Source organism: Mycobacterium sp. 852013-50091_SCH5140682 (assembly GCF_001665685.1).
In the GTDB taxonomy this organism is placed as follows: Bacteria; Actinomycetota; Actinomycetes; order Mycobacteriales; family Mycobacteriaceae; genus Mycobacterium.
On the sequence record NZ_LZTB01000011.1, the window covers coordinates 57,672 to 173,014 of the forward strand.

The following is a 115,343-nucleotide window of genomic DNA, read 5'->3' on the forward strand; positions in this document are numbered from 1 at the left end:
TGTCTCGGGCGCGGTTCTCCTTGAGCTTGCTCAGCAGTTCGATGTCGGTGTGGTCGAGCCGCGACGGCACCACGACGTCGATATGCGCGTGCAGGTCGCCACGCACACCCGAGCGCAGATGCGGCATGCCGTGTCCGCGCAGCGTGGTGACCGACCCCGGCTGGGTGCCTGCGGCGACGGTGATCTCGGTGTCGCCGTCGAGGATGTCCGAGACGGTCACGGTCGTGCCCAACGCGGCGTCGACCATCGGCACGGACACCGTGCAGTGCAGGTCGTCGCCGTCGCGGACGAAGGTGGGGTGTTGCTTTTCGTGGACCTCGACGTAGAGGTCGCCCGCCGGGCCACCACCCGGGCCGACCTCGCCCTGGGCCGCCAGCCGCACCCGCATGCCGTCGCCGACACCGGCCGGGATCTTGACGCTGATCTCGCGCCGCGACCGCACCCGGCCGTCGCCGCCGCAGCGGGTGCACGGATCCGGGATCACTTCGCCGACCCCGCCGCACACGGGACACGGACGCGCCGTCATCACCTGACCCAGCAGGGACCGCTGCACGGTCTGGATCTCGCCGCGCCCGCCGCAGGTGTCGCACGTCACGGGGGTGGACTTGCCGTTGGTGCCCTTGCCCTGGCACAGGTCGCACAGCACCGCGGTGTCGACGGTGACCTGCTTGGTCACGCCGGTGGCGCATTCCTCCAGGTCCAGACGCATCCGCAGGAGGGAATCCGCACCGGGCCGAACCCGGCCGATCGGCCCGCGTGACGTGGTGCCGCCGCCGAAGAACGCCTCGAAGACGTCGCCGAGCCCGCCGAAGCCGCTGAACCCGCCGTTGGCCGCGCCGCCGACGGACTCCATGGGATCCCCGCCCATGTCGACGATGCGGCGCTTCTCGGGATCGCTGAGCACCTCGTAGGCGACCTGGATCTCGGTGAACCGAGCCTGGGCCTGCTCGTCGGGGTTGACGTCGGGATGCAGTTCGCGAGCAAGCCGCCGATAAGCGCGCTTGATCTCCGAATCACTCGCACCGCTGCTCACTCCGAGCAAGCCGTAATAATCGCGTGCCACGCCAGACCTTTCAGATGCCGCTCAGCGGCTGCCTAAGACTTCACCTATGTACAGAGCAACCGCAGCGACATTAGCGATAGTTCCCGGATAGTCCATTCGAGTGGGTCCCACCACACCCATGCCGCCGTACACCTTGCCCGAGCTGCCGTAGGCGGTACTCACCACCGACGTCCCCACCATCTGCTCGGCTTCGGTCTCGTGACCGATCCGCACGGTCACCTTGCCGGCCTCCTGCTGCGCGGCCAGCAGCCGCAACACCACGACCTGCTCTTCGAGCGCTTCGAGCACCGACCGCAGCGAACCGCCGAAGTCGGCGGTATTGCGGGTCAGGTTGGCCGTACCGCCGAGCAGCAGCCGTTCCTCGACGTGTTCGACCAACGTCTCGACCAGCACGGTGGCCGAACGGCCGACCGCGTCGGCCAGGCCGCCGCTGCCGTTGAGCTGACTGGCGAGGTCCGACACCGCGACCGACGCCGCGGTCAGCGGTTTGCCCTCGAGTGCCTGCCCGAGCATCTCCCGCAGCTTGGACAGCTGGTGATCGTCGATGGCGTCGCCGAGCTCGACGATCCGCTGATCCACCCGGCCTGTGTCGGTGATGACCACCAGCAGCAGCCGCGCCGGGGTCAGGGCCACCACCTCGAGGTGGCGCACCGTCGACGTGGACAGTGTCGGGTACTGGACGATGGCCACCTGCCGGGTCAGCTGCGCCAGCAGACGCACGGCCCGGCGCAGCACGTCGTCGAGGTCGACGCCGGACTCCAGGAAGTTCAGGATCGCGCGACGCTCCGACGACGACAGCGGTTTGACGTTGTCGATGCGGTCAACGAACTCCCGGTACCCCTTCTCGGTGGGCACCCGGCCCGAGCTGGTGTGCGGTTGGGTGATGTAACCCTCGGCCTCCAACACCGCCATGTCGTTGCGCACGGTCGCGCTGGACACCCCGAGATTGTGGCGTTCGACGAGGGTCTTCGAACCGATGGGTTCCTTGGTGGCAACGAAGTCGGCAACGATGGCACGCAGCACCTCGAAACGACGGTCGTCGGCACTCCCCACCTCTTCACCTGCCCTTCGAGTCGTCGTAAAGCTCATACCGCTTGATCTATTTTACTGACCAGCTGGACCTTTACCGACTCTGTAGTTGGTGCGCATGGGCGGGTGCGGGTACTAGCCTTGGCAACCATGCCGTTGCCAAGCCCGCGTACAGGTAACCCGGAGGCAGGTCGGCGATGATCTTCAAGGGTGTCATCGAAGGCAAGCCGTACCCCGAACACGGGTTGACCTACCGCGATTGGTCACGGATCCCGCCCAGGCAGCTGCGGCTCGACGAGATTGTCACCACCACGACCGTGCTGGCCCTCGATCGGTTGCTGTCGGAGGATTCGACCTTTTACGGCGATCTGTTCCCGCACGCAGTGAGGTGGCGGGGCGACATCTATCTCGAGGACGGTCTGCACCGCGCGGTCCGCGCGGCGCTGCGAAACCGCACCATCCTGCACGCCCGGCTGTATGACATGGACTCGCCGCTGCCCCAGATGTGACGACGCGCGGCCTACCCGGCCATGGCCTCGCGCAGGCTCCGGGGTCGCAGATCGGTCCACGTCTGCTCGACGTAGGTCACGCAGTCCGACCGGCTGCCCTCACCGAAGACCACCCGCCAACCCTCGGGCAGGTCGGCGAACGCCGGCCACAGGCTGAATTGCTCCTCGTCGTTCACCAGAACGAAGAAGGTGCCGCTCTCGTCATCGAACGGGTTGGTGCTCATCGGTGCTGGTCTCCTCTTCGCGCAAGCGCTCATCGGTACTCCTGATCGGTCGGTCGGTGATGCCTGAGCCGGCGCCCAGATCGGCGGCCAGCACGCGGTCGGACAGCAATCCGAGGCAGCTGAGGTTGGGGAAGCCGGGTCCCTGGTTCAAGCCCGCCAGCCCCGGCAGGAACAGCTTCGGGGTCACGCCACGCACCGCAAGGTCGTCGCCGATGGACTCCTGCAGGCTGTCCCCGGTCAGCGGACGCCCCAGGCCGAGTTCGAGCATGTCGAGGGCATCCTGGGCCAGCAGCGGGACAAACCACAGGGCGTCCGCGCCGGACCCGTCGATCACCAGGTCGAATCCGTGCACGGTCTCCGAGCGTTCCGCGCCGGTGTCACTGAGCAGCGTCAACCGGATGCGTTCGTCGCGCGCGACGGCATGTGCGACCCGACCACGAAGATGGCGGATGCGGTCGTCAGCCAACAGCGCCTCCTGAACCCGCGCGGAGAACACTCCACGGTCGGTGCGGTTCATGGCGTCGCGGCGTTCGGCCAGGGTCAGACCCGCCCAGTGGGTGGGGTCCGAATACAGGGTGTTCTCGAAGAATCCTTCGCCCCGGGTAAACAGGGTGACCTGTGGCGAGATCACCGTGATCGTCGAAACCCGGTGGCGGAACAGCTCATTGAGCATGGTCGCGGCGGTTTCCCCGCCACCGATGACCGCCACCCGCTCGGCGGCGATCAGCTCCCGCGCGGCGGCGCGATGCCAGAACTGCGCGATGGAGAGCACCCTCGGATTGCCTGGCAGGATGGACTTTTCGGCCTGCCCGGGTCCGGTGATCATGACCGCGTCGGCGCGCACGGTGTCGTCGTCGGTCTTCAACACCCAGGAGGTCTGGCCGTGGTCGACGCCGATCTCGGTCACCTCACCGGACACCACGGCCATCCCGATGTTGTCGGCCACCCAGTTCAGGTACTGACTCCACCGGCGATGGGTCGGAGCCGGCCGGCCCCGGTCGATCCACTCCGCGAAGTGGCCGATGTCGATCAGGAACGACTGCCAGCTGTGCCGCATCATCCGATCGTCGAGCTCGGCGTTGCGGCGCGGCACCAACGAGGACCGGTACGGGAAGCCGACGTCCTTTTCGGGGCTGGTGCCGAGCCGGTGCTGCCCGTCGGTCCAACCTCCGACGGCTTGCCAGTTGGCCGCGACACCGGCACGTTCGACGACGACGATGTCAGGTGTGGGCAGCCCCATGGACCGCAGTTCGGCGGCCTTGGCTGCCACGGCGATCGCCTTGGGTCCGGCGCCGATCACGGCCAGGGTGGGTGTGCTCATGCGGTCACCTCTCGCAGGGCGTCGAGCCAGATCGCTTGCAGGGCAGCGATGTCGGTGTCGGACAGGATGTCGGGAAGGGTGCGCCACTGCGTGCCGAGGATCGCGCCGCCGTCGCCGTCGATCACCGCGGCCATGATGGTCAACTCGTGGCGCACCGCCACCTGTGGTTCGGGCACCGGCGACACCGCGGCGGTCAGGGACCGGTCCTGCTGCAGGGCGTTGTTCGCCGACTTGAGTTCGATGCGGCCGAGGTAGTTCAGCAGGATCTGCGGATCCCGATGGGCGCCAAGCCGTTCGGCGGTGTCCAGGCGCAGATGCCGCAGCAGCCCGTAGTCGATCGGGTCACCCGGGATGGCGGCCACTTCGGCTGCCACACCGTGCGCATCGTCGGCGGTCAGCCGCAACGGATAGATCATGCTGAGCAGCCCCGCGGTGTCCCCGGTGTCGACGTCGCCGCCTTCGTCCCCGAGGCCTGCCGAGAGCACGCCGTCCGAGCGCCCATAGGTTTCCAACGCGAGCAACGGCGCGGGCGTGGATTGGCCACGGCGCCTGCGCCATTCGGTCAGAGCGCGGGCCGTCGTCGCCGCGAGCACTTCGGTCACCGGAACCGGTCCGGCCAGCAGCCGCGCCGTGACATCGGGTTCGGCGTACGCCATCTCGACCACGACATCGCCCATCCGGTCGCGCGCCGGATCGATGCGTCGCATGCCGAGATCGGGATCGCCCCCGTCGAATTGACGCTCCCAGAAGTCGCACGTGTCGAGCTTGAGCGCACGGTCGGACAACAACCGCGACCACTGCCGCAACGAGGTGTGTTCGCGCACCGGCGTGGGGGTGCGTCCGGACGCCAACGCATGCCACGCGGTTTCGAGTTCGCCGACCATGATCCGCCACGACGCCGGATCCAGCGCCAGCACATGGGCGGTGAGGATCAGCACCCCCGCGCCCGCATCGGGATGGTGCAGCCATACCGCATCGAGCATCGAGCCCTGTTGTGGATCAATACGTTCCACCGACAGTTTGGCGTGTTCGGCGACCGCGGCGACCAGGTCACCGGACGCGGTCGCCTCGGAGAGCACGCTGCCGGCCGCGTGGGCGACGAGCGTCATGGTGGCGCGGTCCAAGCGCGTTCGCAGGACCTCGTGTCCGTCGACCACGGTGCGCAGCACGGCGTCGAGGTGCTCGCGGGTGGCGCCCTCCGGCAGCCGGAACGCCTCGGTCTGCGCGAGCCGGCGTGGGTCACCGTATTGGTAGAGCCAGCGACCGTTGGGGAGCAACGGGATCGGACCCGACTCCTCATCCGCGTCGTCGACCCGGATCTCGTCGTTGTCGATGGCGGCGGCGAGCTCACGCACCGTCGCGCAGTCCAGCATCAGCCGGGCGCGCATCGCGATGCCGCGGCGGCGCACGGCCTGCACCACCGACAGCGCCACGATGCTGTCCAGTCCCAGTTCGAGGAAGTCGGCCGTGACGTCGACGTGACCGATGTCGAGCATGTCCGCGAGCACCTCGGCAAGCACCTTCTCGGTGTCCGTCGTCGGAGCGTCGGATCCGTCGGCTCGGCCCGTGGCGTCGAGCGCGGCCAGCGCCGCGTCGTCGACCTTGCCGTTGGTGGTCAACGGGATCTCGTCCACCGCGATGATGTGGTGCGGCACCAGGTATTTCGGCAACGTCGCCGACAACGAGCGGCGCAGCTCGGCGGTGGGCACGGCACCGCACACGTACGCCGTCAGCCGCGGTCCGCTGCGGTGCCTGCGTACCGCGACGTGGGCGTGCCGCACCCCGGGTTGTCTGCGCAGTACGGCGGCAACCTCACCCGGCTCCACCCGGAACCCGCGGATCTTGACCTGATCGTCCACCCGCCCCAGGAATTCGATGGCACGTGAGCCGGGACGCCGACGCGCCACGTCGCCCGTCCGGTACATCCGCGCACCGGGAGTGAACGGATCGGCGACGAATCGGCTCGCGGTCTCCCCCGGCCTGCCGACATAACCGCGGGTGAGTTGTCCACCGGCCAGGTACAACTCGCCGGCCACCCCATCGGGAACCGGGCGCAGCCAGTGATCCAGGAGGTAGGCGGCCGTCGAATCGGTGGGATCGCCGATACATGGAGACGGATGCCCGGGGATCGTGGCGACGACCGCCTCAACCGTGGTCTCGGTCGGCCCATAGCAGTTGTACGCCGACATCCCCGTGCGCTCGCACTCGTCCCGGATCCCTTGCCACGCAGCGGGATCGATCGCTTCACCACCCAGGGCCAGCACAGCTAGCGGAACCCGGGAGAGCAACCCGGCCGCCCGCAGCTGGCTGAACATCGACGGCGTGGTGTCGATGATGTCGATCGCGTATCGGCCGATGGTGTCGACGAGAGCCTCAGCATCCCGCTGGATCTCGTCGCCGACGATATGCACGGTGTGCCCGTCGAGCAGGGCGACCAGCGGCTGCCAGGCCGCATCGAAGGTGAACGACCAGGCGTGCGCGATGCGCAGCGGTCGACCGATCCGGTCTGCGGCAGGCCGCAGGATTCGGCGGGCATGATCGGCGCCGTAGGCCAGCAGGGCGCGGTGGGTTCCGATGACGCCCTTGGGTTTACCCGTGGTGCCCGACGTGAAGACGACGTAGGCGCCTTGCCCGCCGTGAACCTGCGCCGAACTCTGATCGGCGTCAGGCTCGCCGGCGATGGCGGCGAGCAGGGCCTCGTCGACGACGAGGGTCGCGCCGGTTTGGCGGAGGATCTCGGCGACGCGTTCGTCGGGCATGGTGGGATCCAGCGGCACGATGAGCCCACCGGCCTTGAGTACTGCCAGCATGGCGACGACGTATTCGGGGCTGCGGCGCAACCGGATCGGGACCGGCGTCTCGTCGCGCACGCCGCGGCGGTGCAGCCCGGCGGCCAGCCGGTCGGCGGCCTCCTCGAGCTGGCGGTAGCTGAGTTCGCCGCCATCCCAGCTCAGGGCGATCGCCTCGGGGCGCTGCGCCGCGGCGGTCGTCAACGCGGTGTGAAAACCGCCGGGTCGTTCGATGGTCTCCGCCGCAGCGGCGGGCAGTTGCTCGTCGACCTGGGTGACGGTCACCTCACGCAACGAGCGGTCCCACAGCTGCAGGAGACGCTGCACGACGGCGAGCACCCGCTGCCCGAGTGCCCGCGGGTCGAGCAATCCCAGTGCGCCGTCCAGCGTTTCGACCAGGACGGTGAGTCTGCCGTGGGTGGGGTGCGCGGCAATGGTGACCGGGAAGTGCGAGAGGCTTTCCAGTGCAGCAGGTTTGAGTACCGCTCCGGCGAGGGGGACGTCGCCGGAGCCGACCAATCCGCCGGGTGGGAAGTTCTCGTACACCAGCAGGGTGTCGTAGAGTTCGCCGATCTCACCGAGCGACCGCAGCTCGGTGTGGCTCAGATAGCCGTGGTCACGCAGGTCTGCGGCCTCACGTTGCAGTGCCAGGCACTGCTCCCCCACCGGCCGCGACGGGTCGAGGCGAACCCGCAGCGGCACGGTGTTGATGAACAGCCCGACCATCGCCTCCACGCCGGACAGCTCATCCGGACGGCCCGATACGGTCACGCCGAACACCACGTCGGTGCGATCGGTGAACGCGGACAGGATGACGGCCCAAGCCATTTGGAACAGCGTGTTGACGGTGATGCCACGCGAACGGGCGCCGTTGACGATCTCGGTGGTCTGCTGCTCGTCGAGGGTGACCTCGGTGCGTTCGGGCAGCCCGGGCCGCGTCTCCCGGCCCGACAGTGCCGGAGACAGCATGGTCGGGGCGTCCAGACCGGCGAGATGTGCGCGCCAGCGGGTGCGGCTGGCATGCTGGTCCAGACCGGCGAGCCAGCCGATGTAGTCGCGGTACGGCCGGGGCGATGCGGGCAATGCTGCGTCATCGCCCTTGGCCGCGTACAGCGAGAGGAACTCGCCGACGAACACCGGCAGAGACCAGCCGTCGATCGTGATGTGGTGGGCGACAATGACGAGTCGCCAACGCAGTTCAGGCTTTTCGATGAGCAAGAACCGGATCAACGGGCCGCGACCCAGATCGAAAGGCCTCGCGCGCTCATCGGCCTCGACGGTGACGGCCTCTGCCTCGGTCGCGCTGACATGGCGCCACGGCACCGCGACCGTCGACGGAACGACGGCCACCGGGCGACTCAGATTGCCCTGAAAGAAGCTGGCGCGCAGGTTGGGGTGGCGCAGCAGCATGGCCTCCGCGCAGCTGCGCAGCAACGCGATGTCCAGGTGCCCGTCGATGTCGGCTGCCATCGCGATGATGTACGGGTCGACTCCTTCGGCACCGTCGGTCAACCCGGCCAGCGAGTACAGCCCCTGTTGTAACGGGCTCAGTGCCAGGACGTCGTCGACGCCCCGCGGTGTTGCGGTTGCGGTCATGGTGTTCCGTCCGTGTCGTGTGCCCAGCCCTCGGTCAGCATCGCCAGCTCGTCTGCCGACAGACCCGACGCGGCCATGGGTGCGTGGTGGATGTCTCCGGGCGCCGCGCGGCCACTGCCGGTGTCGATCGCCGCGGCCAACTCCGCCAGCTCCGAATGTTCGAACACCATCCGCGCCGTCATCGCCACGCCGGCATCCCGCGCCCGCGCCGCCAGCTGTACGGCCAAGATGCTGTCGCCCCCGAGGGCGAAGAAATCGTCGTAGCGCCCGACTCGTTCGACGCCGAGCAGCTCGGCCAGTTGGGCGGCGAGGGCCATTTCGGTCGCCGTGGTGGGAGGTTCGCCGCGCACCGTCGCCGTCGCGCGTGGTCGCGGCAACACCTCAAGGTCGTCGACGACCAGGAGGGGCACACCGCTGAATTCCTCTGGCAGCGCGACACGTACCTCGTCCAGCACCTCGTCGCCATCACCGTCGACCACGATGTACCCGGCCAGCAATTTGCCGCCGCGGCCGTCCCAGTTCCTGGTGGCGGCTGCCGCGACGCCGTCGAGCGCCTCCAGCGCGGCCTGCAGGCGCGGGTCACCGGTGGTGACCGGTTCGAGCCTGCCGTCGGTGGTCCACCGGGCCCGGTCACCCGTGCGGTACAACTGCCCCGCACCGAAAGGGTTGGGCACGAACCGATGTGCTGCCGCCGCCGTCGCGCCGCGCGCCGCCTGGTCGACAGCACCGCCCGCGAAGTACACGTCGCCGATGACACCGACGGCCGCGGGCTCCCGCCACTCGTCGAGGACGTAGACGTGCGTCGCACCCTCGGTCTGCGGCAACCCGGCCGGTGGCACCGCCCGCCGACTCCAGTCTTCGACGAGCCGCGCCCGCTCGGCCGGTTCGATGACGCTGATATCGCGCAGCGTCTGGTCGGCGTCGGTGGCGAACGCTGCGACGATGCGGTGCAGCCAACTCACCAGCCGCTGCGCGGTCGCGGGCTCGTACAGCTCGGTGCGGTAGATGACGGTGCCCTTGTACCCGGCGCCGGGCTGCGCGAAGAAGTTCAGCGACAGATCGGCATGGGCCACGTCGAATGTCGGTTCCAGTGCGGTGAACCGGGTTTCGCCGTCAGGGCCGGAGTCGATGACCTGCTCGGCGGGCAGATCGTCGCGCACATGAACGACGACTCCGAACAGCGGGTTGCGCGACAGCGATCGCACCGGGCTCACGGCGTCGACGACACGATCGAAGGGCAGATCCTGGTGCCGGTAGGCCGCCAGCGCCATATCGCGTGAGCGTCGGAGCACTTCGCGCAGAGTTGGATTGCCCGACAGGTCGTTTCGGAGCACGACGATGTTGATGAAGAAACCGATCAGCGCATCGAGCTCAGGGGCCGTGCGCCCGGCGACGGGCGTGCCCAGCGGTATGTCGGTACCCTGCCCCGCCTTGTGCAATGCGATGGCGACAACGGCTTGCAGCAGCATGAATTCGGTGACGCCGAGCTCGCGGGTCAGTTCGACGAGCTTCGTGCGGGTCGCCGCGTCGATGGTGAAGTCGAACGCGCGGCCGTCGCCGCTCGGCACGGGTGGACGCGGGAAGTCCGGCTGCAGGCCGTTCTCCTCCGGCAGCCCCGCCAGTTGTGTTGTCCAGTAATCCCGCTGCGCATCGACCGTGGCATCGTGCGCAGACTGCCAGGCCGCGAAATCCGCGTACTGCACCGGAAGTGGCGCCTGCTCCACCGGACGCCCTGCGCGTCGCGCACGGTAAGCCGTGAGCAGGTCGGTGAACAACACGGCGCCCGACCAGTGGTCGGCGGCGATGTGGTGCACGACGAGCGACAGCACATGTTCTTCGCCGGTGGACAGCACGGCGGCGCGGACAGGCACGTCGACCTCGAGGTCGAAGCAGTACTTGCGTTCGGCGTCGAGTTCACGCTGAACCCAGTCCTGCCCGTCACCGCGAGCCCGGCGCACGGTCAGCGGAGCCCGGGGATGCACGATCTGGTATGGCACACCGTCGATTTCCCGGTAGGTCGTCCGCAGGATCTCGTGGCGGTCGACGACATCGTTGACCGCCGCGACCAACGCGTCGACATCACATGGACCGCTCAGGCGCGCCGCAAACGGCACGTTGTTCACGGGGTTGGGGCCGTCGATGCGGAACTGGAACCACTGCCGCAGCTGCGCGGCCGACATCTGCAGCGGCCCGTCATGCGGCACGGCGACGATGGGCCTGGCCGCACCGGCACCGGATGCTCGCAGCGCTTCGATGTGCGTGGCCAATCCCGCCACGGTGGCATGCTCGAACACGTCCTGTACACCGACATCGACAACGCAGCGGGCGCACACCGCGGCAACCAGCTTGGTGGCCAGCAGTGAATGGCCACCGAGATCGAAGAACGAGTCGTCGGCCCCTACCGTGGTGCGGTCGAGCAGTTCGGCGAACAGTGCCGCGACGTCGCGTTCGGTGTCCGTCGCGGGTTCTCGAAACTCCTTGGTGGACGAGATTTCCGGTTCGGGAAGCGCTCTGCGGTCGATCTTGCCGTGCGCGGTGATGGGGATCTCAGGCAGCTCGACGTAGGCCGCCGGCACCATGAACTCGGGCAGCGCAGCGCTGACCCTGGCGCGGATGCGGTCGATCTCGACCCGGTCGGCTCCGGCGGCCGAAGTGATATAGGCGACCAGGCTCTTTCCGAGGCCGGGCAGATCGCTGACCACCACGACGGCTTGGCCGACCGACGGGTCGACGGAGATTGCCGACGACACCTCGCCGAGTTCGATGCGGAACCCGCGGATCTTGACCTGTTCGTCTGCGCGGCCCACGAATTCGATGTCTCCGTCCGCGTTGCGCCGCGCGAGATCCCCCGAGCGGTACATGCGGCCCCCCGGATTGAACGGGTCGGCGACGAAGCGTTCCGCGGTCAGGCCCGGCCGGTGGTGGTAACCGTGGGCGATATGCGTACCGCCGATGTAGATCTCACCGATCACCCCGGGCGCGACGGGCTGCAGTGCGTCGTCGAGAAGATGGATGGTGGTGTTGATCTTCGGCGTGCCGATCGGGACGATGCGCGCGCCCTGCTTGCCTTGCACCTTGTAGCGGGTGCAGTTGAGCACGGTCTCGGTCGGGCCGTAGAAGTTGTGCAGCAGCGCGTCGAACGTGGCGTGGAACTTGTCGGCGATCTCGCCCGGCAGCGCTTCTCCACCGATCGGCACGCGTTGCAGCGTGCGCCATTCGTTGACCCCCGGCAGCGACAGGAACAGGCCGAGCAACGACGGGACGAAGTGCATCGAGGTGATGCCCTCCTCACGCAGCAGCGTGGTGAGGTAACCGATGTCGGTCAGTCCGCCCGGCTTCGGGATGATGAGCCGCGCCCCGGCGGCCAGCATGCCGAAGATCTCCCCGATCGATACATCGAAGCTCTGCGAGGCAACCTGCAGCAGGCGGTCGTCCTGCGACACGCCATAGTCGCCGCCGAACCACACGAAGTACTCGGCGATCGGACGATGCTGCACCGGAACACCTTTGGGTAGTCCGGTGGACCCGGAGGTGTAGATCAGGTACGCGGTGTTGTCGGGGCGCAGTGGACGCACCCGCTCGGCGTCGGTCGGGTCGGTGCACGGCTGGTCGTCCAGACCGGTCACCGGTTCGCGCAGTACGATTTTCGGGTCGGAGTCGGCCAGGATGTAGTCGAGCCGGTCCTGGGGATATGTCGGATCCACCGGCAGATACACCGCGCCCGCCTTGACGATGCCGAGGGCCGTGATGACGAGCTCCGGTGACTTGTCCAGCAGGACCGCCACGCGGTCCTCGGTGCCGATGCCCTGCGCGATGAGCCAGTGCGCCAACCGGTTCGCCGACTCGTTGACCTCGCGATAGCTGTAGTGCCTGCCCTCGTACACCAGGGCGGTCGCGTCGGGGGTGCGCGCGGCTTGTTCGGTCACCAGGTCGGTCAACGTGGTTGCCGGCGTGTGGAACTGCTCACCGGTGCTGACGGCGCGGATCCACTCCGCGTCTTCGGGGGTGAACAGCTGCAACCGCGACAGCGGCCGCTGCGGGTCGGCGAGCGCGTGCTCGAGCAGGACGGCGTAGTGGCGCAGCATCTGGGCGGCAAGCGCTCCGTCGATGACCTCAGTGAGATATTCGGCCTCGACGACGACACCACCGGTGGCATCCCACTCGACCATGAAACCGAGAGGCAGCTGGGTGTGGTGGCCGCGTAGCTCACCGCGCCGGCAGGTCACACCGTCGGGACTGAAGCCGCCATCGTCGGGTTCCCGAAAACCGAAGCTCAGCCTGGTCATCCGTTCGGCACCGTGGCGCCGGTCCGGGTTGAGCTCGCGCACCACGCGGTCGAGATTGACTCGTTGGTGGGCGAACGCTCCCAGGGCGGTGTCGCGGGTTGCGGTGACGAGTTCTCGAAATCCGGCAGCCCGATCGATCCTCATCCGCGTGGCCACGGTGTTGCCGTAGTAGCCGATGGTCTCGTCGGACTCGCGGTTGAGTACCGGTGTGGCGACCAGGAAGTCGTCGGTGTGGGTATAGCGATGGACCAGGGCGCTGAAGGCGGCCAGCAGCACCATGTACGGCGTCGCACCGGTGTCGCGGGCCAACGCGGACACCTTCTCGACCGTCTCGGCTGCCAGTACCAGCGTGGCGCGCTGCGAGCGGAAGCTGGTGGGCACGGCCGAACCGGTGGGGCCGGGCAGTTCCAACGGCTCCGGCGGGTCGGCGAGGACACCGCGCCAGTAGGCGAGGTCCTCGTCGGCCTCCACCCGGCCGAGGCCCGGATTCGTGTACGCCCGTGGCGTTTCCGGGAGTCGGGCTCCGCTGTAGGCACGGGTGAGATCGGCGAAGAACACCCGCCATGATCCGTCGTCCCAGGCGATGTGGTGTGCGACGAGCAACATGACGTGTTCGGCGGGACCGGTCTTGATCAGCGTGATCCTCAGGGCCGATTCGACACTCAGATCGAACGGCGTGCCGAATTCCCGCTGCGCGAGCACCTCGAGCCGCAATTGCCTTGCACGCTCGGACTTCTCGGACAGGTCATGCGTCGTCCAGGCGGGGAACACGTCGTCGTGCACGGTCGCACGGGGTTCGCCGTTCTCGTCGGCGGCGAATGTCGTCCGCAGGATCGGATGCCGCCGCGCGACGGCGTTGACCGCGTCGTGCAGCGCCTCGGCATCGATGTCACCGGCAAGCCGGTAGGACAGGCAGACGTTGAGCAGCACCCCGCTCGGGTCGAAACCCTGCACGAACCACATCCGGCGCTGCCCGTCAGTCGGGGCACCGGGGTCCACGGCAGCACGTTCGGCAGCCCCGTCCCCCGCCGACGCCAGGCCGCGCTCGGCGAGCTTGCGCCGCATCAACTCCAGCCGTGCATCGGCGCTGCGAGGTGCGTCTGCGATGTCAGTCACGCGTAAGGGTTTCCTTTTCAGATCTGTCGAGGTGCTCGATCAGCTCGGAGGCACTCGCACCGCCGAGGATGGTGGCCAGCGGCACGGCAGATCCGGTGGCCTTCTTGAGCTTCTTGCGCAGGTCGAGCGCCAGCAGTGAGTCGACGCCGAGGTCGAGCAGCGACGCGTCGAGGTCCAGCCGAGTGGTGTCGCTGAGTTTGAGCACCGACCCCAGCGCGACCCGCACCGCTGCGGTGGTGTCCGACAATGTCGTCGACTCGCGGATCCCGGTTTCTTCGCGGTCCTCGGTCCCGAGGAAGGTTCGCAACCGGTCGGCGTCGGCGGCGAAAATCAGCGGGTCACCGACGTGATCGCGCAGACTGGCGGCGACCGCGCGGGCCGGGTCCATGGGTTGCAGCCCAGAGCGTTCCACTCTGTCGATCTCCTCGGCGGAGATGATGCCGCTGCCGGGCCACAGCCCCCACCGCACCGACGTGCAGTGTCTGCCTGCCGCACGCAGCTCCGCCGCCAGTCCGTCCAACAGCCGGTTGGCGGCCGCATACCCCGCGTGGCCGTACCCGCCCCACAGCCCGGACACCGAGGAGCACAACAGGATTCGCGCGTGGGGGCGCAGCGGCCACGTCGCGACGAGATTACCCGCACCGCAGACCTTGGCCGCGAACGTGTCCCGTGCGGCTGTACCGGTGATCCTGCGACGCGCAGCCATGGTCGCGTTCGCCGCGGTGTGGATCACCAATGATGCACCGCCATGGGCGGATTCGGCCGCCACTGCCGATACCTGGGCCGGGTCGGTGATATCGCAGGTCGGCGCGACGATCTCGACGTTGTGCTGTGCGCCGAGGGCCGCGAGCCGACCGCTGTCCACGCCCCGGCGGCTGAGCAGCACGATGCGCCGTGCACCGTGTTCGGCGAGATAGCGGGCGTAGTGCAAGCCGACCGCGCCGGTACCGGTGATCACGACCTCGTCGAACACCCCCGACTCGGCCGACCATGCGGGCGCATCCGAGAACTCGTCGCGAATCACGCGCCGCCGCACCACCGGACCGCGCCCGTGATCGCGCACCGCGAGACGCCCACCACCGCCCAGCATCGCGGTGACGGCCGATGCCGCCATTGCGGGGTCAAGCTCGGCGGGTAGCTCCAGATGGTGGAAGTTCTGATCGGGATGCTCGTAGCCGATGCTGCGGTGCATCGCGGCGAGCGCGGCAGACCCGGGCAGTTCGCCGCCGACCGTGACCAGCCAGACGTCGCGCGTGTTGGCGGTGATCGCGTCGGGGTAATCGAGCAGCCCGCCGTCGATGCGGCGGCCCAGTTCGGCTGCGGCCGTCGCGGTATCGGACGGAAGGTCTGGTGCGATCATGATGAGCAGATCGGCGTCGTCGGCCGCGACCGGGCTGGCCGCGCCGCTGCCGTCGACAGCCACGCGCAGTAGCGTGCTCACCGGTCCGCCGTCACCCAGATCAAGCACCGCTGCCCGGCGGACGCCGTCCACGGCAGGCATAGCGCCCAGTTCCTGCCACTGCTCGGTGGCCACCGTCAGGCCCGGCAGCGGGGGCAGCGGTTGCGGATGGGCCCACAGATGCTCGGCACGCATGGGGGCGAAGGGGAAGTCACGCAACGGTTTCACCGCATCGGCCAGATCGGCCCAGCGGAAGCCCGGATCGGTCAGGGCCGCCGTCGCGATGTTGGCCGAGAGCTGCTCGGTGAGTGGTACGTCGCGCCGCCCGGACCCCACCATCACCGCTGGGCCGCCGGCCAGATCGGCGTCGTCGAGCAGGTCTCCCATGGCGAACAGCAGCGCGGGGTGCGCGGAGAGTTCGACAAAGACCCGCGCGCCGCGGCGGATCGCGGTGCCGATGGCGCGGTCGAACCGCACCGGGCTGCGCAGGTTCGTGTACCAGTAGTCGGCGAAGTCGGTGCCCGCCGCCACCACGTCGGCAGTCGCCGAGCCGATGAACTGCACCGCGGAGTCGGCGAATTCACCAGCAGGCAGCAAGGATTCAAGTTCGAGGCGCACCCCGTCGAGCGCGGTGGTGTGCGCCGGGAACCACATCGCGATCTCTTTGGCGAACGATCCGGTGCCGGTGACGGTGTGCACTGCCGCCGCGACGGCCGAGGCGTCCCCTGAGATTGCCACCGAGGAGCGGGAATTCACCACGGACAGCTCCAGCCACCCCGGAGTCTCGGCGATCACCTGGTGCGCCGCGGCGGCAGGGATACCGAGAACCGCAACGCGGTACGGCCCGGTGAGCCGGTCGAGCACCGTGGCCCGGGCGATCACGATCGCGACCGCCTCGGGCAGCGTAACGGCCCCAGCGAGATATGCCGCGCCGATCTCGCCGAGTGAGTGTCCGACGGTGATGTCCGGTAGCAAGCCGCACGATTGCCAGACCCGTGCCAGCGCCACACCGTGCACGAACTGGGCGCCTTGGATCTGCACCTGCGAGAAGTCGTTGGTGTCCGCCGCCGCCGGAGCCAGCAGATAGTCCAAAGGCGATGCGGCGCCTGCCGCGCAGAATACCGCGGCGCACGCGTCAGCCTCGGCCCGGTAGGCCGTCAGGTCGGCGTAGGCCTCGAGGCCCATCGACGGCCACTGGCTGCCCTGGCCAGGGAACACAAACGCCACCCGATGTTGCGTGTTTCCCTGGTGCGGAGCACTTCCCGTCGATCGGTCGACCAGCGGGTGGTCCTGTCCCGCGGCCAGGGCGCGTAGCCCGTCGAGGAGTTCGCCGCGATCGGCGGCCCGCACCACGGCACGGTGCCGACGCACCCGCCGGGTGCTCAGCAGGGTCTGGGCGACCTCCGATGGCGTCGCGGCGGGTTGGGAGTCCAGGTACCGCAGGATGGCGGCAGCATCCTGCTCGACGAGGTCTGCGGCGTGTGCGCTGAGAAGAATGGGCACGCGGCCGTCGGGCAACCCGCTCATCAAGCCGCCTCGTCCGACGGGATCGCGACGATGGCGTGGGCGTTGGTGCCGCTCATGCCGAAAGCGGACACCGCGGCGATCCGTTGCCCGTTGACCGCGGGCCAGTGCGATTGCTTGGCGGCGAGGCGCAACCCTTGGGATTGCCAATCGATTTCGCGACTCACCTCGTCGACGTGCAGGGTGGCCGGGATGGTGGCGCGCTGCGCGGCAAGCAGCACCTTAGCCAGTCCGAGACCACCGGCGGCTGCCTGCGCATGCCCGATGTTGGATTTCACCGAACCGAGCGCGGCGCCCGCACCGGATGCGGTGGCGCCATAGGTCTGGACAAGCGAACGCAGTTCGGTGCGGTCGCCCAGCCGCGTGCCGGTGCCGTGGCCCTCGATCATGCCGACCTCCTCGGGCCGGATGCCCGCCTGCCGAATCGTCTTGTCGAACAACCGTTGTTGCGCAGAACCGCTCGGCGCGGTGAGCCCCGTGGTGCGGCCGTCCTGGTTGACCGCGGTGGCGCGGATCTCGGCCAGGATCGGGCGCCGGTCCCGCCGGGCGGCCGAGCGGCGTTGCAGCACGAACATCGCTGCGCCCTCGGCCCATACTGTGCCGCTGGCGTGGGCACTGTAGGGCCTGCAGTGCCCGTCGTCGGACAGTGCGTGTTGCTTCGAGAACTCGACGAAGTACCCGGGGGTGCCCATCACGCAGACAGCTCCGGCCAACGCCATGTCGCAGTCACCGGTCCGCACCGCGCCGACGGCGGTGTGCAGGGCGGTCAGCGCCGACGAGCACGAGGTGTCGACGGTCAGGGCAGGTCCGGCGAGGTCCAGGGTGTAGGCGATGCGGCCGGAGATCACGCCCAGCGAGGTCCCGGTGATGAGATGGCCGCTGTGCTGCGAGAATTCGGAGAGCTCGGGCCCGTATTCCAGACCGGAGGCCCCGATGTAGCAGCCCACGTCGTGGCCTGCGAGGTCGTCGGGATTGATGCCACCGTGCTCCAGTGCCCGCCAGGCCAGCCGTAGCGCGACGCGCTGCTGCGGATCCATGGCGACGGCCTCGCGCGGTGAGATGCCGAAGAATTCGGGGTCGAATACCGCTGCGCTGGTGAGGAATCCGCCGAGATTGTGGATGGGCTTGAAGCCGTCGCGGCGTGATCCGTCGAGCAGGTCGCGGATCGCCCAGCCACGGTCGGCCGGGAACGGGCCCAAGGCTTCGCGTTGTTCGGCCAGCAGTGTCCAGTAGGCTTCGGCGGTGTCGATGCCGCCGGGTGCTTCGAGCGCCATCCCCACGATCACAACCGGGTCGGCGGCGCCGGTGCGCTCGTCAGAGCTCATGGACCAGCTCCGCCACGTCGTCGATGTGGTCGTCGAGGTAGAAATGGCCGCCGTCGAACATTGACACCGTGAATGCTCCCCTGGTGTGGCTTTCCCAGCCCCGCAACATGTTTTCGCTGACGCGGTGGTCTCCCGCGCCGCCCAGGGCGTAGATGTCGGCGGCGATGGTCACGTCGGCCGCGCAGCGATACCGGTTGTAGGCCGCATAGTCCGCGCGCACGGCCATCAGCAAAAGTTCGACGAAGTCGTCGTCGGCCAGCAGCTGCGCGTCGGTGCCGCCGAGGTCCACCATCTCGGCCAGGATCTCGGATTCCGAAGTGGGCAGTTTCGGCGACGTGGCCGCTGCCGACGGAGCTTCGCTCGCCGATGCCCACAGCACCGCGACCTCGACACCCGCGCGCTCGGCCATCAGGGCGAACTCGAAGGCCACCACGGCACCCATGCAATGCCCGAAGAGGCGCAGCGGGCCCATGCCGGCCCAGTCGGCGGCGTCGAAGAGGTCACGCGCGAGGTCGGTGACGGTCTGCGGGGCGGGATGGGTCAGCCGTTCCCCCCGCTGGGGGTACTGCATGACGTAGGTGTCGGATCCGGCCGCGGCCAATGCCATTCCGAAGTTTCGGTAGGCCAGCGCAGCACCGCCCGCGTGCGGGAACACCACGGTGGTGCCGGCCGAGCCGGGATAACGCTTGATCCAGGGTTTGGCGCTCAGCTGCGCACCCGTCGAGTTGCCGGTCACGGTGTGGAGGCGGTGTCGAGTGCGGACAGCACGTCGGCGTCGTCCATCGCCGCAACTTCGAGATACAGCTCCGCCACCTGTTCGAGACGGCCGGTGTCGGCCTCCCGCGTCGCCAACCGAACCGCCAGTGCCTCAACCGTTCTGGTGGCGAAGATGTCGGGCACCATCACCGTCGGAGTGTCCAGCCAGTCCCGGATACGGGCGACGGCCGTCGTGGCCAGCACCGAATCACCTCCCAATTCGAAGAAATCCTCGTCGACGCCGATCTGGTCGATCCCCAGAAGTTCGGCCACGATGCGGGCCAATGCCTTCTCCACCACGGTCGACGGTTGGCGAACCTGCGAGCGCCCGGCGCCGGTGATCGCGTCGTCGAGCAGCCTGGCCACCGCGCGCCGGTCGGTCTTGCCGCCGGTGGTGAACGGGATCTGCTCGACGAGCTCGAAGTGCCGCGGAACCATGTGGGGCGGAACGAGTTCCGCGAGCCCGGTGCGCAACTCTGCGATCGTCACCGCGCCGTCACAGGCGACCACCGCGGCGAGCACATCACCACTGCTGCCCCGCACGACAGCGGCCACCGCGGCGTGCACACCCGGCAACCGCTGCAGTGCCGCTTCGATGTCGCCCAGTTCGATGCGATAGCCGCTGATCTTGACCCGGTGATCAGCGCGACCGACGAACTCCAGTGTGCCGTCGGGCCAGTAGCGGGCCAGGTCACCGCTGCGGTACCAGGTGCGCCCGCAGAAGGTCACGAACCGCTCGGCGGTCAGGTCCGGCCTGCCGCGGTAGCCGCGGGCGATCCCTCGGCCGGCGAACCACAGCTCGCCGGGCACCCAATCGGGACAGTCGGCACCGGTGGCGTTGACGACGCGGCAGGCGTTGTTCGCGAACGGCTTGCCGTAGGGAACCGCCGCCCAGCTGTCCGGCAGATCGTCGACCTCGAAAAGGGTTGCGTGGATCGCGGTTTCGGTGGCGCCACCCAGGCCCGCCAACCGCACACCCGGCGCCAGGGTCTGCAGCTTGCGGACCATGGTGGTGCGGACCCAGTCTCCGCCCGTCGGTACCGCACGCACCGACGGCAACGCGGTGCCGGTGGAGCCCGCCGTCTCGACCAGCATCTCCAGCGATCCGGGTAGGAAGTTGAGGACCGTGATGCCGTGGGTGTTGATCTGTTCGACCCAGTGGTCCGGATTGCGTCGATCTGCCTCGTCGACCACCACGACCGTGGCACCCGCGGCGAGCGTGCCGAACACGTCGAGCACGGAGAGGTCGGACTCCAGGTGGGTCAGCGCCAGGACACTGTCATCCGGTCCGACACCGAAATGGCCGTTGAGCGCCTCGATGGTGTTCATCGCGGCGTCGTGGGTGACCTCGACGCCCTTGGGTTCGCCGGTCGAGCCCGACGTGAACAGGATGTACGCGAGCTCGTTGGGATCGGTTGCGGCAGGCTCGATCTCGTCTGCCCGCGCACCGACGCGCAGTGCTTCTGCGATGGTCAGGGCGGGCAGCCAGGTCGGCGGGCCGTCGCCGCAGAACAGCGCCATGCGGACGTCACCGCCTTTGAGCATCCGCTCGGCCCGCTCCGCGGGCTGATCGATACCCACCGGCACGTAGACGGCGCCTGCCGCCAGGATCGCCAGCAGCGCGGTGATCTGGTCGGGACCCTTGGGGCCCATCACCGCAACGCTTTCCCCGGTACGGATGCCTGCGACCTTGAGTGCGGCGGCCACTGTGAGCACCTGCTCGCGCAGCTGTGCGTAGGTGAGCCGGCCGGTAGAGCCGATCACCGCTGTCGCGTCGGGGCGCACGGCCGCCTGGGCGAAGAACCCGTGATGCAACGCCTGGCCGCTGGGCGCAGCGGTTTGCGCGTTGGCGGCATCGCGCACGGCGCGCTGAGTGTCGGCCAGCAGCGGCTGGGCCGGAGCTTCCCAGGCGGTGTCGTCGGTGGCCAGCCGCCGCAGTTCGGCGATATGACGTTCGAACATGGCGTCGATGACACCGGGCCGGAACGCGTCTTCCCGGACGTCCCAGTTCACCAGGACCCCGCCGTTGAACTCGGTCACCTGCGCGTCCAACAGCACCTGCGGCCCTTGGGAATTGATCCACACGGGAGTGCCGAAGGTGGCGCTCACCTGGGCACCGAAGAGCTCGCCGAGTCCGAGGGCACTGGTGTAGACGACCGGGGCAAGGACCTGGGTACCGCGGTGGCGGCCGAGGTCACGCAGCACCGACAACCCGGGGTAGCCCGCGTGCCCGGCGGCGGCTCGGAACGTGTCCTGAACCGCCCTGGCGCGGTCGGTCGCTGTCGCGGTGCCGTCAAGGTCGATGGCCAGCAGAAGCGATGAGGTGAAATCGCCGACCAGCTTGTCGACGTCGGGATGCCGCTGCTCGCGACCGAAGAGCGGCACGTTGAGCAAGAACCGCGAGTCGGCAGACCAACCGGCCAGCACCTCGGCGAACGATGCCGCCAGTGCCATCGCCGGGGTGACGCCCCGGCGCCGCGCGCCCGCGTACAGGGCGTCGCGGGTGTCGGGGTCCAGCCAGTGATGGCGCCGGGTGGTGTGGTGCGGGTCGGCCTGTTCGACCGGCGGTACCAGCGGCAGCCGCGGCGGGTCGGGCAGGTCGGCGATGCGCTCGGCCCACCATGTGCGGTCGGCCTCACTGTCGAGTTCCGGTGCAGCCAGCCGGTATTCGCGGTAGGTGTACCCCAAAGCCGGCAACTGCTCGCCGACATAGAGGGCGGCCAGATCAGCCATCAGCGTGCGGTAGCTCATGGCGTCGGCGGCCTGCATATCGAGGTCGACGTGCAATCGCGTGGCTCCGCCGGGCAGCAGCGTCAGCGTCAGTTCGAACACCTCGCTGTGTAGCTGCTGATGAGACTTGGTGCGGCGGACGGTCGCCAGCCGCTCGGCCACCTCGTCGGGATCGGCTCCGCGCAGGTCTTGGACGGTGACCGGATACCGCGCAGCGGGCCCGGCGATGCGCTGTGTTCCGTCGGGCAGGAACTGCACGCGCAGCATCGGATGCCGTTCAGCCAGCGCGGTGGCGGCGCCTTGCAGCCGGTCGGGATCGACCCCCTCGCCGTCGAACTCGACGTAGAGATGCCCGGCCACGCCGCCGAGCTGCTGGTCGCCTTCGCGGCCCACCCACATGGCGTGCTGCATCGGCGCCAGCGGGAACGGCTCACCGGCGTCCTGCGAGGGTGACGGCGAAACAGGCTGCGGGACTGCATCGTTGGCAGTCCGGGCGGCCACGAGTTCGGCCCAGGCCGATACGGTCGGCGCGGCGGCCAGTGCGGCGAAGTCGACGTCGATACCGGCCCGGCGCCAGCGGCCGGCCAGCGACATCATGCGGATGGAGTCCAGACCTTGCCCGATCAGGTCGGCGTCCGGATCGACGGCGTCACTGCCGACGCCGAGGAGGTCGGCCACCGCCTCCCGGATGCTCTGCGAGTCCGCGACGGCGAGATTGCTCATCATGACCTCCGACTGACGACAGATGATTTAGTGCAGGCTGCCCTAACTTTGTGGAGGCTACCCTATATTCGAGTGACCGAACACGCCTACCCCGAGGTGCCTCGCCGTGACTCCGACCACTGCTCAACCATCCGAATCCGCAGCTCAATCGGCATTGCGCCAGGGCTTCACCGCTTTTCCCGCTGACCGCGCGCAGGCATATCGCGCAGCGGGCTATTGGGCTGATCGGCGCCTGGATTCGCTCTTGCGTGACGCCGCCGAGCAGTGGGCCGACAGCACCGCGGTCGCCGATGGCACGAACGCTCATACCTTCGCCGAGCTCGACGCACTCGCCGATCGCGCCGCAGCCGGCATCGCCGATCTCGGTATCCGGCCGGGTGACCGAGTGCTGCTGCAACTGCCCAATTCCGCTGAATTCGCAGTCGCGTTGTTCGGGTTACTGCGGGCCGGCGCAGTGCCGGTGATGTGTCTACCCGGCCATCGGCTCGCCGAGCTCGCACACTTCGCAGAGGTGAGTGACGCCGTGGCGCTGCTGATCGCCGACACCGCAGGCGGATTCGACTATCGCACGATGGCCGCCGATCTCGTGGCGGCACATCCGCACGTGCGCCACGTGCTGGTGCACGGCGACCTGCCGGAGAACCAACAAGGGTTCCTGTCGTGGACGACGGTGTCGCGCACGGCCACCGGGCCCGTCCCACAGATCGAGCCCGACCTCGCAGGCCCGGCGCTGCTGCTGGTGTCAGGCGGGACCACGGGGGCTCCCAAACTGATCCCCCGCACCCACCAGGACTACGTGTACAACTGCACCGCCAGCGCCGAGCTGTGTAGACTGCGCCAGGACGACGTCTATCTGGTGGCATTGCCTGCCGCGCACAATTTCCCACTCGCATGCCCCGGCCTGCTGGGTGCGCTCAGCGTCGGCGCCACAACGGTGTTCACCGCCGATCCCAGCCCGGAGGCCGCGTTCGCCGCGATCGACGCCCACGGCGTCACGGTCACCGCGCTGGTACCCGCACTCGCGAAACTCTGGACGCAGGCTTGTGATTGGGAGCCGTTGGCACCGAAGTCGTTGCGGTTGTTGCAAGTCGGGGGCGCCAAGCTGGCCGCCGAGGACGCCCGGCTGGTGCGGGCCACCCTGACAGCGGGACTGCAGCAGGTGTTCGGGATGGCCGAGGGGCTGCTGAATTACACCCGCCTCGGCGATCCCGCCGAGATCGCGGAGACCACCCAGGGCAGACCGCTCAGCCTCGCCGACGAGGTGCGCGTCGTCGACGAGGACGGCCACGACGTGGCGCCCGGCGAAGAGGGCGAACTACTGGTGCGCGGGCCCTACACCATCAACGGGTATTTCAACGCCGATGCCGCCAACGAGCGGTCGTTCACCCCTGACGGTTTCTACCGCAGCGGCGACCGGGTACGGCGCAACCAGGATGGGTACCTGGAGGTCACCGGGCGGGTCAAGGACGTCATCCTGCGCGGCGGTGAGAATGTCTCGGCACTGGACCTCGAAGAGCATCTGCTCACCCACCCCGCGGTCTGGTCGGCCGCCGCCGTCCCACTTCCCGACGACTATCTGGGTGAGAAGATCTGCGCTGCCGTGGTTTTCACCGGAGCACCGGTGACGCTGGCCGAGCTGCACAGCCACCTGGAGCGGCGCGGTGTGGCGTCCCATGCCCGGCCCGATGTGCTGGTGCCGATGACGACGCTACCCACCACGGCCGTCGGCAAGATCGATAAGAAAGCGATTCTGGCGCAGCTGACTCAGTGAGCGCGAAACAGACGTCAGGGTTGTTCTCATCGCGCGAGAGCAACCCTGACGTCCGTTTCGACGAAACTCAGGCGCGCGGCACCAGGTGCGGCGCGAGCGTCGTGAGCTTCTCGCAGGTCTCCTCGAACTCCCGCTCGGGCGTGGAGTCCGCGATGATGCCCGCACCGGCGCGCAGCCAGGTGCGGCCCTCCGATTCGTAGGCCGAACGCAACGTCAGGGCCGCATCCATGCCACCGTCGGCCGAAAAGGTCACCACCGCTCCGGAATACAGGCCGCGTGGACCCTCGTCGAGACGCAGGATGGCATCGACGCTTTCGGCCTTGGGGATGCCGGACGCGGTGACCGCCGGGAACAACGCTTCAAGCGCGTCCATCCGGTCCATCGAGCGGAGCAACTGCCCACCGACCGTCGAGCCGAGGTGCTGGACGCTCCCCCGCTCCCGCACCGTCATGAAGTCCAGCACCACCGCGGTTCCGGGCTCGGCCACCTCCGTGATCTCCTGCACCGACGTGCGCACCGAAATCGCGTGCTCGACGATCTCTTTCGGATTGGATTCCAGGTCTTGACGGGCGGCCTGGTCGTGATCCGGACCGAGGCCGAAAGCCCTTGTGCCGGCCAGCGGTTCGGTCAGCACGGTGCCGTCGGCCTGCACCGCCGCCACCAGTTCGGGACTGTAGCCCAGCGCCCGGATCCCGCCGAGGTGCAACAGGAATGACCGCGCGGGAGTGTTGTGGTGCCGGCCCACCCGGTAGGTGGCCGGAAAGTCCACGGCGAACGGCACATCGAGGCGCCGCGACAGGATGACCTTCTGATAGCGCCCGCCGTTGATCTCATCGATGGCGGTGGCGACGCGACCACGATAGCCGGCAGCATCGCGCCGGACGTCGACGGCACTGGCCGCCGGAAGATCCCCGGGTCCCTCGGCGAGGAGTCGACGAAGGGTCTCGATCTGCCGGTCGTCCGCGCCGACCAACCGGATTCGATCGGCGGAGACGATGAACTGGGTTCGGGGCCGCAGGATCCGGGCCAGCGGCGTGCCCGGCGCCAACTTCTGCTGAAGACCGAACCGGTAGGTACCGAACTCGAAGGCCACCCAGCCGAACAGCCGGTCGGTTTCCAGCAGCATCCGGTCGACGGCCTCACCCAGCGCGGCACCGGGCCTGCCGCTCCACGTCTGGCGGCGCACCACGCCGTCCTGGATGACCCGCAACTCGTCGGAGTCGAGTTCGATGACGGCGTGCACACCGACAGCCAGCGTCCACTCGCCGTCGCGTTCGTAGCCGACGTAGTCCTCGCCGTCGTGTTCGGGAAGCGCCTGGGCCAGCTCGGCCACCAGATCGATGGGGTTCACGCCCGGCGGTAGCTCAAGGGCGATGGACTCGACTGATTCGGACGCCGCGCTGCTCACCTTCGACACGAGAAGTAAATGTAGCCTAACCTTGCTTATCCGGGCGGGCTACGCTCGCGGCCAACACTGTGATGCGCGTTATGCCAGCAACGTGCGCACCACACCGTCTGCCAGCAACCGGCCGCGGTCGGTCAGCACCAGCCGCTCATCGGCACTCACGACCAATCCCTCGTCGACCAATCCCGGCACCCGCGATCGCTCGTCGCCATCGAGCAGGCCGAGCGCCAGGCCGTCGCGCAGCCGTAGCCGCAGCATCACGTCCTCGGTATGGCGGGCGCCCGCGTCGAGATCCTCGAAATCGGCGATCGGCAGCTCACCGCGGCCGAGGGCTTCGGCATAGGCGTTGGGATGCTTGATGTTCCACCAGCGTTTCGTGCCGAGGAAGCCGTGGGCTCCCGGGCCGGCACCCCACCATTCCCCGCCTTGCCAGTACCCGAGGTTGTGTTGGCACTCGCCGCCGGGCCGGCTCCAGTTGGACACCTCATACCACTGGAATCCGGCGGCCGACAGATGCGCGTCGAGCAGTTCGTAGCGGTGCGCGAGCACGTCGTCGTCGGGTGCGGCGATCTCTCCCTTGCGTACCCGCCGGGCCAGCGCCGTGCCGTCCTCCACGACCAGCGCGTACGCCGAGACATGGTCGACCCCGGCATGCACGGCAGCGTCGACGGAGCGCCGCAGATCGTCGTCGGACTCGCCCGGCGTGCCGTAGATCAGGTCGAGGTTGACGTGGTCGAACCCCGCCGCACGCGCCTCTGCGGCAGCGGCCAGCGCGCGACCGGGCGAGTGCGTGCGGTCCAGAACCGCGAGAACGTGTGGCACCACCGACTGCATGCCGAGGGAAATTCGCGTGTAGCCGGCCTCGCGCAGTCCCTGGAAAAACTCCGGCGACGTCGATTCGGGGTTGGACTCGGTGGTCACCTCGGCGTCGGGTGCCAGCGTGAAGTTGTCCCGCACGGCGCCCAGCACTGCGGCCAGCCCGTCGCTGCCGAGCATCGACGGAGTGCCGCCACCGACGAACACGGTCTGCACCGGCACGGCGCCGACCTGGGCGGCGGCCAGTGCGAGTTCGATGCGCAGTGCGGCCAGCCAACCGTCAGGGTTCGCACCGCCCAACTCACCCGGGGTGTAGGTGTTGAAGTCGCAGTATCCGCACCGGGTCGCGCAGAACGGCACGTGGATGTAGATGCCGAACAACCGGCCTGCGGGCGACGAACGCGTACTCATGCGAATAATTTTCCCAGACTTGTGCAGCGAGGACTTTTGCTCACCGCGAGCGCAAATATGGCCCGGTTAGGGCAGGTGGCGACAATCGTGGCACAATAGCGGGCGTGACCCCCGCCCGTAACAGCACCACCCGCGTTCTGCTGGTGGCACGGCGGCATGTCGACTTCAAGCGCGTCTGTAGCTGTTGCTGTCTGCCTTGATCATGCGTTGATTTCGGACCCCGCCCGCCCAATACATTCAGCTGGCCGCCGGATCTGCGCCGCCGGACAGCCCCACCGGTGATCCCGCGCGATCCAGTAGCCGGCTCCAGCCTAGGAGCCACCCTCATGACCGAAGTCAAGACTGAGGCCAAAGCCCGCCCCGCGAAGACCCGCGACGAAGGCCAGTGGGCGCTTGGCAGCCGCGATCCGCTCAATCACAACGAGCAGTTCAAGCAGGAAGACGACGCACTCAACGTGCGCGCCCGCATCATCGACGTCTACTCCAAGCAGGGCTTCGACTCGATCGCCAAGGACGACCTGCGTGGCCGATTCCGCTGGATGGGCCTCTACACCCAGCGCACCGAGGGCTACGACGGCACATGGACCGGCGACGACAACGCCGACCTGCTCGAAGCCAAGTACTTCATGATGCGCGTGCGCACCGACGGCAAGGCCCTTTCAGCGCAGGCCGTGCGGACCCTCGGAGAAATCTCGGTCGACTTCGCGCGCGACAGCGCCGACATCACCGACCGGGAGAACCTGCAGTACCACTGGCTGCAGATCGAAGACATCCCCGAGATCTGGCGCCGGCTCGACGAAGTCGGTCTGCAGACCATGGAAGCCTGCGGCGACTGCCCCCGCGGCATGCTCGGCTCCCCACTGGCCGGCGATTCGCTGGTCGAGGTGCTGGACCCGACCCCGGCCCTGCGCGAGATCGAGCAGCGCTATATCGGCAGCCCGGAGTTCTCCAACCTGCCGCGCAAGTTCAAGACGGCCGTCTCTGGCCTGCAGGACGTCGCCCACGAGATCAACGACGTGTCGTTCATCGGCGTCAACCACCCCGAGCACGGGCCCGGCCTGGATCTGTGGGTCGGTGGCGGGCTGTCCACCAACCCGATGCTGGCCCAGCGTGTGGGCGTGTGGATTCCGCTCGAGGAAGTCGCCGACGTGTGGGCTGGGGTCGTCGGAATCTTCCGTGACTACGGCTACCGCAGGCTGCGCTCCAAGGCGCGGCTGAAGTTCTTGGTCAAAGACTGGGGCGTCGAGAAGTTCCGGGAAGTTCTCGAGACGGAATACCTGAAGCGTCCCCTCATCGACGGCCCGGCTCCCGAGCAGGTGCCGCACACCGTCGACCACGTCGGCGTGCAGAAAATCCGCAACGGTCTCAACGCCGTGGGTGCCTCGGCCATCGCAGGCCGCGTCTCGGGCACGATCCTGACCAAGGTGGCCGATCTGATGGAGGCCGCCGGGTCGGACCGCGCGCGCCTGACCGCCTACCAGAAGCTGATCATCCTCGACGTGCCCGATGACAAGCTCGACGCGCTTCGCGACGGCCTGGACGCGCTGGGCCTGGACACCCGGCCGTCGCACTGGCGCCGCAACCTCATGGCCTGCACCGGCATCGAGTACTGCAAGCTGAGCTTCGCCGACACCCGCGGCCGGGCCCAGGTGCTGGTGCCCGAGCTGGAGGCGCGACTGGGCGATCTCAACGCCCAGCTGGACGTGCCGGTCACCGTCAACCTCAACGGCTGCCCCAACTCGTGCGCCCGCATCCAGGTCGCCGACATCGGTTTCAAGGGCCAGATGGTCGACGACGGCAACGGCCCCGAGGAAGGCTTCCAGGTGCACCTCGGCGGCAGCCTGGGTCTGGACAGCGGTTTCGGGCGCAAGCTGCGCCAGCACAAGGTGCTCGCCACCGAACTCGGCGACTACATCGAGCGGGTGGTCCGCAACTTCGTGAAACAACGCGAGGGCAGCGAGCGTTTCGCTCAGTGGGCCGTACGGGCCGACGAAGCGGACCTGCGATGAGCCGGTTGCGCGACGAGCGGACAGACAAGGTGAATGACGTGACTGAAGCGGAACTGATCGAGCTTGCCGAGCGTGGCGCGGCCGAACTGGCCGACGCCGGCGCCGAGGAGCTGTTGCGCTGGACCGACGAGCACTTCGCAGGCAACTACGTGGTGGCGTCCAACATGCAGGACGCGGTGCTGGTCGAGATGGCCGCGAAGGTGCGTCCGGGCGTGGACGTGTTGTTCCTCGACACCGGCTACCACTTCGCTGAGACGATCGGCACCCGCGATGCCGTCGAGCAGGTGTACGGCGTGAACGTGGTGAACGTCCGCCCCGAGCACACGGTCGCCGAGCAGAACGAACTCCTCGGCAAGGACCTGTTCGCCCGCAACGCAGGCGAGTGCTGCCGGTTGCGCAAGGTCGAGCCGCTGAGCAAGGCGCTGGCCGGCTACTCCGCGTGGGTGACCGGCATCCGCCGGGTGGAGGCGCCGACGCGCGCCAACGCGCCGCTGATCAGCTGGGACGCCGCCTTCGGTCTGGTGAAGATCAACCCGATCGCGGCGTGGACCGACGAACAGATGCAGGCCTACATCGAGGCCAACGACATCCTCGTCAATCCCCTTGTCTACGAAGGCTATCCGTCCATCGGTTGCGCCCCGTGCACCAGCAAGCCCGCCGCAGGCGCCGATCCGCGCAGCGGCCGCTGGGCGGGGCAGGCCAAGACAGAATGCGGGCTGCACGCCTCGTGACGTCGCTGGTGCTGACCGCCCACGGCAGTAAGGATCCGCGATCGGCGGCCAACGCCCATGCCATCGCGGGACATCTGCGCCGCCTGCTGCCGGATACTGCGGTGCAGGTGGCCTTCTGCGAGCAGAACGCCCCGATCCTGACCGACGTGTTGCCCGACGCCGCGCCCGGTTCGGTCGTGGTGCCGCTGCTGCTGGCCAGCGCCTATCACGCGCGTACCGACATTCCCGCGCTGATCGCCGAGTCGGGGGCCGATGTCATCCAGGCCGACGTCCTCGGTGAAGATCCCCGGCTGCTGCAGGTGATGCGGGAGCGACTCGCGGCGCTGGGCGTGTCCCGGTTCGACAGCGAGCTCGGCGTGCTGCTGACCAGCGTGGGTTCGTCGCATCCGGCGGCCAACGCCCGTACCGCCGCACTGGCCGACACCATCGCCGAAGGCACCCGCTGGGCCGGCGTTCAGGTCGCCTTCGCGACCGGCCAGACCCCGTCACTGCCCGAGGCCGTCGAGCGGCTACGCGCCCGCGGCGCACAGCGCGTGGTGATCGCGCCATGGTTCCTGGCGCACGGCAGGATCACCGATCGCGTTGCTGAATTCGCCTGCGCCGCAGGGATTCCGATGGCCGAGCCGCTCGGCCCGCACCGCCTCGTCGCGGCCACCGTATTGGACCGCTACGAGGAAGCCCTGGCTGCCCGCAGCGCCGACTTCGCTGCCTGACCCGGCCGCGTCGCCGCTCAGCTTCACCCCTGCCCGTGTCGAGCTATGCCTCCACGGGTGTTGGCTGCTACAGATCTGCATGATTTGCCTCATAGGCGTCCGGAGCAAACACACGTTTCGCCCGATCCGCCGCCCTTTCTGAGTCCCATACCTTGGTGATCAGCCGGTTGAACCGGGCAATCACAAGGACAGGGTCGACCCCGCCAACATTGACAGAAATACCCTTGGGGGTATATTTGTTGGCAGATGTATACCCCCCTAGGTATATGAAGCCGGGGGTCGAAGCAAAGGAACGGAAGATGAAGTTCACCCAGTACTACCTGGACTGCCTGTCGCACGCGTCGTACCTGATCGGCGACGAGACCACCGGGCGCGCCGTCGTCGTCGACCCGCAACGCGACATCGCGGAATACCTCGCCGACGCAGAGGAACTCGGCCTGCGGATCGAACTGGTCATCGAGACCCACTTCCATGCCGACTTCGTGTCCGGCCACCTCGAGCTGGCCGAGGCCGCAGGCGCGACGATCGTGTACTCGTCGGTCGCCGCACCCGAGTTCACGTTCATGGGAGTCGAAGACGGCCAACGCATTTCACTCGGAGAGGTGACGCTGGAGTTCCGCCACACCCCTGGCCACACCCCGGAGTCGATGAGCATCGTGGTTTACGAACGCCCCGGCGCAGCGCCCTACGGCGTGCTCACCGGCGACACCCTGTTCATCGGCGATGTCGGCAGGCCAGACCTGCTCGCCTCGATCGGCTTCACCGCCGCAGAACTGGCCGAGAGCCTCTACACCTCGCTGCACGAACAGCTCATGCCGCTGCCCGACGCCACCCGCGTCTACCCCGCGCACGGCGCCGGATCGGCATGCGGCAAGAACCTGTCGACCGACCTGTCGTCGACGATCGGCGACCAGAAGCGCACCAACTACGCACTGCGCGCCCCCGACAAGCAGACCTTCATCGATCTGGTGACCGAGGGTCAGCCGCCGGCACCGGGTTACTTCGTCTACGACGCGATCCTGAACCGCAAAGACCGCGCCCTGCTCCACGAGACCGAGCTGCCGCCCGCCATGGATTACCAGCAGGCTTCGGATGCCCTGGCCCGCGGCGCACTGTTGATCGACGGGCGCAGCCCCGAGGAGTTCGCGCAGGGCCATCTGCGGGGCGCCATCAACATCGGGTTGGCAGGCCGCTACGCGGAATTCGCGGGTTCGGTGGTTCGCCCCGACACCGACATCGTCCTGGTGACCACGCCCGGACAGGAGCTGGAGGGCAAGAACCGCCTCGCCCGGATCGGATTCGACCGCGTGATCGGCTATCTCGCCGATCCGGAACGAACCATGTTCGAGCATCGCGACGACGTGCGCATCGCATCCCGGCTGACCGCGGTGGATTTCGGGCAGCGGGCCGCCCGGATCGACGGCCTGCAGATCGTCGATGTCCGCAACCCGGGCGAGGCCGATGCCGGCATGATCCCCGGCGCCGTCAACATCCCGGTGCGCCAGCTGCCCGACCGGGTCGGTGAACTCGACGCGAACGCACCGACCGTCGTCTATTGCGCAGGCGGCTACCGCTCGTCGGTGGCCGCGAGCCTCCTACGCCAGCGCGGCTTCGCCGATGTCAGCGACATCGTCGGAGGCTACACCGCGTGGACTGATGCAACCCAGAACGCCTGAACAGAAAGAGCTTTGACATGACCACCAAGCACGAGATCCTCATCGTCGGGGGCGGAACCGCCGGCATCACCGTCGCGGCCCGCCTGCTCCGCAAGGGCCACCGCGACGTCGCGATCATCGAACCGTCGGACACGCACTACTACCAGCCGCTGTGGACTCTCGTCGGCGGTGGGCAGGCGCAGGCGCAACAGACCGCGCGCCCCATGGCCTCAGTGCTGCCGAAGGGCGCGGTGTGGATCCACTCGGCGGCACAGACCTTCGATCCGGAGCGCAACACCGTCACCTGCGCCGACGGCGCTTCGTACTCCTACGACGTGCTGGTGGTCTGCCCGGGCATCCAGCTGGATTGGGACCGCACCGAGGGGCTCGCCGAAACGCTTGGTAAGAACGGTGTTTCGTCGAACTACCGGTTCGACCTCGCACCCCGCACCTGGGAGCTCATCCGCAACATGACCTCGGGCACAGCGGTGTTCAGCATGCCGACCGGCCCGATCAAGTGTGGCGGCGCGCCGCAGAAGATCGCGTACCTCGCCGCCGATTACTGGCGCAAGACCGGCGTGCTCGACGACATCGACATCCACCTGGTGGTGCCCACCCCGCGGATCTTCGCCATCGATGCCATCGCGGACAGCTTGGAGAAGGTCGTCGCCGACTACGGCATCCACCTGCACACCGGTACCGAGCTCCGCTCGATCGATGCCGCGGGCCGCAAGGTCACCCTCGCACCCGTCGGCACTGCAGGCGCCGAGACCATCCTCGCCTACGACATGCTGCACGCCGTGCCGCACCAGTCGGCGCCGGACTGGATCAAGAGGAGCCCGTTGTCGACCGCGTACACCGGCGGCGACCCGAACGGCTACGTCGATATCGACAAGCACACCATGCAGCACGTCCGGTACTCCAACGTCTTCGCCCTGGGCGACGCCGGCTCGTCCCCGAACTCGAAAACCGGTGCGGCCATTCGCAAGCAGGCACCGGTGGTGGTCGACAACATCGAGGCAGTGCTGGCGGGACGGCCGTTGACCGGCGCGTACAACGGGTATGCCTCCTGTCCGATCGTCACCTCTGCACACGACATGCTGCTGGCCGAGTTCGACTATTCGATGCAGCTCACCCCGTCCATCCCGGGCCTCGATCCGACCGTGCCGCACCGCAGCTACTGGTACCTCAAGAAGTACGGGCTGCCCGCCCTGTACTGGAACTTGATGCTCAAGGGCCTGGCCTGATCGCCACCCAAACCCGTTACCGCCCTGACCAATACCCACAGGAGAACACCCATATGTCCACCGCGACAGTCACCTCACCGGAACTCAACGAGCTCTTGAAACACGGCCGGGGGCCAAGGATGATCGACGTCCGCACCCCCGCCGAGTTCGAAACCGTCCACATCCCAGGCGCTTACAACGTGCCGCTGGATCTGTTGCGTGAACACCGCGAGGAGATCGCCGAACACGTCGCCGACGACATCGTGCTGGTGTGCCGGTCGGGTCAGCGAGCGAGCACCGCCGGGGAGGCACTGCGCAACGCTGGGCTGACCAACGTGCGCATCCTCGATGGCGGGATGACCGCCTGGCAGAACCTGGGTTTCGACACCCGCCGAGGCACCCAGCGGTGGGACCTGGAGCGTCAGGTCCGCCTGGTGGCCGGGTCCCTGGTGCTCGGCAGCATTCTCGGCAGCCTCGCTGCCCCGAAACTGAAGTGGGTGGCCGCGGGTATCGGCGCCGGGTTGGCCACCGCTGCGGTGACGAACACCTGCACCATGGGCATGTTGCTGGCGAAGTTGCCGTACAACCGCAGCCAATCCTGCGACGCACAGACTCTCGTCGCGCCGCTGCTCGGTTCGCCGGTCTGTAAGGCGTGTTGAGCGTCATGATCGCGTTGACCGTGGCGCTCGCCGCGCTGGTGGGAATATCTCTGGGCCTGTTGGGCGGCGGCGGCTCCATCCTGATGGTGCCGCTGCTGACCTACGTCGCCGGCATGGACGCCAAACAGGCGATTGCCACATCGCTTCTGGTCGTGGGTGTCACCAGCACGGTCAGCACCATCAGCCACGCCCGCGCCGGCCGCGTCCAGTGGCGCAGCGGTCTGCTGTTCGGGGTGGCAGGCATGGCAGGCGCCTACGCCGGTGGCCGACTCGGCCATCTGCTGCCCGGGACGCTGCTGCTGATCGGGTTCGCCGTGATGATGATCGCGTCGGCTGTCGCGATGCTTCGGCGCCGTCGCACGCCGGTCACACCCGCGTCTGCACCGCGCCGCACGCCGATCGGCAAGGCCTTGGCGCTCGGGGTAGCGGTCGGCCTGCTGACCGGAATCATCGGCGCCGGAGGCGGTTTCGTCGTGGTACCGACGCTGGCGCTGCTGGCCGGGCTGGCCATGCCCGTCGCGGTCGGCACGTCGCTGTTGGTCATCGCGATGAACGCACTGGCTGGACTGGCCGGGCAGGTGACCACGCTCAGTGTCGACTGGAAGATCGCCGCGATGGTGACTGTCGCCGCGGTGGTGGGCAGCCTGGTCGGTGCGCGGCTGACCGCTCGTGTCGATGCTGACGTGCTGCGCGCGGGATTCGGATGGTTCGTGCTGGTGATGGCATCGGTGATCCTCGCCGAGCAGGTCCACCCTGTGGTCGGCATCGCCGTCGCAGGCCTGACCGCGGCCGCCGGCGGCTACCGGTATGCGTGCAGCCGATTCACCTGGTGTCCGCTCAACCGGCTGTCGAGCCGGGTGGCGGCCGCGACATGACTCACATAGATACCCCTACGGGTACCATGAAACTCAAGATCGTATCGACTTCGAAAGGGGCACACCATGGTCGGTGACCAGGAAGCCATTGCCGCTGTGCTCAACCGCCTTCGCCGGGCACAGGGCCAGCTCGCCGGCGTGATATCGATGATCGAGCAGGGCCGCGACTGCAAGGACGTCGTGACCCAGCTCGCCGCTGTGTCCCGCGCTTTGGACCGCGCCGGGTTCAAGATCGTCGCAACCGGCCTGCGCGAGTGCGTCACGACCGACCATCGCGATGGATCCGAGACTTTGGACGTGGCACAGCTCGAGAAGCTCTTCCTGGCCCTGGCGTGAGGCGCGTCAGGGGGCGGTGAGCGCTTCGACCTCGCCTCTGCTCGCCGTCTGCGCGTCCCCGGCGATCTGCGGTACCCGCGTGGCCCTGACGTAGACCGTGTCACCCTCACGCAGCCCGAGCGCCTCGGCGTCACCGCGGGTGATCTGCGCGGTGAACGGCACATTGTTGGCGGCGCTGGTGAGTTCGACGCGCACCTCGAAGCCGAGCATCACGATGCGGTCGATGGTGGCCCGCAGCACGCCGGTGGCCTCGGCAGTCCCGTCGCCGGCCGCGATCGCCAGTTCGGGGTTGCGTCCGACCCGGATGTCGTGCGGGCGCACCAGGATTCCGTTGAGCTCCGACACCGCCCCGAGAAACGACATCACGAACGCGTTGGCCGGTTCGTCGTAAACCTCGGTGGGCGAGCCGACCTGCTCGATGCGGCCCTTGTTGAGCACCGCGATGCGGTCGGCCACATCCAACGCCTCGGCCTGATCATGGGTGACCAGCACCGTGGTGACGTGAACTTCGTCGTGCAGACGACGCAACCAGGTCCGCAGATCGTCACGCACCTTGGCGTCGAGCGCGCCGAACGGCTCGTCGAGCAGCAGCACCTGTGGATCGACCGCCAGCGCCCGGGCCAGCGCCATGCGCTGACGCTGACCACCGGAAAGCTGGTTGGGATAGCGCGTCTGAAAACCGCTCAGCCCCACCACTTCCAGCAGATTGTCGACCTTTTCCTTGATCTCGTCCTTGGGCCGCTTGCGGATCTTGAGCCCGAACGCCACGTTGTCCCGAACGGTCAAATGCTTGAACGCCGCGTAGTGCTGGAACACGAAACCGATCCCGCGCCGCTGCGGCGGCACACCGGTCACGTCGTTGCCGTTGATGGTGATGGTGCCCGTGTCGGGCTGGTCGAGGCCGGCGATGGCCCGCAGCAGGGTCGACTTGCCTGAGCCGCTCGGCCCGAGCAGGGCGGTCAACGAGCCGCGCGGCACCTCGAAATCGATGTTGTCCAGCGCCGCGAAATCGCCATAGTGTTTGTTGGCGCCCCGAACGACAATCGCGTCGGTCATAGCTCCTAGCTCCTTCTCGGGCCTACTGCTCGGTCCCGGTCCGCCGGCGGTCGAGGATCACCTGGACCACCAGCACGATGACGGCCACGGCCATCAACAACGTCGAAACTGCATACGCGCCGTACACCGAGTCGGCGGTGCCTCGCGTATAGCGGTCGGCCACCAGCAGGGTCAGCGTCTGCGATGTCCCCGGCAGGTTGGACGACACCATGATCACCGCACCGAACTCACCGAGCGTGCGGGCCACGGTGAGCACGACGCCGTAGGTCAATCCCCAGCGGATCGACGGCAGGGTGACGCGCCAGAACGTCTGCCACCAACTGGATCCCAGGGTGGCGGCCGCCTCCTCCTGGTCGGTGCCGAGCTCGTGCAGCACAGGTTCGACCTCACGGATCACGAACGGAACGGTGACGAAAATGCTCGCCAGCACGATGCCCGTGAAACCGAAGATGATCTTGACGCCGAGGTCACGCTCGACGAATCCGAACAACCCCGCCGAACCCCACAGCAGGATCAGCGCCACACCGACCACCACCGGCGAGACCGCGAACGGCAGGTCGATCACGGCCTGCAGGGCGCTCTTACCCCGGAACCTGTTGCGCGCCAACACCAGCGCGGTCGGCACGCCGAACAACACGTTGAGCGGCACCACGATCGCCACCACCAGCAACGACAACTGCAGCGCTGAGATGGCCGCCGGCGTCCCGACGGAGGCGAAGAACGCACCGATTCCCGGCGAGAACGTGCGCCACAGGATCAGCCCGACCGGCACGATGACCAGGACGCCGACGTAGGCCAGCGCCAGGTACCGCACCAGAAGGCGGAACCACGGTGACAACGTCATGCCGACAGCTCCTCACGACGGGCGGCGCGCGACCCCACGGTCCGCAACACCAGCAGGATGAAGAACGAGATGACCAGCAGCACAATCGAGATCGCCGCCGCGCCGGTGCGGTCGTCGTTCTCGATGAGGGTGCGGATCCACTGCGAGGACACCTCGGTCTCGCCCGGCACAGCGCCACCGATGAGCACCACCGACCCGAACTCGCCGATCGCGCGGGAGAACGCCAGCCCGGCGCCGGACAACAACGACGGCAACAGCGACGGCAGGATCACCGTGGTGAAGATGACGCGGTTACCCGCGCCCAGCGACGCCGCCGCCTCCTCGGTCTCGCGGTCCAGTTCGAGCAGCACCGGCTGCACTGAGCGGACCACGAACGGCAGGGTGACGAACAGCAGCGCGACGCCCACACCCCATTTGGTGTGCTGCAGGTGCAGCCCGACCGGGCTGGCCGGCCCGTACAGCGCCAGCATCACCAGGCTGGCGACGATGGTCGGCAGCGCGAACGGCAAGTCGATCACCGAGTCGACGATGCGTTTGCCCGGGAAATCGTCACGCGTGAGCACCCAGGCCACCATGAGCCCGAACACCAGGTTGATCACCGTGACCCCGGCGGAGATGGACAGCGTCACCCGGAACGAGTCCAGGGCGGCGTTGGAGGTGACGGCCTGCCAGAACGCCGTCCACCCGCCGCCGACGGACTGCCACACGATGGCGGCCAGCGGCAGCAGCACGATGACGCTCAGCCAGATCGATGCCGCGCCGACCCGCAGAGAGGTCGTGCCATAGCGGCCGCGGAACACGCCGGGAGCGGAATCTCCCGGCGTGGTCACGGACGCCGACTCGGTCTCGGCTGAAGCGGTCATCCAGTCGCCTGCTTGTAGATCTTGGTGATCGAACCATTGTCCTTGTCGAACAGGGCCGGGTCGACCGTCTTCCAGCCGCCCAGGTCAGCGATGGTCCACAGCTTCTCCGGCGTCGGGAAGTCCTTGGCGAAGTCAGCGGCCACCGCCGGGTCCACCGGCCGGAAGCCGGCCTCGGCCCACAGCTTCTGCCCTTCCGGCGTGTACAGGAAGTTCTTCAGCGCATTGGCCTGCTCGGCGTGGGCGCTGGTCTTGACCACCGCGACCGGGTTTTCGATCTTGAACGTCGCGGGCGGGTTGATGTGCTCGACATCCTTACCCTGCCGCTCGACATTGATGGCCTCGTTCTCGTAGCTGATCAGCACGTCACCGGTGCCCTGCAAGAACACGTCGGTGGCTTCGCGGCCCGAGCCCGGGCGCGTCTTGACGTGTTCGGTGACCAGCTTGCTGACGAAGTCGATGCCCGCCGCGGTGTCCTTGCCACCATTGCTCTTGGCGGCGTACGGCGCGAGCAGGTTCCACTTGGCCGAGCCGGAGCTCAGCGGGCTCGGGGTGACCACCTCGACGCCCGGCTTGAGCAGATCGTCCCAGTCCTTGATGCCCTTGGGGTTGCCCTTGCGCACGACCAGCGACACCACCGAGCCGAACGGGATGCCCTTGGTATTGCCTGCGTTCCAGTCGTCGGCGACCTTGCCCGCCTTGACCAGACGGGTGACGTCGGGTTCGACCGAGAAGTTGACGATGTCGGCCGGCTTGCCGTCGACCACGGCCCGCGACTGGTCGCCGGACGCGCCGTAGGACGGCGTCACCCCGACGCCCTTGCCCTCGTCCGTCGCGGCGAACGCGGGGATGATCTTGCTCCAGCCGGGTTCGGGCACCGCGTATGCGACCAGCGTCAGCGTGGTCTTGGTGCCTGCGGTCTTGTCACCGCCCGCAACGTCGCTGGCACCGCCACCGCAACCCACGACCAGCGCTCCTGTGGTCGCCAGTACGGCGGCGCTGCGCCAGACATTCTTGATGTTGAACGGGGGATTTTGCACTGCGGACGGGAGGAGCGATCTAAACACTGAGAACCTTCCTTGCAAATGGCGGACAGTACGAGTCCGTCACAACGGAAAGGCGCAGGATCAGTATCCGGGCATAGAACAGCCGTTACCGACACCAAACCGCGGACGGGTTGGGGTCAGCGACAACAGTCAACGTCAGCAACAGCGCAAGAACCCACGGCGATGAGCGCCACGATGTGGCCCTCTGTCGCACCGGTCGCTGTCTGCATGGGCGAAGAATAACAGAATCCCTCGGGGGCGCTCGCCGAGCGCTCCGACGTCAGTGCGCGAGCAACCAGGTGACGATGACGAGCACGACGAGCAAAACCAGCACCAGCGTCACCCGCGACCGGGGCATCCCATTCATACAACGTCCAATTCATCGTCCTCTTTGGTACGGCGCAGCCGGTGCAGACCGTTGATGCCCTGCCCCAATGCACCGTCCAGCAACACCGCGATGCCGTAGGCCAGCGCCAGCACCACGGGCATCACCACGGCCGTCTGAGCCACGAATCCCAATCCGGTCAACCACAGCTCGACGCCGTCCCACCAACTCAGGAGTGCGCCCATGCGGCCAGAGTACGAGATGGCGCCAAATCATCCCTCCTGAGCAGTTACCTTCGACACGCGCGGCTCGGGTAGACGTCGCAGGTACCGGCGGTCGATGATGTGCGGATGGTTCTGCAACAGACTGAGCCCGGTGAGGGTGTGTCACCCAAGGATGTCCAGCAAGTCATCCAGGAAGCCGACGCCCCGTTCACTGTCACGGCCCCCGTTCCGTACACCGGAAGTAATACGCTGCGGAACCCGTTCCCGCCGATCGCCGACTACGCGTTCCTGTCGGACTGCGAGAACACCTGCCTGATCTCCTCGGCCGGGTCGGTCGAGTGGCTGTGCGTGCCACGCCCCGACTCCCCCAGTGTGTTCGGCGCCATCCTCGACCGCGGCGCGGGCCATTTCCGGCTCGGGCCGTACGGCGTGTCGGTGCCCGCAGCACGGCGCTATCTGCCCGGCAGCCTGATCCTCGAGACCACCTGGCAGACCCATACCGGCTGGGTGATCGTCCGCGACGCCCTGGTGATGGGGCCCTGGCACGACATCGACACCCGCTCGCGGACCCACCGGCGCACGCCGATGGACTGGGACGCCGAACACATCCTGCTGCGCACAGTGCGCTGCGTGAGCGGCACGGTCGAGATGGTGATGAGCTGCGAGCCGTCGTTCGACTACCACCGGGTCAGCTCGGCGTGGGAGTACTCCGGTCCGGCCTACGGCGAGGCCATCGCGCGAGCGAGCCGCAACCCCGATTCGCACCCCACGCTGCGGCTCACGACCAATCTGCGCATCGGCCTGGAGGGCCGCGAAGCCCGCGCCCGGACGCGCCTCACCGAGGGTGACAACGTATTTGTCGCGCTGTCGTGGTCCAAGCATCCGGCGCCGCAGACGTACGACGAGGCCGCCGACAAGATGTGGAAGACCAGCGAATCGTGGCGGCAGTGGATCAACGTCGGCGACTTCCCCGACCATCCGTGGCGGTCCTACCTGCAGCGCAGCGCGTTGACGCTCAAGGGCCTGACCTACTCACCCACCGGCGCCCTGCTCGCTGCGCCCACCACGTCGCTGCCGGAAACCCCGCAGGGCGAGCGCAACTGGGACTACCGCTACTCCTGGATCCGCGATTCGACGTTCGCGCTGTGGGGCCTCTACACGCTGGGCCTCGACCGGGAGGCCGACGACTTCTTCTCGTTCATCGCCGACGTGTCGGGGGCGAACAACGGCGAACGTCATCCGCTGCAGGTGATGTACGCCGTCGGCGGGGAACGCAGCCTCGTCGAGGAGGAACTGCATCACCTGTCCGGCTATGACAACGCCCGGCCGGTGCGCATCGGCAACGGCGCCTACAACCAGCGCCAGCACGACATCTGGGGCACCATGCTCGATTCGGTGTACCTGCACGCCAAGTCGCGGGAACAGATTCCCGAGGCGCTGTGGCCGGTACTGAAGAACCAGGTCGAAGAGGCCATCAAGCACTGGCGCGAACCCGACCGCGGCATCTGGGAGGTGCGCGGCGAGCCGCAGCACTTCACCTCCAGCAAGATCATGTGTTGGGTCGCGCTGGACCGCGGTTCGAAACTGGCCGAGTTGCAGGGCGAGAAGAGCTACGCCCAGCAGTGGCGGGCGATCGCCGAAGAGATCAAGGCCGATGTGCTGGCCAACGGGGTAGACAAGCGTGGCGTGCTGACCCAACGCTACGGGGACGACGCGCTGGACGCGTCCCTGCTGCTGACGGTGCTCACCCGGTTCCTGCCGCCGGACGACCCCCGGGTGCGCGCGACGGTGCTGGCCATCGCCGACGAATTGACCGAGGAAGGGCTGGTCCTGCGCTACCGCACCGACGAGACCGATGACGGACTCTCCGGCGAGGAGGGCACCTTCACCATCTGCTCGTTCTGGTTGGTGTCGGCCCTGGTCGAGATCGGCGAGGTGAGCCGGGCCAAGCATCTGTGCGAGCGGTTGCTGTCATTCGCCAGCCCGCTGCATCTCTACGCCGAGGAGATCGAACCGCGCACCGGCCGCCACCTGGGCAACTTCCCGCAGGCGTTCACCCACCTGGCATTGATCAACGCGGTTGTGCACGTCATCCGGGCCGAAGAGGAATCGGACAGCTCGGGTGTCTTCCAGCCCGCGAACGCACCCATGTAGTCCTGCTAGATGCAGGTGGGTCAGAAGCTGATCTCGAACTCGATCACGGTCGGCGCGGGCACGGCCAGCGCGACCGGGGTGAAGCGGCTGTCGTCGTAGGCGACACCGGTGATGACCCGGCCGCCGAAACCGTCGGTCGTGGCAGGCACGCTCGCGGTCAGGGTCACCCGCCCCGCAGTCAGCCGGCCTGGGCGCAGGTAGAAATCGATGCCCGGGGTGACCGGTCCGTCGATCACGGCGCCGTCGGCGTCGACGACGGTCCCGGCCGAAACCGACAATGCGGCACGGTCGGTCGCGTCGAGGCGGAAGGGCCCGAGCACTCCGGCGCCGAGGACCGCCCGCTCGGAATCCAACGCGGGCACCACCGTCGCCCGGCGCGCGGCAGCCGCCCCGGCGAGCAGAAATTCGTAGAGGGCAACCACGCGTTCGGCATTGCGGTAATGCCCGGAACCGTTGAGCCAGAACGTGACTGCCGCGACCTCGACGGTCGTCGCCGGATCGGCGACGATGTGCAGCCGATAAAAACGGTAGCCCTGGTGCCGACGACCCGGGCGCGTCGCGGCGGTGGTGCTGCCGATGCCCAGAGCCTTGCGGTAACTACCTTGTCCCGCATCGATGTTGAGCCCGGAGGCGGCCACGTCGCGCCACTCGATCCCGTCAGCCGACTTCTGCAGGTGCAGCGAGACGGGGGAATCGGCCGTCAATTCGACCGTGTATCCGCCCAATTGGGGGTCGCCGTCGAATTCGAACACGATCGCGCCGGCCTCACGCCGTTGTGCCACGGGCACATTCAGCGGGCGGGTATCCAGATCCAGTCCATTGGTGAAGTGCCAGATGGCGGCCTGGGTGGCGGCGATCGCCTCATGCTCGGCCAGATGCGCCCCGAGCCGCCGCCCGGCGGCGCGTAGCCGACGGCTCAACTCGGCGGTACCCAGGGTCGGATACGAGTTGCGGATGATCCAGTCGACCTCTGCCTCATGGGTTCGCGCCGACAGGTTCGGCACCGCCGACCAGTTCGCCGGCCGGTAGCGCGACGGTGTCGTCGGCGCCACCCCGGTGAAGTCCACCGAGTAGGCGTCGATGTTCGGGTTGAGCCTGATCAGGTCGGTGCGTGCGGTGGAGCCGTCGGCGAACACGATGGTGTCGACCGTCGGCGAATACGTACCGCCGCGGTAGCGCGTCATCCGGGCGATCTCGACGTCGCGGGCACGCACACGGCGGCGCACGGCAACAGGGTTCGAGATGGGAGCGAGTGCAGGCAGAACAGGCATTGCGGGTTGGCTTTCTGGTGGCTGAGAAGAGCGCGAAACGGCGCACCGCCAGATAGGGGCGGGCCTGAAACGCGGGGGCCGGTGTCAGAAAATCAACAACAACAACACTGCACGACGAAGGCGCGCGCCATACCAGAGCGCATCGATCCGTCGTGAGCCATGCCCACACCATACGGCACACACGGCTTAATGCCCAGTTCACGCGCGCGTGACAGGTTTGAATCGGTTTGCGCGCTAACCCTGTCGAATGCGGTGGCAGGCCGTATCGTTGCCGCCGCACCCGCACTTCAGACCAGTCGGAGGGGCCACATGACGTCGGCACAGAACGAATCCCAGGCGCTCGGCGATCTCGCCGCACGGCAGCTAGCCAACGCCACCAAGACCGTCCCGCAGCTATCGACGATCACGCCGCGGTTCCTGCTGCATCTGCTCAGCTGGGTGCCGGTCGAGGCCGGCGTCTACCGCGTGAACCGGGTGGTCAATCCGGAGCAGGTCGCGATCCACGCCGAGGAGGGCACCGGTACCGAGGAACCGCTGCCCGAGACCTACGTCGACTACGAGACCAGCCCGCGCGAGTACACGCTGCGCTCGATCTCGACGCTGCTCGACGTGCACACCCGGGTGTCGGACCTGTACTCCAGCCCGCACGATCAGGTGGCCCAGCAGCTGCGGCTGACCATCGAGACCATCAAGGAACGCCAGGAGTCCGAGCTGATCAACAACCCGGAATACGGGTTGCTGTCGCAGGTGACCCCCGAGCAGACCATCCAGACCCTGCGTGGCACCCCGACGCCCGACGACCTGGATTCGCTGATCACCAAGGTGTGGAAGACCCCGGCGTTCTTCCTGACCAATCCGCTCGGTGTGGCCGCGTTCGGCCGGGAGGCCACCCGCCGGGGTGTGCCGCCACCAGTGGTCAGCCTGTTCGGGGCCCAGTTCATCACGTGGCGCGGCATCCCGATCGTGCCGTCGGACAAGGTTCCGGTCGAAGACGGCAAGACCAAGTTCATCCTGGTGCGCACGGGCGAGGAGCGTCAGGGTGTCGTGGGCCTGTTCCAGCCGGGGCTGGTCGGCGAGCAGGCCCCGGGTCTGTCGGTGCGCTTCACCGGCATCAATCGGTCGGCGATCGCGTCCTACCTGGTCACGCTGTACTCGTCGCTCGCGGTGCTCACCGACGATGCGCTGGCAGTCCTCGAGGACGTCGGAGTGGACTATTTCCATGAGTACAAGTGAGTACAAATCGATAGACGCTGAGGGAGACCTGCCGATCAGCGCGGCCGAGTTGGCCGCGCTGGCCACGCAGCTCTACGCCACCAGTATCCGGCCTGGTCCGGACAGCCCGCCGGTGACCACCCAGGTGGCACCGCGCGGGACGACCCCGGATGCCACGGCAGCGTCATCGGCCGTCACCACAGCGGCCGGTTTGGCACACCCCGGTACTCCCCCGGCGTTCGTCTCGGTGCCCGACGTTCAGCTGCCGGCGCCGACGTCGCCTGAGCCCGACGGCATTCCCGGAGTCGTCCCGGTGGCACCCCGGTTTTCCCCGTCGCTGCGCTCGCCCCAAGAACGCGGCAACGCGGCCAGCCCGATCGCACCCGTCGGTGGCCTGGAGGCCTTCGCGGTACCGACGGGCCTGGTCTCGACGGTGCCGGGTGTGCTGGCCGGTGGGCCCCCGTCAGCGCCGGTGGCGCCGCCCACCGCGCCTGTGGCACCCCGTGGGTCAGCTCCGGTCTGGCCGGGCACCGTCCCCACGGTGCCCGCTCTGGACTGGTCGAGTTCGCCCGCGCCGTCGGACGACGCCGCGGGTTATTACTTCCTGCAGACCCCGGCAGCACCCGTCGACCCCACGCCGGCTGTCCCCGACAACCACGAGATCTTCGACGTCAACGCGATCCGCGCGGACTTCCCGATCCTGCGGGAGACGGTCAACGGCAAGCCGCTGATCTGGTTCGACAACGCGGCGACCACCCAGAAGCCGCAGTCGGTGATCGACCGGTTGGCGTACTTCTACACCCACGAGAACTCCAACATCCACCGTGCGGCGCATGAGTTGGCAGCCAGGGCCACCGACGCCTACGAGGACGCCCGCGAGGCGGTGCGACGGTTCATCGGAGCGTCGAAGGCCGAGGAGATCATCTTCGTCCGCGGTACGACCGAGGCCATCAACCTGGTGGCCTACGCCTGGGGCGGCAAACATCTGGGGCCGGGCGACGAGATCGTCATCACCCACCTGGAGCATCACGCCAATATCGTTCCGTGGCAGCTCATTTCGCAACAGACCGGCGCGATCCTGAAGGTGGCGCCGGTGGACGACGCGGGCAATCTGCTGTTGAGCGAATTCGAGGATCTGCTCGGTCCACGAACGAAACTGGTTGCTGCGACCCAGGTTTCGAATGCGTTGGGCACCGTCACGCCGGTCAAGACGATCGTCGAACTCGGCCACCGTTACGGCGCGCGGGTGCTCATCGACGGCGCGCAGTCGATCCCCCACATCGCGATCGACGTGGCGGAGACCGGCGCGGATTTCTTCGTGTTCTCCGGCCACAAGATCTATGGGCCGACCGGTATCGGAGCGCTCTACGGGCGCGAGGACGCGCTGGCCGAAACCCCGCCGTGGCAGGGCGGCGGGAACATGATCGCTGACGTCACCCTGGAACGCTCGCTGTATCAAGGGCCGCCGAACAAGTTCGAGGCAGGCACCGGCAACATCGCCGATGCGGTCGGCCTCGGCGAAGCCCTGCGCTATGTCGAGCGGGTGGGTATCGACCGCATCGCCGCCTACGAGCACGCGCTGCTGGAGTACGCCACCCCGCGACTGGCGGCGATCCCGGGAGTGCGTCTGGTCGGCACGGCCGACGAGAAGGCCAGCGTGCTGTCCTTCGTGCTGGCCGGGCATGAACCGCTCGAGGTCGGCAAGGCGCTGAACGCCGAGGGCATCGCCGTGCGCGCCGGGCATCACTGCGCGCAGCCCATCCTGCGCAGACTCGGGCTCGAGGCCACGGTGCGGCCGTCGTTCGCGTTCTACAACACCTTCGAGGAGATCGACGTGTTCATCGACGCGGTCCGCCGCATCGCCGAGGGCTCACCCTAGCCGCGCGCAGAAGAATCACGATGCGCCTATCGGTGGGACTGGCGTCGCCGCCAGGGCAGCATTGCCCCATGAGCTACCGCAGTGTTCGTGACGATGACACCTCGCGCACCAAGATTGACGTCGCGGTCGGCATCCTCGTCGGCCTGCGGGGCTGCCCGCCGGAAGAAGCCTTCGCCGAACTGGTGAAGGTGATGCAGCGTACCGGCATCGGGATCGGGAGTATCGCTCGGGCGCTGGTCGATCTGGCAGGCGGACGCTCCGGAACGTCCGGGAATTAGGCCGAAGCGTTCAACGCCTGGGGTGAGTTGCTCGCTAAGGCTCACCGCGCCGCCGTCTAGCGGCGTCGGCGTCTGGCCGCGTCGGCATCCGGCCGTCCCTCGCCATTCACATCTGTCACACCAGTCCCCGTTCGGAAACCATGGACGTTGTGCCCGACTGTTAGCGACAAAGTCGCAGAAAATGCCTCAGCAGCCACCTCTTTCACTGCTGCATCACGCGGGGAACATCACTAGGCCCGGCAGCAACGGCAGCCACATCCGCACCCAAAACGGGTGTGCCCGCCTATTAGCGACAGTGTCGCTCGCAGTCGGGCGCACAACCATTGGGGCAGAAGCGATCTCATGGTGCGAGATTGGCGCACGGGATTGGCTGAGCTGAGGCTGCTGATACCTGCGGTGCCCATGTGGTGATTTCGTCGACATTGTCGCCAACAGGCGGGCAAGACGTCCATGCGTTCCGGGCGGTGACGAATGTGACGGATGTCAACCCGGCTGACTCATGTGAACCCGGCCGCCGCGAAGGCCGCATCTTCGCGTCGGGCGCCATCTTCGCGTCGGGCGCCTAACCGCGCCGCCCCAGCAGCCACGCTTGGCCGTCGCCCTCGCCCGCCGCGATCACCTCGAGATCGGTGAATGCGGCAGCCAGTTCTCCGGGCTTCGCGCGGAACGGACCCGGTACGCCGCCGACCTCGCTGAGCACGCAGATGGCGAGTAGTCCGCCGGGTGCCAAGCGGTCGACGAGTGCGCGGTCGAGTCTGGCGTCGCGGAACCGATGGCAGAGGATGACGTCGAAGGGCGGGCCCGCGGGCAGGCCGTCGTCCAAATCGACCACGTCGAATCGACACCGGTCCGCCACACCCGCACTCGCGGCGGCCGCCCGGGCTTGGGCGATCGCGACAGCGGACACGTCGACGCCCCAGACTTGCAACCCTCGACGCGCCAACCACACGGATCCGGCTCCTTGTCCGCACGCCAGGTCCAGGGCCGTTCCGGTGTCCGGAAAGGCCGATTCGAAGGGCGCGAACGCCCACGGCGGTTCACGGCGGTGGTCGGTGGATTGCGCGTACCTGGCATCCCAGCGCACCCGGTCCTGCTCGCTCACCCGCGCTACCTTACGAAGTGCGCCGGACCGGGAATAGTGGCGCCACCCGCGGAGGTTTGCCTTCTCATGCGAGCCATCGTTTACGATCCGCAGGCGCCGGCAAAGCTCCGATTCGACGACGTGACCGAGCCGGCGGTCGCCGACTCGCAGGCACTGATCGACGTGCACGCCATCGCCTTGAATTTCGGGGAACTGCACTTCATCGAACAGATGCGCCGACCCGGCGAAGTACCTGGTTGGGACACCGCTGGCGTCGTGACCCAGGCTGCCTCCGACGGATCGGGACCGCCGGAAGGTACTCGAGTGGTCGGGTTCAACGGTGAGGCCGGTTGGGCCGAACGCCGAGCCGTTGCGACGCACAATCTCGCGGAACTTCCGGAGTTCGTCGAGTTCGACGAGGCGGCGGCTCTGCCCGTAGCCGGAGTGACGGCGCTGCAGGCGCTGCGTGCCCTCGGCCCCGTGGTGGGCCGACGCGTACTGATCACCGGCGCCTCCGGCGGTGTCGGCCGCTACGCGGTTCAGTTGGCGGCGCGGGCAGGTGCGCATGTGATCGCTGCAGTGGGCAGCCCGGCTCGCGGTGACGGCCTCACCGAATTGGGTGCCGACGAGGTGGTCGTCGGATTGGACTCCGTGACCGAACCGGTGTTCGGGGTGCTCGACAACGTCGGTGGAAAGTTACTCGCTCAGGCGTTCAGCCTCGTCGACGACGGTGGCTCGGTGCAGTCCATCGGCATGGCCTCCAACGAACCCACCACCATCAACTTCGAGCAGGAACGTCGCCTCGGCAACCGGAAACGCTTGGAGCCGTTCACTGTTCGCGCACCGTTTCAAGCCGACCTGCAATACCTGCTGACGCTGCTGGCCGACGGCGAACTCGACCCGCAGATCGGTCTGCGGGATTCGTGGGACAACATCTCCGCCGCCGCCCAGGCCCTGTTGGGCCGCAGGGTCGCCGGTAAAGCGGTGCTGCGAGTGCAGTTCTGACTCAGTTGCCCTGTCCACCGCGGCCGAGCGAGGACAGGTCGGATACCGGGTCGGTGCCGTTGACGAACCAGTCGCCGAGGATCCGCGCCTTGTAAACCACCGGGTTGTGAGACGCGAGGGTACGCGCGTTGCGCCAGTGCCGATCCAGGCCGAGCTGTTCGGAAACCCCTGACGCGCCGAGTGCGTCGAACACCCGCGTGGTGGCGCGCTGCGCCGCGCCGATGATGACCAGTTGAGCCTGGGTGACTGCCACTTCGGCGTCGATCAACAATTCTCGGGCGTGGTCGTCGCTGCCGGCCAACCGGCCCGCGACGATGCGGTCCAGCGACCGCGCGCTCTGGCCCAGCGCGGCCTCGGCGGCGAACGCCTCCGCCGACAGCTCCCCGATCACCTGCAACAGCTGCGGATCGGCGGCGGGCAGTTCGGCCAGACCCTGCGGGTAGTTGCGGCTGCGTTGTTTGAGCGCGGCCGTACCGTCGCGCTGCACGGCCCGGGTGATTCCGGTGAGCACCGCAAGCATCGCGATCTGATAGAAGTGCGCCTGGTAGGTGAACCGCTCGACGGCGGGAAACACATTGCCCCGCTCGGCTCGGGCCCCGTCGTAGCGCGCCGAACCGCTGGCGGTGGTGCGCTGGCCGAACCCGCGCCAGTCGTCGACGAGCGTGACGCCCGGATCGTCGGCGCGGACCAACGCCGTCCACAGTTGCCCATCCTCGCCGCGGCCCAGCACGTCCAGCCAATCCGCGTACAAGCTGCCCGTCGCATAGTATTTCGCACCGTTGACCACCCAGTGCCCGTTCTCCGGGGTGACCGTGGTGAGCAGATTCGCCAGGGTGACGTTGTTGGCCTCGGTCCAGCCGCCGCCGACGAATTCACCGGCCAGGAAGCGTTTGAGCCAGACGCCGTTGTCCTCCGACACCGGGGCGTTGAGCCGGTCCTCGACGAACGCGAGGTGGTTGCGCCAGATGTGCGCGACGTTGGCGTCGGCCTCCCCCAGTTCGGCGAGCAGCAGGAACGTCTGCTCCAGTGACGCGCCGAAACCGCCCTGTTCGGCCGGGATTCGCAGCGTGCCGAACCCTGCCTCGCCGAGCCAGCGCACCTGCTCGTGGGGAAATTCCCGGTTGGCCTCGCGCTGTGGGTTGCCTACGGCGATCCGGTCGAAGATCGGTCGGAACACCGATCTGAGCTCGGCGTCGTACCCTGTCGGTCGTTTGAGATACGTTGTGGCTCTGGTCATTATGCCCTCCCCTTGGCATCGATTCGATAGGCGTAGGAGTCCTGCACCGGGACGTAGCCCAACCTGCGATACAACAGGTGGGCCTTGCTGGCGTTGTTGATGTCGGTGCCGAGCGACGCCGCGGTCAAGCCGCGTCGCAGTGCCGCCAGCCAGATCTTGCGCAGCAGCAGCTCACCGGTGCCCCGCAGCCGCCGCTCGCGCCGCACCCCGATGTAATCGGTGTGGGCGCTGCGCTCTTCGTCGGCGCCGACCCCGACGGTGTACGTCGAGCCGAGGACGTAACCGACCACCTCACCACCGTCGTCGACCGCAGCGATGCTGAAATCAGGTGTGAATGCCCGGCTTTCGAGATGGTGCTGCCAACGCTGCGGCGTCTTCGACATGTTGCCGAAATGCTCACTGAAGGTGTCGTACTGCAGCTGCCTGACCTGCTCGGCGAAACCGCCGTCGATCACGTCCGGCCACGACAGCACGGTCAAGCCCTCGATATGCGCCGCATCGAGTTCTGCGGGGTCTTCGTCGAGCAGGGACTTGCGGGTGTTGATGAACTGCCGCTCCACCCGGGCGCCCCGCTCGGCCAGCGCGGCGATCGCCGCGGGCTGGTCGGCGCCGATGTAGGTCCGCAGGTACGCGTCGGGCACGGCGACCCGGTGGAAGCGGTCGACGATGTCGGCGACAACGCCGTCGACTGCTTCTCGCGCCACGTCCGGATGGAAGACGAAGTCTGCGAGCACTTCCGGTTCCACCCCGTCGGGCCGGTGCAGCACCGCGTAGCCCAGCACCGTGCCGGTCTCGCTCCGCAGGACCAGCGCAGCGCCCGGGTACGCGCCGTCGAGTTGCTCTGCCACGCCGCGGGAATCAGCGGCGAACTTGCGTCCGGCCAACCCGGGTGTGGTGGCGAGGAAGTCGGCGATCAGCGGCAGGTCCGCCGAGGTGATCTCGGCGGCCGTCACGCTCCGCGGCGGGCGGCGGTCGGTGATCGTCACGGTGCCACCGGATCCTGCTGCCGATCGGAGTCGTCGCCACCGCGCTGCTCCTGCAGCACACCCAGGATGCCTTCGTCGGTGAGCCGCTGCTGTTCGGCCTCCGAAAGGGTTTGAATGGTGCCGACCCGCTGGGCCACCTCGGGCCGGGTCTTCTTGAGGTACCAGTACCAGGCCAGACCGGCCAGCAGGATGGCGCCGAACACGAAAGGCAGGATGTTGAAGGGGAATTCGGGCACCGGGTAGAAGTTGCTGAAGATCACATAGCCGATGCCGATGGTCGCGGCCGCCGAAACCCCGAGCCGCAGCGGTGTCAACGCGTTGATCTTGCGCAGCCAGATCGGGGTGGCGATCACCACCAGCAGGTAGCTGATCAGGAAGCCCCAGTTGGCGACGTAGCCGCCGTAGACGTCGAACACCAGCCGGCCCGCCGAGCTGAAGGTCGCGACCGCCGAGAAGATCAGCGCCAGGATGCCGACGAACACCACCCCGGCCCACGGTGTCTTGTGCGACGGGTGCACCTTCGCGAACACCTTGGGCAGTGCGCCTTCGTGGGCGAACGTGAACAGCGAGCGTGCCGCGGCGGTCGTGACAGCCGTGACGAACACGATGAAGGCCACCGATACCGTCGCGCTCACAACCTGATTCACCCACCCCACGCCGACAGCACCGGCGAGCTGCGGCAGTACCGCCTTGTCGCCGTCGATCTCACCGAAATGCAGGATCTGCGGGTAGGTCGCGAAGATGTAGAGCACACCGAGCAGGAGCACGACCCTCACCAGCGAACGAGCAATGCTGCGGTGCGCGTCCTTGGCCTCGGCGCCCAGCGAGGCGACGCTCTCGAACCCGGCGTAGGAGCCCACCGCGGTGACGGCGGCGATGAACGTTGCACTCGAGCCCAGGTGCGACGGGTTGAGCTGATCCCAGTCCACGTGGAAGCCGTAACCGACATAGGACGCGACGATGATCACCAGAATGGAGGCGATCGCGAGAAGTTCAAATGCCAGTTCGTATTTCGCGGCCAGCGACACGCCGCGGTACGGCAGATACACCGCGACGGCGACCACCACGACCACCAACAACAGCCGGAACCACGCGGCCTGCGACCCGAGCCCGATGGATTCGAGGAACGCGTCGAGGTAGAGCACGCCGCCGAGCGTGCCCGTGGTGGCGAATCCGATGTAACCGAACAGCAGGCTGAATCCGGCGGCGTAGGCGAAGCCCGGGCCGAGACCGTTACCGGTATAGGTGCCCAGCGATCCCGACGAGACGGTTCGCTTGGCCTGGAAACTGATCGTCGTGGCGACCAGGATGACGATCACCAGACCGACGACCGCCGCCAAGGCCGCGCCCTTGCCTGCCGCGACGAACAGGGAGAACGGCACGGTGGCGAGTGCCACACTCGGCGCCGCCGCGGCCAGGCCCTGCGCGAACACGCCCCAGGCCCCGAGTGCTTCGGATTCCAGCCCGGTCGATTCGGCGGCCGTCAGACTCCGGCCCCCGACGGTGACGGATGGCTCATCTTCGACTGTGGTCATGATGTATACCTTTCTGTCGTAACTGACAGGGGCACAATGAATTAGATGGTCATGACGATGCCGCAACATCGTCGGCGGCGTCAGTTATCGAATCGGCGGGATTCTTTTGCTAACCGGAAACCGGCGCCGGGATGGTCCGGCGGCAGCACCGCGGAGTCCGCGCCGAACAGGCGCTGCCGCAAGGTGGTCGGGGCGTCCGGCGTCCTGGCCCGGCCCCGGCGTCGTAGCTCGGGTATCAGATGTTCGGCGACGTCGGCGAAACTGCCCGGGGTTACGTGGTAGGCGATGTTGAACCCGTCGACACCGGTGCGCTCGGCGTAGGCCTCCAGCTCGTCGGCCACCGTGGCGGCCGACCCGACGAACAGCTGCCCGCCGAAACCTCCGAGTCCTCCGACGTAGTCGCGCAAGGTGATTTGGCTGTCCCCAACCGCGGCGAGAATCGAGCGGCTGGCGTCGGTGTCGAACTGCTCGATGGGCCGGTCCACGCCGTAGGTGGACCAGTCGACCCCGCTGAGCGCCGAGAGCAGCACCAGTCCGGCATCCAGATCGTGGTAGCGGGACAGTTCGTCGGCCTTGGCCCTGGCCGCTGAATCCGTGGTGTCGGTGACGATTTCGATGGAGGTCAAGAACTTGATCGCCTCGGGGTTGCGGCCGTGGCCCACCGCTCGCCTGCGGACGTCGTCGATGTTGGCGCGCAGCACCTCGGGCCGCGGATCGCTGGCGAACACCAACTCGGCGTTGCGCGCCGCGAATTCCCGTCCGGCAGGCGATGTTCCGGCCTGGAACAACACCGGTGTGCGTTGCGGCGACGGCTCCACCAGATGCGCACCTGGAACGGAAAAATAGGTGCCGTCGTGGCCGATACCGTGCACTTTGGTGGCGTCGGTGTAGATGCCGGCCTCCCGGTCCCGTACGACCGCGCCATCCTCCCAGGATCCTTCCCACAGCTTGTAGGTCACCTCCAGGAATTCCTGGGCCATGGCGTAGCGCTCGTCGTGCGGGATCTGCCGGTCGCGGCCGATGATGTTGCGGGCGGCGCTGTCCAGCAGCGACGTGACGATGTTCCAGCCGATACGCCCGCCGGTCAGATGATCGAGCGTGCTGAACTTGCGCGCCAGTAGATACGGGCTCTCATAGGTGGTGGACACGGTGATGCCGAAGCCGAGATGCGTTGTCGCGGCGGCCATCGCCGAGACCGCCAGCAGCGGATCGGTCACCGGCGTCTGCACGGCACGCGTCAGCGCCGCGGCCGCGTCGCCGCCGAATACGTCGAGCTGGCCGACCGCGTCGGCGATGAACAGGGCGTCGAATCCGCCGGTGTCGAGAAGTTTCGCCAGTTCCACCCAGTACCGGATATCGGTGTAACGCGCGGTCTGATCGTGTGGATGACGCCACAACCCGAAGTTGCCGTGCGACACCGTCGACATCGTGAAGGCGGCCAGCACGAACGGATCTCGCGAGGTCATCGGACGGGCACCTCGAGGCCCAGGTGGGAGCGCAACGTCGTCCCGGTGTATTCGTGGCGGAACAGGCCGCGTTTACGCAGCACCGGTACCACCTGTTCGACGAACAACGCGGTCTGCCCGGGCAATCCGGTGTCCCGCAGGACGAAGCCGTCGGCGGCCGCCGTACTGAACCACTCCTCGATCTCGTCGGCGATGCGCTCGGGGGTGCCGACCACCGATGCACCCCATCCGTTCACGGTGCGGTACAAGAACTCTCGCACGGTGGGGTCTCCGTCGGCGGCCAGCGCGCGGTAGCCCGCCAGTGCGGTCTGATGCGTCTGGGTGTGCTCGGGGAAGGCCGATGCCGGCACGGGACCGTCGAGGTCCGCGCCGGTGACGTCGACGTCGACCTCCAGCAGCCACCCGGCCTGATACTCCGGGCTGAAGTATTGGTATTCCTCCTGTTCGGCGCGCTTGGCTTCGTCCTCGGTGGAGCCCACCACGTATCGCAGCGACGGAGTGATCAGCGGCGGCCGAGCGCGGCCGTGGCTCGCGGTGTGGATCTGGCGGTAGAACTCCTGAGCACGCGCCCGGTTCCCGTGGCTGGTGAAGATGACCTCGGCGTGGCGGGCCGCGAAGGCGCGCCCGGTGTCCGACGAGCCGGCCTGGAACAGCACAGGCCGGCCCTGTGCCGAGCGGGAGGCACCGAGCGGACCGGTGACGTCGAAGTACCGGCCGTGATGGTCGGCGCGACGAATCCTGGTGACATCGTGGAAGATTCCGGCTGCGCGGTCTTCGACTATGGTGTCCTCGCCCCAGCCGTCCCACAGCTTGCGCACCACGTCGAGCGCCTCTTCGGCGATGCGGTAGCGCTCGTCGTGGTCGACGACGCCGTTGGCACTGAAATTGTCCGCGGCGGCCTGCGCGAAGCTGGTGACCAGGTTCCAGCCGGCCCGCCCTCCGCTGAGGTGATCGAGCGACAACAGTTGCCGGGCAAGGTGATAGGGATGCTGCAGGGTTGCCGATCCGGTGACGACCAGGCCGATCCGGTCGGTCACCGACGACAGCGCCGCCGTCGCGGTCAGCGGTTCGAAGTCTTCCGGAGTTTTGTACGCCCACGTTGCGGGCGGCCCGTAGTTCAGTCCGTCTGCGAAGAAGAGCGCGTCGAACGTACCCGCCTCGGCGGTTCGGGCGTGCGCGATCAGACGGCGCCGCACCCCGGCGGTGCTGTTGTCGATGTCAGGATGCCGCCAAGGCCCGGCCGAGCGGGTGTTGCCGAAAGCGAGCAGATGCAGTTCTCTGGGCACTGCGCCGACGCTACGGTCGCCGCCGCCGCGGTTGCAGGGTTGCGCTCAGCCAGAAGCCAACTCACGTTCCTTGCGCGAGCAGTCACAAAGGTCCGCGAAACCCGGCGTGTCGCGGACCTCTGTGACTGCTCGCGCAAGAAACGGGACCTCTACAACTGCTTGATCTTGGCGACGATGTCGTTGGCAATGGTGACCGCCTCGTCGGTGACCGAGTCACCGCAGGCCCAGGTTTCGACGATGACGTTGGCCGCGGCCGCCATGGCGTGGTGGCAACCGCCGGAGTTGTCGGCGCCCGGGGTGGACGTCTGGCTGATGGTCGAACCGTCCACGGTGACGTCGGTGACGTTCCACACCTGCACCTCGTCGCTGTCGCTGAACGTGATCAGCGTGCCTTGGCATTTGGCCCAGTCCGACTGGGATTTACCGAGGAATTGCTTGGCGTCGTCGGCCGAGGGGTACAGCACGACGGCTTGCTCGAGCCAGTGCTTGTTGTGCTCGCCCGGCTCCCGCACCACCTGGTCGCGCACCGCGGTCCAGCCACTGTTGGCGTACACCGGTTCTTGTGCGCCGAAGGCCGCACCGAGACAGTTGGCGTCGACGACGGCGTTGGATTGATCCTGCATCTGGTCGGTGTCGACGGTGACCTTGAGACCCGAAGTGCCGACGATGCCGTCGAGGGTGGTCGTGGACAGCAGGACGCCGTCGAGGTCGGATTCCTCCAGAGTGGTCTTCGGCGGTGGGGCATTCGGGTCGCGGACCGCCATCCCGGCTACCGTGCTCGTGCATCCGGACACTGCCAGGGCCGCAACGGAGCCTGCGATGAGCAGCCGCGCCCTGCTGGCCATATGTCATTGTCGCCGACGTCACCCCGCTACGTCACGGGATCACGTCTTCTCAGGTGAGTTCCTCGACGCGGTCCATCATCGCGCGCGCGATGTCGATGGCGACGGTGTCGACATTGGACGGCTTGCCCGACGTCACCGCGTCGCTGAAGAACGCAATCTCGGTCTCGACCAGGCAGTTGGCCCGCACCCCGATGGCACGGGCCACCGGGCTGGTCGTCTGGTCTGTGGTGTGGCCGAATTCGACGGTGGCGGCGATCACCGACGCGGTCTCCCGCACGTCGGTGATCGCGTCGGTGTAGAAACCGCCGCGGACCGACTCCCGCACGAGCGTCACCGTTTGGCCCTGACAGTCCTTCCACTGCTTGGCGAACCCGGCGAACAGCGCGTTGGCGTCGGCCACGCTGCCGAGGGCGACCACACCGACGTCGACGGCCAGCACCGCACCGTCGGACTGGTCGCCCTTCCACTGCGTGCTGGCAGCGCCGGTGACGTCAGCGGATTCGTAGGTGCTGCGCTGCATGGGGCTCGACACCGTGACGCATTCGTGCGGTGTCGCATCCTGTTCGGTGGCCAAACCGTTGGGCAGATCGTCGAGACCACCCGAGATCGGCGGCACATAGTTGTCTTCGGCAAGGGTTTCACCGACGATCTTCTCCACCTGCCCGATGTCGGGCAGGGCCTTTTCGACGGATTGACCGCTCAGCGGACGCGGCGCCAAGCCGTCGGCGGCCGCCACCCGGCCGTCGACAACCTTGGTACACCCCGCGGTCAGCATGACGGCGGACACCAGCAACCCGAGCGCGCCAACCGTTCTCATCGCCTACTCCCGCCGACAGCAATCATCCCGACCCTACTACGCCAGCGGGCTCAGCAAAGCCTACACAAGGGACTCAAAGGCTTTCGGCGACCCGGACGGATCAGCGGGCGATCACATCACCGATGAACGCCTTGCAGGTCTCCTGCATCGCGTCCAGGGACATGCTCTGGGAGCCGAGCAGCACCTGCACCGCCAGCCCGTCGAGCATGCCGATGAGCATGTTGGCCAGGACAACTGGATCACCGGATCGCGCCAGTTTCTGGTGCTGCGCCGACCGGATCACCCCGGCCACCACGTCGCGCCACTGACCGTAGAGCCGGTCGTTGATCTCCTGCAGCACCGGGTCGCGGCTGCCTTCGGCCCACAGCGCCAGCCACACCTTCCAGGCCCGCCGCGATCGTTCGTCGGTGGGCAGATAGGACTGCACGAGATCGTGCAGGATGGCCAGACTGTCCTTGTCCGAACTCAGCAATTCCTGCCGACGCGCCAGCGAATCGGCGAGGTTGAATTCGAACGCCGCGGTGATCACGTCGCGCTTGGTCTCGAAGTAGTAGTGGACGGTGCCGGAACTGACACCGGCCTCCTTCGCCACATCGGAGAGCCGCAGGGCCGGGATGCCGATCTGAGCGATCACCGCGCATGCCGCAGACAGGATCTGCGGTCTCCGCTCGGCTTCAACGCTGGGACGTGGCATCGGCCCTCCGGATCAGCTCGGCATTGCTGGGCCGATCGTACAAGTCCGATAACTGTACGTTCAATCAACAATGCCCGGCCGGGTCAGTCGAGGTTGCGCGAGATCACCAGCTTCATGATGTCCGAGGTGCCCTCCTCGATCTCCTCCAGCTTGACGTCACGCATCCACTGCTCCACCGGGTACTCCCGCGAGTATCCCCAGCCGCCAAGGGTTTGGACCGCCGCGTGGGTGACGAACATCGCCGTCTCGGACGCGGTGAGCTTCGCCATCGCCGCAAGGCCGCGTGCCGGGGCTCCGCTGTCGATCACCCGGGCCGCGTGCAGCACCAGCAGGCGGGCCGATTCGATGCGGGTCGCCATCTCGGCAAGCCGGAACGCCACCGCCTGGTGTTCGATGATGGGCACCCCGAACTGCTTTCGCGTCTTGGCGTAGTCCAGCGCGTACTCGTAGGCAGCCCGCGCCGCACCGACAGCGGCCGCACCGAGCACCACACGCGAAATGTCGAACGTGCCCATCAGGCCGTAGAAGCCCTGTCCCTCTTCGCCGAGCCGGTCCTGCTCGGGGACGAACACGTCGTCGAGGAAGATCTCGCGGCACACGATGGCGCGCTGCCCCATCTTCTTCATCGGTTCCCCGAAGCTCATTCCGGCGGTGTCCCGGTGGACCAGGAACGCGGTCACGCCGCCCGACCGCTTGCTCGGGTCGGTCTTGGCGAAGATCACGTAGAACTCGGCCGCGCCGGCGTTGGAGATCCACGCCTTCTGCCCGTTGATGCGGTACCCGCCTTCGACGCGGATCGCGGTGGTGACGATCGACGCGGCGTCCGAGCCGGATTCCGGCTCGGTGGTGGCCAGCGAGGTCATCGGCGACTTGGGCCCGGTCAGGGGCGTCAGCCAGCGCTTCTTCTGGTCCGCGGTGCCCAGCACCATGATGGGATCGGAGAAGAAACCGTTCGAGCACACGAGGTTGCCGATACCCGGATCGCCCCAGCACAGTTCCTCCTGCACCAGGCACTGCGTGAAGACATCGGTGAAGCCTCCGCCGCCGAACTCCTCGGGGATCATGAAGTCGGTGATGCCGACCTCGGCCGCCTTCTGGAAGATGTCGACGGGCGTGACGGTGTCGGCCTCGTCGACCTCGCGGCCGCGGGGCCGAATCTCCTTGGCGGCGAAGTCGCGGCACAGCTCGACGATCTGGCGCTGCTCATCGCTGAGCGGCCAGGCCGGGATGTGGGTGGTCTGCATGTCTTGTCTCCTCTTCGGTGGTGAAAGTTGTTGGGGTGTGCGGTTTCAGGTACGGGCCAGCGGGTCGGTATAGATCGCCTTGCCGAGCCATTGGGCGCCGTCGGCGACCAGCACGTCGCCGGTGACGAACGCGGCGCGGTCGCTGAGCAGGAACGCCGCGGATTCGGCGATCTCCTCGGGGCTGGCGAACCTGCCTGCGGGAACGCTGGCCAGCACGTCGGCGCGGGCCTGCGCGGTGGGCCACAATGCCGCACCCGCGCCCTGGGTTTCGGTGGGGCCGGGGGCGATGCAGTTCACCCGGACGTTGCGGGCACCCCATTCGACCGCCAGGGTGCGGGTCATGGCGACCACGCCGCCCTTGGCGGCGGCGCTGTGCACCGTGCCCGGGTGACCGTGCCAGGCATAGCTGGCGATGACGTTGAGGATCGTTCCGCCGCCCTGGGCGAGCATGTGCCGTCCGACCGCGTGCGTGCAGTAGAAGGTGCCGTTGAGCACGATGTCGGTGACGGCTTTCCAGCCGTTGGGCGAGAGGTCCTCCGACGGCACGACGAAGTTGCCCGCCGCATTGTTGACCAATGCATCGATGCGGCCGTGGCGGGTCACCACATCGTCGACGGCGTCCGCGACGGCGACGTGATCACGCACGTCGCACACCACCGCCTCGGCCGTCACGCCATGGGCCTCGGCCAGCCGCACAGTCTCTTCGAGGGCTTCCTTGCGGCGACCCAGCACCGCGACGGTGCCGCCGGCCGCAGCCCACCGCACCGCGATGGCCTGACCGATCCCACTGCCCCCGCCGGTCACCAGTGCGACCCGGCCGGCGAACTCGGTCGAAGTATCCGGTGTTGTCACGTGTCGTCTCCCAATTCCGTTGATTCGCCATGTTCTTGTCCAGTCAGGGGGATCACCAGCGCGTCCACGGCGACGGCCCCGTGCGGGGTCGCCCGGACCGGGTTGAGTTCGACCTCGGCGATGTCGCCGCGCTGGGCGATCAGCTCTGAAACCGCCACCACGAGGTCGGCCAGTCCGTCGATGTCGACCGCGGGCCGTCCGCGCCAGCCCCGCAGCAGCGGAGCCATGCGCAACTCGTCGAGCATCTGCCGGGCCCCCTCGCGTGACACCGGCGCGCGTTCGACGCGGACGTCCTGATGTACCTCGGTTTCCGTGCCGCCTGCGCCGACCACCACGAAGGCACCGAGCTGCGGGTCTCGCCGTGCACTGACGAGAACTTCCACGGCGCCTTCCCGCACGTCCTGCTCCTCGACGACGTAATCGCCGTCACCGAGCCGGCCGTGCATGTCCTCGAACGCCGCGTGTAGCTCAGCGGTGTCGGCGAGACCGATTCGGACACCACCGACTTCGCTCTTGTGCTCCAGCCATCCGGCCTTGAGCACGTACGGCGCCCGCAACGCGTTCAGCGCCGCCAGGTCGGCGCCGGTGTTCACCAGCGCCCCGGCAGGGAAGGCAACGCCCTTCTGCGCCAGCAGTTCCCGCGCGGCCCAGTAGCCGGGCAACACCGCGGCGTCGGGAGCCGCCGCCGTTGGGGCCGGGTCGACGGACGGCCGTGCGCACAGCTCGGCGGCGTGGGCCAAAGCACCCGCCGCGGCTTCGATCGAGCCGAACGCGGGCACTCCACAGCTCCAGAGTGCTTGTGCGGTAGCCGATTCCGGCCCCATGGTGTGCACGACGACGGGGATACCGGTGGCATCGACGAGCGCACCCAGCCGCTGCGCGACCGCAATCTCGTCGGCTGCCATCGCCGGGATGTCCTGCCCGTAGCAACCGAAGTATCCGGTCAGCACCACGGCGTCGATGCCGGGCACCGCCGCCACCTGCTCGACAACCGTTGCGTAGCTTTCGATGTCCTTCTCGCCTGCGCCGGCGAGGTCGACCGGGTTGGCGCACGCCGCACCCGCGGGCAGCACGCCGGCAAGGGACTCGCTGAGCGACACCGGGAACGGTGCGACCGTCAGCCCCCGCTCGGAGGCCACGTCCGCGGCAATCGCACTCTGCCCGCCGCTGTCCCCGACGATCGCGATGCGCCGGCCCTTCGGCACGGGTGCGGCCAGCAGCGTGCGGGCCACGTCGATGACCTCTGCGGGCGTGTTGACCCGCACCACACCCGCGGCGCGGCAGGCCGCGTCGACCAGGTCTAGCGACGACGTCAGCGAGCCGGTGTGCGAGCGCGCCATCCGGGAGCTCGCTGCGCTGGAGCCCACGGTCAGCAGCACCGTCGGCTTACCCGTTGTGCGCAACGCGGCGAGAGTGTCGAAGAGGGCCTCCCCGTCGGTGAAGCTCTCCAGGTACACGACGACCACCCGGGTGGCGTCGTGCCCGGCCAAGTCGGCGAGCAATTCGACTGCGGTGACATCTGATTGGTTGCCGACCGACACGAACCGGGACACCCCCAGGCCGTGTCGTCGCCCCATCGCGGCGAGTTCGGAACCGAGCTGCCCGCTCTGCGAGACGATGGCAAGCGGCCCCGGGGTGAGGCTGCCCCACATCAGCTGCAGATCACTGCTCGCGTCGTAGATTCCGAGGCTGTTGGTGCCGATCAACCGGGCGCCGTTGGCGGCGATCCGCGCCGCCAGTGCCCGCTCGTCGGCGACGCCTGCGGTGATCCCGAGAAAACCTCGTGCGCCGCGCTGCAGCCCTTCGTCGACGACGGTGTCGATGTGGGCCGCCGGTACGCACAGGGCGACCAGATCGGGAGTCTCGGGGAGATCGAGCAGGCTGGCCGCGCAGGGTTGGCCGAGTACCTGGGGTGTGCGGCTGTTGACCAGGTGCACCGCGCGGCGCCGAGCACCGGTGAGGGCACCCGAGGCCAGCCAGTAGCCCCACTTCGCGGGGTCCCCGGAGGCACCGACAACGGCGACCGAGCGCGGGTCGCTGAACACGCTGAGGTCTGCGCCGGCGCGGCCGAGCACAGAAGTTTGCGCCACGTGAGTTGTTCCTATCTGTGGTGACGGTGAAGACGTTTACGGGGTTGCGGCAGCGACGATCTCGTCGGCAGCGCGCTGACCGGATGCGATCGCGCCGTCGATGTAGCCGTTCCAGACACTCGATGTTTCCGAACCCGCCCAATGGATCCGCCCGCACGGGGCACGCCATCCCGAGGCGCCGTGTTCGACCCAGACCCCGGGTGCCGGGTTGGCCGCATACCCGCCGTGCGCCCAGGGATCTTCTGGCCAGCTTTTCTCGGTGTACTGCACCGGCTTTGCCGCCTCGTCCCCGAAGAGGGCACCGAGGGTCGCGAGGATGTCGGCGCGACGCTCGGCCGCCGGCAAGGCCGCCCAACGGCGCTGGCGGTCACCGTAGGTGAATGACACCAGCACCCCAGCCTCGCCGCCCTCGGGTGAATTGTCGAAGACGACGCCGACGTTGCGGTCGCCGTACACCGTGGCCTGGCCGGACAGTCCGCGCTCGCGCCAGAACGGGCGGTCGTAGACGGTGTGGATCTTGGAGACCTCGCCCATCGGGCTGCGTTCCATCCAGCGGTTGCGCGACGGCGGCAGGGCCGGGGTGAACCGGATTCGGACCGCCGCGCCCGGGGATGCCGCCACCACCACGTGCGAGGCGTACACCGGCCCGCGGTCGGTGCCGACGCGCACCCCGTCGGCACCGTGCTCGACGTGGGTGACCGGCGTATTGAGCCGGATCTTCTCGCCGAGGTGCTCGGCCATGGCCAGTGCCACCGACTGGGCGCCGCCCACGAAACGCCGCTCCTGTGCGCATCCGGCGGTCTCCATGAGCTGGTCGAAGCCGCCCGCGGATGCCACGTAGAAGAGCAGGTGGAACAGGGAGATGTCTCTGGGCTCCACGGTCCAGACGCCCTGTACCGCGAGCGCGAGACGCCGGCGCGCGTCGGCGTCGGCGACGGTGCGGTCGAAGTATGACTGAACGGTTTCGCTGTCCCACTCGGCGATCCGCTCGGTGGCGCTCGGGTTGTCGAGGTTGACCGTGACGGCGAGCTTGTCGATGGCCTCGGTCGCCTCGATGTACGGCTCGACTCCGGGGCCGCCGGCCGGCCCGGCACCCCGGAAGGGGCGGCAGCTGCCGTCGGCCCACAGTTCGAGGTGATCACCGGTGTCATAGGTCGGGAAGGTCGCACACCCGAACCTCTCGGCGGCTGCAAGCAGCCGGTGCTGGGTGGGCCCCACCCATTGCCCGCCGTGGTCGACCACCACGCCGCCGTCGAGTCGCTGGGAGTGCACGCGGCCGCCGACGCGATCGGATGCCTCCAGCACCAGCACGTCGGTACCGTTGTCCGCCAACGACAATGCTGCGGCGAGGCCGGCGTACCCGGCCCCGATCACCACGGTGTGGACGGTGTCCCCGGACGGCGAGGTTGTTGTCATGGCTTCGATTCTTATTGTTAATTGGCCCGCCAGTCAAGAATGAATGTGATTCCGTCAACCGGGTTGACAAGTTGTGAGGGTCACCACAGACTCTCTTAAACTGGCCCGCCAATCAGAAATGGAGCCCGGTGGACGACACGACATTCGATCGAGAACTCGAGGACCGCCTGAGCATGCTGGAGTCCCCCGACGCCACCGCGATGGAGGTATCCGACCTGCCGATGACCGACCTGCTGGTCGTCATCGCCGTCCTCGCCCTGGCCACCGTCGCACTCCTGTGGTGGGCGTACTGATGACCGACGCACTGCGCCAGAGCGGCGCCGAGGGCAGCCTGGACGCCACGCTGACCGATCTTCCCCTGCGTCCCGCCGAACGGATCTGGGGCTTCTGGCAGCACTCCGCGGTCAACGTGGGACTCGCGGTGGCCACCTGGGCATTCCTGCAAGGCGCGGCCGTCGCGTACTACGTGGGTGTCACGCAGGCCATCGCGTCGATCGTCATCGGCTACGGCATCAGCGTCCTGCTCGTCGCGCTGGCCCCGTGCATGCCGTCGGTCAAGTACGGCATCGAACAGTTCGTCGGCCTGCGCAGCATCTTCGGCGAGAACGGCGCCCGGGTCGTGATGGTCTCGGTGTCCACCGTGCTCGCGGCGGCCTGGTCGGCCGTGCTGGCCATCATGTTCGGCCACGGCCTGGTCACCGTCATCAACCAGATCGCCGGAACCCATCTTTCGGAATCCGGTGTGGCCGCCAGCCTGCTGGGCCTGGTCGCGATCGTGGTGTCCTGGATCGTACTGGCGCGCGGCCCCGTATCGGTCGAGGCGGTGTGCCGCTTCATCGCACCGCTGCTGGTGCTGATCATCATCGGCGTCATCGTGATCGTGTTCTCCGGACACAGCTGGTCGGACATCACCGCACTGGTTCCGCTCGGCGGTGCCAGCGACGACCCGCATCTGAGCTTCATGCTGGCCGTCGAGCTGAACCTGGCCGGCGGCTTCGCCTGGTGGCCCAACCTCGGGAACCTCGCCCGGCTGACCCGCAGTTCCCGAGCGGCCTTCTGGCCCAACTGGATCGGCGTCTTCGGCGCGTCGGTGTGCGCCGCGGTCGTCGGCGTGCTGGCCGCCCTGTCGCTGCAGATCGAGGATCCGACGCAGTGGATGATCCCGCTGGCAGGCGCCGGCCTCGGCGTGGTGGCGCTGGTCATCATCTGCCTGGCCAACATCACCGCGATCCTGTCGCAGGGCTACGCGTCGATGGTCGCGCTCAAGGGCGGCGGCGGGGCGTTCTTCCGCAAGGCGGCATGGCCCCTCATGCTCGCGGTGATCCTCGGCCCGGCCGCCGTTCTGGTGTTCTTCCCGTCGGCCGTATACGACAACTACGGGCGGTTCGTGTCCTGGGGCGCGATCGTGCTGGCTCCGCTGTGCGCGGTCCAGGTGGTCGACTACTTCGTCCTCCGGCGTCGTCGCCTCAACGTCCGCGACCTGTTCCGGCCCGTCGGCGAATCCGCCTACAGCTACTGGAACGGGTTCAACATCGCGGCGTTCGCCGCCGTCGCCGCAGGCGCAGTCACCTACGCACTACTGCTCAACCCGGTGACCTACGAACCGACCGGCGTGTTCCGCTACACCACGGCCTCACTGCCCGCCTTCGCGGTCGCCGGTCTCGTGCACTACCTGCTGACCCGGCTGGTGGTGCAACGCACGGGAGCCGGCGGCTACCCGCGCTGAGCGCCGCGTCGACGGCCGCGGCGGGCTACTTCTTCGCCTTGTCCCCCGCCGCGTCCGTCGACAGCGCAGCCACGAAGGCTTCCTGCGGAACCTCAACGCGCCCAATGGTCTTCATGCGCTTCTTGCCCTCTTTCTGCTTCTCGAGCAGTTTGCGCTTACGGGTGATGTCACCGCCGTAGCACTTGGAGAGCACGTCCTTGCGGATCGCCCGAATATTCTCGCGGGCAATGATTCTCGAACCGATCGCGGCCTGCACCGGAACCTCGAACTGCTGGCGCGGGATGAGTTCCTTGAGCTTGGTGGTCATCTTGTTGCCGTAGGCAGCCGCCGAATCCTTGTGCACGATGGCGCTGAACGCGTCGACCGCTTCGCCCTGCAGCAGGATGTCGACCTTGACCAGATCGGCCTGCTGCTCGCCGGCCTCTTCGTAGTCGAGGCTGGCATAGCCACGGGTGCGCGACTTCAGCGAGTCGAAGAAGTCGAAGATGATCTCGCCCAGCGGCATCGTGTAGCGCAGCTCGACGCGTTCAGGCGACAGGTAGTCCATGCCGCCGAGTTCACCGCGGCGGGACTGGCACAGCTCCATGATGGTCCCGATGAACTCGCTGGGCGCGATCACCGTCGTCTTGACCACCGGCTCGTAGACCTCGCGGACCTTGCCCTCGGGCCAGTCCGACGGATTGGTCACCACGATCTCCGAACCGTCGTCCTTGATCACCCGGTACACCACGTTGGGCGAGGTGGAGATCAGGTCGAGATCGAACTCGCGCTCCAGGCGCTCGCGGGTGATCTCCATGTGCAGCAGCCCCAGGAAGCCGCAGCGGAACCCGAAGCCGAGCGCCACCGAGGTCTCCGGCTCATAGGTCAGCGCCGCGTCGTTGAGTTGCAGCTTGTCCAGCGCGTCGCGCAGATCCGGATAGTCCGAACCATCCACCGGGTACAGGCCCGAGTACACCATCGGCCTGGGCTCGCGGTACCCGGTCAGCGCCTCCTTGGCGCCGCCCCTGGCCGTCGTCACGGTGTCGCCGACCTTGGACTGCCGGACGTCCTTCACACCGGTGATCAGGTAACCGACCTCCCCCACCCCGAGGCCCGCGCTGGCCTTGGGTTCGGGCGAGACGATGCCGACCTCGAGCAGCTCGTGGGTCGCCCCGGTGGACATCATGGCGATCTTCTCGCGCGGGACGATCTTGCCGTCCACCACGCGGACATAGGTCACCACGCCGCGGTAGATGTCGTACACCGAGTCGAAGATCATCGCGCGGGTCGGCGCGTCGGCGTCACCGGTCGGGGCCGGCACCTGCCGCACCACCTCGTCGAGCAGCTCGGCCACGCCCTCACCGGTCTTGCCGGACACGCGCAGCACATCGGACGGCTCGCAACCGATGATGTGCGCAAGCTCACCGGCGTAGCGCTCAGGATCCGCGGCGGGCAGATCGATCTTGTTGAGCACCGGGATGACAGTCAGGTCGCGATCGAGCGCCAGGTACAGGTTGGCCAGCGTCTGCGCCTCGATGCCCTGCGCCGCGTCGACCAGCAGCACCGCGCCCTCACACGCCTCCAGGGCGCGGGACACCTCGTAGGTGAAGTCGACGTGACCGGGCGTGTCGATCAGGTGCAGGACGTAGTCCTCGTCGTTCATCTGCCACGGCAGCCGCACGTTCTGGGCCTTGATGGTGATGCCGCGTTCGCGCTCGATGTCCATCCGGTCGAGGTACTGCGCACGCATCGACCGGTCGTCGACGACGCCGGTGAGCTGCAGCATCCGGTCGGCCAACGTCGACTTGCCGTGGTCGATGTGGGCGATGATGCAGAAGTTCCGAATCTGCGCCGGCGCAGTGAACGTCTTGTCGGCGAAACTGCTGATGGGAATCTCCTGGTGAGCGTGGGTGTCGAGCACGTGCTGTGCCCATCCAGGGTATCGAGCACCCACCCCGGCGACACAATCGCGGCCGCGGATCCTGCCCTATGCTCGACACCATGGCGTCGCAATGGAAGGCGTTTCAGCGCTTTGCGGAAAACCTCGTGTTCAACGAGGCGCCGAAATTCATCCGCCAGCTGCAGAATCCCGAGACCGTGCCGCGCACGGTCCAGCAGGGGATCCAGCACGGCATCAAACTCGGGCTCGAGGTGCTCGCCGGCAGCCAGGCCGAACGCCCTCCGGCCATCACCGCGGGCCGGCCGGTCTCACAGCACACGGTTCCGACCGCACACCGGGCCCGCCGGCTGATCTACGCACCCGATCTCGACGGCCGGGCCGATCCTGGCGAGATCGTCTGGACCTGGGTGGTCTACGAGGACGACCCGACCAGAGGCAAAGACCGCCCGGTCCTGGTCGTGGGCCGCGATCAGCGGACCCTGCTCGGCCTGATGCTGTCCAGCCAGGAGCACCACCGCAACGAACCCCACTGGGTGGGTATCGGTACCGGCAGCTGGGACTACGACGGCCGCGCCAGCTGGGTCCGGTTGGACCGTGTGCTCGACGTACCCGAAGAGAGCATCCGCCGCGAAGGCGCGATCCTCGACCGTGACCGGTTCGAAGTGGTCGCCGCGCGCCTGCGTGCCGAGTACTCCTGGAGCTGACCCCCCTACCGTGGCTCGCGCCACTCACGCCCTACCGCGGCTGCCGCCACATCGGGGTCAGGGAGGGGCCGCCGTCAGGCAACCGGATCTCGCCGGTGACCTCGAATCCGAACCGCAGGTAGTACGGAATGTTGTCCGGATTGCTCGACTCCAGATAGGCCGGCGCATGATCGGCATCGACGCGGTCGAGCCGCGACCGCATCAACGCGTGGCCCAAACCGCCGCCGCGGACCGCGGGGTCACTGCCGATCACCGCGAGGTACCAATGCGGCTCCTCCGGATGGTGCTCCTTCATCAACGCCTCGATCTGCTGAGCACGGGTGCCCCGCCGCCCGAACGCCCGCACGAACGTCGGCATCATCAACAGCTGCTGCAGCCGCGTGTGTCGCCACTGTCCCGGCGCATCCCACAGCGCCGCAGCCCCGATCCGTCCGTCCCGGTCTGCCACCTCACTGCCGCCGCCGGCCAGGAAGTGGTGACGCGTCATGGTCGCGAACATCGGTACCAGTCCCCGCCGCCGACGCGCGTCCTCGGGCAGCATCCACTTCATCACCGGGTCGTCGTAGAACGCTCGGGCCAACACGGCAGCGAGCTGCCCGGCGTCGGGTTTGCGAACAGGGCGGACATCGATGGTGGCCACCTGCCCACGATCGCACATTCAATGATTCGACAGCAGCGGCAAGCAATCTCAGTCCGGCATCCCAGTGCACCACATGAGAAGTAGGAGTAGACGCTCAGGGAACGGGTAAATCTACGTCAGCTTTGTCGATCGTCGGGCTTGAGAACACAGTCCAGGATGCGACGCTGCGCACCGACCACCAAGGGGTTGCCATGACCTACACCGGTCCGAAACTCACCCGCATCTCAACTTCTTCACCTGCGCTCGGTGTGCGGCTGTGCAGTTACCCGCGTCCACCCGCGGTGGTGATCGAAGTGGGCGGTGAGATCGATGCGCGCAACGTCCGTAGCGTCGGCCGCTACTTGATCGGATTCGTCCACGTCGGCCGCCCGTTGGTCCTCGATTGCAGCGCTGTGGGCTTCGTCAACTTCGCCGGTTTCAGGGCAGTACTTCGTTTCGCGACGGAATGCCGCCAAACCGGGCGGGATTGGGCCTTGGTGGCAAGTGACGCGGTGAAGCTACTCGTGCCCACCGCAACCGGGCTCCGACTGCCGGTCGTGGACACCTTGGACGAGGCACTGCTGCGCCTGGCGGAAACGCCTGATGCCACGTGGCGGCTTCGGTCCATCACCACGTTGGAATCGAAGATGCTCGCGGGCGACTGAGAAGTGAGACGGGCCGTCGCCGCGCCTCGCCGGATAGACAATGCCGGGCAACCGATTCCGTGCAACGGAAGTGACCCACGCCCGGCACGTCTCCCAAAAAGCGGGATTAAGCAGCGGTGATTCGGGGAATACACAGGTGTTTGGCGAGGATGGGTGAGGAGCTGTCCATCATGACTGGGATCGCTGTCATTGCGGAGAGTCGTCCGCAGCTTGCGCCGTCCTTGCGGTCACGGTGATCGGAAGGACAGGCAAATGATCAATCTGGTTTCCACGCTCGATAGCGAGATCTTCACCGCCTATCAAGAGGTCAAGAAAGCACGGGCCGAGGCCGACTATGCCGCGATGATCCGATGGATGTCGCGCGTCGACCGACTCCTCGACCGCAGAGCGTCGACATAGCCACCCTGCTGCGAGTCGTGGCCGCGAGCTGATCGGCTCAGCTTGACGTATCTGACTGTGTCCCACCAAGTTAACCGCGAACCGCGACCGGCCGATGCGAATCCCGGTGCGCGGTAAGCGAACCTGGGTCGGGCACTTTCGATCAATTCGATTTCTACCCTGGGGCGGGCGCATCGCGCCGCGTAGATTGCGGGCTGTCGGCAGGTGTCCGACCATCCCGCGCGCAGTGCTGCGTCGACGTGTCCGCATCAACCCAGAGAGCGTCCGTGATAGAGATCGAGAGCCTCACCAAACGTTTCGGGGACCGTACTGTGCTCGACGACATCTCGTTGTCCGTCGGCAGCGGTGAGATCCTGGCGGTCGTCGGGCCCAGCGGTGCGGGCAAGAGCACACTGTCGCGCTGTGTGAGCTTCCTCGAGCGTCCGAGCAGCGGCGCAGTGCGGGTCGGCGGCTTGGACTTCGCGCGGCTCGACGGGGCCGAACTGATCGCGGCACGGCGCGACATCGGCGTCATCTTTCAGACCGCTCCCCTGCTGCGGCGTCGCACGGTCGCACAGAATGTCGCGTTGCCCCTGCAGTATCTGCGCGCCACCGATGACTCCGTCGGCCGGCGGGTCGCCGAGTTGCTCGACCGGGTGGGGCTCGCCGACCGCAGCGGGTACTTTCCCGCGCAGCTCTCGGGAGGCCAGAAGCAGCGGGTCGGGATTGCCCGCGCGCTCGCGCTGCGCCCGTCGGTGTTGTTGTCCGACGAGGCCACCGCGGGACTCGACCCGGCCACCACGAAGTCAATCCTCGCGCTGCTGAGCCACCTTCGCGACGAGTTCGGTCTATCCGTCATCCTCATCACGCACGAGATGGAAGTGGTGCGCGAAATCGCCGACTCGGTGGCCCGCATCGACGCAGGCCGGATCGTCGAACACGGTTCGGTCACCGATGTCATCCTGGATCCGGATTCGGCCCTGGCCCGCGAGTTGCTCCCCGAGCGCCCCGCCGTGACGCCCGCCGGGCCGGCCGACATCTGGGAGGTGTCCTACGCCTCACGTCAGGTCCCACTGGACTGGCTGACCGCCGTTCACAGCGTCCCGGGTATCTCGGGCCTGCGCGTCGATGTGCTCTCCGCCAGCGTCGAGGCCATCCGCGGTGTCGCGGTGGGACGGGCGGTGCTGGCGGTCTCACCCTCGGCCCCAACAGGTTTCGCAGACTATCTGCGAGACCACGGGCTCCACGCCCGCGCGGGTCAGATCAGCTCCACTCGGGAGGCGGCGTGACCCCGTCCGTCACCGTCGTGGCCCAGGAGGACTTCAGCACTCCATGGCAACACGTGCCCGATCTGCTGCTGCCTGCCTACGGGGAGACGTGGCTCATGGTCGGCATCACGATGGTTCTTGTCGTCATCATCGGCACCCCGCTCGGTGTCACGCTGCACAACACCTCGCCGCTGGGGCTCTATCCGAACCCGCGGCTGTTCACCACACTCAACACGATCGTGAACGTCGGGCGATCCCTGCCGTTTTTGATCCTGATGGCAGCGATCATCCCGGTGACGCGGTTCATCGTCGGCACCACGATCGGGATCCCGGCTGCGATCGTGCCGATGACGACCGCGGGCGTACCGTTCTTCGCCCGACTCGTACAGAACGCCTTGCGCGAGGTCCGGTCCGACGTCACCGACATGGGCCAGGCCTCGGGCGGCACCACACTGCAGGTCATTCGGACCGTGCAGCTCTCCGAGGCACTGCCCGCCCTCGCCGGGGCCCTGACGGTCAACATCATCGCGATGATCGAGTACTCGGCCATCGCCGGATCGATCGGGGCAGGCGGCGTGGGAAACCTGGCAATCACCTATGGCTACAACAGGTTCGACGACAACATCATGATCGCGACCGCGGTCACGCTGATCGTCACGATCCAGGTCGTCCAGTTTGTCGGCGACCGCGTCGTCAAGGCACTCACACGCTGAAAACCCGCAACACGAAGGAACATCCGTGACCGAGCAGCAGACCGCGTCGCCCGCCGCCGGCGATATCGACATCGAGATCAAGAAAAAACAGCGTTGGCCATGGATCGCGGCCGCCGTCGGCGTCGTGATCGTCATCGTCGGCGGCATCTTCTTCGCCAACAACACCAACCAGGACAAGCCATTCGGCACCACGCTCGACGTCGCGACGTGGAGCACCGACATCGCCGCCGAGAACCTGCTGGCCTACATCGCCCAGAACGTCGCGCCCGACCACGGGATCACTATCAAACCGGTGCGCATCGACAATCTCATCGAGATCAACCGTGCCGTCGACGCGGGCACGGTGGCAGGCAACTTCTTCGAGCATCAGCCATTCCTCAACGACGCCATCGCCGCCAACGGATTCCAACTCACGCTGGCCGCCCCGACATTCACCTGGGACCAGGCGACGTACTCGAACAAGTACCGCAGCTGGGCGCAACTGCCGACGGGGGCCAAGATCGCCCTGCGCGACGACCCGGCCGGTCAGGCGATCGCCCTGCTCGACCTGGCCGAGGCCGGGCAGATCACCCTCAAACCCGGCAAAGAGACGCTCGCGGGACTGCCGCAGCTCGGTGACATCGCGGCCAATCCCAAGAACTACCAGTTCGTTCAGGTTCCGATCGGCCAGCTGGCGCGCAGCCTCGCCGATGTCGACGCCATCGTGGTCCACATCTCCGACGTGTACGCAGCGGGCCTGACGGAGAACCAGATCCTGGCCCGGCACCCGGCTCCGAAAGGCAGCGAAGGCGGATTGGTGGTCAGCAACAAGCATCTCAACGATCCCAACGTCCAGAAACTCATCCAGACGTTCAAGGATCCCAAGGTCGCCGAATTCCTCAAGACCACCGACAACACCCTGATCCGCGACACCCTGGGGCCGATCTCGTGAGCCAGAGCAAACGCCCACTGTATTTCTCGGCGTTCGTGATGAACACCGCATCCCATGTGCTGCACGGCCTTTGGCGTGCCCCGGAGGCGCAGAACCACAAGTTCAACTCGCTTCGGCACTGGACGTCGCTGGCCACCGCGGTGGACCGCGCCGGCTACGACCTGCTCTTCTTCGCCGATGTGTTCGGGTTGCGGGCACCGTGGAACGGCAACTGGCGCAAGTCCGTCGAGGCCGGGATCCAGATCCCGGTCAACGATCCCTCCGTGCTCGCCTCGGCGCTGGCCGCCGCGACCGATCACCTGGGCATCGTGTTCACCAGCTCGATCATCCAGGACCATCCGTTCGACTTCGCCCGGCGCATGTCGTCGTTGGACCACTACACCGACGGTCGGCTCGGCTGGAACATCGTGACGAGCTTCAACGAGAACATGTTTCGCAGCTTCGGCCATGAGGGCACCCTCGCCCACGACGAGCGATACGAGTGGGCCTACGAATACGTCGACGTGACATACAAGTTGTGGGAAGGATCCTGGGACGAGGACGCACTCGTGCAGGACAAAGACCGCGGCGTGCACTCCGACCCGGCCAAGATCCACAAGATCAACCACGTCGGTAAGCGGTACCGGGTGGAGGGGCCGCACTTCTCGTCGCCATCGCCGCAGCGCACACCGGTTCTGTTCCAGGCAGGTTCGTCCCCGGCCGGACAGTTGTTCTCGGCCCGCAACGCCGAGGGCGTGTACATCAGCAGTCCGAATCCCGAGTCCGCACATCAGCTGACCGCCGAAACCCGTGCCCTGGCAGTCGAAAACGGTCGCGATCCACACGACATCACGTTCGCCCAGGGACTGTCGTTCGTGATCGGTGATACCCACGCCGAGGCAGTACGGCGCAATGACAAACTCAAGCGTTATCTGGATTTGGAGGGAATTGCCCTGCACGCGTTGGGCGATGCCGGAATCGACGCGGGCAGCCTGCCTCTCGACACGCCGATCAGTCAGCTCGGCGAGTTCACCGGGATCAAGAGTTTCACGCGTTGGGCGACCGAAGCGTCGGGCAATGCCGAGCCGACGATCCGGGACATGGCGTGGGTGTTGGAAGGGGCCAACCGCGTCGTCGGAACCGCTCAGGAGATCGCCGACCGCCTCGAGGAATGGCGCGAGGCCGGCGTCGACGGCATCAACGTCTACCACGCCACGGTCCCCCAGTCATTCCAGGAGGTGGCCGACCGGTTGTTCCCGACGCTGCGCGAGCGGGGGCTCATCGCCACCGACAAGTCGGGCACGCTGCGCCACAAGCTGTTGGGTCGCGGCGACCGGCTACCCGAGCGTCATCCGGCCGCCGCCTACCGAGGCGCCTTCGCCGACAACGATCTTCTCGACGGCGTCGGTGAGCGCGTCAGCGCTCCTGCGTGATGTAGGCCTGCAACTGCTGTTGCTCGGCTTCGAGCTCCTCCATCCGGGTCTTGACGACGTCACCGATGCTCACGATGCCGGCCAGCCGCCCACCGTCGAGCACCGGGACGTGCCGCACGCGATTCTCGGTCATCAGCACACTGAGGTGGTCGACCGTGTCGCGCGGGGTGCACGTGGCCAGAACCGTCGTCATGATCTCCGAGACCGGCTGGGCCAACAGGCTGCTGCCGCGTTCATGTAGCTTGCGCACCACGTCGCGCTCGGACACGATGCCTGCCAGCCCTTCGGAACCGACCACCACCATCGCACCGATGTTCATCTCGTGCAGCCCGGCCAGCAGCTGAGACACCGTGGCTTCCGGGGATATCGTCGCCACGGCGGCGCCCTTATTGCTCAGCACGTCCGCGATCCGCATCGCCCGCCTCCGATCGTGATCCACCTCACACCAGGCTAGGTCGGCAACGGTCCGGGCGAAAGGGGCTCGCCCAAGGCGCATCACCGGGTATATCTGGGCGCATGATCGAGGTCACTCTGCTCGGCACCGGCAGCCCCATCCCGGACCCGGACCGCGCCGGTCCGGCCACCCTGATCCGTGCCGGTGGCCAGACGTTCCTCGTCGACTGCGGCCGCGGCGTGCAACAGCGGTTGGCCGCAGTGGGTTCCGGTGCCAACGCGCTCAGCGCGCTGCTGCTCACCCACCTGCACAGCGACCACATCGCCGACCTGGGCGACGTCATCATCACCCGGTGGGTGACCACCTTCACCGAGCAGATTCCGCTGCAGATCATCGGGCCGCCGGGAACGAAACGGGTGGTCGAGGCGATGCTCGAGGCCTTCGGACCCGACATCGGGTATCGGATCGCCCATCACGCCGACCTCACCGCACCGCCGCCGGTCGAGGTGCACGAGTACACCGAGGGGCTGGTGTGGGATCAGGACGGCGTGCGAACGGTGGTGGGCCCCACCGACCACCGGCCCGTGGAGCCGACCATCGGGTTCCGCATCGAGCACCATGGCGCGTCTGTCGTGCTCGCCGGTGACACGGTGCCGTGCACCGGCCTCGATGCTCTCGCCGCAGGCGCGGGCGCCCTGGTACACACTGCGATCCGCAAGGATCTCGTCGAGCAACTGCCCATGCAGCGCATCCGCGACATCTGCGACTACCACTCCTCGGTCGAAGAGGCCGCGGCCACCGCAGCTCGCGCCGGGGTCGGGATCCTCATCCTCACCCACTACGTGCCTGCGATCGCCGCGGGTGAGGAAGACGAGTGGCGCGCCAGGGCCGCAACGGAATTCGACCGGCAGATCGAGCTGGGCAACGACCTGCACCGGGTCGAAGTTCATCCGGGGGTCTGCGCCAGATCGCGCAACTGATCGGCAGCACCGGCGACGACGTCGAGATCGGTACCGGCCCAGGGATGTCCGCGCCTGATGAGTACGACATGATCGAGGCCGAGTTCACCGAGCGCCAGACAGCGCTGCACCAGTCGGGCAACCGACTCGCCAGGTTCCAGAGCGGTGGTCACCGTGCGCTCGACCGCATCGGCGGGTCGCCCGACCTCGGCGCAATGACGGTCCAACACCCCGAGTTGGCGGCGGATGGCGCGCCCGCCGTCGGGAATGTCGAACAGGTTGCACGCGTCCCCGTACTGCGCGACAAGGCGCAGCGTGCGGCGCTCGCCCGTGCCGCCGATCAGCACCGGAGGATGCGGCACCGTCACCGGTCGAGGACTGCCGAACGGCTGCCCTGCCGTCAAGTACTCACCGCGAAAGGCGCTCTGATCGCCACGCCACATGCGATCAGCCAACTGCAACAGTTCGGTCATCCGCGCGAACCGCTCGGCGGTGTCCGGCAAATACAGGCCCATTGCAGTGGCTTCGGCAGCGTTATAGCCCGCACCGAGACCGAGCCAGGCCCGGCCGCCAGAGAGCACATCGAGCGTCGTCACCGCCTTGATGAGCAAGGCCGGCGCACGGAAGGTCGCCGCCGTCACCATGGTGCCCAGCCGAACCCGGCGCGTCGCGGCCGCGAGGTAACCGAGCACGGTGTAGGCCTCGAGCATCGGCTCGTCGGTCCGACACGACGGGTCGGCCTGCAGCAGATGGTCGGCGACCCACAGCGTGTCGACCGCGGTGCCGTCAAGGCTCGCGGCCAGTGCCGTCAGCCGGTCGTGGATCGGGTCCGGCCACGAGTAGTTCGTGACGCTGACACTGAGCTTCATGCGCGCCGACGATCGGTTCGCCGCTTCGGCAACAGCACACCGGCGACGATCAGCCAGACGAAACCGGTGAACCGGGCAATCGGCAACACCACAGCCGTTTCAGGCCAGATGAGGACCAGCGTCGCGAATTCAGCGAGCACGGCGATCGCAAGACCGGCCCAGGCCAGTGCCCGCGGCAACAACTCGAGCAGCAGGCTCGGCACCGCGATGCCTGCGAGCAGCAGGCCGAGCGCCACGATGTGCCCGACCCCACCGGTGAGGAACACCAAGTAGTACAGCGCGCGGATCAGTCCGTCGTCGACCACCACCTCAGGCCGGGACATGGCCCAGCAGATCAGGCCGGAGAGGCCGAGGGATCCGGCGGCCAGAATGCCACCGGCCAGGGCGATGGTCGCACCGGGCGCCGTGACGCCGAGTTGGCGCAGCCGGGTGCTCACGGTCGCGGCGTAGGTCGCCAACGGCACCGATGCCGCGAATGTGCCCACCGCACAGGCCCGCACGGCCCCGTGGTGGTCATGAACGTATCGAAGGATGTCGGCGGCGCCACCGTAGGGCAACGGCATCACACCGCCGATAGCGACGCCGACGATGACCCCGGCCAGCAGCAATCCCAGCGAAACCGCAGCCAGCGGGGCCAGCGGCGGTCCGCCTTGTCTGCCTTGTCTGCCGGTTCGGGCGGTCCGGGCGGCCGTGGCAGACCCGGCGGCCGTCACGGTCCGCGCGGACTGAATTCGATCACCCGATGAATCGTTCATATAATGAACGATATGCCCGCGGGACGATGACGGCAACCGTCGCCCGCCGAGTGCCGAATGTTTGCAATCATGAACCATTTGACGGTGATACGGTTTCAGCATGGAAGGTGGCCCGGACACCGCGGCATTCCTGCTGGCACAGCTCGGCCACCGGGCAGCAGCCCTGTTCGCCGAGCAGATGGCGACCGTCGAGCTGACGCCCCCGCACGCAGGCATCCTGCGCGCCATCGGCGCGCAGCCAGGGCTCAGCCAGCAGTCACTGAGCGCCCAGCTCAGCCTGTTGCCGAGCCGAGTGGTCAGCTACGTCGACGATTTGGAGGACCGCGGCTACGTCGAGCGGCGCCGCAATCCCGACGACCGCAGGTTGCACGCGCTGTACCTCAGCACGGCGGGCAAGAAGATCCTGCGGCGCATCGGCGAGCTGGCGCGCCGCCACGATGAGCGGATGACTGCGGGTCTCGATGCCGCACAACGAGATACGCTGCTGGAACTGCTGCAGACCCTCGCCGATCACCATGAGCTGACACCGCACGTCCATCCGGGCTTCCGCAACCTGGGCCGCGCGGGCTCCGTCAAGCCAGCCGGGTGATCTCCACGACCACATCCAAGTCTGTGGAATCCTCGCCGGAATAGATGCCCTTGAGCGGTGTGACGTCGGAGTAGTTGCGGCCGACGCCGACGCTCACGTACCGCTCGTTGATCTCGGCATCGTTGGTGGGGTCGTAGTGCCACCACCCGCCGGTCCAAGCCTGGATCCAGGCATGGCTCTGCCCGTCGATGGTCTCGCCCACCGCGGCCTGGCTGTCGGGATGCAGATAACCCGACACGTACCGCGAGGGAATTCCCATGGAGCGCAACATGATCAACGACAGGTGCGCGAAATCCTGACAGACGCCCTTCCCCTCCCGCAGGGCGTCGAGGCCCGATGAATGCACACCGGTGGTGCCGGGAACATAGTCGAGTTCGCTGCGGACCCACTGCGCGGCGGCGATAACCGCGTCCTGAGGTTCGTAGTCCCTGGCGATCCGCTCGGCCACCCGCTGGATCCGCTTGCTCGTCGGCGTGTAACCCGTGGGGCTGAGCACCTCGTCGAACCGGTCGAGCACCGCTTCGGAGGCGAGATCGTCCCAGCTGACGCTTTCCTCGGACCGCTCGACGACTTCAGTTTCGACGACCGACGACGACGTCACCTCGAGTTCGGTGTGCGGCGCATGCAGGTCGAATGCCGTCACCGCAGTGCCCCAGTAGTCCACGTACCGGTAGGACCTCGTGGCCGGCACGGTCTCCACCCGGTTGAGGATCACGTTCTGACGGGAATCCGACCGCGGTGTCAGCCGGGCCTCGTTGAACGACGCGGTGACCGGCGACTTGTACGCGTAGCCGGTCGAATGCACCACCCGCATGCGCCACATCTAAAGTTCCCCTTCTTCGATCACCAGAGCGCTGCCCCGGCCCGCGTCGGTCCAGCCCACCCACGGCGCGGAGTGGAAGTATTGCAGCGCCAACGCTTCTCCGACGTCTCGGCAGGTTTTCTGCAAGCTCGCCAGCCGCACCTCCAGCGATTCCAGCAGCGCGCCGGGTTGCAGGAACTCCAACTCGCTGCGCGCCCGGCCCAGCAGCCGCTGCGCCTCGGCCGTCGCCCCCACTCGGCTGTGCGGACTGTTCTGCAGCTCGTCGAGGCTGTGTTCGGCCAACCGCAGTGAATGGAATATCGACCGCGGAAACAGCCTGTCCAACAACATGAATTCGACCACTCGGCCGGCGTCGAGAACCCCACGGTAGGTGCGCAGGTAGGTGTCGTGCGCGCCGGCCGACCTCAGCAGCGTGACCCATGCCGGGGACGATCCACTGTCCCCGACCCGCGAGAGCAGCAGCCGCACGATCATGTCGACGCGTTCGATCGCGCGGCCCAGCAGCAAGAACCGGTAGCCGTCATCGCGGCTCAGCGTCGAATCCGCGAGTCCGGCGAACATCGCCGCGCGGCCCTCCACGTAGGACAGAAACTGATGCGGGCCAAGCCGTCTGGCTACCCGCTCCCGTTCGGCCAACCCGTTGTAGGTGGTGTTGAGGCATTCCCAGATCTCGGTCGAGGTGACTTCACGGGCGCCACGGGCGTTCTCCCGAGCCGCTGAGATGGCTCCGACGATCGAGGTCCCGCCGTAGGTGTCTCGGCTGAACGCCACGATGTCGGTCAGCGACCACATGTCGAGTCGCCCAGCGGGTGGCTCGATTCCGAGGACGCGCAGCAGGGTCCGCGATGCCTGATCCGGGTCGACGCTGGAATCCTCCAGCAGCTGATGGACCGTGACGTCGAGGATCCTCGCGGTATCGTCGGCCCGCTCCACGTACCGCCCGATCCAGTACAGCGATTCGGCATTTCGCGCCAGCATCCACCTCACCCCTACTGCTGCTGTTGGGACGACGAACCAGCCGGTGCGCCATTGCTTTTCGGATCGTTCGCGGCTCTGGGCAGTGACCGCACCACCTCGGCGGCCGCGAGTTCACGGTCGGCCGCCGATGTGCGCGACGCGAGCACCCAGGTGTCCTTCGATCCGCCACCCTGGCTGGAGTTGACCACCAGAGAGCCCTCGGGCAACGCCACCCGGGTGAGCCCGCCGGGCAGTACCCACACGTCGTTGCCGTCGTTGACCGCGAACGGTCGCAGATCCACGTGCCGCGGCGCCAACTTGCTGCCGACCTGGGTGGGCACGGTGGACAGCTGCATGACCGGCTGCGCGATCCAGCCCCGGGGATTGCTGCGGATCTTCTTGGTGATCGTCGCGAGTTCCTTGTCCGAGGCGTCCGGACCGAACACGATGCCGTACCCGCCCGACCCCTCGACCGGTTTGATGACCAGCTCGGCCACCCGGTCGAGCACCTCTTCACGTTCGTCGTCGAGCCAGCACCGGTAGCTGTCGACATTGGCGAGGAGGGGCTTTTCGCCCAGGTAGTACTCGATGATCGTGGGCACGTAGGTATAGACGAGCTTGTCGTCGCCGACGCCGTTGCCGACCGCGCTGGAGATCACGACGTTGCCGGCGCGGGCGGCATTGAGGATGCCTGCGACACCGAGCATCGAGTCGGGCTTGAACTGCATGGGGTCGAGGTAGTCGTCATCGATCCGGCGGTAGATCACGTCGACCTGCCGCTCGCCTTCGGTGGTGCGCATGTAGACGACGTTGTCGCGGCAGAACAGGTCCCGACCCTCGACCAGTTCGGCACCCATCTGCCGAGCCAGCAGCGAATGCTCGAAGTACGCCGAGTTGTACACACCCGGGGTGAGCACGGCGATGGTGGGATCGGCGACGTTGGTCGGTGCGGCGTTGCGCAGCGCCCGCAGCAGATGTGACGCGTAGTCGCCGACGGCGCGCACCCGGTTGGTGGCGAACAGTTTCGGAAAGACCCGCGCCATGGTGCGCCGGTTCTCCATCACGTAGGACACGCCCGACGGTGACCGCAGGTTGTCCTCGAGCACCCGGAAGTCGCCCTTGTCGTCGCGGATCAGATCGATGCCTGCGACGTGGATGCGTACGCCGTTGGGCGGGACGATGCCCGCGGCCTCGCGGTGGAAATGCTCACACGACGTCACCAGCCGACGCGGGATCACCCCGTCGCGCAGGATTTCCTGCTCGCCGTACACATCGTCGAGGTACATCTCCAGCGCCTTGACCCGCTGGGTGATACCGCGTTCGAGCCGCGACCACTCGGCTGCCGAGATCACTCGCGGCACCAGGTCCATCGGGATGTGTCGCTCCTGGCCGGACAACGAGAACGTGATGCCCTGATCGATGAAGGCCCGGCCCAGAGCCTCCGAGCGTGACTGCAGCTCGGAGGCATCGGACGGAGCGAGCTCGGCATAGATGCCCTTGTACGGGCCGCGCACATTGCCGGAGGCATCGAACATCTCGTCGAACGCCGCGGCGTAGCGCCCGAGCCGGTTGTAGCCGTCGAAGACGCCTTGATGTCTGACGCGCGCCGCCGGGGCGGTCTCTGCTCCCCGGGTCCGGGCTGTACGAAGGCTCATCCCCAACATGCTGCACCACCTGTCGCGTTTTCGCCGTCCAACCACGTAGCCCGTTTCAGCCCGCCAAACGCGGGTTGACGTGGTAAAACGGTGGCATCAGGTCGGGGCCTGGCGGCCGCCGCTTTGGGAGTTGGGGTACCGCGCTGGTACCCTGAACAGTCGCTGCCCGCTGTGCGGGTACCGCAGAGACTTAGGTAACCCCAGCTAGAGAATTACGAAGGAACTTCTACGTGGCCAACATCAAGTCGCAGGAAAAGCGCATCCTCACCAACGAGCGTCGCCGGTTGCGCAACCAGTCGGTGAAGTCGTCGCTGCGCACCGCCGTTCGCGGCTTCCGTGAGGCCGTCGAGGCAGGCGAGAAGGAAAAAGCCGCCGAGCTGCTGGTGTCGACCAGCCGCAAGCTCGACAAGGCCGCCAGCAAGGGCGTCATCCACGCCAACCAGGCCGCGAACAAGAAGTCCGCGCTGGCGCTGGCCCTCAACAAGCTCTGAGCTTCACGCTTCACCCGGCCGCGAGTTGCGCCACCCGGCGCACCGCGGCCTCAAGGGCGTAGTCGGCATCTGCCGCTGCGCCCTTTACGTCTGCATTGAGCGTGGCCACCACCCGCATCGCCTCGGCGACGGAATCCCGCGACCATCGCCGCGCCTGCTTCTGTGCCTTCTGCACCCGCCACGGCGGCATGCCGAGCTCCCCGGCCAACTTGTAGGGGTCCCCCGACAGCGGACCCACCCGGGCGATGGTGTGTACCGCCTCGGCCAGCGCATCGGCCAACACCACCTGCGGCTCGCCTGCGAGCATTGCCCACCGCAGTGCCTCTGCGGCGCCTGCCACGTCGCCGACGACGGCCTTGTCGGCGATGTCGAAGCCCTTCACTTCCGCCTTACCGCTGTGATAACGACGGACCGCGGCAGCGTCGACCTGACCGTCCGTATCGGCCACCAGCTGCGAGCACACTGCGGCCAGCTCTCGAATGTTCGACCCGACCGCATCGAGGACCGCGTTGACGGTGTCATCGGAAACCTTGACCCGCAGATCCCGGAATTCGCGGCGCACGAAGTCGGCCCGCTCCCCCGGCTTGGTGATACGCGCACACGGATGCACTTGCGCACCAAGCTTTTTCAACTGATCAGCCAGCGCCTTGGCCCGGCCACCACCGGAGTGCACGACCACCAGCGACGTGCCCGGCGGCAGGTCGGCAGCGGCACCGGCGATGAGCGAGACGGCGTCCTTGCCGGCTTCGGCAGCGGATTCGAGCACCACGAGGCGCTGCTCGGCGAACAGCGACGGGCTGAGCAACTCGGCCAGCTCGCTCGTGCTCACCTCACCGGCGCGCATCCGGTCCACCGGCACGTCGTCGGTTCCAGCCTGCGCGCGCGCCGCACGTAGTACGGCCGCGACAGCACGTTCGACCAGCAGTTCCTCGTCACCCAGCACCAGGTGTAGCCCTTCGGCCTGTTGGCTCACGCCGATGATGGTGTCACGCCGGGGCGACAGGGCTGACAGTCAGGCTTGCAGTGCATCCGACAGCGTCCAGGCCAGCGCGCACACGGCAAAGCCGGCGGCGGTCCGGCGCACCCAAAGCCACCGCCACGCGAGCACCAGCGTTACTCCGCCGGCGGCCACCACCGCCACGCCGACCCATCCCGACGGCGTGGGCACCGCCGCGCCCGGCACCGCCGACGCCCACCGCGCCACTGACAACAACCACCACAGCTCGGGACCGGTGAATCGGATCAGCAGTTGCGCCGCGGCGGGCCACGCGATCGCTATCACCGCGGCCGCGGTGCCCAGCACGGTGATGGGTGGGATCACCGCCGCCACCGCCAGGTTCGCCACGACCGCCACCAGGCTGAAGGTGCCAGAGATCCCGGCCACCAGCGGTGCGGTGACCAATTGGGCGACGGCTGCGACGCTGACGGCGGCAGCCAACGGACGGGGCCACCCGCGGGCCACCAACCGTCGCGTCCACAGCGGCGCGAGCACCACGATGCCCGCTGTCGCGGCGACCGAAAGGGCGAACCCGGCATCGACGGCCAGTTCGGGTGCGGCCACCATCAGCACGATGACGCTGGCCGCGAGCGCCGGTATGGCGCGCCTGCGGCGGTGGATCAACACTGCGAACAGGGTCACCGCACCCATCACCGCGGCACGCAGGACGCTGGCCGACGGTTGCACGACGACGACGAATCCGATCAGGCCGAGCGCTGCAACGCCGACCGCCACGCGTGGCCCCACCAGTCCGGCGCTCAGCAGCAGTGCACCGCACACGATGGTCACGTTGGCCCCGGACACCGCCGTCAGATGGGTCAAACCCGCAACCCGAAACTGGGCGGTGGTCTGCCCGTCCACCGTCGAGGTGTCCCCCAGCGCCAACGCCGGGAGCATCGCGGCCTGGTCTGCCGGCAGGGCGGCCCGGGCCGACTCGGCAAAGCCGGCCCTGATCCGCTGCGCCGCCCGCTGCACCACCGAGGCCTGCCCGAGCGTCGGCCGCCCGCTCGCGGTGAGCACGGCCACCGTGAGATCACGGCGGGTGGGCCTGCCGATTGCCGCCCGGAAGCGCGCGGGACGACCGACGGTCATCTCGGTGTAGCCACCGGCCGGGGCGAACACCAGCACCCGCCCCGCGACAGGGGCGCCGTCCAGTTCGGCAAGGTCACCGCGGAACATCAGCCGGCCACCCGCGATGACCCGAGGTGTCTCGGTGGCGCTGACGAGCACGGTCGCCGCGCCACCGTAGCGGGCGGTGATCGGGTGGTGCTGCTGCTGGTGCACCCGCAAACCGACGGCCACGGCGAAACCCGCACCGGCGGCGGCCACGGCCAGCACCGCGGCGACGCCGAATCCGAGACGGCCGAACCGGGTCAGCACCGCGACAACGCCTGTCGCGGCGACCACGGCGAGGACCGAACCGCCGATGCCCCACACTATGCCCGTGGCCGTCACGGCCCAGGCCGCCAGCGCCGCGGGAAGCAGCCGCAGGTCCAGCCGGTCGATCTCGACCTCGGGTTCATGGGTGGTCACACGCGGACCAGCGGCCGTAGTTTCTCCAGGCGTGCGGGGCCGATCCCGTCGACCTCGCCGAGCTGCTCCACGCTGCCGAACCGGCCATGGCTGTCTCGCCACGCGACGATGGCGGCCGCGGTCACGGGTCCGACTCCGGGCAACACGTCGAGCTGCTCGACCGTCGCGGTGTTGAGGTCCACCGGCCCGGCCTGCCCGTGACCGCCGGACGGCGTCGCGGACGCGGTCGATGGCGCGGTGCTCCCGCCGGTCACCGAGCTGCCCATCGTGGTCGGCTTGCCCGGCGGTGCAGCGATTCCGACCACGACCTGTTCGCCGTCGGTGACGCGGCGCGCCATGTTCAGCCCGATCAGATCGGCCCCGTCGAGGGGACCACCGGCTGCGGTGAGGGCGTCGGCGATACGCGCTCCGGCATCCAGGGTGACCAGCCCCGGTTTGTGCACCAGTCCCACGACGCTGACCACGACGGGCCCTGCGGTGGCGCTCGGTGTCGCGCTCGCAGACGAAACCATCTGCACCGGAGGCAGATTCGCTGCCGTGACCGGTGGCGGCTTGTCCCGGATCAGGGTGAAGACGGTGACCAGGACGGCCAGCACACCGACCACGGCCAGCCCCACCACCCCGGCTCGTCCCGGATCGGCACGCGCGGCTGCCAGCCAGCCCGACGGCCCGTCGGATGGGGTGTCGGGCAGCCAACGGGTCAGCGCACTGTCCGGCGGGGCGCTTGGCTCCCGCTCGGGCTCGGGATCATCGGCAACCGGATCCGCAGGCGTGAGCCTGCGACGCAGCCGCTGCTCGGGCAGTTCGGTGGGCATGCCACGACGGTAGGTACGCGCACGGACGAATCGGCCCGCAGCGGGCCCGTAAGTGGGCCGGCTGTGGATGAACTCAGCTTTGTGGATAACTACCGGGCGTGCCGCCCCTTGCGGTCCGTCGTCGAATCGGACTTGTTGGGGTGCACTGCCTTCGACTGCGCGTCGGCAATGGATTTGACGACGCGATCGACCCGGTCGATCGCGGGGCGGGCCGTCACCGGCTTGTCGGGCTTCACGGCGTCGCCGGTGTTGACCTCGGGGGCCGACGCGTGCGACTTCGGGGCCGCGACCGCAAGCGTGACCGAATGCGTCGTCGGGAAATCGTGTTGGGCCGCGGTGCGGATGTTCGTCACTGCGGTGTCGACGGAATCCTTGACGATGGTGGAGGCCACGTGAACCACATCGGCGGCCTGGCTCGCGGCAGCCTCCACCGCGGCGACGGGATTACCGGTCTGGGCCAGCTCCTGAGCACCGGCGTTCGCGGTCTGCACGACACCGAGCAGCACCAGCTCGCCGGCCTGGAAGGCGACCGCGGCACTGACCTTGATGGCCTCCACCGCCACCACCTGCGGCAGGGTGTGGGCGCCGGTCTGCGTGGGGTCCGGTGGCGGCAGCGGTTGATGCAGCGCCGTCAGGATCGTCTGTCGGGCCGTGTCGATAGCACCCGGCAACTGGCCCGGGGTGAGCAGCGCCGCCCCGACGTCAGACAGCTGCACCACCGTGACTTCCAGGTTGTTGAACGCCTTGGGCACCACATGGAACACGTCGTTGAGGATGATGCCCTCGGCCGCGGTGTTGGCCGGGCCGGTCACCGCCGCGGCCGCCGCTCCGATGGCGCGGGTCAGAGAACCGTTGGCGCCCAGGGAATTCAGGAACGCAACGGGCGCCTGCACCACGCCGAGCGGTACCGTCACCACACCCTGGACCAGGAACGGACAGATCAGGCTGCAATACGTCGCCTGGTTCTGCAGGAATGCGATGGGGATGGCACCGAACGAAGGGGCGGCCGCGAGCTGGACCTGCTCACCGACGACGCGGGGCGCCACGACTTGCGCGGGTGGTGTCACCGGGGCGACGACGACCGCCCCGATCGATGCGGCGGTGACGGTGGACAGAACGGCTGAGTGGACACGTGCATACACTTCGGCTCCCAAGAGTTGTGGTCCGGACACTCCTTCCAGACACGACAGCCGAAGGGCAATGGTTCAACACTCAAGTACCGGGCGAGGAGATCCGGCTGGGCAACGGCTCTTCGAGCGCGATACCGCGTGCATCGTCGGGCACATTCGGCCGCTGCGGCGTCGCCCGCTCCAGGAACCGCAGGAGTTCGACCGGGAACGGCAGCACCACGGTGGAGTTCTTCTCCGCGGCCACCTCGACGACGGTCTCCAGCAGCCGAAGCTGCAGGGCGGCGGGCTCGGCGGCCATCACATCGGCTGCCGCGGCGAGCTTTTCGGAGGCCTGCAGTTCTCCGTCCGCGGTGATCACGCGGGCTCGCCGCTCACGCTCTGCCTCGGCTTGCCGGGCGATCGAGCGCTTCATGGAGTCCGGCAGCACCACGTCCTTGATCTCGACCCGATCGATGTGGATACCCCAGCCCAACGCGGGACTGTCGATGAGCAGTTCCAAACCTTGGTTGAGGTGTTCGCGGTTGGACAGCAGATCGTCCAGATTGCTCTTGCCGATGATCGACCGCAGCGACGTCTGCGCGACCTGACCGATCGCCGACATGTAGTCCTGCACGTCGACCACGGCCCGCACCGGGTCGATGACGTTGAAGTAGATCACCGCGTCGACCCGCACCGTCACGTTGTCGCGGGTGATGCCGTCCTGCGCCGGGACCGGCATGGTGATGATCTGCGTGTTGACCTTCTGGAGCCGATCGGCGATCGGGATCAACATGGTCAGCCCGGGATTACGGACCTGATCCTGTACCCGGCCGAACCGGAACACCACCCCGCGCTCGTACTGCTTGACCACGCGGATGTTGCTGACGCCGATCCAGAACAGGATCAGAAAGACGGCGCCGGCCGCCCCGAGGGAGTAGAGCATGTCCATGATCAGACCTCGATCCGTCACTGTGGACCTATATCCGATTGTGCGACGCGCACGCCCGACTCGCCAGGGCATTCTTTCCGGGGACGACGCCGAGTGAACAGACCGTCGATAGTGTCTACTGGACCAGTGCAGGCTCATCGAGGAGACGATTCATGACCGCAACGCCCCGACCGCTCCGGGTCATCCAGTGGACCACCGGCAACATCGGCAGGCGCTCGCTGCACGCGATCATCGGCCGTGCCGACATGGAGCTGGTCGGGGTGTACGCGTACGGGGCCGACAAGGTCGGCGTCGACGCAGCCGAGCTCGCCGGATGGCCGCAACCCACCGGCATCAAGGCGACCAACTCGATCGACGATCTGATCGCGCTCAAGCCGGACGCCTGCTGCTACAACCCGATCTGGCCCAGCATCGACGAGCTGGTCCGACTGCTGGAATCGGGCATCAACGTGTGCTCAAGCGCGGCGTGGATCACCGGCGGAAAGCAGACGCCCGAGGATCGCGCGCGTATCCAGAAGGCTTGCGAGGCAGGAAATTCCACCATCTTCGGCAGTGGCGCACACCCGGGACTGACCAACATGGTGGGCATGGTGCTCAGCAGCGCATGCGAACGCGTCGACGAAATCCGCATCACCGAATCGGTCGACTGCGGCGTCTACGAGTCCGCGGGAACGATGGCCGCGATGGGCTTCGGGCAGGATCCGCAGACGCCCGGCCTGGCCGAGAGCGTGCGCCGCGAGAGTGAGGTGTTCGCCGAGTCGGCCGCGATGATGGCCGACGCCATCGGCGCAGACCTGGACCGGATCACCTTCGACGTGCAGTTCACCGCCGCCACCGATGACACCGATCTGGGATTCATGCAGATCCCGAAGGGCACCGTGGCCGGCGTGTACGGCTATCACCGCGGCTGGGTCGGCGACCGGAACGTGGTCAGCGTCGGATTCAACTGGATCATGGGCAACCACGTCACACCGCCGAAGCCGGTGGCGCACGGTCACGTGATCCAGGTGTTCGGCGTCCCCAACATGCGCACCGTGGTGTACTGCCTGCCCTCGAAGGACTGGAGCGAGGTCAGTCTCAACGGGCTGGGCATGATCTACACGGCACTGCCGGTGACCAACGCGGTGCCCGCCGTGGTCGCCGCCGCGCCGGGCATCCTCACCCTCAAGGACCTGCCGCCGGTCACCGGACGCTTCGCGGGCTGACGCGAGGGCGAAAATTATTGCGACGCAACGTCGGTAGCGAGGCCGACGAAACGGTCGAGGATGCCGTTCCAACCATCGGGCGATTCGAAGGCCGACCGCATCTCCGCGGCCCGGTCGCCGTAGCGGTCCAGGTTCCGATGGGTCAGATCGAGTCGGGTGCGTCCCGGTTCCACTTCGGTGAACGTCACCTCGACCTCGGTTTCGAAGTCGGGGTTGAACTTCCAGTCGGCATCGAGCTGCCACAGCATGACCACCCGGCTCGGCGGCTCCCACGCCGCAACCCGGCCCCAGTCACATTCGCTGCCATCTTCGCCACGCTCGTACCAGCGGCCACCGACGCGCGGCTCGAGTGTCACGTCCACCTGCGGCGCAGTACCGATCGAATGCTCGCGCGGCCAGTACTCGCCGATGCGAGCGGTGAACAGTTCGAACGTTCGCTCGCGGCTCAACGGCACGGTCACCGACCGCACAACCTCCAGCTCAGCAGCTGATTGGGTGTCCATCATGTCTCCTCACGACGCTTCTCGGCTTCGGCTTCCGCCAACAATGCGAAATTGTCGAGCGTGGTCTCCCAGAACCGGTCGAGGTAGTGGCGCACCACGTTCAACCCGGCCCGATCGATGCGGTACAGCCGGCGGGTGCCGACCACCGACTCCACGACCAACTCGGCATCCTTGAGCACCCGCAGATGCTGGGAGACCGCGGGGCGAGATACCGGCAACTGGTCGGCCAGCACCCCGACCGCCGTCGGCCCCTCCAGAAGGATCTCCAGAATCGACCTGCGGGTGTGATCCCCGAGTGCATCGAGCACAGCGGCAGCGGATGCCATATCGGTAAGTCTAGACTTACCGATATGGCATGGTCAACCGTAAGTGTGGACTAACGGTTGGGCTCGCGGACCGTCAGTCGGTCCCGTCGACGCGTCCGGCGGCTGCACGATCACTCCGTTGAACGAACCGCCACAACAGGACTCCGCCCGCGAGAATCGATATGGCAAGGCACAACTCGAGTACGCCGCCGTAGCCCGTGATCGAGAAACCGGTGGCACCGACGACGAGCATGACCGCGAGCAGGACCGCCAGTCCGATGGACAACGGCACAAACACTTGGGGCAGACGGATCGGGCGCGGCGCATCCGGCCGATCCTTGCGCAGCAGCGCGAAACCGGCGACCGCCAGCACATGGGCCAGGATGTAGCCGAGGTTGCCGGTGACGATGATCGCCAACGGCTGCTGAAGCACCACGAGCAGTACGACATTGAGCACCAGCATGACGTTCAACGCGCGTACGGGTACACCTCGACTGTTCAGCTTGCCCATCGCGCGGACAGTGATGCCTTCCTTGCCCATGTTGAACAGCACCCGCGACGCGTCGGCGACCGACGTCAGCATCACCAACAGCAGAGATGCGATGAGGCAGAGCACCATGACGCCGGCACCGGCACCGGTCAGCTTCGAGAAGCTCGCCACGAAGAAGGTCGAGGGATCCTCGCCGATGGCCTGTTCGCCGGCGAATCCACCCAGGGTCAGGGGCACGATGAAGAAGACGCCGAGGCAGAACAGTGCGGATGCCCGGATCGCGCGCGAGGTGTCCTTGACCGGGTCGCGGTACTCCGAGGCGAACGTGGCGCAGACCTCGACACCGAGCGTCGTCCACGCCATCACATAGAGCCAGACGATCGCGGTGTGCAATCCCCCGAGTCCGTGCAACTTCCACGTCAGGTCCATCGGTGCCCAGTCAGCGTTGAAGAGCGGGAAGAACACGAAGACCGACAGAGGGATCATCAAGATCGCAGCGGTCACGTAGACGAACGCCATGGTGACCCGCACACCGATGATGTTGATGCCGTACAAGATGAAGATGACGGCGAGTCCGATAAGGATGGGAAAGCTGAAGTGCAGCGGGCCGACATCGTAGACCCACTGCTGGTCGGGGAACCACTGCGACTGCACCAGCAGACCGGTGAAGGCTCCGTAGGTGGCGAGGTTGGACCCCCAGGGCAGCCAGTACCCGACTCCGGCCAACGGGGCGAGCCAGGGGGCGTACTTCTTCCACGCCTCGGCCGCATAGCCCGAGATACCGCCTGACGCATCGGGAAACATCGCTGCCAGTTCGATGTAGATCCAGTTGACCGCCAGCGAGATGGCCATGGAGATCGCCCAGAGCACGGCCGCGCCCCAGCCGCCGAGACCGGCGATCGACGCGCCCAGGGTGGCGACCAGCGCGGCGGGCATCGTCATCGCCATCGCAAAGCCGTCGAACCAGCGCATCTTTCGCGGTAGCCGCTCCTCTGCCGAATGCAACTCGGCAACACCGTCATTGGTCGTCATATCTCAACCTCCAGCATGATTGCGATTCCCGACGTGCTCCTGAACGCACGTCACGGGCGTGTTGGACGGGCGAATTCCTGGGGGCCAAGCACTTTCACAGGAACGTGGTATCAATCACACAGGCTAGATGGTTGTGACCAGAACCGCAACAGATCGACAATACTTGTCTATCAACATAATTCGTCACCACAGCCGCGCTGACCGGAACACCATCGGGCGGAGAGACCACTCTCGGCCTCCCCGCTCGGACGGCAGCACATCCTCGACGGAATGAACTATGGCTGAACGAAGTTGGTCACCATATCACTCGAAAATGTTGATAATCTTCGCCTTTCACGCAGGCCGGAATGAATCGTGCGCTGCGCGTGGGGCATGCTTGACCATGATGTGCCGCGCCACGGTGTACTCGGCGACAGCCGCCTGGCTCATGTCCTTGCCGAACCCGCTCGCCTTGACGCCGCCGTGCGGAGCCTCGGATGCGATGGGCAGATGATCGTTGACCCACGTCACGCCGGCCTCGATCGCATGGGAAACACGAAGTGCGCGTGCCACATCGAGCGTCCACACCGAGGACGCCAGGCCGTAGCGGCAGTCGTTGGCCAAGGTGACCGCGTCCGCCTCGGTACCGAAGGGCAGCACCACCAGCACCGGGCCGAAGACCTCGTCCTGGACGATCTCGGCCGACTGCTGCGCCCCGGTGATCAACGTCGGCGGGTAGTACGCACCAGGGCCCTCGGGAAGCGAGCCACCAGCTTCGACGGTGGCACCGGCGGTGACGGCACGTTGGACGAATCCGTGGACGCGTTCGCGGTGCTCCACACTGACCAGCGGCCCGATGTCGGTGGCCGGATCACGCGGATCGCCAACGCGAATGGCCGCGAACTTCTCCCGAAGGCGCGCCACGACATCGGCGAACACCGACTCCTGGGCATACACGCGGGTGGCCGCCGTGCAGTCCTGTCCGGAGTTGTATGTGGCGCCCATCGCGATGCCGTGCGCGGCCGCATCCAGATCGGCGTCCTCGAAGACCAGACACGGCGCCTTGCCGCCGAGTTCGAGGTGCACCCGCGCTCCACGGATCGACGCTGTCGACATCACCTGACGCCCTGCGCGGGTGGATCCGGTGATCGAGATCAGGTGGACGCGTTCGTCTGCGACGAGCGCTTCCCCGACCGACTGGTCCCCGGTCACCACCTCGAGCACACCTGCGGGGATCCCCGCCTCGACCGCCAGTTCGGCGATGAGAAGAGTACTGGTCGGCGTGATGGGTGCCGGCTTCACGACGATGGTGTTGCCCGAAGCGATGGCCGGGCCGATCTTCCACAAGCCCATGATCATCGGGAAGTTCCACGGCGCGATGCCGACGACCGGGCCCACCGGCCGGCGCACGATCATCGACGTGTAACCGTCGCTGAGCAGGCCTGCGCCGGACTCCTCCAGAGAGCGTGCCGCTCCGGCGAAAAACCTCAGATTGTCGGTGCCGAACGGTAATTCGCCATCGCGAAAGACTGCGGCAGGCTTCCCCGTTTCGGCCACTTCGACGGCGGTGAGCTCTTCGGCGTGGGCGTCGATCAGGTCTGCCCATCGCAGTATCGCCCTCGCCCGTTCGCCGGCAGTGCGCCGAGACCATCCGGGAAAAGCCTCGGCGGCAGCGGTGACCGCCGCCCCGGCCTCGGCGACAGAGGCCTCCGAGATGGTTGCGGTCCGCTCGCCGGTGGCCGGATCGATCAGCATCCGCGACTCGCCAGAGCCCGCGACGCGTTCGCCCCGATGGAATCGTCCTGCGGTCATACCCATACTCCTTCAGCTGTTGAAGCCGACGCCGAATCGATCGAATGTGCGCAATAGCAGTCCCCTGCGCCCGGTTTCGTCCTCGCGAGCCAATGCGGCCCGGGTGATTTGCACGGCGGGCCATCGCAGCGGTTCGGGCGGGAAGGGCACCGCGGTACCGGTGACGGCCTTGAGCCTGGTCCGTTCGGTCCGGCGTCCCGAAAGGAGATCCAGTGCAACCTGAGCACCGAAGCGCGTCGACGCGACGCCGAGCCCCGTGAACCCGACCGCGTAAGCGACGCGTCCGCCGTGCGCGGTACCGAAGATCGGGGTGAAGCGACTCGTCGTATCGATGACCCCGCCCCAGCGGTGGGTGAACGGCACGTCGTCCAGTTGAGGGAAGGTCTCCCGGAATTGGCGCGCCAACAACTGGTGCGACGCGTCACGCTGCTCCAGTTCGGGAGCCACCCGGTTGCCGAAGTGGTAGATCGCGTCGTAGCCGCCCCACAGAATCCGGTCGTCACGGGTCCGGCGGAAGTAGTGGAACTGGTTGCCGGCGTCGGAAAGTCCCTGATTCTGCGTCCAGCCGATCGCCGCGAGCTGTTCGGTGGTCAGCGGCGCGGTCGCCAGAACATAGTCGTACACGGGCAACATCCACGCTTTGAGGCGCCGCAGCAGCGGCGGGAAGGCGTTGGACGCGAGCAGCACCTGGCCCGTGGTGACCGCGCCGTGCGCGGTGCGCACCGTCAGTACCTCGCCGATGCGGGTGATGTCGACGGCCGGAGTCTGTTCGTAGATGACGGCGCCACGTTCTTCGGCCACGCGGCGTAACCCGTGCACGAGGGCCATGGGGTCGACCAGGCCGCCGGAATGCACGCGCAGTCCGGCCAGGAACAGCGGTGAGCGGACGTCGTCCTGAATTTCTTCTCGCTCAAGGAATTCCACCTTGATACCGCGACGGGTGTGCGATGCGACGGCGTTCCGCAGCGCTACCACCTCGTGCGGCGTGCGAGCTACGGTCGTCTTGCCGACCATCCGCAGGTCGGCGTCGATGCCGTGTCCGGCAACGAAATCGACGATCTCGGCAACGTTCTGGCGCCCCAGCCGTTCGAGTTCATCGAGCTCGTCCGGCCACATCGCCTCGCCGTGCGCAATGCCGTGCGTCAGCGACTCCGAGACGAAACCACCGTTGCGACCCGACGCCGCAGACCCGATCCAGGACTGCTCGACAATCACGACGCGGCGGCGCGGATCCTCCCCCAGCGCCTCGATCGCCGCCCACAGACCCGTGAACCCGGCACCGACGACGACCAGATCGGCCTGGACATGGCCGGTCAACTGGTGGGTTCGAGGCCCGGTTTCGACGCCCTCCCACCACACCGGCCGTGGCTCGGCGTCGCGCAGCTGATCGTTCACGACCGAGCGTCCGAGATGCTGGAGGTTTTCATCGATACTCCGAAATCCGATAGGTCGACCTCGGCCGACCATGCTGACAACTGCATTGCAATTCAGTGATCACGTGCCTTAAAGATGCACGTGGAGAGTACCGATTAAACCAAATTTGAGTCGAAGTTCAAGATTTTCTTCCCAGACGCCCGGATCTTTGGCAGAGTGACCCGCAACGAAGCGGAGGAGGTGACTCGTGGCGGTGAGCCGTACCGAACGGCGCGCGAACCTGCTTCACGCCGCACAGCGCGCGGTGATGAAGCACGGCGCCGACGTCCAACTGAAACAGGTCGCAGCCGAGGCCGGCCTGACGTCCGGTGCTGTTCTGTACCACTTTCCCGACGTACAGAGCCTGTTGGTCGAAGCCAACCGGGCTGGGATGGAACGGTTCTACGACGACCGACTCAGTGCCATCGAGGGCATTGCCGAACCAGCCCGCCGGCTGGTCGTGACGATCGAATCGGGCCTGCCCGTCGACTCCGACGACCCGGCGGTGAAACTACTGTGCGAACTCGGCGGCGCAGCGGGTCGCTACCCGACGTACGGCGTGCTGCTCACGGCGCTGTTTGACCGGCAGGTCGCGATGTACCAGGTGATCCTGGAATCCGGGGCGGCACAAGGCGATTTCGCTCTCGCGTCACCATCGCTGACCATCGCCCGCAATATCGTGGCACTCGAGGACGCGTACGGCTACCGCATGGTGGCACGCCATCCCAGCATCGACGCTGACACCGCCATCGAACTGATCCTGGCCTATGCACGGGTGGCGACCGGCCACCCACTCCCCCGCACATCCCCGCACGAAAGCACCCGCCCATGACCGCTAGCTTGACCATCATGTTCTGGCCCGAATCGGCTTACGGGCCAACCAATCAGTGCATCGGCATTGCCGCCAAGCTCCAAGAACGCGGACACAGGATCGTATTCGCGGCGGAATCATCCTGGGTCGGCAAGATCGCACGATTCGGTTTCATCGAGGAACTCGTCGACCTCGCCGAACCGGCCGAGGGCGCTCAAGACGACGATGCCGGTCAATTCTGGACGGACTTCATCGCCGAGACCGCACCAGAATTCGCCAAACCGACGATCGAACAGATCGCGACGTTCATCCAGCCGACCTACCAGGCGCTCATCGACGGTGCCAAGTACTGCGAGCCGAGGTTGCGCGAGATCATCGCGACGCACCAGCCCGACGTCATCGTCGAGGACAACGTTGTGCTGTTTCCGGCGCTGACCACGGCAGGCAAGCCCTTCGTCCGGTTCATCTCGTGCAGCCCGTTGGAAGTTCCGGGACCCGGTGTACCGCCGCCATTCTCAGGACTGCCCAGCGACGACTCCTCCGAGTGGGAGGCCTACCGCGCTGAGTTCGCGTCGACGATCCGGCCGATGTGGGAGGACTTCAACGCCTGGGTCCAGGCGCAGGGCGGCGCACCACTGGCCGATCTGGAGTTCATGCCGCGCGACAATGCGGCAACCATCTACCTCTATCCGAAGGAAGCCGACTACACCGATCGCCGCCCCTTGGACGACAGCTGGACTCGGATCGACTCCAGTATCCGGGAGACCGACGACGAGTACGAATTGCCCGCCGCGATGGCCGACCGCCCCGAGGACAGCGCGCTGATCTACCTGTCGCTGGGTTCCCTTGGCGCAGCAGATGTATCGCTCATGCAAAGGTTGGTCGACGGCCTCGCACATACCCGGCACCGGTTCATCGTCAGCAAGGGACCCCAAGCCGACAAGATTCAGCTCGCCGACAACATGGTCGGCGAGCAGATGCTGCCGCAGACCCGGATCATCCCGCTTGTCGACGCGGTGATCTCGCACGGCGGCAACAACACGACCACCGAATCCCTGCACTTCGGTAAACCGCTGATCGTGCTGCCCCTGTTCTGGGACCAGTACGAAAATGCCCAGCGCATCGATGAACTCGGCCTCGGCATTCGGCTGGACACCTACCACTTCACCGACGAGCAGCTGACCGACGCGCTGGAACGGGTACTCACCGATGCTGACATGCGCACCCGGGTCGAGCAGATCGGCAAGGCCGTGCGCAGCCGCGACGGTCTCAGCACAGCCGCGGACGTCATCGAGCGCGTCGGGCTGGCCCACCGAACGACCACGGTCTGATTGGTGCACCTCCACCTCACGGACCTCCTCGACCTCGGCGGGGGGCACGCTCTCGCCGTGGTGCCACGCGATGACGGTGGCTTGTCGGCGGTTCCCGCGGTGCGCGTAGATGGCGAGTGGCGCCGCGCCTCGGTCGGCGACGGGACCGCCGAGGCACTAGTCCATCTGCTCACCACCATGCCCGGGCGATCGGCGCACGGGCGCTTCACCATCGACTCATGGGCCGCCCCGGGGCAAGCCGTCGGCGAACGCGCGATAAACGTCGACCAGACAAACGAATCCGTCATCGTCGGCGATCATGCCGTCGCGAAGTGGGCAACCCACCTCGCGCCGGGCCCGCACCCCGCCCCCGCCCGGCTGTCGACGCTGCAGGCCGCCGGGTTCACCGCGATGCCCCCGCTGTGGGGAATCGTCACCTGGCAACCGGACGGTGGAGAACAGACATTGGCCGCCACGGTCACCGGATACCTCCCCGCTGCCGTCGACGGATGGACGTGGGCGGTCGATCTTGCCGTCGCCGCGGCCCGTAGCGACGACACCGCCGACATCACGACGACCTGGACCGCGGTCGGCGAGGTGATCGCCGACCTGCACGCCGCGTTGGCATGCACCGAGACGGTGTCGACGGCCGACGATGCGCGCCGGTGGCGTGACGCCGCATTCGGGGCGCTGGCCGCCGCCCGTGCGTTGGCCGGCCCGTCGAATGCAGCACTGCTGGACGAGCGTCGGGAGGATGTGGAACGCATCCTTGACGTCCTCGGCGAGCTGGTCCGGATACCGATTATCGACGCACACGGCGATCTACATGTCGGCCAGATCCTGCGAGCGCAGGAGCGGTTCGTGGTGACCGACTTCGACGGCAACCCGGTACTTTCCCCCGCCGAGCAGGGGCTGCCCGTCCCGGCAGCGCTCGATGTCGCGGGAATGCTGCAATCGCTGACGCATGTCGCGATCGTGGCGGCAGTCAAGAACGATCTCGACCCCGGCGTTCTCGCTCGCATCGACGAAATGTCCCGATCGGCGTTCCTGGATGCCTACACGGCCAGGATCGCCGGGAGCGGCCATGCCGACCTCTTCGCCGGCGCGGATGTCGTCACCGCCTTCCGCCTGCAACAGGTTCTGCGCGAAATCATCTATGCCGGTAGGCATCTTCCACGCTGGATGTATGTGCCCGAGCTGGCGTTGCCCGCACTTTTAGAAGGAGTTGCCCGATGAATGCCGACGAGTTCGCCAAGGATCTCGCCCGCAAGCCAGAAGTGCTCTCAACGCTCGCCGACATTCTGGCACACCACAATCCGTGGTCAGGCGTCGTTCCCGCCGAGGTCTCACGCGTGGTGTTCCTCGGTATGGGTTCATCTGCCTATGCGGGCGGGATCGCGGCGGCACGCTTGCGCGCGCGGGGCATCACCGCCGTCTCCGAGATCGCCTCGTCGGAATTGCTGCCATTGTGGGGACCGGGAACCCTCGTCGTCGCCACATCGGCATCCGGTGGTTCCGTCGAGACCCTTGATGCGCTCGACCGCCTCGACGACACCGTGGCGACCGTGGCACTGACGAACTCCCCGGGCTCGGTGATCGCCGAGAAGTGTGCCGCCACAGTCGAAATGATGGCAGAACACGAAGACGGCGGGGTTGCGTGCCGTAGCTTTCAACACACGCTGGCGCAGCTTCTCGCCCTCGAATGTCTGCTCACCGACACACCGACGACCGATCTGGTGACCACGATCGCAGCAGCTGCCCACGCCACCGACGCGTTGCTGTCGTCTGAGGCCGGCTGGCGTCCGGAGATCTCGGACCTGCTTGTCGGACCGGACGAAATCCACCTGTGCGCTCCGGCCCATCGATTCTCATCCGCTCAACAGGGCGCCCTGATGTTCCGGGAAGGGCCGCGGCGCGCCGCGATCGGCTGCGAGACCGGTGACTGGAGCCACGTCGACGTGTACCGGACAAAGAACACCGATCTGAGAATGCTCGTGTTCGCGGGCTCGAAGTGGGAAGGCCAGCTGGCCGAGTGGACGACGGCACGTGGCACGACGGTGATCGGCGTCGGGGGCAACGTGCCGTCGGCCACCACCACTGTCCGCTACCCCGGCGACGACATCGACGACGTCCGCCTCCTCACCGAGACGCTGGTTCCGGAACTGGTGGCAGCCCGTGTGTGGCAGGCCGGCGATCTCTGACGAACGGGAGCCCACAACATGTCCGACGAACTGTTGTTGCGACGATCCGCCGGCGACGGTCTGACCGGCCGCCATCACCGCAGTGGCGATCACGCGCGCCAAATGCACTGTCTGCCTGAGGCTGCACGGCCGAGCGCACTCGAAGCAGCGCAGCGCAAGATGCGCGATGCCGGAGTTCCGGAGCAGGCGATCAAGGTCTTCACCACGTTCTACCATCAGCTCGAACACGGTGCATCGGGCTTGATTCCCGAATCCGAGGTCGAGCCCCTGACCGATGTACCACATGTCGACCATCTCGACTTCGACGACGCAACCCTGCGGGAGGCCGCGTCGGCAACGGTGGTGATCAAACTCAATGGCGGTCTTGGCACCACAATGGGGATGGCACAGGCGAAGTCGCTGTTGCCGGTCAAGGATGGCCAGTGTTTCCTGGACCTGATCGTCGACCAGGTCACCCACGTCCGGGAGGCGTACGACGTCGCTCTCCCGGTTGTGTTCATGAACAGCTTTCACACCAGTGGCGACACTCTGGACGCACTGGCCGCCCATCCCGATCTCGCCGTCGCCGGTATCCCGCTGGAGTTCGTCCAGAACCGGGAGCCGAAGCTCACCGTGGCCGGCCTCGAACCCGTTTCATGGCCCGCGGATCCGGAACTGGAATGGTGCCCGCCCGGGCATGCCGACCTGTACACGGCCCTGGACGCGTCGGGCGTGCTCGACCGGCTGATCCGAGCGGGATACCGCTACGCGTCGATCTCCAACGCCGACAACCTCGGCGCGGTGCCCGATCCGGCGATGATGGCCTGGTTCGCCGCGACGGGTGCACCGTTCGCCGCGGAGATCTGCCGCCGGACACCTGCCGACGTCAAGGGCGGTCACCTGGTCGTTCGCCGCGACGACGGCCGGCTCCTGCTTCGCGAGAGCGCGCAGATATCACCCGAAGAGGCCTCGCACGCAACAGATCTCACAATCCATCGGTACTTCAACACCAACAATCTGTGGATCGACCTGCGGGCCTTGCGCATCGAGCTCGACAGAACCGGCGGCGTGTTGCATCTTCCGCTCATCCGCAACGAGAAGAACGTTGACCCCAACGACCCGGACAGCCCGCGGATCATCCAGATCGAATCAGCTGCGGGCGCAGCGATCTCGGTATTCGAGGGCTCCGCCGCGATCGAAGTCGATCGGGCCCGGTTCCTGCCTGTCAAGACAACCAACGATCTCGCGCTGATCCGTTCCGACGTGTACACCGTGGGTCAGGACCATCAGCTGCACACCACGCTCCCCGACGTCCCCGCGGTGCGTCTCGATCCACGATTCTTCGCCCGGATCAGCGACTTCGACGCGCGAGTACCCGTACCGCTGTCGCTGGTCGATGCCACATCGTTGACGGTGCGCGGAGACTGGTCCTTCGGCGAGGGCGTCGTGGTGTGCGGCGATGTGGTCCTCGAAGACTGCGGCGAACCGCGTGTGGTGGAGGCAGGAACGATCCTGACCGGTGATCGAGTCGGTGCGCCGGGGAACCGCTAGGCGGCGTCGAGCGACACGCACACCCCGACCGCACCGGCGCCGACGTGCACGCCGAGCACCGGACCCATGTCCGTCACCGTCGGCGGCTTCAGCTGCGGCAGCCGCTCACTGAGCGTGGCGCCGATGGCGTCGGCGCCCGCAGCGTTGTCGACGTGGTGCACCGCGACTTCGGCCGAGCGGTCTCCGATCACCTCGACTACCTGATCCACAAGTGCGGCATGGGCTTTCGAGACGGTGCGGATACGCTGCGACAGCACCAGGCGACCGTCGACGTCCATTCGCAACAGCGGATTGAGCGAGAGCGCGGTGCCCAACCAGGACGCCGCGGCGCCGAGGCGACCGCTGCGGCGCAGGTTGTCCAGCCGATGCACGACGATGAACGCGTGCCCGCGTGGCACTGCGGCGCGAGCCGCAGCCTCGACCTCGTCGAGTGCGGCGCCCGTGCGCGCCGAGCGGGCCGCGGCGAGCGCGACGAACCCCACCCCCATGGCCGCCGATCGCGAATTGACCACCCGCACCGCATGGCCGAATTCGCGCGCCGCCAACGCCGCCGAGCTGTAGGTGCTCGACAGCGCCGCCGAAATATGCACGGCGACAACGCCATCTCCGTCGCTGTCGGCCAGCGCCTGCCGGTAGGTGGCGGCCAACTCCGCGGGGGAAGCCCCTGCCGTGGTCACGCGGGGCCGATCATGGATGTCGTACGGGAGCGGGTCGACGCCGTCACGCAGATCGGTGCCGTCGTCGAGGATGTGCAGCGGGACCTGCCGGATCGCCAAGTCGTCGCGCAGTTCGGACCGCAGCCGCGACGACGAGTCTGTCACCACCACGACAGCCATCGTCAGTGGGCGGAATTCTGTTGTGGGACACCTGCTGTCGCGAGAGCCTTGAGCATCAGCTCAGCCACCGCGCGATGCGCCTCGAAATTCCAGTGAATGCCGTCGGGGTTGCCGCGTCCACTGAGAACCTCGTCGGCGACGGCCGCTTTCAGATCCACCAACGGCACATCGTGCTCCCCGGCCCATGCCGTGATGGCCTGCACGGTCGGCTCGCGGCCGTGGTGGGCCTTACCGTAGGTCTCGGCGACGTGCACCGACGGCAGAGAGGCCACCACCGGAATTCCGGGACGGTTGAAATCGATGGCGTTACGCGTCATTTCGAGATACTCGACCGTGACGTGCGGCGGGAGGGCGGAGCGGGCGATCGGAGACAACCGCGGCTGCAACCAGCCGTAGCCGTCGCGTGCCCACCGTCGCAGCCATGCCGGCCGCACATAGCGGATCAGTTCGCGCAGTGCCGTCGGAAGCGGTGACGGCAGGGAATCCATGCCGCCGGTCGCGAAGATCACCGCACCGGCGCGCGGCAACGCTGCCCAGGCCCGTGGGTCCTGGGTGGCCGCCCACCACACATCTCGACTGGTCCAGCCGATGCGACCGATGAGTTCCAGATCCCAACCGAGTTGGTCGGCAACGATATTGGGCCAGATCCTGGGATCGTCCGACGGCAGCCCACCCGTCGGGCCGAAATAGGACAGCGAGTCGGCGAACACCAACAACGTGGGCCTGCGCCCCTGAGCCGGACCCCGCGTGGGCTCAGAGGACATCGTTGGCCACCTGCGCCGACGCGTTCCACACGTCCAGTCGCCACCGGATGTCGTCGAAAGGCGCATCGTCTGCGGAATGCCCGGACAGCTGCACCCAGCTGGCGTTGCCCATCCCGCCCAGCACCGGCCAGTTGTCGACCGGCAGCCGCAGCAACCCTGCGGTGAGCGCCGCGATGAGCCCACCGTGGGCCACCAACACCACGGGCCGCTCCGGCTCGTCGATTCCCCACTCATGCTGTGCGGCAACAATTTCCGAAACCAGCGGGACGCTGCGCCGGGCGACGTCGACCCGGCTCTCACCGCCGTGCGGCGCCCACCGGGCGTCGTCACGCCAGATCGCCCGAGCGCCCGGTGCCACGTCATCGACCTCCAGGTGGGTCAATCCCTGCCAGTCCCCGAGATGCGTCTCGCGGAGCCGCTCATCGATCTGTACCGGAAGTCCGGCCCGGTCCCCGAGCGTTATGGCGGTGTCGAGCGCGCGCTTGAGATCCGACGAGACGATCAGCAGCGGTTGACGTTTCGCCAGCACTTCGGCCGCAGCGGCGGCCTGGTCGCGCCCCAGATCGGACAACTCGGTGTCGAGCTGGCCCTGCATGCGGCTGCCTGCGTTGTACTCGGTCTGGCCGTGCCGGAGCAGGAGCAGCCGCCGGAACCTCATTCGGCGGAGTCCTGGTGGTCCAGGTCGACGGGAATCTGCGGGCAGTCCCGCCACAGGCGGTCCAGGGCGTAGAAGTTGCGTTCGTCCTGATGCTGGATGTGCACGACGATGTCGATGTAGTCCAGCAGCGTCCAGCGACCCTCGCGAGTGCCTTCACGGCGGGCGGGCTTGTATCCCGCGAGCCGCATCTTCTCCTCGACCTCGTCGACGATGGCGTTGACCTGACGTTCATTGGACGCCGAGGCGATCACGAAGCAGTCGGTGATGACCAGCTGGCCGGACACGTCGATCACCACGACGTCGTCGGCCAGCTTGGCTGCCGCCGCGCGGGCGGCCACTTCGGCCATGGCGACGGCGTCAGCCGTGGCGGTCATCGGGTTCCCCCTCCGTTGCTCCTCGCGTCCGCGGCGGCGTAGAGGCCGCGCTTGGCCACGTACTGCACCACCCCGTCGGGTACCAGGTACCAGATGGGCCGGGAGGCCGCCGCCCGCTGGCGGCAGTCGCTCGACGAGATCGCCAGTGCGGGCACCTCCACGAGTTGCAGCGCGTCGGGTGGGAGCTCCTGACGGGCCGCCGAGATGTGCTTACCGTCGAGCTCGTAGCCCGGTCGGCTGACGCCGACGAACTTCGCCATCGAAAAGAGGTCCTCCCAGTTCTGCCAGGACAGGATCGACGCCAGGGCATCGGCGCCGGTGATGAAGAACAGATCGCTGGTGGCGTTGAGTTTCCTCAGGTCGCGCAGCGTGTCGGTGGTGTACGTAGGGCCGCCCCGGTCGATATCGACCCGGCTCACCGAGAACCGCGGGTTGGACGCCGTGGCGATCACCGTCATGAGATAGCGGTCCTCGGCGGCGCTGACCTGCCGGTCGTGCTTCTGCCAAGGCTCGCCGGTCGGCACGAATACCACTTCGTCCAGCTCGAACAGGTCGGCCACCTCGCTGGCGGCGACGAGGTGCCCGTTGTGGATGGGATCAAATGTCCCACCCATCACACCCAGTCTGCGCCGTGTAACCACGAGGAGCCAGCTTACGGCAGGGGTGGTTCGACCACTTGAATGGCGGTTTTCAGCGGCTGCGGCGACATGCCGGATCAGACCGGCAACAGCCCGTCGATCACCGAGGCCAGCTGCTTGGCCGAGCGGCACTCGTGCATGGTGATCACCTCGCCGTACTTGGGCGCCGCAGAGTCCCCGCTGCCCCACAGGTGCCGCGGTTCGGGATTGAGCCAGTGCGCGTGCCTGCTCGCCGACACCATGTGCGCCAGCAGGTCGGCCTGCGGATTGCGGTAGTTGTTGCGGCCGTCTCCGAGCACCAGCAGCGAGCTCCGCGGTGAGAGCACGTTCGGGAACTTCTCCAGGAACGATACGAAGGCGTGCCCGTAATCGGAGTGCCCGTCGCGGGTGTACACGCCGGCCTCCCGGGTGATGCGCTGGACCGCGACCGCCAGGTCGGCTTCCGGACCGAACAGCTCGGTGACCTCGTCGGTGGTGTCGATGAAGGCGAAGACGCGGACGCGGGAGAACTGCTGACGCAGCGCCGCCACCAACATCAGCGTGAAGTGGCTGAACCCGGCGACCGAGCCGGACACATCACACAGCACGACCAGCTCGGGCCGGGCGGGGTGAGGCTTGCGGAGCACCACGTCGATCGGCACGCCGCCGGTCGACATGGACTTGCGCAGCGTCTTGCGCAGGTCGATCTCCCCGGCCCGGGAGCGACGCCGCCGCGCGGCCAGCCGGGTCGCCAGGGTGCGGGCCAGCGGCGCAACGGTTTTGCGCATCTGGCGCAGCTGTTCGCCTGAGGCGCGCAGGAATTCGACGTTTTCGGCGAGCTGCGGCACACCGTACATCTGCACGTGCTCGCGGCCCAGCTGTTCGGCAGTGCGACGTTTGGTCTCTGCCTCCACCATCTTGCGCAGCTGCGAGATCCGTTGCGCAGCCATTGCTTTGGCGATTTCTTCTTGGGTGGGCGTCGGTTCGTCGCCGTATGGGGCCAGAAGCCCGGCAAGCAGCCTGCCCTCCAGATCGTCGAGGCTCATGGCCTTGAGTGCCTGATACGACGAGTACGACGGCCCGCGGCTCGAGGTGTAGCGGCCGTAGGCTTCCACGATCTGGGCGATCATCGCTGCCAACCGATCGTCGAGACTGGCCAGATCCTCGTTATCGGAGAGCATCTGTACCAACGCGGCCCGCATGGCCTCGACATCCTCCGGCGGCAGTTGCTGCGTCTGGCCGTCCGGCGCGTCGTCGTCGGACAGCACGGTCCGCGCTCCCAGCGCAGCCGGGAAGAACAGGTCGAACATCGCGTCGTAGGTGTCGCGGTGGTCGGCACGGCGCAGGACCGAGCACGCGATGCCCTCACGCAGCGCCTCGCGGTCCCCCAATCCCAGCACCGTCATCACCCGACCGGCATCCACCGTCTCCGACGGTCCCACCGAGATACCTTGCTTGCGCAGGGCTTCGACGAACTCGACGAGATGCCCCGGCAGGCCGTGCGGGGCCAGCGGCTGGGGCGGTCGAACCCGACGAGAGGCCATCAGTTGAGCCTCAGCTCCCCGGCAGCCCGCTGCTGATCGGACTGATGTTTGAGCACGACGCCGAGCGTGGCGGCGATCATCGCGTCGTCGATGGTGTCCAGACCGAGGGCCAGCACGGTCCGGCCCCAGTCGATGGTCTCGGCGACCGACGGAAGTTTCTTGAGCTGCATGCCCCGCAGCACTCCGATGATCCGCACGAGTTCGGCGGCGATGTGCACGGGCAGTTCCGGAACCCGCGACAGCAGGATGCGCCGCTCCAGGTCGGCATCGGGAAAGTCGATGTGCAGGAACAGACAACGACGCTTGAGCGCCTCGGACAATTCGCGGGTGGCATTGGACGTCAGCAGCACGAACGGCGGCCGCTCGGCGGTGATGGTGCCCAGCTCCGGCACGGTGACCGCGAAGTCGGACAGCACCTCCAGCAGCAGACCCTCGATCTCGATGTCGGCCTTGTCGGTCTCGTCGATCAACAGCACGGTCGGGTCGGTGCGCCGGATCGCGGTCAGCAGTGGCCGGCTCAGCAGGAATTCCTCGCTGAACACGTCCATCTTGGTCTGATCCCAGTCGCCACTCCCCGCCTGGATTCGCAGGATCTGCTTGGCGTGGTTCCACTCGTAGAGGGCGCGGGCCTCGTCGACGCCCTCATAGCACTGCAGCCGTACCAACTCGCTGCCGGTGGTCTGCGCGACCGCGCGGGCCAGCTCGGTCTTACCCACCCCGGCCGGCCCCTCCACCAGCAGCGGCTTGCCGAGCCGGTCGGCGAGGAAAACCGCAGTGGCCGTGGCGGTATCGGGCAAGTATCCGGTTTCGGCCAGCCGCCGCGCGACATCGTCGATGTCGGCGAACAGCGGCGTCGGGCGCGCGGGCACGCTCACGTATTCTCCCTTTTGTCTAGGCCGGGCGGGTCTGACCGTCGCCCCATACGATCCATTTCGTCGAGGTCAGCTCCGGCAGCCCCATCGGGCCGCGGGCATGCAGCTTCTGGGTGGAGATGCCGATCTCGGCACCGAAGCCGAACTGCTCGCCGTCGGTGAACGCCGTCGAGGCGTTGACCATCACCGCGGCCGCATCCACCCGCTCGGTGAACCGTTGTGCCGCAGCGAGATCCGCCGTCACGATGGCCTCGGTGTGCCCGGTGCCGTACTCGTTGACGTGCGCGATGGCGGCGTCGATGCCGTCGACGACGGCCAGCGCGATCTCCATCGACAAGAACTCCGCGCGCAACTGCTCCTCGGAAGGATCGGCGTGCACGATGACACCGGCATCCTGCAGCGCCGCCACCAGCCGCGGCACCGCGGTATCGGCGATGGCGGCGTCGACCAACAGCGACTCGGCGGAATTGCACACGCTGGGCCGTCGGGTCTTCGAGTTCAGCAGGATTTTCTCGGCCAGGTCGAGATCGGCCGATTCATGGACGTAGACATGACAATTGCCGACGCCGGTCTCGATGGTCGGCACCTGCGCGTCGCGCACCACGGCGTCGATCAGGCCCGCCCCGCCGCGCGGGATCACCACGTCGACCAGACCGCGGGCCTGGATCAGATGCGTCACGCTGGCCCGATCGTGGCTCGGCAGCAACTGCACGGCGTCGGCGGGCAGCCCCTCGGCCACCAGCGCGGCCCGCAGGGCATGCACCAGCGCCTCGTTGGAGCGCACGGCCGAGGAACTGCCGCGCAGCAGCGCTGCATTACCGGATTTGAGGGTCAGCCCGAACGCGTCGACCGTGACGTTGGGTCGGCCCTCGTAGACCATGCCCACCACCCCGAGCGGCACGCGCTGCTGACGCAGCTGCAGGCCGTTGGGCAGCGTGCGCCCGCGCAGTACCTCGCCGACGGGATCGGGCAGCCCGGCCACCTGACGCAGGCCTGCGGCGATGCCGTCGATGCGTTGCGGGTTGAGCGCCAGCCGGTCCAGCATCGCGTCGGGCGTGCCCGCGTCCCGGGCCGCCTCGAGGTCGCCCGCGTTGGCGGCCAGCACCGCGTCGGCACTGGCCAGCACACTGTCCGCCGCCGCGTGCAGCGCGCGGTTCTTGGTCGCCGTGTTCAGCGTGGCCAGGGTGCGTGCCGCGACCCGGGCGCGCCGGGCAGCCTCGTGCACCTGCTCTCGCAAATCCTGCGTCGGCGCGCTCACGGCTGGTGTCTGCACACTCATCGTCCCAGGGTATCGGAGGTGTTCACGAGAGCTCGACACGTGTCAGCACCCGACTGGTTTAGCGTTGTCGACTATGGCGTCCTCACGGGTGTGCGTGGTCGGAAGCGTCAATGCAGATCTCACGTTCGCCGTGCCCGCTCTGCCCAAACCGGGTCAGACCGTACTGGCGTCGTCGCTGTCGTCGGCCTCGGGCGGCAAGGGCGGTAATCAAGCGGTCGCGGCGGCACGCGCCGGCGCTTCGGTGAGCCTCGTCGCCGCACTCGGCGACGATCCGGTCGCCGATTCCCTGCGCACGCATCTGCAGACCAACGGCGTGGGCCTGGACGCGGTCGCGACCGTGCCCGGCCCCAGCGGGGCGGCGGCCATCGTCGTCGAGGCCGGCGGCGAGAACAGCATCGTGGTGGCGCCCGGCGCCAACGCGCATGTCGAGGTCAAGTCCGCCGCCGCCCACACCGCCATCATCTCCGCCGAGGTGGTGCTGATGCAGCTGGAGATCCCGCCGGCGACGGCGATCGCCGCGGCCCGGCTCGCGCGGTCAGCCGGTGCCGTGGTCATGCTCAACGCGTCACCGACGGGGACCAGGGCCCATGACCTGCTGGCACTGTCCGCAGTGGTCGACGTGGTGATCGTCAACGAGTCCGAAGCCGCCGAATGGCATTGGCCAGTAACGCATCTGGTGATCACCCGGGGTTCACGGGGCGCCAGCTACATCGGCGCCGACGAACGGTTCGACGTGCACGCGCCGGCCGTCCGGGCGGTGGATACCACCGGAGCGGGCGACGTGTTCGCCGGCGTGCTGGCCGCCCATTGGCGCTCGGGGTTCGAGGACGCGCTGCGGCGCGCGTGTGCGGCCGGCGCCCTGGCGACACTGGTGCGCGGCGCCGGTGACTGCGCTCCGTCCGGGGCGGACATCGACGCGATGCTGGCCCGCTGAGGCGATGAACTGAAACCGATACCGTTGCCATTGCCGTTGCCGTTGCCGTTGCCGTTAGAGTCGGCATCCATGACATCGGGACATATCCCGCGACCTCCCAACGGCGACTGGCTTGGCACGCCGTATCTGCGGTTCGAGCGGCAGGGGCCGTTCGGCGTCGTCACCCTCGATCGTCCCGCGGCCCGCAACGCCATGACCCCGGCGATGTACTTCGGGATCCGGTACGCGGTGACCCATGTCGAGGCCGATCCCGACCTGGCCGGCCTGCTGATCACGGGCACCGGCGATGTATTCGCACCGGGCGGTGACCTCGGCGGCGGTGACGGCGTCGACGACTGGATGAGCTTCGGCGCAGCACTGTCGATGGACGTCACGCCGTTCGAGACTCTGCGGCAGTCGGTCAAGCCGGTGGTGAGCGCGGTCAACGGGCTGTGCCAGGGCGGCGGGCTGCAGATCGCGATCTGCAGCGACATGGCGGTTGTCAGCGATCGCGCCACGTTCCGGGTGCCCGAGCTCTACCGCGGCATCGCCGACACCTACTACAGCCAGATGCTGGCCCGCCTGATCGGGCCGGTGCGCACCCGCGACCTGATGTTCACCGGGCGCACGTTGTCGGCCGCCGAGGCCGTCGACTGGGGCATGGTGGCGCGCGTCGTCCCGCACGAGGAACTGGCGGACGCGGCCCGCGAGGTGCTGGGCCAGTGCTGCCGCACCGCACCGCGGGCCCGCGGAGTCGTGAAGTCCAGCCTGGACAACTACCTGGGGCTCTACGACCGGATCGGCATGAAGGCCAGCTACAGCGGCACCGAGGCCGCCGAAGGCTTCCGGGCGTTCAAGGAACGCCGTTCGCCGGACTGGGTCCACCCGCAGTTGCGTACCGAGGGCCGGCTCTAGTCCTCGGGGATCTCCCGCTCGATCTCGTCGAGCCAGATCCGCGCCGACATGTCTGACGGCGCCCGCCAGTCACCACGCGGCGACAGGGCGCCGCCTGCCGACACCTTGGGACCGTTGGGCAACGCCGAACGCTTGAACTGGGCAAACGAGTAGAAGCGCTGGGCGAACACCTGCAGCCAGTGCCGAATCTCCTTGAGCGAGTAGGACGGTCGCTTGTCCTCGGGGAAACCGGCCGGCCAGTCCCCGACACCCGCATCATGCCAGGCGTGCCAGGCCAAGAACGCCACCTTGGACGGGCGGAACCCGTAGCGCAGCACCTGGAACAGCGAAAAATCCTGCAGCGCATAGGGTCCGACCTTGGCTTCGCTGCTCTGGATTTGCTCCCCCGCGTCGGTCGGTACCAGCTCAGGGGTGATCTCGGTGTCCAGCACCGATTGCAGGACCGCATTCACGTCGGCTCCGAACTGCCCCGAGGAAATGACCCACCGGATGAGGTGCTGGATCAGGGTTTTCGGAACGCCGCCGTTGACGTTGTAATGCGACATCTGATCGCCGACACCGTAGGTCGACCACCCCAGGGCCAGCTCCGACAGGTCCCCGGTGCCCAGCACGATGCCGCCGCGCTGGTTGGCCAGCCGGAACAGATAGTCGGTGCGCAGACCGGCCTGCACGTTCTCGAAGGTGACGTCGTAGACCTTCTCGCCTCGGGCGTACGGGTGATCCAGACCGGCCAACATCACCTCGGCGGTGCTCGTGATGTCGAGTTCGGCGAAAGTGACGCCGAGTGCCTCCGCCAGCCGCGTCGCATTGTTCTTGGTGTGATCACCGGTGGCAAACCCGGGCATGGTGAACGCGAGAATGTCACTGCGGGGCCGGGATTCGCGGTCCATGGCACGGGCGGCGACGATCAGCGCATGGGTGGAATCCAGCCCGCCGGACACCCCGATGACCACCTTGGGGTAGTTCAGCGCACGCAGCCGTTGCTCAAGACCCGACACCTGGATGTTGTATGCCTCGTAGCAATCCTGTTGCAGCCGTTGCGGATCGGCCGGCACGAACGGGAACCGCTCGATCTCCCGCAGCAACCCGATGTCGCCGGTCGGCGGGTCGAGCTGGAATTCGATGCGCCGGAAGGCATCACCGACGGCGCGGTAGTGCCGCGCGTTGTCGTCGAATGTGCCCATGCGCAGCCGCTCTGCGCGCAGCAGGTCCAGATCCACGTCGGCGACCGAACGCCGTTCACCGCGCGGGAACCGTTCGGTCTCGGCCAGCAGCAGCCCGTTCTCCCAGATCATGGTCTGGCCGTCCCAGGCCAGGTCGGTGGTGGATTCACCCTCCCCGGCGGCCGCGTAGAGGTAGGCCGCCAGGCAACGCGCCGACGCCGACCGGGCCAGCAGGCAACGGTCCTCGGCCCGGCCGACGGTGATCGGGCTGCCCGACAGGTTGGCCAGCACCGTCGCCCCGGCCAGCGCGGCCTGCGCACTGGGCGGGACCGGGACGAACATGTCCTCACAGATCTCGACATGCAGGACCAACCCCGGCAGATCCGAAGCCACGAACAACAGGTCGGGCCCGAACGGCGCGTCGGCGCCTGCGACCCGGATGGTGCCGCGCACGTCGTCTCCCGCCGCGGCCTGCCGACGCTCGTAGAACTCGCGATAGGTGGGCAGATATGACTTCGGCGCCACCCCGAGCACGGCGCCGCGGTGAATGACCACGGCGGTGTTGTAGATCCGGTGCCCGTGACGCAGCGGGGCGCCGACCACCAGCACGGGTGTCAGGACGGCCGAGGCCGCCACGATCTCGACGAGTGCCTCTTGCACGGATTCCAGCAGGGTGTCCTGCAGCAGGATGTCCTCGATCGAATACCCGGACAGCGTCAGTTCGGGAAAGACCGCAACGGCCACCCCGTCGTCGTGGCAGGCCTGGGCCAGTCGCAACACCGATTCTGCGTTGGCCGGCGGGTCCGCCAATGCCGTGTGAAGGGTGCACGCGGCGACCCGGGCGAAACCATGCCGGTAAGCGGAGTAGAAGTCCATCACCTCCATTGTCACCCGTGGGTACCCCGATTCGCGGGATCCGGCCCGAACCGCCCGGCGTCGCCGCCGCCCGCACCAGCGTGCGCCTATTCTCGTGAGGGTGGATGCCCCCGAACTCGTCGCGCTGCTGCAGGGCCGTCGTGTCGCGGTGTTGACCGGCGCCGGCATGTCCACCGACTCGGGCATCCCCGACTACCGCGGCCCGGATTCGCCGCCGAGCAATCCGATGACCATTCGGCAGTTCACCTCAGATCCGGTGTTCCGGCAGCGGTACTGGGCCCGCAACCATGTCGGCTGGCGGCACATGGACGAGACGATGCCCAACGCCGGGCACCGGGCGCTGGCCGCACTGGAGTCCGACGGTGTGGTCGCGGGCCTGATCACCCAGAACGTCGACCTGCTGCACACCAAGGCGGGCAGCCGCACCGTGGTGAACCTGCACGGTAGCTACGCCCAGGTGGTGTGTCTCGACTGCGGTCACACCATGTCGCGCACCGCGTTGGCCGCCGAGCTGGAGGCCGCCAACCCCGGGTTCCTCGAGCGAGCCGAGTCGGTCGGAGGCATCGCGGTGGCCCCCGATGCCGACGCCGTGGTTGCCGACACGTCGTCGTTCGTCATCATCGACTGCCCGGCCTGTGGCGGCATGCTCAAGCCCGACATCGTCTATTTCGGGGAGAGCGTTCCCAAAGACCGGGTGGAGCAGGCCTATTCACTCGTCGACGCCAGCGATGCGCTGCTGGTGGCCGGATCGTCGCTGACGGTGTATTCGGGTTACCGCTTCGTGCGCCACGCCGCCGCCCACGGCATCCCGGTGGCGATCATCAACCGGGGACCCACCCGGGGCGACGATCTGGCCGCCGTGAAAGTCGACGCCGGTTGCTCGGAGTTGCTCACCCTGCTCGCGGGCGAGCTGGTCAGAACGTGTACGGCATCGCCCGGATAGCGTGCACGAAATTGCCCTGCAGGTAGGCCGGCTCGCCTGCCGCGATGTCGGGTAGTTGGTGCAGCAGCTCGCCGAACAGTGCCCGCAGCTGCGTCCTCGCGACGTGGGCACCGAGGCAGAAGTGCCGCCCCCCGCCACCGAAACCCAAGTGTGGGTTGGGCTTTCGGCTCAGATCGAAACGTTCCGGGTGCTCGAAGACCTCGGTATCCCAGTTGCCCGAAGCGTAGAACATCACCACGTTCTCCCCGGCCGCGATGTGCTGCCCGGCGAGCTCGACGTCGACCGCCGCGGTGCGGCGGAAGGTCATCACCGGCGTCGCCCACCGCACGAACTCCTCGACGGCGCCGCCGATCCGGTCGTCGAAATCCGCCATCAGCCAAGCCCTTTGATCGGGATTGTCGGTCAGCGCCTTCAGCGCGTGACTGATGGCCTGCCGCGTGGTGTCATTGCCCGCGACGGCGAGCAGCACGAAGAACGCCGCAACCTCGGCATCGGTGAGCCGGTCGCCGTCGACCTCGGCGTGCACCAGGGCGCTGATCAAGTCGTTCCCAGGATTCTTGCGCCGATCGGCTGCCAGTGCGTTGGCCACCTGATGCAGGTAGAACTGGTTGGCACCCAGCACCTCCAGCGGATTGCGCCCGGCCAGGTAGACCGGGTCGGCCCACGACACCAGCGCGTCGGCGGCGTGCGCCACCTGCTGCCGCTCGGATTCGGGGATACCGACCATGTCCGACAGCGTGCGGATGGGCAGTTCCTTGGCGCACTGTTCGACGAAGTCGGTGCCGCTGCCCGCATCCTTGAGTTCCTGGACGATCTCGCGGGCGTTGTCCTTGATGGACGATTCGATGCGGGCCACCTGCCGCGGAGTGAAGGCCGAGTGCACCAGCTTGCGGATCAGCGTGTGCCGCGGCGCGTCCATGGCCAGAAATGACTGCGATGCCTCCAGCAACTCCTGCGGCACCGTGTCGAAAAGCACGCCCTTGCCGGACAGGAACGTCTCGCTGTCCCGGCTGACGGTGAGGATGTCGGCGTGCCGCGTGACGGCCCAGAACCCGGGGTCCTCGGGGTCGGGCAAGAGCGTCTCCTCCACCGGACGATGCCAGCTGACCGGGCGTTGCTCGCGCAGCAGGGCGAACGACTTCTCGCGTTCAGCGGCGGTGGTGGACCAGAAGGCCTTCGAGGAGATGTCGATCGGATCGTAGGCACGCGAACCGACGGATGTGATCGGTGACACAGACATGGCTGAGACGCTACGTCTAGACACTATGTCTAGTCAAGATGTGAACGGGCCCGATACGCTGGGCCACATGGCATCGGTGACCCGGAAACCGCAGGCCAACCGCGAGGAGCGGCGCGGCCAGATCGAGCGGCAGCTGCTGGACGCCACCGATCGGTTGATGGCCGACGGCACGAGCTTCACCGAACTCAGCGTGGACCGGCTGGCCACCGAGGCAGGAATCTCGCGGGCCAGCTTCTACATCTACTTCGAAGACAAGGGCCACCTGCTGCGCCGGCTGGCCACCCAGGTGTTCGCCGATCTCGCCTGCGCCGCTCAGCGCTGGTGGGAAGTGGCCGAGCGCACCGATCCTGCCGACGTCTACGCCGCCATGGCCGGCATCATCGCGAGCTACCGACGCCACCAGCCGGTACTCATCGCGCTCAACGAGATGTCGGGTTATGACCCCGTGGTCGGCGAAACCTATCGCGAGCTGCTCGTCGGGATCGCCGCCCAGCTGACTCGCGTCATCGAAGCCGGGCAGGCCGCAGGGACCATCCGTGCCCAGCTACCCGCCCAGACGACCGCCAGCACGCTGACCTGGATGGTGGAACGCACCTGCCACCAGAACCTGCCGTCACAGCCCGCCTCCTACGATGCCGAGCTCGCCCGCACGCTGACCGACATCATCTGGGGTGCGCTCTATCTCCGCGCCCCCAAGCTGTGATTTGTGCACCGCTCGTAACGGCCAGCGTTACCGGAGGTGCACAAATCGCTAGAGCGCGACCAGATCGTCGGCGTGTACCGCTGGCCGGCGCATCTCGACCGGCAGATCCCGGGTGGATCGGCCCATCATGGTCGCCAGCTCCGATGCCTCGTAGGCGACGACACCGCGGGCGACCGTCGGCCCGTCGGGCGCACGTAGATCGACCACGTCACCACCGTGGAACCGGCCGGACACCTGGGTGATCCCGGCGGGCAGCAGCGACCGGCGCTGTTGGATGACGGCCCGCACCGCGCCGTCGTCGAGGGTGAGCGCCCCCGCGGACTCGGCGGCATAGCGAACCCAGAAACGCCGCGCCGACATCCGTTCGGAGCGCGGAGCGAACACGGTGCCCACCGATGCATCACGCAGTGCCGCAGCGGCATCGGCCGCCGCGGCCAACAGCACAGGCACGCCTGCATCTGCGGCCAACAAGGCCGACGACAGCTTCGAGGCCATCCCGCCGGTTCCGAGGTGACTCCCCCGGCCTGCGACGACGCCGTCCAGATCGCCCTCCGCGGAGACCTCAGGGATGAAGCGCGCGTTACCTTTTCGCGGATCCGAGTCGTAGAGCCCGTCGATGTCGGACAACAACACCAGCGCGTCGGCGCCGACCAGTTGCGCCACCAGCGCCGAGAGCCGGTCGTTATCGCCGAACCGGATCTCGTTGGTCGCCACAGTGTCGTTCTCGTTGACGATCGCCACCGCGTGCAGCGCCCGCAACCGGTCCAGGGTGCGCTGGGCGTTGTTGTGCTGCACCCGCATCGAGATGTCGTGGGCGGTCAGCAACACCTGACCGACAGTCCGGTTGTAGGCCGCGAACGCCGTGTTCCACGCGTTGATCAACGCCACCTGACCGACGCTGGCGGCGGCCTGTTTGGTGGCGAGATCCGTGGGACGCTTGCTCAACCGCAGAGGCTCGATGCCTGCGGCAATAGCGCCTGAGGACACGATCACCACGTCCGAGCCGGCCTTCATCCGGCCCTCGATGGCCTCGACGAGGTACGCCAGGCGGGCCGCGTCGAACACCCCGGTGGGCGTGGTGAGCGCGGTGGTTCCGATCTTGACGACGACGCTGCGCGCGGTGCGGATCGCCTCCCGGTGAGCGGAGGGTGCCCCCGTCACTCGTCGTCGCTTCCGGGCTTGCGTCGCTCACGACGCGCAGCCTTGCGCTCAGCAGCTCCGACGCGCTCGGTCTGCTCCAACCGGATGTCGGTGCCTCGACCGGTCAGCGGCATATCGATACCTGCCGGGGTCTGCGGCTCCCAGTCGAAGGTCATGTCACCGATGGTCACCGCACAACCCGGCCGCGCGCCGAGCTTGAACAGTTCGTCCTCGACACCGAGCCGGGCCAGCCGGTCACCGAGGTAGCCGACGGCCTCGTCGTTGGTGAAATCGGTCTGCGCAATCCAGCGTTCGGGGCGCACACCGCGAACGATGAAGCCACCCTGCCCGTCGGAGGTCACGGTGAACCCGCTCTCATCGATGGCGATGGGCCGGATCACCGGGCGTCGCGGTGCGATCTCGGGCTGCGCGTCGCGGTAGGCCTTCACCATGTCCCACAACGCAAAGGTCAAGGGGCGCAAGCCCGCACGGCTCACGGTCGACACCTCGAACACAGGCCAGCCGAACCGGCGGGCCACCTCGTCGCGCACGAAGTCGGCGAGCTCGTGCGCGTCGGGAACGTCGATCTTGTTGAGCACCACCGCCCGTGGCCGCGAGGCCAGGTCCCCCAGAGTCGAATCGCCTTGCAGCGTCGGGGTATACGCGGCCAGCTCGGCCTCGAGCGCCTCGATGTCGGAGATCGGGTCGCGGCCGGGTTCCATTGTGGCGCAGTCCACGACGTGCACGAGCACCGCGCAGCGTTCGATGTGCCGCAGGAATTCGAGGCCCAGCCCGCGTCCTTCGGACGCGCCGGGGATGAGACCGGGCACATCGGCCACCGTGAAGGTGTGGTCGCCGGCTGACACCACGCCGAGATTGGGCACCAACGTCGTGAACGGATAGTCGGCGATCTTCGGCTTGGCGGCCGAGATCGCTGACACCAGTGAGGATTTGCCTGCCGACGGGAAACCGATCAGACCGACATCGGCAACGGTCTTGAGTTCGAGGGTGAGATCGCGGGCCTGGCCCTTCTCCCCGAGGAGTGCGAAGCCGGGGGCCTTGCGGGCCCGGGACGCCAATGCGGCGTTGCCCAGGCCGCCCCGCCCGCCCGCGGCGGCTTCGAAACGACTACCCGCACCGACGAGGTCGGCGAGCATCCGGCCGTCTTCGTCGAGAACAACGGTGCCGTCGGGTACGCGGACTTCGAGATCGGCGCCCGCTGCGCCATCACGGTTGCTGCCTGCGCCCTGCTTACCGGAGGGTGCCGCGACATGCGGATGAAAGTGGAAGTCCAGCAGGGTGTGCACCTGCGGGTCCACAACGAGGATGACGCTGCCGCCACGACCACCGTTGCCGCCGTCAGGGCCACCGAGGGGTTTGAATTTCTCGCGGTGCACCGAAGCACACCCATTGCCGCCGTTACCGGCCCGCGCGTGGATGACGACGCGGTCGACAAACCGGGACATCGGACATCCTCTCCGTCGAATGTGAAGCTATCGCGATATCTCAGTCGAGAACTCGCAGCTGCTTCACATTCGCGGAGAATCCTCGATGTCTCAGGCCTCCGGGCGCGCCACGGGAACGATGTTCACGTTCTTGCGGCCACGCTTGGAGCCGAACTCCACGGCACCGGGGGCCAGCGCGAACAGCGTGTCGTCGCCACCACGGCCGACGTTCACGCCCGGGTGGAAGTGGGTGCCACGCTGACGGACGATGATCTCGCCCGCCTTGACGACCTGGCCGCCGAAGCGCTTGACGCCGAGCCGCTGTGCTGCGGATTCCCGGCCGTTACGAGAGCTGGAAGCGCCCTTTTTGTGTGCCATTTAAATGTCCCTCGCCCTGTGCTGTCTGTTCTTCGCCTGACGGCTCATCACTTGATGCCGGTGACCTTGAGCACAGTCAGCTGCTGACGGTGCCCCTGGCGCTTGTGGTAGCCGGTCTTGTTCTTGAACTTGTGGATACGGATCTTGGGGCCCTTGGTGTGCTCCAGAACCTCGCCGGTCACGGCGACCTTGGCCAGGTCGT

General features: G+C 67.5%; 102 protein-coding genes and 1 pseudogene (2 of these 103 cut by a window edge). 38 read left to right on the forward strand and 65 right to left on the reverse strand.

From position 1 onward, the window contains the following. Together dnaJ and hrcA are read right to left on the reverse strand one after the other, a co-directional pair. Positions 1 to 1,063, reverse strand: partial view of a molecular chaperone DnaJ gene (dnaJ, locus tag A5784_RS03820; RefSeq protein ID WP_064942494.1) — the 5' portion only. The gene continues 89 nt to the left of window position 1, outside the view; the window shows 1,063 of its 1,152 coding nt (coding positions 1-1,063); its start codon is at positions 1,061 to 1,063; its stop codon lies off the left edge, out of view. Positions 1,064 to 1,084: 21 nt separating this feature from the next. Then, positions 1,085 to 2,116: a heat-inducible transcriptional repressor HrcA gene (gene hrcA / locus A5784_RS03825; protein ID WP_029373148.1), complete on the reverse strand. Its 1,032-nt coding sequence runs from the start codon at positions 2,114 to 2,116 to the stop codon at positions 1,085 to 1,087. A 173-nt stretch (positions 2,117 to 2,289) separates the two neighbouring features. Between hrcA and A5784_RS03830 the strand changes: the two genes are divergently transcribed. Then, complete coding sequence (locus A5784_RS03830) at positions 2,290 to 2,601, forward strand: type II toxin-antitoxin system VapB family antitoxin (protein ID WP_064942496.1); 312 nt, start codon at positions 2,290 to 2,292, stop codon at positions 2,599 to 2,601. 11 nt (positions 2,602 to 2,612) lie between these two features. Here A5784_RS03830 and A5784_RS03835 read toward each other — a convergent pair whose 3' ends face one another. From A5784_RS03835 to A5784_RS03870, 8 genes and pseudogenes are all read right to left on the reverse strand, one after another. After that, on the reverse strand, positions 2,613 to 2,825 hold the full coding sequence (locus A5784_RS03835; RefSeq protein WP_064942498.1) for an MbtH family protein: 213 nt from the start codon (positions 2,823 to 2,825) through the stop codon (positions 2,613 to 2,615). Between the two features lie 39 nt (positions 2,826 to 2,864). Beyond that, positions 2,865 to 4,146 (reverse strand): annotated as a pseudogene (locus A5784_RS03840) (SidA/IucD/PvdA family monooxygenase); the annotation flags it as partial. Next, positions 4,143 to 8,531: a non-ribosomal peptide synthetase gene (locus A5784_RS03845; RefSeq protein ID WP_064942503.1), complete on the reverse strand. Its 4,389-nt coding sequence runs from the start codon at positions 8,529 to 8,531 to the stop codon at positions 4,143 to 4,145. The gene A5784_RS03845 and the pseudogene A5784_RS03840, both read right to left, overlap by 4 nt. Beyond that, a complete protein-coding gene (locus A5784_RS03850; protein WP_064942505.1) occupies positions 8,528 to 13,933 on the reverse strand; it encodes a non-ribosomal peptide synthetase in 5,406 nt (1,801 codons plus the stop codon). Before A5784_RS03850 ends, A5784_RS03845 begins: the two co-directional genes overlap by 4 nt. Then, the gene (gene mbtD, locus A5784_RS03855) at positions 13,926 to 16,859 is read right to left on the reverse strand and encodes a mycobactin polyketide synthase MbtD (RefSeq protein WP_064942507.1); all 2,934 of its coding nucleotides are present in this window, start codon (positions 16,857 to 16,859) and stop codon (positions 13,926 to 13,928) included. Before mbtD ends, A5784_RS03850 begins: the two co-directional genes overlap by 8 nt. Beyond that, positions 16,859 to 18,181 (reverse strand): beta-ketoacyl [acyl carrier protein] synthase domain-containing protein, encoded by a 1,323-nt coding sequence (locus A5784_RS03860; RefSeq protein ID WP_064942509.1) that lies wholly within the window; start codon positions 18,179 to 18,181, stop codon positions 16,859 to 16,861. Before A5784_RS03860 ends, mbtD begins: the two co-directional genes overlap by 1 nt. Continuing rightward, on the reverse strand, positions 18,171 to 18,917 hold the full coding sequence (locus tag A5784_RS03865; protein ID WP_064942511.1) for a thioesterase II family protein: 747 nt from the start codon (positions 18,915 to 18,917) through the stop codon (positions 18,171 to 18,173). The genes A5784_RS03860 and A5784_RS03865 overlap by 11 nt, the downstream gene beginning before the upstream one ends. Beyond that, the gene (locus tag A5784_RS03870) at positions 18,914 to 22,393 is read right to left on the reverse strand and encodes a non-ribosomal peptide synthetase (RefSeq protein ID WP_286159409.1); all 3,480 of its coding nucleotides are present in this window, start codon (positions 22,391 to 22,393) and stop codon (positions 18,914 to 18,916) included. Before A5784_RS03870 ends, A5784_RS03865 begins: the two co-directional genes overlap by 4 nt. A gap of 103 nt (positions 22,394 to 22,496) precedes the next feature. Here A5784_RS03870 and A5784_RS03875 point away from each other — a divergent pair, with 103 nt between their 5' ends. Continuing rightward, positions 22,497 to 24,161 (forward strand): (2,3-dihydroxybenzoyl)adenylate synthase, encoded by a 1,665-nt coding sequence (locus tag A5784_RS03875; protein WP_064942513.1) that lies wholly within the window; start codon positions 22,497 to 22,499, stop codon positions 24,159 to 24,161. 67 nt (positions 24,162 to 24,228) lie between these two features. Here A5784_RS03875 and A5784_RS03880 read toward each other — a convergent pair whose 3' ends face one another. Next, positions 24,229 to 25,578 carry a salicylate synthase gene (locus tag A5784_RS03880; RefSeq protein ID WP_064942515.1) on the reverse strand — a complete coding sequence of 450 codons (1,350 nt, stop codon included), beginning with the start codon at positions 25,576 to 25,578 and terminating at the stop codon, positions 24,229 to 24,231. Between the two features lie 69 nt (positions 25,579 to 25,647). After that, on the reverse strand, positions 25,648 to 26,793 hold the full coding sequence (gene hemW / locus A5784_RS03885; protein ID WP_064942517.1) for a radical SAM family heme chaperone HemW: 1,146 nt from the start codon (positions 26,791 to 26,793) through the stop codon (positions 25,648 to 25,650). A gap of 143 nt (positions 26,794 to 26,936) precedes the next feature. Between hemW and A5784_RS39780 the strand changes: the two genes are divergently transcribed. The 4 genes from A5784_RS39780 (at position 26,937) to A5784_RS03900 (ending at position 30,246) form a co-directional block, all read left to right on the forward strand. Next, positions 26,937 to 26,993, forward strand: a complete 57-nt coding sequence (locus A5784_RS39780; protein ID WP_353612280.1) for an Ms4527A family Cys-rich leader peptide — start codon at positions 26,937 to 26,939, stop codon at positions 26,991 to 26,993. A 126-nt stretch (positions 26,994 to 27,119) separates the two neighbouring features. Then, positions 27,120 to 28,802, forward strand: a complete 1,683-nt coding sequence (locus A5784_RS03890; protein WP_064942519.1) for a nitrite/sulfite reductase — start codon at positions 27,120 to 27,122, stop codon at positions 28,800 to 28,802. Then, positions 28,799 to 29,533 (forward strand): phosphoadenylyl-sulfate reductase, encoded by a 735-nt coding sequence (locus tag A5784_RS03895; RefSeq protein ID WP_064942521.1) that lies wholly within the window; start codon positions 28,799 to 28,801, stop codon positions 29,531 to 29,533. Before A5784_RS03890 ends, A5784_RS03895 begins: the two co-directional genes overlap by 4 nt. Further along, on the forward strand, positions 29,512 to 30,246 hold the full coding sequence (locus tag A5784_RS03900; RefSeq protein WP_064942523.1) for a sirohydrochlorin chelatase: 735 nt from the start codon (positions 29,512 to 29,514) through the stop codon (positions 30,244 to 30,246). Before A5784_RS03895 ends, A5784_RS03900 begins: the two co-directional genes overlap by 22 nt. 67 nt (positions 30,247 to 30,313) lie before the next feature. On the opposite strand, the gene A5784_RS38110 is transcribed toward A5784_RS03900, so the two are convergent. After that, a complete protein-coding gene (locus A5784_RS38110; protein WP_156750359.1) occupies positions 30,314 to 30,556 on the reverse strand; it encodes a hypothetical protein in 243 nt (80 codons plus the stop codon). Between A5784_RS38110 and A5784_RS03905 the strand changes: the two genes are divergently transcribed. The 5 genes from A5784_RS03905 (at position 30,546) to A5784_RS03925 (ending at position 34,997) form a co-directional block, all read left to right on the forward strand. Next, complete coding sequence (locus A5784_RS03905) at positions 30,546 to 31,922, forward strand: MBL fold metallo-hydrolase (RefSeq protein WP_064942813.1); 1,377 nt, start codon at positions 30,546 to 30,548, stop codon at positions 31,920 to 31,922. The genes A5784_RS38110 and A5784_RS03905 overlap by 11 nt on opposite strands. A gap of 17 nt (positions 31,923 to 31,939) precedes the next feature. Further along, positions 31,940 to 33,148, forward strand: a complete 1,209-nt coding sequence (locus A5784_RS03910) for an NAD(P)/FAD-dependent oxidoreductase (protein WP_064942525.1) — start codon at positions 31,940 to 31,942, stop codon at positions 33,146 to 33,148. Between the two features lie 53 nt (positions 33,149 to 33,201). After that, a complete protein-coding gene (locus tag A5784_RS03915) occupies positions 33,202 to 33,786 on the forward strand; it encodes a rhodanese-like domain-containing protein (RefSeq protein ID WP_064942527.1) in 585 nt (194 codons plus the stop codon). Between the two features lie 5 nt (positions 33,787 to 33,791). Further along, positions 33,792 to 34,661, forward strand: coding sequence for a sulfite exporter TauE/SafE family protein (locus tag A5784_RS03920; RefSeq protein WP_064942529.1), 870 nt, complete (start codon positions 33,792 to 33,794; stop codon positions 34,659 to 34,661). 66 nt (positions 34,662 to 34,727) lie between these two features. Further along, entirely contained in the window at positions 34,728 to 34,997 is a 270-nt protein-coding gene (locus tag A5784_RS03925) for a metal-sensitive transcriptional regulator (RefSeq protein ID WP_064942531.1), read from the forward strand. Between the two features lie 6 nt (positions 34,998 to 35,003). On the opposite strand, the gene A5784_RS03930 is transcribed toward A5784_RS03925, so the two are convergent. The 6 genes from A5784_RS03930 to A5784_RS03950 all read right to left on the reverse strand — a co-directional run bounded on the left by A5784_RS03930 (position 35,004) and on the right by A5784_RS03950 (position 39,373). Next, the gene (locus A5784_RS03930; RefSeq protein WP_064942533.1) at positions 35,004 to 36,053 is read right to left on the reverse strand and encodes a sulfate/molybdate ABC transporter ATP-binding protein; all 1,050 of its coding nucleotides are present in this window, start codon (positions 36,051 to 36,053) and stop codon (positions 35,004 to 35,006) included. Between the two features lie 22 nt (positions 36,054 to 36,075). Next, on the reverse strand, positions 36,076 to 36,897 hold the full coding sequence (gene cysW / locus A5784_RS03935) for a sulfate ABC transporter permease subunit CysW (RefSeq protein WP_064942535.1): 822 nt from the start codon (positions 36,895 to 36,897) through the stop codon (positions 36,076 to 36,078). After that, the gene (cysT, locus tag A5784_RS03940) at positions 36,894 to 37,760 is read right to left on the reverse strand and encodes a sulfate ABC transporter permease subunit CysT (protein WP_064942537.1); all 867 of its coding nucleotides are present in this window, start codon (positions 37,758 to 37,760) and stop codon (positions 36,894 to 36,896) included. Before cysT ends, cysW begins: the two co-directional genes overlap by 4 nt. Further along, on the reverse strand, positions 37,757 to 38,776 hold the full coding sequence (locus A5784_RS03945) for a sulfate ABC transporter substrate-binding protein (RefSeq protein ID WP_502687491.1): 1,020 nt from the start codon (positions 38,774 to 38,776) through the stop codon (positions 37,757 to 37,759). The genes cysT and A5784_RS03945 overlap by 4 nt, the downstream gene beginning before the upstream one ends. A 164-nt stretch (positions 38,777 to 38,940) precedes the next feature. Then, on the reverse strand, positions 38,941 to 39,186 hold the full coding sequence (locus tag A5784_RS39785; protein ID WP_353651899.1) for an Ms4533A family Cys-rich leader peptide: 246 nt from the start codon (positions 39,184 to 39,186) through the stop codon (positions 38,941 to 38,943). Further along, positions 39,167 to 39,373 (reverse strand): hypothetical protein, encoded by a 207-nt coding sequence (locus tag A5784_RS03950; protein ID WP_029367232.1) that lies wholly within the window; start codon positions 39,371 to 39,373, stop codon positions 39,167 to 39,169. The genes A5784_RS39785 and A5784_RS03950 overlap by 20 nt, the downstream gene beginning before the upstream one ends. Positions 39,374 to 39,478: 105 nt before the next feature. Here A5784_RS03950 and A5784_RS03955 point away from each other — a divergent pair, with 105 nt between their 5' ends. Beyond that, positions 39,479 to 41,506, forward strand: coding sequence for a glycoside hydrolase family 15 protein (locus tag A5784_RS03955; RefSeq protein ID WP_064942541.1), 2,028 nt, complete (start codon positions 39,479 to 39,481; stop codon positions 41,504 to 41,506). A 20-nt stretch (positions 41,507 to 41,526) separates the two neighbouring features. Here the strand turns inward: A5784_RS03955 and A5784_RS03960 are convergent, their stop codons facing one another. Beyond that, complete coding sequence (locus tag A5784_RS03960) at positions 41,527 to 42,777, reverse strand: thioester domain-containing protein (RefSeq protein WP_197514629.1); 1,251 nt, start codon at positions 42,775 to 42,777, stop codon at positions 41,527 to 41,529. A 309-nt stretch (positions 42,778 to 43,086) separates the two neighbouring features. Here A5784_RS03960 and A5784_RS03965 point away from each other — a divergent pair, with 309 nt between their 5' ends. The 3 genes from A5784_RS03965 (at position 43,087) to A5784_RS03975 (ending at position 46,146) form a co-directional block, all read left to right on the forward strand. Further along, entirely contained in the window at positions 43,087 to 44,010 is a 924-nt protein-coding gene (locus tag A5784_RS03965; RefSeq protein ID WP_029367235.1) for a family 2A encapsulin nanocompartment shell protein, read from the forward strand. Beyond that, a complete protein-coding gene (locus A5784_RS03970) occupies positions 43,997 to 45,868 on the forward strand; it encodes a family 2A encapsulin nanocompartment cargo protein cysteine desulfurase (RefSeq protein WP_064942545.1) in 1,872 nt (623 codons plus the stop codon). The genes A5784_RS03965 and A5784_RS03970 overlap by 14 nt, the downstream gene beginning before the upstream one ends. A 68-nt stretch (positions 45,869 to 45,936) precedes the next feature. Then, positions 45,937 to 46,146 (forward strand): ANTAR domain-containing protein, encoded by a 210-nt coding sequence (locus tag A5784_RS03975; RefSeq protein WP_064942547.1) that lies wholly within the window; start codon positions 45,937 to 45,939, stop codon positions 46,144 to 46,146. Positions 46,147 to 46,708: 562 nt separating this feature from the next. On the opposite strand, the gene A5784_RS03980 is transcribed toward A5784_RS03975, so the two are convergent. Continuing rightward, on the reverse strand, positions 46,709 to 47,248 hold the full coding sequence (locus tag A5784_RS03980) for a class I SAM-dependent methyltransferase (protein WP_064942549.1): 540 nt from the start codon (positions 47,246 to 47,248) through the stop codon (positions 46,709 to 46,711). 66 nt (positions 47,249 to 47,314) lie between these two features. On the opposite strand from A5784_RS03980, the gene A5784_RS03985 reads away from it, so the two are divergent. Next, positions 47,315 to 48,232 (forward strand): zinc-binding dehydrogenase, encoded by a 918-nt coding sequence (locus A5784_RS03985; protein ID WP_064942551.1) that lies wholly within the window; start codon positions 47,315 to 47,317, stop codon positions 48,230 to 48,232. A 1-nt stretch (position 48,233) separates the two neighbouring features. Here the strand turns inward: A5784_RS03985 and A5784_RS03990 are convergent, their stop codons facing one another. The 12 genes from A5784_RS03990 to A5784_RS04045 form a co-directional block, all read right to left on the reverse strand. Then, positions 48,234 to 49,469, reverse strand: a complete 1,236-nt coding sequence (locus A5784_RS03990) for an acyl-CoA dehydrogenase family protein (RefSeq protein ID WP_064942553.1) — start codon at positions 49,467 to 49,469, stop codon at positions 48,234 to 48,236. Beyond that, positions 49,469 to 50,455 (reverse strand): GNAT family N-acetyltransferase, encoded by a 987-nt coding sequence (locus A5784_RS03995; RefSeq protein ID WP_232005928.1) that lies wholly within the window; start codon positions 50,453 to 50,455, stop codon positions 49,469 to 49,471. The genes A5784_RS03990 and A5784_RS03995 overlap by 1 nt, the downstream gene beginning before the upstream one ends. Then, on the reverse strand, positions 50,452 to 51,990 hold the full coding sequence (locus A5784_RS04000; protein ID WP_064942555.1) for an APC family permease: 1,539 nt from the start codon (positions 51,988 to 51,990) through the stop codon (positions 50,452 to 50,454). Before A5784_RS04000 ends, A5784_RS03995 begins: the two co-directional genes overlap by 4 nt. An 80-nt stretch (positions 51,991 to 52,070) precedes the next feature. After that, a complete protein-coding gene (locus A5784_RS04005; RefSeq protein ID WP_064942557.1) occupies positions 52,071 to 53,456 on the reverse strand; it encodes an LLM class flavin-dependent oxidoreductase in 1,386 nt (461 codons plus the stop codon). Then, the gene (locus A5784_RS04010; protein WP_064942559.1) at positions 53,453 to 54,742 is read right to left on the reverse strand and encodes an NtaA/DmoA family FMN-dependent monooxygenase; all 1,290 of its coding nucleotides are present in this window, start codon (positions 54,740 to 54,742) and stop codon (positions 53,453 to 53,455) included. The genes A5784_RS04005 and A5784_RS04010 overlap by 4 nt, the downstream gene beginning before the upstream one ends. 149 nt (positions 54,743 to 54,891) lie before the next feature. After that, the gene (locus A5784_RS04015; protein ID WP_064942561.1) at positions 54,892 to 55,587 is read right to left on the reverse strand and encodes a sensor domain-containing protein; all 696 of its coding nucleotides are present in this window, start codon (positions 55,585 to 55,587) and stop codon (positions 54,892 to 54,894) included. Between the two features lie 49 nt (positions 55,588 to 55,636). Further along, positions 55,637 to 56,404 (reverse strand): sensor domain-containing protein, encoded by a 768-nt coding sequence (locus tag A5784_RS04020; RefSeq protein ID WP_064942563.1) that lies wholly within the window; start codon positions 56,402 to 56,404, stop codon positions 55,637 to 55,639. Positions 56,405 to 56,504: 100 nt separating this feature from the next. Next, positions 56,505 to 57,098 carry a TetR/AcrR family transcriptional regulator gene (locus tag A5784_RS04025; RefSeq protein ID WP_064942565.1) on the reverse strand — a complete coding sequence of 198 codons (594 nt, stop codon included), beginning with the start codon at positions 57,096 to 57,098 and terminating at the stop codon, positions 56,505 to 56,507. 83 nt (positions 57,099 to 57,181) lie between these two features. Then, a complete protein-coding gene (locus tag A5784_RS04030; RefSeq protein WP_064942567.1) occupies positions 57,182 to 58,342 on the reverse strand; it encodes an acyl-CoA dehydrogenase family protein in 1,161 nt (386 codons plus the stop codon). 45 nt (positions 58,343 to 58,387) lie between these two features. Further along, a complete protein-coding gene (locus A5784_RS04035; protein ID WP_064942569.1) occupies positions 58,388 to 59,194 on the reverse strand; it encodes an SDR family oxidoreductase in 807 nt (268 codons plus the stop codon). After that, positions 59,191 to 61,284 (reverse strand): acetate--CoA ligase family protein, encoded by a 2,094-nt coding sequence (locus A5784_RS04040; protein WP_064942571.1) that lies wholly within the window; start codon positions 61,282 to 61,284, stop codon positions 59,191 to 59,193. Before A5784_RS04040 ends, A5784_RS04035 begins: the two co-directional genes overlap by 4 nt. Positions 61,285 to 61,320: 36 nt before the next feature. Beyond that, on the reverse strand, positions 61,321 to 62,700 hold the full coding sequence (locus A5784_RS04045) for a flavin monoamine oxidase family protein (RefSeq protein WP_064942573.1): 1,380 nt from the start codon (positions 62,698 to 62,700) through the stop codon (positions 61,321 to 61,323). 128 nt (positions 62,701 to 62,828) lie between these two features. On the opposite strand from A5784_RS04045, the gene A5784_RS38115 reads away from it, so the two are divergent. Next, positions 62,829 to 62,993 carry a hypothetical protein gene (locus A5784_RS38115; protein ID WP_156750360.1) on the forward strand — a complete coding sequence of 55 codons (165 nt, stop codon included), beginning with the start codon at positions 62,829 to 62,831 and terminating at the stop codon, positions 62,991 to 62,993. Beyond that, positions 62,993 to 64,426: a cytosine permease gene (locus tag A5784_RS04050; RefSeq protein ID WP_064942821.1), complete on the forward strand. Its 1,434-nt coding sequence runs from the start codon at positions 62,993 to 62,995 to the stop codon at positions 64,424 to 64,426. Before A5784_RS38115 ends, A5784_RS04050 begins: the two co-directional genes overlap by 1 nt. A gap of 25 nt (positions 64,427 to 64,451) precedes the next feature. Here A5784_RS04050 and lepA read toward each other — a convergent pair whose 3' ends face one another. Beyond that, positions 64,452 to 66,386: a translation elongation factor 4 gene (gene lepA / locus A5784_RS04055; protein ID WP_502687492.1), complete on the reverse strand. Its 1,935-nt coding sequence runs from the start codon at positions 66,384 to 66,386 to the stop codon at positions 64,452 to 64,454. An 8-nt stretch (positions 66,387 to 66,394) separates the two neighbouring features. On the opposite strand from lepA, the gene A5784_RS04060 reads away from it, so the two are divergent. After that, the gene (locus A5784_RS04060; protein ID WP_064942577.1) at positions 66,395 to 67,009 is read left to right on the forward strand and encodes a type II toxin-antitoxin system PemK/MazF family toxin; all 615 of its coding nucleotides are present in this window, start codon (positions 66,395 to 66,397) and stop codon (positions 67,007 to 67,009) included. Between the two features lie 31 nt (positions 67,010 to 67,040). Here A5784_RS04060 and A5784_RS04065 read toward each other — a convergent pair whose 3' ends face one another. Further along, positions 67,041 to 67,649, reverse strand: coding sequence for a GNAT family N-acetyltransferase (locus A5784_RS04065; protein ID WP_232005929.1), 609 nt, complete (start codon positions 67,647 to 67,649; stop codon positions 67,041 to 67,043). 191 nt (positions 67,650 to 67,840) lie between these two features. Here A5784_RS04065 and A5784_RS04070 point away from each other — a divergent pair, with 191 nt between their 5' ends. The 6 genes from A5784_RS04070 to A5784_RS04090 all read left to right on the forward strand — a co-directional run bounded on the left by A5784_RS04070 (position 67,841) and on the right by A5784_RS04090 (position 72,995). Then, complete coding sequence (locus A5784_RS04070) at positions 67,841 to 68,293, forward strand: STAS domain-containing protein (RefSeq protein ID WP_064942580.1); 453 nt, start codon at positions 67,841 to 67,843, stop codon at positions 68,291 to 68,293. A gap of 252 nt (positions 68,294 to 68,545) precedes the next feature. Continuing rightward, the gene (locus A5784_RS38120; protein WP_156750362.1) at positions 68,546 to 68,692 is read left to right on the forward strand and encodes a hypothetical protein; all 147 of its coding nucleotides are present in this window, start codon (positions 68,546 to 68,548) and stop codon (positions 68,690 to 68,692) included. Positions 68,693 to 68,958: 266 nt separating this feature from the next. After that, on the forward strand, positions 68,959 to 69,960 hold the full coding sequence (locus A5784_RS04075) for a methionine ABC transporter ATP-binding protein (protein ID WP_064942582.1): 1,002 nt from the start codon (positions 68,959 to 68,961) through the stop codon (positions 69,958 to 69,960). After that, positions 69,957 to 70,652, forward strand: a complete 696-nt coding sequence (locus A5784_RS04080; protein ID WP_064942584.1) for a methionine ABC transporter permease — start codon at positions 69,957 to 69,959, stop codon at positions 70,650 to 70,652. The genes A5784_RS04075 and A5784_RS04080 overlap by 4 nt, the downstream gene beginning before the upstream one ends. 25 nt (positions 70,653 to 70,677) lie before the next feature. Next, positions 70,678 to 71,583 carry a MetQ/NlpA family ABC transporter substrate-binding protein gene (locus A5784_RS04085; RefSeq protein ID WP_064942586.1) on the forward strand — a complete coding sequence of 302 codons (906 nt, stop codon included), beginning with the start codon at positions 70,678 to 70,680 and terminating at the stop codon, positions 71,581 to 71,583. 38 nt (positions 71,584 to 71,621) lie between these two features. Next, the gene (locus A5784_RS04090) at positions 71,622 to 72,995 is read left to right on the forward strand and encodes an NtaA/DmoA family FMN-dependent monooxygenase (protein ID WP_064942823.1); all 1,374 of its coding nucleotides are present in this window, start codon (positions 71,622 to 71,624) and stop codon (positions 72,993 to 72,995) included. Here the strand turns inward: A5784_RS04090 and A5784_RS04095 are convergent. Next, positions 72,979 to 73,410: a CBS domain-containing protein gene (locus tag A5784_RS04095; protein WP_062827247.1), complete on the reverse strand. Its 432-nt coding sequence runs from the start codon at positions 73,408 to 73,410 to the stop codon at positions 72,979 to 72,981. The two genes, A5784_RS04090 and A5784_RS04095, sit on opposite strands and share 17 nt — an antisense overlap. A gap of 101 nt (positions 73,411 to 73,511) precedes the next feature. Between A5784_RS04095 and A5784_RS04100 the strand changes: the two genes are divergently transcribed. After that, a complete protein-coding gene (locus tag A5784_RS04100; RefSeq protein WP_064942588.1) occupies positions 73,512 to 74,369 on the forward strand; it encodes a ribonuclease Z in 858 nt (285 codons plus the stop codon). Here A5784_RS04100 and A5784_RS04105 read toward each other — a convergent pair. Both A5784_RS04105 and A5784_RS04110 read right to left on the reverse strand, forming a co-directional pair. Then, the gene (locus tag A5784_RS04105) at positions 74,336 to 75,217 is read right to left on the reverse strand and encodes a TIGR03560 family F420-dependent LLM class oxidoreductase (RefSeq protein WP_064942590.1); all 882 of its coding nucleotides are present in this window, start codon (positions 75,215 to 75,217) and stop codon (positions 74,336 to 74,338) included. The genes A5784_RS04100 and A5784_RS04105 overlap by 34 nt on opposite strands. Beyond that, positions 75,214 to 75,972 (reverse strand): hypothetical protein, encoded by a 759-nt coding sequence (locus A5784_RS04110; protein ID WP_232005930.1) that lies wholly within the window; start codon positions 75,970 to 75,972, stop codon positions 75,214 to 75,216. Before A5784_RS04110 ends, A5784_RS04105 begins: the two co-directional genes overlap by 4 nt. A 100-nt stretch (positions 75,973 to 76,072) precedes the next feature. Here A5784_RS04110 and A5784_RS04115 point away from each other — a divergent pair, with 100 nt between their 5' ends. Then, the gene (locus A5784_RS04115; protein ID WP_064942592.1) at positions 76,073 to 76,561 is read left to right on the forward strand and encodes a MarR family winged helix-turn-helix transcriptional regulator; all 489 of its coding nucleotides are present in this window, start codon (positions 76,073 to 76,075) and stop codon (positions 76,559 to 76,561) included. On the opposite strand, the gene A5784_RS04120 is transcribed toward A5784_RS04115, so the two are convergent. From A5784_RS04120 to A5784_RS04130, 3 genes are read right to left on the reverse strand one after another with little or no spacing between them, the layout of a single operon-like run. Then, positions 76,545 to 77,384: a transglutaminase family protein gene (locus A5784_RS04120; protein WP_064942594.1), complete on the reverse strand. Its 840-nt coding sequence runs from the start codon at positions 77,382 to 77,384 to the stop codon at positions 76,545 to 76,547. The genes A5784_RS04115 and A5784_RS04120 overlap by 17 nt on opposite strands. Next, positions 77,385 to 78,362, reverse strand: coding sequence for an alpha-E domain-containing protein (locus tag A5784_RS04125; RefSeq protein WP_064942596.1), 978 nt, complete (start codon positions 78,360 to 78,362; stop codon positions 77,385 to 77,387). An 11-nt stretch (positions 78,363 to 78,373) separates the two neighbouring features. Next, entirely contained in the window at positions 78,374 to 79,996 is a 1,623-nt protein-coding gene (locus A5784_RS04130) for a circularly permuted type 2 ATP-grasp protein (RefSeq protein WP_502687489.1), read from the reverse strand. A 230-nt stretch (positions 79,997 to 80,226) separates the two neighbouring features. Between A5784_RS04130 and rpsT the strand changes: the two genes are divergently transcribed. Next, positions 80,227 to 80,487, forward strand: a complete 261-nt coding sequence (rpsT, locus tag A5784_RS04135) for a 30S ribosomal protein S20 (RefSeq protein WP_029367273.1) — start codon at positions 80,227 to 80,229, stop codon at positions 80,485 to 80,487. Between the two features lie 10 nt (positions 80,488 to 80,497). On the opposite strand, the gene holA is transcribed toward rpsT, so the two are convergent. From holA to A5784_RS04160, 5 genes are all read right to left on the reverse strand, one after another. Continuing rightward, a complete protein-coding gene (gene holA, locus A5784_RS04140) occupies positions 80,498 to 81,460 on the reverse strand; it encodes a DNA polymerase III subunit delta (RefSeq protein WP_197514630.1) in 963 nt (320 codons plus the stop codon). A gap of 39 nt (positions 81,461 to 81,499) precedes the next feature. Further along, positions 81,500 to 83,017: a ComEC/Rec2 family competence protein gene (locus tag A5784_RS04145; protein WP_064942602.1), complete on the reverse strand. Its 1,518-nt coding sequence runs from the start codon at positions 83,015 to 83,017 to the stop codon at positions 81,500 to 81,502. Then, the gene (locus A5784_RS04150) at positions 83,014 to 83,832 is read right to left on the reverse strand and encodes a ComEA family DNA-binding protein (protein WP_064942604.1); all 819 of its coding nucleotides are present in this window, start codon (positions 83,830 to 83,832) and stop codon (positions 83,014 to 83,016) included. The genes A5784_RS04145 and A5784_RS04150 overlap by 4 nt, the downstream gene beginning before the upstream one ends. Positions 83,833 to 83,921: 89 nt before the next feature. Beyond that, entirely contained in the window at positions 83,922 to 84,974 is a 1,053-nt protein-coding gene (locus A5784_RS04155; protein WP_064942606.1) for a hypothetical protein, read from the reverse strand. A gap of 70 nt (positions 84,975 to 85,044) precedes the next feature. After that, a complete protein-coding gene (locus A5784_RS04160; RefSeq protein WP_064942607.1) occupies positions 85,045 to 85,890 on the reverse strand; it encodes an SPFH domain-containing protein in 846 nt (281 codons plus the stop codon). A gap of 152 nt (positions 85,891 to 86,042) precedes the next feature. On the opposite strand from A5784_RS04160, the gene A5784_RS04165 reads away from it, so the two are divergent. Then, on the forward strand, positions 86,043 to 87,095 hold the full coding sequence (locus A5784_RS04165; protein ID WP_064942609.1) for an NAD(P)H-dependent amine dehydrogenase family protein: 1,053 nt from the start codon (positions 86,043 to 86,045) through the stop codon (positions 87,093 to 87,095). A gap of 14 nt (positions 87,096 to 87,109) precedes the next feature. Here A5784_RS04165 and A5784_RS04170 read toward each other — a convergent pair whose 3' ends face one another. The 5 genes from A5784_RS04170 to A5784_RS04190 all read right to left on the reverse strand — a co-directional run bounded on the left by A5784_RS04170 (position 87,110) and on the right by A5784_RS04190 (position 92,611). Next, positions 87,110 to 87,598 carry an SRPBCC family protein gene (locus A5784_RS04170; RefSeq protein WP_064942611.1) on the reverse strand — a complete coding sequence of 163 codons (489 nt, stop codon included), beginning with the start codon at positions 87,596 to 87,598 and terminating at the stop codon, positions 87,110 to 87,112. Then, entirely contained in the window at positions 87,598 to 87,924 is a 327-nt protein-coding gene (locus A5784_RS04175) for an ArsR/SmtB family transcription factor (protein WP_064942613.1), read from the reverse strand. Before A5784_RS04175 ends, A5784_RS04170 begins: the two co-directional genes overlap by 1 nt. Positions 87,925 to 87,997: 73 nt before the next feature. Then, positions 87,998 to 89,425, reverse strand: a complete 1,428-nt coding sequence (locus tag A5784_RS04180; RefSeq protein ID WP_064942615.1) for an APC family permease — start codon at positions 89,423 to 89,425, stop codon at positions 87,998 to 88,000. Positions 89,426 to 89,758: 333 nt separating this feature from the next. Next, the gene (locus A5784_RS04185; protein WP_064942827.1) at positions 89,759 to 91,216 is read right to left on the reverse strand and encodes an aminobutyraldehyde dehydrogenase; all 1,458 of its coding nucleotides are present in this window, start codon (positions 91,214 to 91,216) and stop codon (positions 89,759 to 89,761) included. A 12-nt stretch (positions 91,217 to 91,228) separates the two neighbouring features. Continuing rightward, the gene (locus tag A5784_RS04190) at positions 91,229 to 92,611 is read right to left on the reverse strand and encodes an NAD(P)/FAD-dependent oxidoreductase (RefSeq protein WP_232005931.1); all 1,383 of its coding nucleotides are present in this window, start codon (positions 92,609 to 92,611) and stop codon (positions 91,229 to 91,231) included. Between the two features lie 226 nt (positions 92,612 to 92,837). Here A5784_RS04190 and A5784_RS04195 point away from each other — a divergent pair, with 226 nt between their 5' ends. Genes A5784_RS04195 through A5784_RS04215 form a run of 5 tightly spaced genes read left to right on the forward strand, consistent with a single transcriptional unit; the run spans position 92,838 to position 98,481 of the window. Continuing rightward, on the forward strand, positions 92,838 to 93,461 hold the full coding sequence (locus A5784_RS04195) for a TetR/AcrR family transcriptional regulator (protein WP_064942617.1): 624 nt from the start codon (positions 92,838 to 92,840) through the stop codon (positions 93,459 to 93,461). Beyond that, positions 93,458 to 94,771 carry a glycosyltransferase gene (locus A5784_RS04200; RefSeq protein WP_064942619.1) on the forward strand — a complete coding sequence of 438 codons (1,314 nt, stop codon included), beginning with the start codon at positions 93,458 to 93,460 and terminating at the stop codon, positions 94,769 to 94,771. Before A5784_RS04195 ends, A5784_RS04200 begins: the two co-directional genes overlap by 4 nt. Before the next feature lie 3 nt (positions 94,772 to 94,774). Next, positions 94,775 to 95,986: a glucosamine kinase gene (locus A5784_RS04205; protein WP_232005932.1), complete on the forward strand. Its 1,212-nt coding sequence runs from the start codon at positions 94,775 to 94,777 to the stop codon at positions 95,984 to 95,986. Then, entirely contained in the window at positions 95,983 to 96,951 is a 969-nt protein-coding gene (locus tag A5784_RS04210) for an SIS domain-containing protein (protein ID WP_064942622.1), read from the forward strand. Before A5784_RS04205 ends, A5784_RS04210 begins: the two co-directional genes overlap by 4 nt. A gap of 18 nt (positions 96,952 to 96,969) precedes the next feature. Continuing rightward, entirely contained in the window at positions 96,970 to 98,481 is a 1,512-nt protein-coding gene (locus A5784_RS04215; RefSeq protein ID WP_197514631.1) for a UTP--glucose-1-phosphate uridylyltransferase, read from the forward strand. On the opposite strand, the gene A5784_RS04220 is transcribed toward A5784_RS04215, so the two are convergent. The 8 genes from A5784_RS04220 to A5784_RS04255 all read right to left on the reverse strand — a co-directional run bounded on the left by A5784_RS04220 (position 98,478) and on the right by A5784_RS04255 (position 105,425). After that, positions 98,478 to 99,317 carry a DegV family protein gene (locus A5784_RS04220; protein WP_064942624.1) on the reverse strand — a complete coding sequence of 280 codons (840 nt, stop codon included), beginning with the start codon at positions 99,315 to 99,317 and terminating at the stop codon, positions 98,478 to 98,480. The two genes, A5784_RS04215 and A5784_RS04220, sit on opposite strands and share 4 nt — an antisense overlap. 2 nt (positions 99,318 to 99,319) lie before the next feature. Beyond that, a complete protein-coding gene (octT, locus tag A5784_RS04225; RefSeq protein WP_064942626.1) occupies positions 99,320 to 100,081 on the reverse strand; it encodes a diglucosylglycerate octanoyltransferase in 762 nt (253 codons plus the stop codon). Further along, the gene (gene gpgP / locus A5784_RS04230) at positions 100,071 to 100,739 is read right to left on the reverse strand and encodes a glucosyl-3-phosphoglycerate phosphatase (protein ID WP_064942628.1); all 669 of its coding nucleotides are present in this window, start codon (positions 100,737 to 100,739) and stop codon (positions 100,071 to 100,073) included. The genes octT and gpgP overlap by 11 nt, the downstream gene beginning before the upstream one ends. Then, a complete protein-coding gene (gene rsfS, locus A5784_RS04235; protein ID WP_064942630.1) occupies positions 100,736 to 101,113 on the reverse strand; it encodes a ribosome silencing factor in 378 nt (125 codons plus the stop codon). Before rsfS ends, gpgP begins: the two co-directional genes overlap by 4 nt. Continuing rightward, positions 101,110 to 101,736 (reverse strand): nicotinate-nucleotide adenylyltransferase, encoded by a 627-nt coding sequence (gene nadD / locus A5784_RS04240; RefSeq protein WP_286159410.1) that lies wholly within the window; start codon positions 101,734 to 101,736, stop codon positions 101,110 to 101,112. The genes rsfS and nadD overlap by 4 nt, the downstream gene beginning before the upstream one ends. 92 nt (positions 101,737 to 101,828) lie before the next feature. Then, entirely contained in the window at positions 101,829 to 103,274 is a 1,446-nt protein-coding gene (locus A5784_RS04245) for a vWA domain-containing protein (RefSeq protein WP_064942634.1), read from the reverse strand. Next, complete coding sequence (locus tag A5784_RS04250; protein ID WP_064942636.1) at positions 103,274 to 104,149, reverse strand: AAA family ATPase; 876 nt, start codon at positions 104,147 to 104,149, stop codon at positions 103,274 to 103,276. Before A5784_RS04250 ends, A5784_RS04245 begins: the two co-directional genes overlap by 1 nt. 16 nt (positions 104,150 to 104,165) lie before the next feature. Continuing rightward, positions 104,166 to 105,425 carry a glutamate-5-semialdehyde dehydrogenase gene (locus A5784_RS04255; RefSeq protein WP_064942638.1) on the reverse strand — a complete coding sequence of 420 codons (1,260 nt, stop codon included), beginning with the start codon at positions 105,423 to 105,425 and terminating at the stop codon, positions 104,166 to 104,168. Positions 105,426 to 105,498: 73 nt separating this feature from the next. On the opposite strand from A5784_RS04255, the gene A5784_RS04260 reads away from it, so the two are divergent. Both A5784_RS04260 and A5784_RS04265 read left to right on the forward strand, forming a co-directional pair. Further along, positions 105,499 to 106,359 carry a PfkB family carbohydrate kinase gene (locus A5784_RS04260; protein WP_064942640.1) on the forward strand — a complete coding sequence of 287 codons (861 nt, stop codon included), beginning with the start codon at positions 105,499 to 105,501 and terminating at the stop codon, positions 106,357 to 106,359. 69 nt (positions 106,360 to 106,428) lie between these two features. After that, positions 106,429 to 107,253 carry an enoyl-CoA hydratase/isomerase family protein gene (locus A5784_RS04265; protein WP_064942642.1) on the forward strand — a complete coding sequence of 275 codons (825 nt, stop codon included), beginning with the start codon at positions 106,429 to 106,431 and terminating at the stop codon, positions 107,251 to 107,253. On the opposite strand, the gene A5784_RS04270 is transcribed toward A5784_RS04265, so the two are convergent. After that, positions 107,250 to 109,292: an NAD(+) synthase gene (locus A5784_RS04270; RefSeq protein WP_064942834.1), complete on the reverse strand. Its 2,043-nt coding sequence runs from the start codon at positions 109,290 to 109,292 to the stop codon at positions 107,250 to 107,252. The genes A5784_RS04265 and A5784_RS04270 overlap by 4 nt on opposite strands. 100 nt (positions 109,293 to 109,392) lie before the next feature. On the opposite strand from A5784_RS04270, the gene A5784_RS04275 reads away from it, so the two are divergent. After that, on the forward strand, positions 109,393 to 110,235 hold the full coding sequence (locus A5784_RS04275; protein WP_064942836.1) for an NAD-dependent protein deacetylase: 843 nt from the start codon (positions 109,393 to 109,395) through the stop codon (positions 110,233 to 110,235). Here the strand turns inward: A5784_RS04275 and A5784_RS04280 are convergent. Next, positions 110,207 to 111,475 (reverse strand): cytochrome P450, encoded by a 1,269-nt coding sequence (locus tag A5784_RS04280; protein WP_064942644.1) that lies wholly within the window; start codon positions 111,473 to 111,475, stop codon positions 110,207 to 110,209. The genes A5784_RS04275 and A5784_RS04280 overlap by 29 nt on opposite strands. 67 nt (positions 111,476 to 111,542) lie before the next feature. Between A5784_RS04280 and A5784_RS04285 the strand changes: the two genes are divergently transcribed. Next, the gene (locus tag A5784_RS04285; protein WP_064942646.1) at positions 111,543 to 112,178 is read left to right on the forward strand and encodes a TetR/AcrR family transcriptional regulator; all 636 of its coding nucleotides are present in this window, start codon (positions 111,543 to 111,545) and stop codon (positions 112,176 to 112,178) included. A gap of 48 nt (positions 112,179 to 112,226) precedes the next feature. On the opposite strand, the gene proB is transcribed toward A5784_RS04285, so the two are convergent. The 4 genes from proB to rplU all read right to left on the reverse strand — a co-directional run. Continuing rightward, a complete protein-coding gene (gene proB, locus A5784_RS04290; RefSeq protein WP_064942648.1) occupies positions 112,227 to 113,339 on the reverse strand; it encodes a glutamate 5-kinase in 1,113 nt (370 codons plus the stop codon). Then, positions 113,336 to 114,784 carry a GTPase ObgE gene (obgE, locus tag A5784_RS04295; RefSeq protein ID WP_064942650.1) on the reverse strand — a complete coding sequence of 483 codons (1,449 nt, stop codon included), beginning with the start codon at positions 114,782 to 114,784 and terminating at the stop codon, positions 113,336 to 113,338. Before obgE ends, proB begins: the two co-directional genes overlap by 4 nt. Before the next feature lie 90 nt (positions 114,785 to 114,874). Next, complete coding sequence (rpmA, locus tag A5784_RS04300) at positions 114,875 to 115,141, reverse strand: 50S ribosomal protein L27 (RefSeq protein ID WP_064942652.1); 267 nt, start codon at positions 115,139 to 115,141, stop codon at positions 114,875 to 114,877. Positions 115,142 to 115,188: 47 nt separating this feature from the next. After that, positions 115,189 to 115,343 carry the end of a 50S ribosomal protein L21 gene (rplU, locus tag A5784_RS04305; RefSeq protein WP_029367319.1) on the reverse strand. It continues 157 nt past the right edge of the window, so the window shows 155 of its 312 coding nt (coding positions 158-312); its start codon lies beyond the right edge, outside the window; the stop codon is at positions 115,189 to 115,191.

Coding starts and splice junctions, on each gene's coding strand:
- A5784_RS04215 (WP_197514631.1), top strand. CDS start 96,970: ATGTCCGACGAACTGTTGTTGCGACGATCCGCCGGCGACGGTCTGACC.
- A5784_RS03890 (WP_064942519.1), top strand. CDS start 27,120: ATGACCGAAGTCAAGACTGAGGCCAAAGCCCGCCCCGCGAAGACCCGC.
- A5784_RS03830 (WP_064942496.1), top strand. CDS start 2,290: ATGATCTTCAAGGGTGTCATCGAAGGCAAGCCGTACCCCGAACACGGG.
- A5784_RS03870 (WP_286159409.1), bottom strand. CDS start 22,393: ATGATGAGCAATCTCGCCGTCGCGGACTCGCAGAGCATCCGGGAGGCG.
- A5784_RS04020 (WP_064942563.1), bottom strand. CDS start 56,404: ATGAGAACGGTTGGCGCGCTCGGGTTGCTGGTGTCCGCCGTCATGCTG.
- A5784_RS04245 (WP_064942634.1), bottom strand. CDS start 103,274: ATGGCCTCTCGTCGGGTTCGACCGCCCCAGCCGCTGGCCCCGCACGGC.
- A5784_RS04280 (WP_064942644.1), bottom strand. CDS start 111,475: ATGTCTGTGTCACCGATCACATCCGTCGGTTCGCGTGCCTACGATCCG.
- A5784_RS04200 (WP_064942619.1), top strand. CDS start 93,458: ATGACCGCTAGCTTGACCATCATGTTCTGGCCCGAATCGGCTTACGGG.
- A5784_RS04170 (WP_064942611.1), bottom strand. CDS start 87,598: ATGGACACCCAATCAGCTGCTGAGCTGGAGGTTGTGCGGTCGGTGACC.
- A5784_RS03960 (WP_197514629.1), bottom strand. CDS start 42,777: ATGCCTGTTCTGCCTGCACTCGCTCCCATCTCGAACCCTGTTGCCGTG.
- A5784_RS04175 (WP_064942613.1), bottom strand. CDS start 87,924: ATGGCATCCGCTGCCGCTGTGCTCGATGCACTCGGGGATCACACCCGC.
- A5784_RS03860 (WP_064942509.1), bottom strand. CDS start 18,181: ATGAGCTCTGACGAGCGCACCGGCGCCGCCGACCCGGTTGTGATCGTG.
- A5784_RS03900 (WP_064942523.1), top strand. CDS start 29,512: ATGCGGGCTGCACGCCTCGTGACGTCGCTGGTGCTGACCGCCCACGGC.
- mbtD (WP_064942507.1), bottom strand. CDS start 16,859: ATGAGCGGGTTGCCCGACGGCCGCGTGCCCATTCTTCTCAGCGCACAC.
- A5784_RS04125 (WP_064942596.1), bottom strand. CDS start 78,362: ATGCTGGCGCGAAATGCCGAATCGCTGTACTGGATCGGGCGGTACGTG.
- A5784_RS04070 (WP_064942580.1), top strand. CDS start 67,841: ATGACCTACACCGGTCCGAAACTCACCCGCATCTCAACTTCTTCACCT.
- A5784_RS03845 (WP_064942503.1), bottom strand. CDS start 8,531: ATGACCGCAACCGCAACACCGCGGGGCGTCGACGACGTCCTGGCACTG.
- A5784_RS39785 (WP_353651899.1), bottom strand. CDS start 39,186: ATGAATTGGACGTTGTATGAATGGGATGCCCCGGTCGCGGGTGACGCT.
- A5784_RS04265 (WP_064942642.1), top strand. CDS start 106,429: ATGACATCGGGACATATCCCGCGACCTCCCAACGGCGACTGGCTTGGC.
- A5784_RS03950 (WP_029367232.1), bottom strand. CDS start 39,373: ATGGGCGCACTCCTGAGTTGGTGGGACGGCGTCGAGCTGTGGTTGACC.
- A5784_RS03990 (WP_064942553.1), bottom strand. CDS start 49,469: ATGACCAGAGCCACAACGTATCTCAAACGACCGACAGGGTACGACGCC.
- A5784_RS03910 (WP_064942525.1), top strand. CDS start 31,940: ATGACCACCAAGCACGAGATCCTCATCGTCGGGGGCGGAACCGCCGGC.
- octT (WP_064942626.1), bottom strand. CDS start 100,081: ATGTCCTCTGAGCCCACGCGGGGTCCGGCTCAGGGGCGCAGGCCCACG.
- A5784_RS03920 (WP_064942529.1), top strand. CDS start 33,792: ATGATCGCGTTGACCGTGGCGCTCGCCGCGCTGGTGGGAATATCTCTG.
- A5784_RS04005 (WP_064942557.1), bottom strand. CDS start 53,456: ATGACCTCGCGAGATCCGTTCGTGCTGGCCGCCTTCACGATGTCGACG.
- A5784_RS04120 (WP_064942594.1), bottom strand. CDS start 77,384: ATGTGGCGCATGCGGGTGGTGCATTCGACCGGCTACGCGTACAAGTCG.
- A5784_RS04160 (WP_064942607.1), bottom strand. CDS start 85,890: ATGGACATGCTCTACTCCCTCGGGGCGGCCGGCGCCGTCTTTCTGATC.
- A5784_RS03965 (WP_029367235.1), top strand. CDS start 43,087: ATGACGTCGGCACAGAACGAATCCCAGGCGCTCGGCGATCTCGCCGCA.
- A5784_RS03985 (WP_064942551.1), top strand. CDS start 47,315: ATGCGAGCCATCGTTTACGATCCGCAGGCGCCGGCAAAGCTCCGATTC.
- A5784_RS03905 (WP_064942813.1), top strand. CDS start 30,546: ATGAAGTTCACCCAGTACTACCTGGACTGCCTGTCGCACGCGTCGTAC.
- A5784_RS04285 (WP_064942646.1), top strand. CDS start 111,543: ATGGCATCGGTGACCCGGAAACCGCAGGCCAACCGCGAGGAGCGGCGC.
- A5784_RS04130 (WP_502687489.1), bottom strand. CDS start 79,996: ATGAGCCTTCGTACAGCCCGGACCCGGGGAGCAGAGACCGCCCCGGCG.
- A5784_RS04015 (WP_064942561.1), bottom strand. CDS start 55,587: ATGGCCAGCAGGGCGCGGCTGCTCATCGCAGGCTCCGTTGCGGCCCTG.
- A5784_RS38120 (WP_156750362.1), top strand. CDS start 68,546: ATGATCAATCTGGTTTCCACGCTCGATAGCGAGATCTTCACCGCCTAT.
- A5784_RS03915 (WP_064942527.1), top strand. CDS start 33,202: ATGTCCACCGCGACAGTCACCTCACCGGAACTCAACGAGCTCTTGAAA.
- A5784_RS03835 (WP_064942498.1), bottom strand. CDS start 2,825: ATGAGCACCAACCCGTTCGATGACGAGAGCGGCACCTTCTTCGTTCTG.
- A5784_RS04260 (WP_064942640.1), top strand. CDS start 105,499: ATGGCGTCCTCACGGGTGTGCGTGGTCGGAAGCGTCAATGCAGATCTC.
- A5784_RS04100 (WP_064942588.1), top strand. CDS start 73,512: ATGATCGAGGTCACTCTGCTCGGCACCGGCAGCCCCATCCCGGACCCG.
- A5784_RS04045 (WP_064942573.1), bottom strand. CDS start 62,700: ATGACAACAACCTCGCCGTCCGGGGACACCGTCCACACCGTGGTGATC.
- A5784_RS04030 (WP_064942567.1), bottom strand. CDS start 58,342: ATGCAGACCACCCACATCCCGGCCTGGCCGCTCAGCGATGAGCAGCGC.
- A5784_RS04165 (WP_064942609.1), top strand. CDS start 86,043: ATGACCGCAACGCCCCGACCGCTCCGGGTCATCCAGTGGACCACCGGC.
- A5784_RS04060 (WP_064942577.1), top strand. CDS start 66,395: ATGCTCGACACCATGGCGTCGCAATGGAAGGCGTTTCAGCGCTTTGCG.
- rpmA (WP_064942652.1), bottom strand. CDS start 115,141: ATGGCACACAAAAAGGGCGCTTCCAGCTCTCGTAACGGCCGGGAATCC.
- A5784_RS04150 (WP_064942604.1), bottom strand. CDS start 83,832: ATGCCCACCGAACTGCCCGAGCAGCGGCTGCGTCGCAGGCTCACGCCT.
- A5784_RS03925 (WP_064942531.1), top strand. CDS start 34,728: ATGGTCGGTGACCAGGAAGCCATTGCCGCTGTGCTCAACCGCCTTCGC.
- rsfS (WP_064942630.1), bottom strand. CDS start 101,113: ATGACCGCCACGGCTGACGCCGTCGCCATGGCCGAAGTGGCCGCCCGC.
- gpgP (WP_064942628.1), bottom strand. CDS start 100,739: ATGAGGTTCCGGCGGCTGCTCCTGCTCCGGCACGGCCAGACCGAGTAC.
- cysW (WP_064942535.1), bottom strand. CDS start 36,897: ATGACGTTGTCACCGTGGTTCCGCCTTCTGGTGCGGTACCTGGCGCTG.
- A5784_RS04210 (WP_064942622.1), top strand. CDS start 95,983: ATGAATGCCGACGAGTTCGCCAAGGATCTCGCCCGCAAGCCAGAAGTG.
- A5784_RS03955 (WP_064942541.1), top strand. CDS start 39,479: ATGGTTCTGCAACAGACTGAGCCCGGTGAGGGTGTGTCACCCAAGGAT.
- A5784_RS04255 (WP_064942638.1), bottom strand. CDS start 105,425: ATGAGTGTGCAGACACCAGCCGTGAGCGCGCCGACGCAGGATTTGCGA.
- A5784_RS04180 (WP_064942615.1), bottom strand. CDS start 89,425: ATGACGACCAATGACGGTGTTGCCGAGTTGCATTCGGCAGAGGAGCGG.
- A5784_RS04095 (WP_062827247.1), bottom strand. CDS start 73,410: ATGCGGATCGCGGACGTGCTGAGCAATAAGGGCGCCGCCGTGGCGACG.
- A5784_RS04270 (WP_064942834.1), bottom strand. CDS start 109,292: ATGGACTTCTACTCCGCTTACCGGCATGGTTTCGCCCGGGTCGCCGCG.
- A5784_RS03970 (WP_064942545.1), top strand. CDS start 43,997: ATGAGTACAAGTGAGTACAAATCGATAGACGCTGAGGGAGACCTGCCG.
- A5784_RS04220 (WP_064942624.1), bottom strand. CDS start 99,317: ATGGCTGTCGTGGTGGTGACAGACTCGTCGTCGCGGCTGCGGTCCGAA.
- A5784_RS04050 (WP_064942821.1), top strand. CDS start 62,993: ATGACCGACGCACTGCGCCAGAGCGGCGCCGAGGGCAGCCTGGACGCC.
- A5784_RS03975 (WP_064942547.1), top strand. CDS start 45,937: ATGAGCTACCGCAGTGTTCGTGACGATGACACCTCGCGCACCAAGATT.
- A5784_RS03930 (WP_064942533.1), bottom strand. CDS start 36,053: ATGACCGACGCGATTGTCGTTCGGGGCGCCAACAAACACTATGGCGAT.
- obgE (WP_064942650.1), bottom strand. CDS start 114,784: ATGTCCCGGTTTGTCGACCGCGTCGTCATCCACGCGCGGGCCGGTAAC.
- A5784_RS04105 (WP_064942590.1), bottom strand. CDS start 75,217: ATGAAGCTCAGTGTCAGCGTCACGAACTACTCGTGGCCGGACCCGATC.
- A5784_RS04185 (WP_064942827.1), bottom strand. CDS start 91,216: ATGACCGCAGGACGATTCCATCGGGGCGAACGCGTCGCGGGCTCTGGC.
- A5784_RS03895 (WP_064942521.1), top strand. CDS start 28,799: ATGAGCCGGTTGCGCGACGAGCGGACAGACAAGGTGAATGACGTGACT.
- hemW (WP_064942517.1), bottom strand. CDS start 26,793: ATGAGTACGCGTTCGTCGCCCGCAGGCCGGTTGTTCGGCATCTACATC.
- A5784_RS04025 (WP_064942565.1), bottom strand. CDS start 57,098: ATGCCACGTCCCAGCGTTGAAGCCGAGCGGAGACCGCAGATCCTGTCT.
- cysT (WP_064942537.1), bottom strand. CDS start 37,760: ATGACCGCTTCAGCCGAGACCGAGTCGGCGTCCGTGACCACGCCGGGA.
- A5784_RS04115 (WP_064942592.1), top strand. CDS start 76,073: ATGGAAGGTGGCCCGGACACCGCGGCATTCCTGCTGGCACAGCTCGGC.
- A5784_RS04090 (WP_064942823.1), top strand. CDS start 71,622: ATGAACACCGCATCCCATGTGCTGCACGGCCTTTGGCGTGCCCCGGAG.
- A5784_RS04110 (WP_232005930.1), bottom strand. CDS start 75,972: ATGAACGATTCATCGGGTGATCGAATTCAGTCCGCGCGGACCGTGACG.
- A5784_RS04000 (WP_064942555.1), bottom strand. CDS start 51,990: ATGACCACAGTCGAAGATGAGCCATCCGTCACCGTCGGGGGCCGGAGT.